The sequence below is a fragment of the Bdellovibrio sp. GT3 genome (assembly GCF_037996765.1).
In the GTDB taxonomy this organism is placed as follows: Bacteria; Bdellovibrionota; Bdellovibrionia; order Bdellovibrionales; family Bdellovibrionaceae; genus Bdellovibrio.
The window spans coordinates 1-113,320 of the sequence record NZ_JBBNAD010000005.1; the positions used below are offsets into that span (position 1 = coordinate 1).

Genomic DNA, 113,320 nt, shown 5'->3' on the forward strand with positions numbered 1-113,320 from the left:
CCCTCTCTAGCCATCGGAGACGGGACTGTAGAAGTAGCGGCGACCGCCATCCTAAGTTGTATTGAAACAACAACCGGAAATTCTGTATCCAATGCTCTATGCCCACCCGCATCTTCTGCTCCCCAAGCGCTCTTATCAGTCACCAGCTGGCTCAATTGACATTGCCATTGAGGGTGCTGTAGGCGGCAAAGCCACTGTTGGCGTCGCGTTGGGTGGGCACTTCGATACTGGTACTCAAGCTGGTCAAAATAAAATTGCAGCTGCTCTAGTTTGCGATACCGCTTATGAAAAGACTGGTTCAACCTGCGAAGTTGCCATTCTAAAAGCCAAGCTTCTACGAAATACTGGTGGTTCTGGCACATGCGTGATCACCTTAGAGGACAAAGTTAAGTGTTTTGGAACAGGGTATTTTGGTAGCGGAACATCTTCAGCATTTTCAGTTCCCACTGAAGTAACTGTCTTCCAAGGTGCAAAAGATATCGCACTAGGTGCTCACATGTGCGCAATTATGTCTGATAATAGCGTTAAATGTGGCGGTCGAAATAATTATGGTCAATTGGGTTTAGGAGACACCACAGATCGTGCAACTCCAGTGACCGTATCAGGTTTTCAAGGTGCAAAATCTATTTACACTGGCCCGTTTACAACATGTGCAATTTTCAATGACAACTCCGTTAAGTGTACGGGAGCGAATGGTCTCGGGACTCTCGGTTTGGGTGACTACAATGACAGAAGCTCTGCCGTAACAGTTCCTGGCTTTGCTGGAGCAACACAAATTGTATTCGGAACGAGCAACACCTGTGCATTACTCTCAAACCAAAAGGTTGTTTGCACTGGCTATCTTGGCTATGGATCACTTAGTCTTTCCAATTCTCCTTACCGAAACACGCCCGTCGAGATCCAAGACTTTGCCGGAGCCCTAGAGATCACAGCGGGTGCGTTGCATACTTGTGCAAGAATCGCCGATGGCTCAGTAAAATGTATCGGCCAAAACTATAGCTACCAACTTGGCGATGGTTCAAATACTGATCGACCGTCTGCCGTAACAATTCCAGAACTTCAAAACGCGGTTTCGATATCCGCAGGCACTTACTCAACTTGCGCAGTTCTGCCTGGGGGATCTGCAAAATGTGCAGGCTGGAATACAAGCGGAGAACTAGGCACAGGTAATGTCTCCAACCAGCCAAGTCCAGTAGCCGCCTACTCTTCCAACACAGTCTCGTCAATATCTGTCAGCATCAGTCACTCCTGCGCAATTGTAGCGAACAGCAAAGTTAAGTGCTCGGGTGACAATGGATATTACCAACTCGGCAACATTGACCAAGTTGACCATACCACCCCAGTTTTTGTGGTTAAAGGGAACTAGATGGGTAATTTCATAGTGTTCATAGTGTTAGCGATAGGTGTTCTTATCTACAATATGCAACTCAGTTCCATGGGAGGAAAAGAAGGGGCTCTAGCATACGACCTAATCCGGCAAGAGTTAAAAGACCCAAGCTCCGCTTCTTGGGACTCAATCAAAGTGCTGTCAAAGGAGAATGGCAGAAGCTTAGTGGTTGCGGATATCACTGCGAAAAATAGCTTCAACGCAAATGTAAAATCTCGCTTTTGTGTTTGCGTCGCCTTGGCCGATAAGGTCGGAAAAGTACTATCAACCGATGGTGGTTGCCAACCAATAGAAATGTTTAAGAATGAATGTGCCTCCCTTACGATTCATAAACAATAAAGTTTGCCTTCTAATAGGGGCACTATTTTGCTTGGGATGCTCACCAGCTTCTCCCAGGGTATACTCTCTTAGTGAGCTTGGATCACTCAAAGAAGTTTTCTCTTACTCAACAGATACCTTTGATCCGAACTTTATTTCGACCGACGCTTCCATTGGGATAAAAACATTCATCAAGCAGTTTCAGGTTACCAAGCTAAACAATGGAGCTGCATTTGTCTCAGCCACAGTTGTTTCAGATTCCGGTGTATTACCGATAACTGAATACATGATCTCTTCGGAAAAGATCAGCAACATAGGTTATTTCGACTCTTCCGCTTCAAAGGTTTATTATGAAATTGATCTTACGAGCGAACTTCCTAGCCTAACCATAGAAGCTGATTTTGATGGAGATAGGACAAACAATACGCCAGCAACTGTTACTGCCTTGCGAAAATCTCCCCTAAAATAGCTCAAGCTTTGTGAAAACTGAAACCACAAATGGTTTCCAAAACCTTCATCATGTTACCAAAATCGTAGCTGGCTACTGAAGATCGTCCGTCCTTGATATCCAAAAGAATTTTATCAAAGCTAGCCTGGATATCTGCCTTTCTGGATACTTCCCCCTGATACTTTTTCTGTCCTTCGATGAACCCCTTCCAAATAACTGGATGGAACATGCCCAATTGATGCCTCAATGCCTCGACCGGAAAATATAGCTCAATGCTTCCGGCAAGACCATTCACGTCCATATCAACTGACCCTTGTGGGCCAACTGTCGGGTAGTTTTTCAAAAGATCAATATCTGGAAGTGACACGATTCTGATGTTTTTGCGTAGTTTTAACTCCTTAAGATACTTCATTGAGTCTTTAGCCGCTGTGTCGTTATCAAAGACGGCTACGATATCATTACTAATTCCCGCTGCGGATAGCGCTTTGATTGTGTGAATCAGAGACGAAGCACTGCCCTGAAGTTTATTCTCTTCAAAGTCCAAGAAAGAATAACAACTTGCTAAATGTGGCTTAAGAATTTGCAAAGATGCTTCAATGTATCGTCTATCAGTCACGCCCTCCGTAAGGATGACGGTTTTCGATTGAGGTGAATTGCTCGACAGATCTTCTTCTGCATCAACATATCCTCCATGTACGAGTTCGCTATATTCCATGGTCACAAACGTTCCCAGCTTGTCTGGAAATGTTGATAAAATTGCAAGAAATGCGTTGTTATCTAAACTTGAAAGCCCGTAATCATTAAAGTCACTGTGTTCAAGGAACAAAAAATCAATCTCATTTTCAACATAAAAGATGTATGTAAAAGGCTCGGGATTTGAGGTTTTCTCCCCTGCCATATATCTCTGAATGAGCTTTCCCCACGCATCAAAATCAATGACCTTTATAAGTTCCAAACTCTTTTCAATCTTTGCAACATCCGTGTATCTGTCTTGATCAGCAAGGCGCGATTCAAAATCTGCAATCACTTCCGCTTTATATCTTTCAAATGATTCACGTCCGGCATCTAACGTAGCGCCGCATGCTTGGAGCCTCTCAATAGCCGTAAAGATAGGTACTGTATATTTATAGACAACAGACTCCCCGTCTTCTGTGTTTTCTGTCGAGATGACCTTATCTTGGGGAGTAAAAAAATCTGTGGTGATTGGATAAGACTTACTGCTTAAAACCTCTTCGTTTCCAAAATACAGACCGCACCAGCTTCCCACCATCAACCTCCGACTAGACCTTCTAAAAAAAGATCCATGGGGACTTAGATATCATGAAAACAAAAATAATTTAAAAAAAGACAGAAAAGTTCATCAGAGCAGAATTTTTTTGGAACGAAGTTGGTAAAGGCTTTGAAAAGGAGGACTACAACATGAACAAGTCCACAGAATCGAACAAGCCATTCAAACTAATCGGTATTAAAGAACAACGTGACAGCCAAGCAGAGGGTCGCCCGGCAAAGAGTTTCCAGGAGTACCCAGGATTAACTCCAGCGAATGAGGAGCTAGAGACGGCTTCGGATAATGTGTCTCAAGATGAGAACAAAGAGGAAATTCAAGAGGTTACAGAGATCAATATCAATGAATTTCATGAATCTCGTCGCCCATTACTTCACCTTTCTGTTGATATTGACACGGATGGCCATTATAATAAAGAAGACACTTCAAATGTTACTCAAGTAGCTGAAAAGACTAAGAAGTCTAAGAAGGGTTTCAAAGTGAAACAGACAGACCGTTTCAAGACCCCATGGTTTGAAAATTTGTATGCCTCAATTAAAGACAGTAAAGTTGGTCACACCAGCCTATTAAGCGAGAAGGAACTGGAAAAGCGCTTATTGGAGCCCTTGCCTGAAGGCTTCACAATGCTAGAAGTTCTAGAAGCAATTCGCTACAGACAGCGTGAATATCGTAAAGACATCATGCCGCAAGTATCAAACTGGGAAGAGTTAACTGGTTTAACGCTTGAAGATTATAGACCAGCACTTGGTAAGCTTTTAACGCCACAATCCTTGAAGCAAACATTAAGCGCATTAACTCGCCACTACATTGAATTCCTGAAAGATACTTACTCCAGCGACGTAAAGTCTGGAGTCCATAGACTAAAAGATCCATGGTCAATCAAAGTTCTACACCTTAAATCGGAAGTCATTGGCCAGTTCAACGAATGGCTGGAACATCTAGAAACAGGTTACCATCTCTCGGATGCTTCAAAAATACGTGGCGTTGCAAGACTGATCTTTGAACGTACAAGCAACCCCATTCGCACACGTGCGACAAGATATTCATCGTTTAATCCAGAAATCGAAGATCTTCTGAGATTGTATCAAACGACTGGTACAAGCAACGAAGACTCCAAAAGCGTTGCATCTGCCGCCCGCAAGGCAATTAAGCTTGCTGGAATTCAAACTGCAGACGAACTTAAATCTACCAAAGGTTTAGAGAAAATCGCGTTTCTCAATTACAGTGGAGAGGTTTCTGATGGCGACAAATCACGCAGCAAAAAGTTCTTTTGGTGGCTGGGACAGGAATTTAAATTCAAAGTGCCACCCTACTTCGAGTCCAACAAAATCGAGACCATTCATCAGTTAACAGATGATCAAAATGCTTGGTTTCAACTCAACATTGCCCAAGTCTTGGATAAAAGCATCTCCAAGCGTAAGGACTACAAACAACAGTTGGACCTATATCGTTTGATTATGGCCCAGCTGAGCACAAGAGATGTCCATAAATTTACTGACGTCCTGCCGTCAGACTTCATTGCGGCAGCCGCACTCGCGTCCAAACACCAACGTAACCTAGGCATTTTGCGCGGACTAAAAGGAATATCACAAGCTTTAGTAACCTATTCATCTCAAAAGAATAAGTGGAAATACTGTTCTGCGGAAACGTTCGATCAATTTGAGAATCGCTGTTTGGATTCAATCGAAGGCTGCGGTGACCGCAATCTGGAACAACTCGATCTTAATCGCTACAAACCCGTATTTAATTCACTAGATGGATCATGGAGCGCTTTCTTCCCTCTGATTATGCAGGACTTCAGAGCAGCTGCTTTGGCTGACGAAAAATGCAGAGAAGGAAAAAGATCAGTTAAAAAATCACTGGCAACTCCTGAACACTACAAACTCATCTATGAAAACTTATTAACCGTTGGTCATGGCAAACCCTGCGGCAATCGCAAAACAGGTGCGGTGCAAGATTTATATGGGACGTATAGAACTGGTGGATTACTGGATAAAAATCCGAACACCCTTTCCCAAGATGAAAAAAGAAGCTTAGAAAAGTATACGGCTTATGCGCTCCAAGCATTTGGGGGTTAAGATTTCGCTCTGAAAGTGATTCTTTGATTTACTATGATTATGCTCCGCTTTTAAATGAAGACACCGAATCTTGTATTTTCCCAAAAACCTATAAAGACAAATACTTAGGTGAAATCACATGTCTTGCACTCTTTCAACAAGGCGAGAATAGAAAGGTAGACTTAAGCTATTTGGTTCCTTTGAGTACGCTTTGCGACGAGTTTTTACTGATGCATCTCGCAGCACAAAACATTAAGCATGGTCAAAAAATCTTTACTTTAAATGTTTCAACACTCGCCGATGACATCAAAAGAACCTCGTGCAAATGGTTTAAAGCTAACATGAGCTTTGAAAAACTGCTGGAAGGAGAGACAAATAAGGCTTTTACAACTCACCGTTTTAGAAACATCTTAGTACGTTCGATCGCTACATACTACGATGGAAGCGACTCAATTGAGATCCAAGCGCTAGTGTTGGGCCATACTCCAGATAGAACCGAAGGGTCTTCATCGACGGATATTTACACTGAATATCTAGACAATTGTGAAAAACACTTTGCAACTCTGAGACGCATTAAAGATCAAAACTACAATACGGATTCTGATCTAAGAAACCTACGCCTTGAAGAAAGCATTGCAAAATTAAAAGCTGAGAATGAGCAATTGCACTTTAAAACTCATTTAGGAATCGACGAGATTCTGGATAAAGTGGCGGCGCAAGAGAAGCAAAAGCAACTTGCCCTTGAATGGATTTCCCAAAATCTAAGTGAGGCACTTCAGGCCACAGCGAAGCAAATCGAAAGCTCTGTGAAAAAGTAAGCGTTGTGCTTGGGCGCCATCCGTACTGGCGCCCCTATCAAGAACCTTCGATGAAGGTCCAATTCTTTTAGGTTTGAGTGATTTTTGACTCCAAAATAAATACTATTTGTTTATTTACAAGGGAGTTCAGCTTGGCGAGAAACGTATTCTACAGCTTTCATTATTTAGTAGATGCATTCCGTGTATCACAAGTCAGAAATATGGGTGTCATTGAAGGAAATCAGTCCATTCGTGATAACGACTGGGAAACAGTAAAAAAGGGCGGCGATGCCGCTATTCAAAAATGGATAGACGACCAACTTCAAGGCAGATCCTGTGCAGTAGTCCTTATCGGCAAAGATACTTACGGTCGAAAGTGGATCAATTACGAAATTCAGAAAGCGTGGGCATCCGGAAAAGGTGTTGTGGGAATTCATATCCACAATTTAAAAGATTCTGGTGGAAATCAAACTACAAAAGGGGTCAATCCTTTCTCATATTTCAACATCAATGGAACTCCTTTCAACAATATCGTTAAAGCCTACGATCCCCCACACTGGGACAGTAAAGAAGTCTACGCTCACATCAAGGCGAACATTGAACATTGGATTGAAGAAGCAATTGCCATCAGAGGGAAGTACTAGTCTATGATTAGCAGCCCACAAGAAGTTGAACGTTTTGTAGAAGATTTCGTACTAGCCCTGAGAGAAGATAATGCTGCGCTGTTTGCTGGCGCGGGGCTCTCTATCCCGTCAGGATTTGTAAACTGGAAGGAACTCCTTAGGGACATTGCAAAAGACGTGAACTTGGACGTCAATAAAGAATCTGATTTGGTAGCAGTAGCGCAGTACCACATTAACAGTACTGGCAATCGTAATAAAATTAATCATCAGTTACTAAATACTTTCTCGCAGAAAGCAAAGCCTTCAAAAAGCCACGAGATCATCGCATCCCTCCCCTTCAAAACGGTTTGGACAACGAACTACGACACCTTAATTGAAGATGCCTTTACTCATGCAGGAAAAGTTGCGGACGTAAAACACAATCACAGCCAATTACCACTTACTAGGGCTGGTCGATCTGTCGTTGTCTACAAAATGCATGGAGATGCATCCGCGCCAAGCCAAGCAGTCTTAACGAGAGATGACTACGAATCGTTCTCAGAGAATCGAAGCCTGTTTACGACTGCACTTCAAGGGGACTTGGTTAATAAAACTTTCCTCTTTCTTGGATTTAGCTTCTCTGATCCAAACATCAATTACATTCTTAGTAGAGTCAGAATATTACTCGGCAACCAAAATCAACGGCAACACTACTGTCTCATGAGGAAAGTTCAGAGGAAAGACTACGTCAAAATCGGTGACTTTCGATACGACGAGAATAAACAAAAACTACAAGTTGATGATCTGAAAAGATATGGAATCAAAACACTGCTTCTTAGTGATTTCGGTGCCGTCACTGCAATTCTAAAAAAGATACAGAGCAAGTTTAAGCGTCATAGAGTTTTTATTTCAGGCAGTGCATTTACTGGAGCTTATTCTCCACATTGGTCTTCAGACCTCAAGTCCCAGAAGTTCATTCACGGTCTTGCCTATGAATTAGTAAAAAAGGGCTATGATGTGGCTTCAGGTTTTGGCGATGGCGTGGGCAGCGCTGTAATCAATGGTGCCTTGCAGTTTTCGGATGAGACCGGCCAAGAACTAGGCGACAAACTTGTATTGAAGCCATTTCCTCAGTTTGCCACTACCCCCCGAGAACTAACATCCATGTGGCAAGAGTACCGAAAGAGTATGCTGAAAAATGTAGGTGTAGCCGTCTTTGTCTTCGGCAGCAAACTTCACGAAAATGGCGGCATTGTAAATGCTCCTGGAGTAAGGAAAGAATTTGAAATTGCCAGACAACTTGGAATTAAGCTGATTCCTGTGGGCGTCACTGGATGGATGTCCGAACAGCTTTGGAATGAAGTTGAAACAAATTTTAAATTATTTTACGGAGACAATACAAAAATCCGGGCCCAGTTCAAAAAGCTGGGAAATACAGATTCCACGCCCAACCAAGTTACTAAAGCAATTTTAAATATTATTGATTTGATCACACAGGAATAATTCTATGGCTCTATACAAAAAATCAGAACTTAAAGCAAAAGCATTGAACAAATCTCTTACTAAAAGCATGGCAGAGGACAGATTTGTAAGAGGACTTATTACCTTAAATGAAAGTTCCAACTTTGACGTTTTTCTCTCGCACCGTTATTTAGATGCAGATGAAATTGCAATACTTGCTGACGAGCTTCGCGGAGAAGGTCTGAGCGTCTATATCGACTGGCAGGTTGACAAAGGTTTGGATAGAGGAAAAGTCACTATTAAAACTGCTGAAATCCTTAGGAAGCGCATGAAACAAAGTAAGAGCTTGATCTTCATTACGTCACAAAACTCTTCGGATTCAAAGTGGATGCCTTGGGAACTAGGATTTATGGATGCACGCACTTCACGCGTTGCAATTCTTCCGGTTGTGGACGACAACTCTACATCATATCAAGGTCAGGAATATCTTGGACTGTATCCATATATATCAAAGACCGGCACCACTATCTTGGTAAATGATCCACAAACAGGTGCACAGAAAACAATCCGCCATTGGTTGATGCCTTAGTCGTCCGGAAAATGAACTCATTCAATAATCTATTCGTCTTCGATTCCGTCTGATTTGTTGCAAAGGAACAACAATAGAGGTGAAGTGTGAACGAACTATCCGAAATAATAAAAACTCTCCGACTTGCGGCAATTCAGAATGATATGTGGGTCGAGTACTTTCGACTCGTTGCCATTCAAAACTTTATAGAGTCAATCGAAGGGCAAAGCTCCGCCCCCTCGAAGACAAAATCTTTAAGTAAACTTCATTAGAATATTTCCGAGGGTACCTCTCGGAAATATTTGTTCAATTTTGCTCTACTATTGCTTTTAGGAAGCCGATAACAGACACTGTATTTATTCAGAATTCAGTAGTCTGTTACCTGCTCACCTAAAGAATTGCATCACCGTATCTAATATTACTGGATGCCTTTCCAAGAACTCGTAAAGAGCAAATACAACCGTCATCAGTGTCGCCAGATCAACTCTGACGACGGTATTTGGTTGTTGCGGTTGCGGGAAGCTCACAACCGTTATTGTTGTTTCTCGCAGCTGCTTCCTGGGCTGCGCTTGTTTCACGGCTTTTTTCGCTGCCATGTTGTCCTCCGGGACGTTTTTGAAAGCAGACTATCTACCTTCAAGATTCATATTCAAACGAAGTATTATATCCCCTATTTCTGGTTATCTTGGTGGCGAAGGGGCGTATTTCTCATAAATAGTTTGAGACCCTCCCCCTACTCCTTACCGGATAAAGAAAGGCTTTCCTCAACTGGATATGCTATGGCCGAAGGAAAATACCGTAAAAAGTATGAATTACTCTTTCATATTGAACTAATTCGATCTGAAGCTTGAATACATCTTCTAGATTAGTTATTGAGTATTCATTGGTCCCCCCCCCAATCGGAAACCATGGAGTTGATGTTTGAATCAGGAAACACTTCAAATACACCATGAGGCAGCCATAAATAAGATAAGGGCACAGCTCTTTAAAGGTGCCTCTGCGTCGTCATTAAAGATCCTAGTGGAGAGTGAGGTGGTAATACCACCTACCCTTCCCCAGAATCGCCAACGAAATGCTTTACTGGGTGGTTTAAGATATGAATTGGAAAAACACCCAGGATGCCATATCGAAATAAAGCATGAGGGTGGTGATCTATTTACAATCTATAGCACCAGAACTGTACTTAGCAGAGTTCACACTGGTTTCGTGAGAACGGTAAAGTTCAGCGAGATTCAAGCCGTTGCAAAATCATTCATTCTGGCGACCAGTTAGGCACCTGACGATATGACATGTTCATACACATGTGATGCAGGACTATCCAAAACAGTTTCTATGGCCCTACTCCCATAGCGTTCGGGCTCCATCCAAACTCCCAAATTTTGCTCCTGCAAAGCGATAATTAGACGATCATGCCCAGCTTCCCGTACCTCGGACGTTGGCTCATGAGTGAGCGCAGCAAAGGAGTAAAACCCATCAGACGGACCAGACTCCCAATAGTCATAAAGGCATGCAATTAGTAAGTCCGAACGATCTTTGGGACTAAACTGAAGAACCATATTTGTGTCCTTCTCTCCATCCTTTAACGAACGGCGTTCGTAGTCCGCCTTGGATACATTCTCATAGAAGCTCTCAACGACGAAGAATCCATGTTTATGAAGATAGAGGTCCTTCCAAAATGCATTGCCAAGGTTGTCTCTTCTGGCGTTGTAAAGACCATTATACTTTACATCAATTGATTCGGGCTTATCGGAAGGTCGACAATGGTATCGAGCTAACTTGATGATGTTTTGGTCGTTCTCACGGACGATGATTGGAGCAAATGTCATTGGAAAAACTCTTGAATCCGTGGGAATCAACTCAGTTCGCTGAATTCCTTTAATCCGTTGCGAGTAGTACTCGATCTTATCCGTCGAAATGCGCTTTTCATTTAAGGCTTTCTTGGTTTCTTTCACCGACAGACTCAGTTCTGCCGCGTGCATACGCTTACCCTGAAAGCGTAAATGCTCTTCAAGATCTTTGAGCTTCAACTTTCTGTACGCTTGAATTAGTTTTGAAATCTCTTTGTCTTCGTTGTTTTCAGGATGATCAAATTCAGCCTCAAGTGCTTTGCAAATCTTAATACGCTCATCAGTTAAACGACGATAAAACATCTCTTGAAATAGTTCATAGTCGATTCGTGCGTCGTATTTGATACCAAGTTTTCTAATTTGTTGCTTTACCATGGCGCTATAACACATAGACAAATTACAGCATAAATTTAGATTCCTACCAAAGGCTAAATTGAAACGTTCACCAACGCAAAATCTAGAACCAATTTGTAATAACCCTATAAATAATTTACTGTTTTACAATGAAAGACCAAACATTCATCCTAGATGTTAATGCCCTACTAAAGTTCCCCCAAGTTCTTGCAACCTCTAGTCTCCATCAAAAAATAATTATCCTCCCGGGTGTGCGAAAAGAACTCGAGGAGTATATTCAACTGAATAAACCTTCTTTCGGAAAAACCTTAATTTCAATGATTGAAAATAAGGTTGTGGGTACATCAATCCGAATTCTAGAAAGTTTAGATCCATTGCTCCTTAATACACCTTCGGACATCCCGACGGGCAAAGAGGCTCTAGATCGACAACTGATTCTGTATACAGACGCTCTTCAGAAAGCAAATCCCGACAGTGAGGTATATCTTGTCACTGATGATGCGAGAATCTCCACCGCGTTTCGTCTTGCGGGAAGAGAAAAGCTAACATTACCGGTACGAGAATTTCAAGAAAAGATAGACTCCATTCATCAGGATTCAGGCGTAAAGGGTGATATTGAAAATGCAAAGAAAGAATCAAGCAAGCGACTAGCGTTTGACGTCATCAATGCATTGCTTGCAGTCTTCGCAGCGATAGTTTCTGTCACTGGTTGGGATAAGATCCAAACATTTTTAACTTCTATTCCAATAGATGGGTTGATCTATAGTGGAATTTTAACACTTCCCTTTATTTTATATTTTTGTCGATTCAAATGGAGATGGAAGTACGGATTAGCAGAGCTGGTGTTTGGTTTATTATTAACGGGAACATCAATCCACATTGCAACACTAGATAAATTTGAAACAATCGCTAAAATCGCATCCGGTCTATTTCTTTGTGTTCGAGGCCTAGATAGTTTTCACGTGGGAATTAGCGATTCAGAATGGGCTGTTAGATTTCCCATCCTGAAAATCAAAAAGTGATGCTATTCAGGATAAGCCGGATAAGGATCATTGGTCTGAGACCGGAATCACCTTTTGTCCCTAGCTTTTTAGCAAGATCTCCACACGTTGATCAGGGTAAACCACCACTCTCTCTAGCAGTGCAGAGACGATCGCCTTTCTATGGTCAAAACTTATACTTTCACCAATAAATCCTCTCACGCTGTCCAAAGGGTTGATGCGATTCTGATTACTGCTGATTTTTTTGGTTTGAATTCTAATACAATCTTGGACTTGCTTAGCGACCTTATCCAGCTTCGACTTCTCGTCATCAATACGATTTTTTTGCATCGTCCAATCTTCCTCAGTGAGAATCCCTCTTCCTAACAACGAAACAAGATTATTTCTCTCAGTATTAAGCTTCTTCTGATCTGCCAGTAAAACTTCTAGATCCGCCTGCAGCCGATCTAACTCTCTTCTTAGAAATTCCGTGGACTTTTTCTTCTGATGAACAAGATCTATTACGTCATTCTTCAGGTAATGCTCAACTCTTTCCCATACGATCTTATCAATGGAATCACTTACATGGTATTTACGATGATCACATGCCTCATGTAGACCATTTTTCTTGGTCTGACACGCGTAGTACTTTGCTACACTCTTTTCAATGGATTTGGTTGATTGCTTATAGAAGTCATTGTGTCTTGCTCTAACACCCATTTTTCTGCCGCAAGTTCCACAATAAACATTCCCCTGCAGTAGATACTCCTGAACGGCATGTCTCGGCGTCACACATGCTCTTCCAAGACGAGCTTGCTTTGCTAAGGCCCAGTCTTCCGGCGAGACAATCGCCGGAATCTTAACGGTGATTTTCTCCCGAGCTACTTCGGAATTTTGTTTCTTACCTACTTGCGCTACATGCTTGAGATGATACACGTGCTCTCCTGTATATCTATCATCACGGTAAATATTCGTTAGCCAGTTACGCGGCAATCTACCAAGTGGGTTCTTTTGTGCTGCCACTCTGAAATTGCTTCTTCTGAAGTAGCTTAGAAGATTTACTCCCGCCAACTCTAGTGCAGAAATCACCTCCTTATCGGACACCCCGAAAGCATTCTTTTCCACCAACAACTTCAAAGAAGCAGGCATGTCGCCTGTGGTGTTGCCTGAAGCTAATGCCACTGCCCAACGTACGGCTTGCGCCTCATAAGGCACTACACTCCATACATTCTGGATCTTATCAAATTCATACCCCCAGAAGGCTCTGCCATTAGGCGGACGTCCATTGTTTTGAACTTTAAATTTCTTCCCGATGTGCAGCTTTCTGAGTGTCTGCTTTTTATCCTCCGCACCAATTGCAGACATGAACTGCAAAACCAAACCACTATTCACATGACCAGTCGGAGTATAGATCTGAACTTCGTGCTCCTCGATCAAATCCATGATTTGACCGCGAACACTGTGCGAACGAGCTCTAAATATACGATCTATATTATCTACGTAGATGCCGTTGATTTCTCTATCTCTACAAAGCTGTAAGAGCTGGTAAAATGCGGTACCCTCACGGATTTCCTCAAGGTTGTACGCTTCATCAATAAAGTATTGATCACTTAAAGCTTCGCCAGCTGACCTCGCGTAGAGGGTTGTACTCCCACCGTCTAAGAGCCCTAGTCTCTTCAACTCAATTGCTGCTTGCTCTATTTGGCGATGGATATTCCCACCGGTTCTTTGCTCGTCAGACGACACTCTGCAGTAAACTGCCAGAGAAAGTTTTGCTGTCATTAGCAACCTCCTCTTGGGCCTTTACCAAGATCGCATGCAGAATTTTTTCGACTCTTGCTAATTCCAGCTCTGAAATAGCTTTTTCTGACTTTTTTAAGATGATTTTGTAGGGCTTGGGCTTTGGACCGCGCTTGTTTGCAGGCATTAGGTACTCCTTTTGGAATGAAATCCAAAAGGTCTTTACCAATATGAACCATAAAACTGCGGGATTTGAACGATAAAAAACGACGATACAGATCACCCCGAGGGGGTAAAATTTGTCGCACTTGTCTAAAAGTTTTCCAGGGAACCGACATCCGGGAGAGACCTCTCCGGAGTTTAAATTGTGTCGATTAGTTTTAGATTTGGTGCCCCGCGAGGGACTTGAACCCCCACGCTTGCGCACTAGATCCTAAGTCTAGCGTGTCTGCCAATTTCACCAGCGGGGCAACACCGTTTTAGCGGAAACAAAGATTTAGCGAATTGTGCCCACTAAATCAATAGAAATTATTTGTCTGCGATCAATTTTTTGTAATCTGGAGCGCGCATCAAGTTAGCAAGCTCCTTTTCAGTATCCATTTCGATACGAACCAACCAGCCTTCGTTCACTGGATCGTCGTTCAAAACTGATGGATCGTCGCCCAAAGACGCGTTTACTTCGATTACCGTGCCAGAAACTGGCGCGTAAAGGTCAGAAACCGCTTTTACGGACTCAACCACCCCAAAGATTTGACCTTGAGTGATCTTTTGACCTTCTTCTGGAAGTTCAACGTAAACGATCTCGCCCAAAGAATCCTGTGCGAACTCTGTGATGCCGACAGTCACGATGTTCTCGTCAACTTGAGCCCATTCGTGTTCTTTTGTGTAGTAATAGTCTTCAGGAATATGAAATGCCATGATGGGCTCCTTATTTCGAAATAAATGGTGTTTTAACAACAACCGCTTTCACTTTACGGCCGCGGATATCCAGAAGGAACTCGGTCCCTTCTTTGGCATAAGCTACATCAATAAATGCGATGCCAATTGGTTCATCCAGGCTTGGTGAGTGAGTACCACTAGTTACCTTGCCGATTTCTTTATTGTCAAAAGAAAACAGGCTGTATCCCTGACGGGGAATGCCCTTCTCAAGCATCTTAAATCCCACAAGATTTTGCTTCAATCCGGCCTCTTTGACCCCAACGATTTGCGCCTTGTTCATAAAGTCTTTTTTAGCTGGTTTAATCACCCAACCAAGACCCGCTTCATAAGGATTCGTCGTGTCATCAATCTCATGACCATAAAGGGAATACTTCATCTCGGTGCGCAGAGTATCGCGAGCGCCCAACCCGATCGGAGCCACTCCCAAGTCTTTCCCTTGCGCCAAAAGCTCGTTCCAAAGCGCCGGCGTTCCCGCAGCGTCCACGAACACTTCGCAGCCCTTCTCCCCTGTGTAACCAGTGGTAGCGACCATAATATTGTGGTTTTGGAATTTGCCGGATTTCACAGTGAAAGGCTTCATTTCGCTGACTTTGAAACCAAAGACGCGGTCACAAAGTTCCAAAGCTTTCGGGCCTTGAATCGCGATCTGACCCCACTTATCGGATTCGTCCGTCATATCAGAACCCTTGTTGTGTTTCGTCATCCACGCAAAGTCTTTGTCTTTGTTAGAGGCATTCACACAAACCAGGTAGTCAGAGTTTTTGGAAAGGCAATAAACGATAATATCGTCGACCAGGCCGCCTTGATCATTAGGAAGAAGGGAATACTGAGCTTCGCCATCATTCAAACGAGCCACATCATTCGTCGTCAACCACTCCAAAGTTTCAAGGGCTTTAGGCCCTTTCACACGGACTTCGCCCATGTGAGAAACGTCAAACAAGCCCACGTTCTTGCGAACATTGTCGTGCTCTTCACGAAGACCTACATATTGAACAGGCATGTACCAGCCGGCAAAGTCGACCATGCGGGCACCCAAAGAAACGTGTGTATCAGCTAATGGAGTTTTTTTCATGGCCGTGAGTCTCCGATTTACCTAAGTAACAGTCAAGGAAGGCCACGATTGCAACGCCGCCGCAGCTTTAGTAAGAACTCTTGAATCATGTTTAAACTTTCCGATCGCATGCAAGCCGTCTATGACCATTTGATTCCAGGGGAACCCGTCTGGGACTTTTGCTGCGATCATGGCTATCTGGGACTCAGTGCGTATCGCAGCGGAAGATTTCCCGAAGTGCACTTTGTTGACCAAGTGCCACATATCGTCTCCGCCTTGAAAGAACGCTTCGAACAAAAGCACCAAAAGTACGAGCAGGATCAGCGGGCCTTCTTTTGGGCTCAAAGCGGAGAGTCCTTAACACACAAAGTCAGCGGCACCGTTGTTATCATCGGAGTGGGGACACATACCATCGCCGACATCATGCGCGGAATTCACGAGAAAAATTCATCATTTATCAAACGGTACATCATTAGCACACACAACTATGAAGAGAAATTGGATGCGTTTTTTGATGATTTTGAACCCTTCAAATCATCGTTCCAATTCACCAAATTCTGTAATGTTCCAGAAAATGGAAGAGTTCGTAAACTATTGATATTCGATAAAATTTAAAAAACCTAACGCACCCCGCATGGCTCTATTAAATTAGTGTAAGACTGTGAACAAAATATTGATTATTCGGTCCCCTGCAAATAGACACTTCGGTCATGCAAGAACAAATCAAAAACTCAGATTTCCGTCAATTCCTTGAAGAAGAGCTCGCTCGTCGCAGCCAAAACTATCCACGTTATTCTTTGCGTGCATTCGCAAGACACCTGGAAGTGGACTCATCTTTCCTTTCAAAAATCCTGAACGGCAAACGCACTGTAACTATGAGAACTATTCGTATGTTTGGTGAGCGTTTGAATTTGCCAGGTGAGCAGCTTCAACAATTCGCTGAAGTAAGCCGCGAAAAGAAAATGAAACGTAAACTTGAGCGCTTGCTTGAGAAAATGCCTAGCGAAGACCGCGAGCAATCAACAATCACTATCACTGTTGATGAAACGCGTTTGGATGAGGCTAAGGAAAAAATCAAATCATTCCGCAAGGACCTTGCGCAATGGTTGGATGCTGGCGTGACTCAACAGGGTAAGACTTATCAGATCTCTGTTTCCATGTTCCCGGTTTCCGGTTTTGGTCTTAACGACTAATCTTGCATAAGTAGTTTGAAATTAAAAAGCCGAGTGTAACAGCACTCGGCTTTTTTTATTTCTGCGAATCTTAAAAGCTATTCTTTCTTTTCCGTCGCAATCGGCTTGCAAACAATAGATCCAAAATTTGAAATCAATTTATAACCAGTCGGGCAATCCCCGTCGACAGGTTCAACGGTCGCAAGTTTTCTATTTTTGATTTTGTCGTAGGTATTGTAGGGTTCACAGCTGGAAAACTCTGTCGCCGAAGGATTGATCGTCCTCATGATCATCACACAGGCCATATACGTCTTTCGTTCATCGGAAGCACTGGCCAGATCATTACGGAAGGAATGACTGTCCTCCGCCACCATGGAACCGAAGCTGATCATAAAGTACATACAACTGGCCACTGCGCCCCAGAAAACCAGGTTCAGAAAGTACGCGCGGTAGACCTTCAATTGCGCAAGCTCTCGTTCTAAGTTGAATTTATAGCGAGACGGTTCCATACCGATTTATTATACCCACTTCAAATTTGAATAAAAAGCGGCCCCTTTGGGACCGCTTACCGTGTCTCTAAATGATATTTTCTTTATAGCCCTAATGCAAGAGACTAGGCCGCTTTAAGACCTGCTTTAGAGGCTTCTTTGCATTGATTCAGCATCTGTTCATAGTAACTCAGCGTCTGCTTCAGATTCTGCAACACGACCGTCTGGTGATGTTCCGGCAAAGTCGCAATCTTGGACAGAGCTTCGTCGGTGTGACCCACGTCCTCTTCGGCGTGCACGCGAATGAAATGCGCAGCTTTAGGGCCCCAGGCTTTCTCGACCCTTTTATTGATGTGCTCGCCAAAATAGGCGGCCAAGGCTTCAAGCCCCAGAATATATCCAAAGAACGCCATCGGTGATTGATGTTCAATGTAATAGTACTGCGTTTGATAAAGCGCGCAGGCGCCAGGCATCTCCGGCCACTCTTCCATTTTACTGCCGAGGGTCTTTAGATCGTTAACCAACAATTTGTCGTGACCTTTTTCCTCCCCACTATGCGCCAGGAACCGATTGTGAAATTCGGGCGCCGCAAACTCGGTGCGGGCGCTGGCCAACGCCAACAAACGCGTCGTATGACGGGCAAAATAATAGGTTTGGGATACCCAGGCCGAGTAAGCCTGCTTGTCTTCCCACGGGAAAGATTCAATTTGTTTTTGCGAGTCTTTAAGAAGGGTTTTAAGTTCGTCGTTTACGTTCTTGTGCTTCATTTGCTTCTCTTTTCTGGTTTTTAGAAAATGATTAAATTGAATTACGCTGCTTTTTTGGTTGGAACCGTGATCAGGGACTCGTTCAGAATATCGGTATGATTGGCCTTGGCATCCCACAACACATCAACCAAATCCGCATGTTTCGAATCCGGCAATCGCTGCACGCGACCTCTTTGCGTCATCACGATTTCACATTCGTAGTTCATCTTCTTCACGCTGCCAAAATAGTTCGTGCCGCTTTTTTCAGCTTTACGACGAACATGCAGGTCCTTGCGGGCTGTGCCGACCAAGCCATCCCACCCCCCGGCTTCCATCACTTTGCTACCCAAGGCGATTATTATTTCCGCCCAATTCACGTCACTGTTGCGCGAACGATAATCGGGAGACACCGTTAGATATTCCATACTCATAATCGTATTGATGCCCAGGGATTTGAATTTCTGAATGATGATGTCATCAAAGGCCGCCATATAGTGATGATCTCTTAAAGCGTTTGAACGCAGATCAAATACACTGTACATATGAAATCCAAAGACCTTATTATTATCGGTCACTGCGACGATCACGTCACATCGATGAAAATCATCCGGATTTAACGGTTCACCGACACTTCCCAAAACATCTTTGTAAACTTTTTTCCACAAATCATAGACATCGTTGCTAAGTTGTACCGTGTCTGCGCTCAGCGCCCGTGGATTGAATAAATGATACTGAAATCGCCCCATGCATATTCCTCCGCGATGATCTTTCGGAACGTGCTTGCGCGAACTTGAAGGTTGATTTTTTAGTATTGAAATCGAACGTGCAAATTCTGGAATTACTAGAGAGGAACTCTACAAATCCTTATTTGATACGTAAATAAACGGTTTTTGGATTATTTCAATTCGAGACTCCAACATTTGTAATTAGAGTCGAACGCTGATTTCAGCGACTTCAAAATTCAAAATTTCCGGAATCGTGTGAAGATATCTTCAAACGTTTTAATGGAACACAAACTTCGACTAGACTTGTTAGTATTTTCTAACTTTCTGAGTTGCTTAAACACACTGAGGGTTGTTATTCAATTTGTATGAGCACAAATACAAATCAAACCGAAGTCTTATTGGAAGAGAATAATCAAACAGAAATGTCGCCAACAAAGAAGAAGTCGACATTTGAAAAGAAAGCTCTGTTGGTCCTATCAGCTGTTTTCGTGGCAGTTCTGATTGGCGCATGGGGCTACGCAATGCGCGTGCAGCAAGGAGTTGCAGCCAATGGCATCACAACACATGCCGATCCAGCAGCCTTGATCGAAATCGAACGCATGCGTGGGATCGCTTCGTCGCAACTCGACAACAGCCGCGCCTATTTTCTTTTAGGTTCCCAAAATATTTACGATAAACAAAAGAATGAAAAAGAATCCCTGCTGACGGCACTGACGTCCTTCGAAAAACAACACAGCCTTCCGGGCATTCCAGCAATTGTAAAACGAATCCAGGATATTCAGGTTAAGAATCAAGAGTACTTTGACCAAGCCATCGAACACCGTGACAAGAAAACGGAGTCACGCATCGTCGGCCAATTCTTTCAGTCGAAATCCACTCCCCTTCGTTCCCAGCTCAACGAAGCCTTTGATGATATGATTCACCTGCATCAGGTTCAAATCGACAAAGCACAGGAAGAAATCCGCACCGCTGCTGCACAAGCAGAAATCCAGATTCCTTTTGGCATGACCTGGCTTTCAGGCTCCTTGATTTTCATTTTCCTGGGCATGGCGTTCCTGGTTGTTCGCTTGCTTAGCAAACAGTCTTTTCAACTGGCACAGCAAAACCGTCTTTATGAAGAGGCGAAAAAAGCAGTTCAGGATCGCGATGAAGCGCTGTTCGCCATTTCCCACGATCTTCAGGACTCTTTGAATATGATCTCGTCAACCGCGGATCGTATGGCTTCCACTCCGCAGGGATTGGATATCGTTGAAAGCGGCGAGCTTATGAAAAGCACCGTGATCAATATCGAAGGTTTGATCAAGGATATCCGTGATCAAAAGAACACCGAAATGCACGGCCTGACGTTGCGCATGGATCAGTTGTCCGTCGATAACGTTCTGGATAGTGCCCGCATGCAAATGCAAGCCATGGCCAAACAACACGATGTGCGTCTTCAGATTGACAGTGTCAACCCTCCCGTCCTGGCATTCTACGACAATGAACGCGTGCTTCGTGTCCTTGCGAACCTGATCGGAAACGCTATCAAATTCAGCCCTAAAGGTGAAAAAGTGGTGGTGAAAGTTCGCAGTGACCAGAAGTACGTTAATATTTCTGTGATCGACAGTGGACCTGGCATTCCGTCGCATCAATTGGCCGGTGTCTTTGATAACTTCTGGCAAGCCAAAAAGACCGCCGACAAGGGCGCTGGCATTGGACTGGCCATTGTGAAAACAATTGTGGAAGCACACGGTGGAACCGTTCAGATCCAAAGCCAAACCGGGCGCGGAACCACAGTGACCTTCTCACTTCCACGTCGCAGACCAGTGGGTGCATCTTTGAAAAAGCCCAACGTCATCGTAAAAAGCAACCACGCACCAGAGTGGCAATAAAAAAAGGGAGCCTTGAGCTCCCTTTTTTTGACTTCAATAAGCGGCTGGATAAAGATCAAATCTTCACGAAGAAGGTTTGCAAACATGAAGGCCGTTGTACAAAGAGTCCTTTCCGCTTCCGTCACCGTCGATGGAAAAATCATTTCCTCCATCGGTCCGGGATTTCTGACACTTCTGGGAGTTGCCAAAGGCGACACCGAAGTACAATTGCAAAAACTCATTTCTAAAATTGCCGACCTCCGAGTTTTCCCCGATGCCGATGGCAAAATGAATCTTTCTCTGAAGGATGTGAAGGGAGAACATCTTTTGGTTTCGCAATTCACACTTTTAGGTGACACATCGAAAGGCAAACGTCCCAGCTTCATCAACGCTGAATCACCGGCACTGGCAGAGCCCCTTTATCAAAAAGCCCTGGAACTCAGTCAATCTGCCGGAATTCCAACACAAGGCGGAATATTTGGGGCTGATATGAAAATCGCCTTGCTCAACGACGGTCCCGTAACCTTGCTCCTTGAAGTTTAACGTTTCACAGGCTACATTCGGTCACACCCATGGCACGTTGCTGCCAAACGATGTAAGGACACACAATGGAATTGGATCCAAAAACAGAACCCGAATCAAAGCAAATGTATGTTTTGCTCGGAACCATTGCTGCTATTCTTTTGGGATTTCTGACTCTGGCCATCCTTATCTATATCTATTGGGTTTTACCGTAAATAAGCTCGACCAACGGCCAGCTCCGATACATACAGCTCCCTGCCTTAAATTCCGATAATAATCTGTATGAAAAAATCAGGATTAGTTTTATCTGGGGGTGGGGCGCGTGGTGCATATCAAGCAGGTGTCTTGCTTGCGATCTATGAAATTGCCCAATCCTCGGGAGTTCCGCTTAAATTCGATTTTCTCTCTGGCGTAAGTGCCGGAGCGATCAATGCAAGTTCGTTGGCCAGCAATGCCCACGACTATAAATACGCCACAGATTCTTTGGCTCGCTTGTGGAGTGAAGTCCATTTTGATCAGGTCTTTTCCACCGACTCCCTGACCATGGGAAAAATTGGCATCCAGTGGCTAAAAGAAATATCTTTGGGTGGAATCGCCGGTACAACACCAGGCCGAGGACTTTTGGACACCACGCCCCTGCGTGGACTTATCAGTCGCAACATGAACTACGACCAGGTCCGTGAAAATATTGAAGTCGGTCATATTGATGCTCTTTGCATCACCTCCATTGACTACGCAAAATCCGCAACGACATCTTTCGTGCAAAGTAAAAATGAAATTTCCTCCTGGGATAAAGGGCGTAAACGCAGTGAGCTTAGTGAAATCAACACTGAGCACATCATGGCGTCCTCGGCAATTCCGTTGCTGTTTCCACCAATCAAAGTGAATGAAAGATTTTTCGGTGATGGTGCTGTTCGTAATCATGCACCCTGCAGTCCGGTGATTTATCTGGGTGCAGAAAAACTTATGGTGGTCGGAGTCCGTTTACAAAGTTCCACCGCCTATGATTTGCATGCCGAAAATTCCGAAACCGCACCAAGCCTTGCCCGCGTGATCAACACGATCCTAAATGGCGTGCTGCTGGATGCTGTCGAGCAGGATATCGAAAAACTGCGTCGCCTGAATGAATACGCCAAAGCAATCACACCCGATCAACAACGCAAAGTCGCGTTACGTCCTTTGGACTATCTTTTCATCTCGCCATCTGAAGATATCGGCGAAATGGCTGTGCAAAAGGCCGCAAAACTTCCCCGTATCATTCGCTATTTGATGAAAGGTTTGGGAAGCATGCAGGATGCCAGCGAAATCATCAGTTATCTGATGTTTGATCCGACATTCTGCTCGGATCTGATAGAAATAGGTCGCAAAGACGGTTATGCTCAAAAGGAAGAAATTATTAAATTCCTTTTGAAATAGGCGTCATGGGCAATAAAGCTGATTCAATCAAACGACGACACCCTTTGGAATCACTGGGTGTTAAAATGGTTCGACGCGGAGACATCCGCATTGAACGTTTGAAAGACAGAATCACTCCGAAGGTTGCTTTTCCTCACAAGCATGATTTCTATCAAATCGTGGTCGTGCACAGATCCACGGGCTGGCACGAGATCGACTTCACCACCTACCCCGTCAAAGGATCTCAGGTTTTTCTGATTAAGCCTGGCCAGATGCATGGCTGGAAGCTTGCAAAAAACAGCAAGGGCTTTGTCATTGAATACACCGAAGAGTCCTTTGGAAAAAATCTGTTGGGGAATCTGCGTTTGTCCCAGCACAGCCGACTGGTTCCGGATCACTTCAAGATTCCCACAGGCAATGATATATTCTCTGAAAAGTTTTTGGCGATGATGGAAAGTGAATTCCTTAATCAGGGAGACAACTACGAACTGTCATTGCAAAGCTATTTAAGTCTGGTTTTGCTGGAAGCCTTGCGGGTCACCAAAGCCGCTGACCGCCAATTGGGCGAAAATAACGACGTGGTAACACAGTTCACCGATCTGGTGGAAGAGCACTTTCAGGACGAGCATCTGGTGGAATTCTATGCGGCTCAATTGAAAGTAACTGCAAAGTCACTCTCCGCAAAAGTTCAAAAGGAACTGGACGTTTCGGCCAAGGAATACATTTTAAATCGCTGCCTGCTGGAAGCGAAACGAATGCTATCATATTCCGACTTGAGTATTGCGGAAATCGGCTACGCCCTTGGTTTCGATGACCCCAACTATTTCAGTCGTTTTTTAAAGAAGAATATGAAAGTAAGCGCCGGCAAGTTTCGCAAAACCGGCAAGCCCAGCCAGACTTAAAACTTGTCCGTGAAGTGCTCTGGTGCGTTTTGCCCTTCGCCATGGCTGCGTTCGGTGTCCAAGGCCACCTTACCTGTGATCCCCACCCATTCCGGGAAAAAGAAGGCCAGGACGGCATAGGCTAGAAAACTGAAAATCGAAATTATGATCGCGCCACCCACGACCCACATTGTGCTGTCCATATTGGCTCCCTTCTGAATGTCATTATGTCCGAATTCCCGGTTTTTGACCATGGAGCAATTGCCCACGGACTAGCACAAATTTCCCATTTGAATCACCTTGGGGATGGGTTTACAATTTTGCTTTAACAAGGAAGTTAACAAATGAAACTGGGTATTGAGGTTTTGCTTTCCGATGCAAAGATGTTGAAGTCACTAAAAGGAAAGCGTGTGGGCCTGGTCTGCCATCCCGCCAGTGTAAATGAAAATCTGGAACACAGCCTGGATCTGCTATCTAAAAAAATCAAACTTTCCTGCGCCTTCGGACCACAACATGGTGTTCGCGGTGACAAACAGGATAACATGATTGAAAGCCCGAACTTCGTGGACCCCGTTCATAAAATTCCCATCTTCAGTCTTTACGGCGAGGTTCGCAGACCCACCGCTGAAATGATGAGCCACTTTGATGTCCTTTTGTTTGATCTTCAGGACCTCGGTTGTCGCATTTATACATTTATCACCACTTTGCTTTACGTGATGGAAGAATGCGCGAAGCTGGATAAAACCATCATCATCCTTGATCGTCCGAATCCAGCGGGCCGCCCTATTGAAGGATTCAAAATGCTTCCGGGTTGGGAGTCCTTTGTTGGAGCAGCTCCAATTCCAATGCGTCATGGTCTGACGGTCGGCGAATTGGCTTTGTACTTTGCTGATTTCTACAAAATGGATTTGGATTTGAATGTCATCAAAATGAAAGGTTATGCGCCAAACAAAGCGCCTGGATTTGGCTGGGAGCAAAAACGTGCGTGGGTTAATCCATCACCGAATGCCGCGAATTTGAATATGGCCCGCGCCTATCCGGGAACTGTTTTGATCGAAGGCACAACACTTTCCGAAGGCCGCGGCACGACTCGCGCACTGGAAGTCATTGGTGCCTCTGATATCGACTTCAGCGAAGTGCTGGTAAGAATGAAAAAGAAAGCACCGCAATGGCACAAGGGTGCGATCTTGCGTGAATGCTATTTTGAACCAACTTTCCATAAACATGTCGGGAAGCTGTGCCACGGATTCCAATTCCATACGGACACCGTCGCTTACAAGCATGAACTGTTTAAACCATTCCGTTTAACCGCCCTGATGCTAAAAGTAATCCGCGAAATGCATCCACAGTATCCAATCTATCGCGACTTTGCATATGAGTATGTGAAAGACCGTTTGGCCTTTGATGTGATCAACGGCGGTCCGGCTCTGAAGAATTGGATTGAGGATAAAAAAGCCACGCCAAAGGATCTGGATCAGGCACTGGCTAAAGACGAAAAAAGCTGGGCAAAAGAACGCAAAAAGTATCTGTTATACAAATAGTTCTAACCGACAATAATGGTGGGGGACATTCTCCCACCATTTTCATTTGCAGCGATCGAGTACTCAATATACTGCAAACTTCTTAAAAGCTTGCGACGCAAGATACGATCCGCAACCGACGCCTCCGAAACTGAAAAAGCGAACTGACTTACTAACACCAGTGAAAAAATTAAGAACCGCATCCTGGCCCCCTTTCCTATTGATAAGACAGGGAGTGCTGGACCTTCGGTTAATGAAATCGCGATTCTCTAAGATTTCCTCATCAGCTGCGATATAAGCTCGAAAGAGCGCAATCTGTCGCTGTGATTATACTGATCCGAAACTATCATCAGCTCATCGGCCTGGGTGGCATTGATGAACTCCTGCAGTTTACGGATTACTGTCTCCGGCCCGCCAATAATGGACGTCGCCAAGCGGGATTTCACCAGTTGCTCCTCGGCCACGGTCCAATAAGCAGCCATCGAGTCCACCGGTGGTTCCATGTTCACTCGTTGATTACGGATGATCCCCAGGAATCGTCTCATCATCGTCGTCGACAATCGTTGCGCTTCCTGATCTGAATCTGCTGCGACAATTTGAATTCCAAGCATCACATAAGGTTTCTTTAAATGTTCAGAGGCCTGAAATCCTGCGCGATAAATTTTAATGGCATCCATCATTTCGTCAGGAGCAAAGTGGCCCGCAAAAGAATACGGCAACCCTAAATATGCAGCCAGCTGCGCGCTGTAAAGTGAAGAGCCCAATATCCATAGCGGAACATTCACACCCGCCCCTGGAATCGCCCGAACCTTTTGATCGGGATATGATTCCTTGAAGTAACCTTGCAGCTCCAGCACCAATTCACCAAAATCCGGTTCACGTCGCAAATCCCGGCGCAGCGCCCGCATCGTCAATCCATCGGTCCCCGGTGCTCGCCCCAATCCCAAATCAATTCTTCCCGGATACAAAGTCCCCAATGTTCCGAATTGTTCAGCGATCACTAGCGGCGCGTGATTCGGAAGCATGATGCCGCCCGAACCCACGCGAATGCTCTTGGTTCCTCCAGCGATGTAACCGATCAGTACCGAAGTGGCGGCACTGGCAATGCCTTCCAGGTTGTGATGCTCTGCCAGCCAATAGCGATTGTATCCCCACTGTTCTGCATGACGAGCCAGATCCAGGGAATTGTGAAATGAATCCGCGATGGATTTCCCTTGAGCGATCGAGGCCAAATCCAAAATAGAGTATTTTACTTCAGAGAGAGTTTTCATATTTGTAATTCCTAATTCAGCCTTTACGCTTTGTGATTCTGCAATTTAAGTGTAGATCGACATCTTCAAATGAAGAGAGGTCAAAAATGAAAACACTAATCACAGCACTATTCCTATCCTTCGGTTTCATCAGCGCAGCTCATGCGAATCAATGGACCCATGTTCTTACAACAACGATCACAACGCAATCACCTGACTATAAAGACATTCTGATTCACAATCGCGGGACTTACTCTCAAATCATGGTTGAAACGGGCTCCAAAGCACACATCGAACGCATCGACACGATCTCTCACATTCTTTGGGGTAAACAAGTTTCCGGAATCAGCGGAGTTTATGCTGCTGGCGAAAGCAAAACAGCTTACTTCGGTCCTTCCAAAGTTCGCTTCTTGCGCATTTACGTCACTTCAATTCCATTCGGAATGCCCGTGCCTGTGAAAGTTTGGATGCGATAAGCCCAATGGATCGTGAGGGTGATTAACTTTATTACCCTCTGAATCCACCCATTCAAACTGAACCGCATTTTTAAATTCCTTGCGACGAAGGAAGTAGTAAACCAACGCAAATCCAATTCCCAGAACGAATCCGGTGAAATGGGCACTGTAACTGACTTGTGGATCAAAGGCCGATGTCGGCATAAACACCCCAAGTCCCACGCCAACGGCTCTAATTCCTCTATGAAGTCGCGATCTTTTCTCATCGAGCAGGCAATACAGAGCGAGCCACGCTCCGCCCATCCAATATACAACGCCCGAAGCCCCCAGCAAGTTCACTTCAGGTGGATAACCTTTAAGTACGATGTAGTTAATTATTCCGCCGAAAAACAAAGCTGCCGTTGGAAACATCCAAAGACCAAAAAATCCCACCAGCAAATAGCCTAATACAAAGAATAGAATCATGTTGCTAAGCAAGTGCCCGATGTCAGCGTGGGAGATCAAAGCCGTCCATAAGCGCCAGTACTGCTTCTTTTCAAAGACATTCTGTCCTGATGCAGGCATCCACTGATCTGCACCTGCAAATCCATCCCAATATCCAATCGCGCCAATCACCAGGATTAATACCGTCAATGCCGATATGAATCCTGCTAATGGCGATGGTCTATGGCTGAGCCAGGTGGCTCTTACGTTCTTCCATATGGTTTGTTCCATCGATCCTCCAAAGCGTTGCACTTAATTCTGAGTCCAATCCAAGGGAAGTCAAGGCAGCCAAAAAAAAAGGCCGTCCATCGGACAGCCCTTTTATATTTGATTTGAAGTCGAATCCTTACGGGTTGTAAGTTTGGTGACTGTTTTCCTTGGAATCAAACAACGCCTTGATATACGCCGCTGCAGTGGCGTTGTCGTTGTTTTGCAAAGAAGTCTGAATTTGCACAGCCAATCCCGCTGCATATTGAAGATGCTGCTGATAGTTTTGCCATACAGCCGGTTGTTGATCTTGAGGCCATCTGTTCAGGATTTCCGGAACCTTTTGCATATTCGCCTGAAGCAATAAGGCAATCTGATTTGCGTAAACTGCGTTTTGCTGATTCTGAGATGGATCATTCACAGAAGCTTTGATCAGCTTTGCCATTTTTTCGATTTCCATCATGTCTTGTTTGATGCTGGTAACTTCAGCGTAGGCCGCCAACACAACCACTGACAATGCTACAAAAACTGAAACTAAAATTTTACGCATAACTCTTCCTCTGCTGATTCTTAAATTTTCTTGTGGGCTTTGTTAACTTTGTTGTTAACTTCCTGGTTTTTTTCCACGATCGGAGCGTAATCACGCTGAGCTTCGGGAGTTGCCAGGGTTTTTACCAAAAGATCGCGATATTCAACTAAGGCATCACGGAACTCTTCCATGAAGTACAGGTAGTATTCTTTCAACTCTTGTTTTTCTTTAGGGTCAGTCATCAGACCGCCTTTGGAAGGCAGCACGGACTCCGTCGGATTAGCCATCACAGCTTCCGCACAAGCGATGGAAATATTCAAACCAGCAATACCTTTTTCGATATCCTGATCAGTCACTTTATCCCAAGGATCTCCGATTTTGCGCGCCACTGTTTCAGCATCAGCAAAATACTTTCCGAAATTACGCATTACTCGGTTGATCGTTAATTCAGTTTCATTATTGCGTAGCGGGCAGGTTTCTTTTGCCAAAGACACAGCCGGCATCAATAGAGCGATCGCGATAACAATACGAGAAATCATGGGCACCCCTTTAATAAACAGTGCCAAGCTAGTAACTGAGGGTTGCTTGGAAGTCATGCGAGGGGCCAGCCAGCACTCTAATTGAAAACCAAATGGCTTGCCGATAAGGAAAAATTTACCAGTTTTTCAGTCTTAACAGGTATTTACCCGGGATAAGAGCTTTCTCAATTAGCCTTGCGAATCTCAAGTAGACTGGTTCCGCGGATATCCCCAAGGATCTCCAGGCTCATAACTGATGACAGATGTTGCCCGGCCAGATGAAAGGCGCTCCAACCATGTTGGCGCTGCTCGCGCAACAAAACATAGGCGCGTCCCCCGGGGCGAAGCGAGTTTTCAATTCCACGCATCAGATTGGCGAAATCAGAATCGATAAAGAAACGACATCTGTTTTTAAAATCGGAGGGGGATAAAGTTCCTTGGTCCCGATGGAAGTAAGGGGGATTGCATAATATTAAATCATACTGATTTTTATACTTTTCCGCCTGAAGCACATCATAGTTCTCGCCAACAAAATTCAGATTCGTTTTGGAGTCCGTCACGTGCTTGGAGTTTTTGCTAAAATGCTCCTGATAAATTTCGGACTGAACCTCCAAAAAATCAAAGGCTCTTGGAACAACTCCGCGCTCCTTTTGATTATGAAATAGAAAGTCCAATCCGATAATCCCGCAACCCGCACACAAATCCAGACATGTCGCCGGAGCCAGTCCCTCGTCTCGATAGATTTCATAAACTTGTCGAGCAAGGAATACCGAATCGTGAGAGAAATGGTATTCCTCGGGTTGAGAATATTCAAAGGTGTAGTGCGGGTTGACTGATGACATACAGCCACTTTATCCCCGACTTCCCCCTATGGCAATGATCTGCACAGCTTTAATCCCAAAGACTCATTAATATCCAGCATCCTCTGTGTTCCGTAGTGTTTGTTTAAATAGTTCAGAACCGCCCTGTCGCCACCAGAACCCATGGGATAAATCTTTACACCATTGCGAACGGTCGGCGTATATGCGACCCCGGTGATCTGAGCTTTGCCCTGATCGTTCTTGGCAAGTCCCAGATACATAACCGCAGACGCCCGACGCTCGACATCCTTTTGACCTGCTACGAAATTTCCCAACGAGTAGACAATGAAGGTTTCCCGTCCATCCTTGGTCACGTATTTATCCCAAGGCTGCAGCACATGAGGATGCGAGCCGACCACGGCGACAGCACCTGCATCCAGAAACCTTTTGGCGCCAGCAACTTGCTTCGAATTCGGTGATTGCTTGTACTCTTCCCCCCAATGAGGATAGACGATCACCGCATCGACATCTGAACGCCCCGCCAACTCCCTGACTAAACTCTCGGCTTCGGGTTTGAAACAATTCAATACCTGAGATTTGGAATCACTGCGCCCGTTGGTGGATTCAGTACAACCCACAAAAGCCACGTTAATCCCACGAATTGAAACCGTTTTATAATAAGCCCCGTTTCGTTCCTGGGAATGGCGAACTCCCACCGTTGGAATTCCATAACTTCTGGCTGCATTGACAGTTTTATCAATACCGATAGCACCGCGATCCAAAGAATGATTGTTGGCCAAGGTCAAAAGATCAATGCCACTGTTGCGAAGGTTTTCCAGAATTCGCGGATGGTAATTAAAGACCATGTTGGTGCCCGAATAAACCCGGTCATCATAAATAAATCCGACATCGCCCCAGTCCCGGCCTTGGGCATCGATCCCCATTGCCGCAGGACCTTCAAGATTAGCTATTGAAAAGTGCGCTTTTGCGAACAGGGGGTTGATGGATCTCCAGATCTGGGAGAAGTCCTTCGACTCGCTCACCACATTCAGGTAAAGCATTTTGTGAATCAAAACGTCCCCGACAAACGAGATCGCCGCAAATGGAGAATTTTCCTGGCACCTGCCACTGAAATTCAGATCCTGTCCCTGTGCCCATGTTACTGATGGAAGAATCCCCAGCATCACTGCCAGGGATTTAAAAAATTTGTTTTTCATTTTTGTATTATGCCTCTGAAGAATTGCGACGATCCCGAGCCACTTGCCCTTTGCGTGAACGGGCACTGGAATATCCGGCAATCCGCTTGCCCACGGTTCTTGTCGCCGATAGATTGCCCCGGGGTTCGGTGGTCTCTTTGGCGTACATTTTTCTTTTGGTCTTAAGCATGAAATCCTCGCGAGGTTCATCATTGCGCTTCAAATTCATTTTGGGTTGTGCGGTCATGCTTTTTTTGCCTCGTAAAGCCTTGGCCTTACGTTTTGCAATACGTTCCTTGTTCAGGACACGATCGAAACGATCCAAAGTTCTTTCCATACTGCGCAAACGGAATGTTGCCTCACGCACGACAGTTTTATCATCCGCTTTTGCACGAACAGTTTTACGATGACGTTTGATTAAATCCACAGTACGAGCCCGGGCTTTTTTCAGTCGATCATGAGGAACTTTTTTAAGATCGGAGGATTGACCTTGAGTGAATAGTTTAAACTCCGCTTTTGTCAGTCTTTTTTTCGCCGCTTTTTGCGTGGCGGACATTGTCGTTGTCATAGTTACTCCTTGTTGTTCGAATCTAAATAATACGAGCAAGCTTCCTCGCTACCCTATTGACAAATAGGGCCTTTGTTGGAAAGCATGAGGTAACCCAAAAGAGGACTATCATGAAGATCAAAAGAATTTGCGTGTACTGCGGAGCGAACCCCGGCAACAAAATTGAATATGGCGAAGCCGCGCGTGAATTGGGTTATCTGTTGGCCGATCACAAAATCGAACTGGTTTATGGCGGTGGCAAAGTGGGCTTAATGGGAATCATCGCCAATGCCGTTTTGGAAAAAGGTGGACTGGTCACGGGCATCATTCCGCAAAAACTGGTCGAGCTTGAACAAGCTCATCATGGTCTGACTGATCTTCGTATCGTCAATGATATGCATGAACGCAAAGCCACGATGGCTTCACTCGCAGACGGCTTCATCGCATTGCCGGGTGGATTCGGCACATTGGAAGAACTGTTCGAAGTTTTGACATGGTCACAAATTGGCTATCATCAGAAGCCAATTGCCTTGGTAAACGTGCAAAACTTCTTTGACCATCTCCAACTTTTTGTCAGTCATGCAACTTCTACAGGTTTGTTAAGAAATGAATATTCCAGATTTTTTCAGTTAAAAGAAACGCCTCAGGAAGCCTTAAAAGCAATACTTTCTTAGCCACAGAATTTTGCCTCGAATTCATATGGCATAAGTGGGGTCACAACTAAATTCGTTTCAAATTTGCAATTGGTGTTGCGAAACATTGTCGGGTAATTAAATAGCCGCAATGAAATTTAATTTAAAGACTGAACCATACATTCAAAGTTATCGCGAAGACCTGGTGGAGCTTTCTCTGGTGCTGGAAGCTTTTGGCTATAAGGTTGAACCTTATACAGATGCCGGTCTTACGCATTTTCATAATCTTTTGCCTGAAGCCCGCAAAAACGTAGCTCATGCTTTGCATGCCTATGTAGGAGCTTTGAAGGCCGAACTGGCGAGCGGGCTTTACCAGAACGACCGATTCGTGTTGCAGTTCCTTTTCCGCATTGGACAGGCACCAAGCACGGATCTTTCCAATACATTGAAGAACGAGCGCTTCATCCAAATCTACAATCGTGATAATCTGCAGATCTTCCGCAGTCTTGCGTGTTATGAGCGTTGCTCATTCACGTTAGAGCAGTTAACCAGCCGTACTTGGCTGGAACTATGGGAAAGGGACACCATGTTCACCATGACCTTTTCTAAAATGGCTCAGAACTTACGTTCTGTGATGAAGTATTGTGCAATTAACTTCGATTTCCCCTACCACAATGTCACTGAAATCGACTCAGCCATGTCCTATTCATTCCAATACAAGCTTAAAACCGTCTGTGGTTTGACTCGCCAAAATCAAATCCAGTCGGCCCTGCTCATTGAGGACTGGAAGTTCTAAAAAACTCTGTAATTTTGGGAAGATAAGTCTTTTGGGGTTGCGGTTTGGACGCAACCCCTGTAGCTATCTGTCCCTATGACTTCTGTAAAATTCTCTGATCTTCCCCTTGTAGAACCTATCCAACGTGCTGTCGCTGAAACCGGCTATACAGTTCCAACCCCTATTCAGCAACAAGCGATTCCTCACCTGTTGGAAGGCCGCGACCTTTTGGGTTGCGCTCAAACCGGCACCGGTAAAACCGCTGCCTTTGCCTTGCCGATCCTGAATCACCTGGCAAACCAATGGAACAGAACAGCTCCAAAACAAGCGCGCGTTCTGGTTCTGGCTCCGACACGTGAACTTGCCATTCAAATTCACGAAAGCTTTCAAACTTATGGCAAGCATATGCGCATTCGCACCGCTGTTATCTTCGGTGGCGTCGGCCAGCAGCCGCAAGTAAAAGCTCTTTCTCAAGGAGTGGATGTTTTGATTGCGACTCCGGGTCGCCTGTTGGATCTGATTCAACAAAAACATCTGCAATTGGGAAAATTGGAAATATTCGTTTTGGATGAAGCCGATCGCATGTTGGATATGGGCTTCCTTCCAGACATCAAAAAAGTAATCAATCTACTTCCGGCAAAACGCCAGAATCTTTTCTTCTCGGCAACCATGCCGAAGGAAATCCAGAAACTGGCTGACTCCCTTTTGCAGAATCCTGCGAAAGTGGAAGTGGCACCTGTCTCTTCAACGGCAGAAATGATTGAGCAATCGGTCATGTACGTGGATCGCAGCAAAAAGCGCGACTTGCTTCGCCACCTTCTTCAGGACAAGACTTTCGATAAAGTGATTGTCTTCACCAGAACCAAGCACGGTGCAAATCGTGTGGCTGAGGGTCTTGCCAAGAATCACATTCCGGCAGAGGCCATTCACGGAAATAAATCTCAGAACGCGCGCCAACGCGCCCTTGAGAATTTACGCGAAGGTAAAATCCGCGTTCTGGTGGCAACGGATATCGCTGCTCGCGGTATCGACATTGATGACATCAGTCACGTGATTAACTTTGAACTTCCCAATGAAGCCGAAAGCTATGTTCACCGTATCGGTCGTACCGCCCGCGCCGGCAGCCAGGGTATTGCCATTGCATTTTGTGATGCCGAAGAGAAATCCTATCTTCGCGACATCGAACGCCTGATTGGTAAAACCATCCCAGTCGTCACCGAACAACCTTACCATTCTGCTGAAATCGCCGGAAGCCACATCCTTTCCAAAGGAAAAGCCAAAGCCATGATTGAGGCTATGGAGAACGCGAAACCAAGTCGCGGTGGTTTTAAAAAACGCCGTCGTTTGAACCCTCGCAAAAAGCCGCCCACTTTTGAAGCTAAAGGAGGCGCACCGAAAGGTGGTGCTCCCAAAGGCGGCGCTCCGAAAGGCGGCGCGCACGGCGGAGGACATAAAAAATGAGCCTGCACGAAACAAGTGAAGCAGTTCCTAAGGCCGTTCTTGTAGGCCTCCAAATTGGCAGAACTTCTGAATCAGAAGTTCAAAGCTCTTTGGTCGAGCTTTCGCGCTTGGTTTCAACGCTGGGCTTTGAGGTTATTGGTAAATTACACCAACGTCGTACTTCTACAAAAAGCGCGACAGTTCTGGGCGATGGCAAATTGGTTGAGCTGGCGAAATGGACCGGCGGTACTGGTAAAATTGCGCCAAATTTTGTTAAGAAAAAACACAAAGCTGCTTTGAAGTTTAAAAACGAAGACGAAGAAGACGACATCTTTGACTTCCCCGAGGAAACTTTCGAAGAAAGTGAACCCGAGGACTTTGTGGAAGTGGAGAACCCTCAAGATCAAGCCCAGTGGGTGGTCTTTGACTGTGATCTTTCACCGCTTCAGTTGCGCAATATCGAAAGTGCTACAGGCGCCAAGGTTTTGGATCGCACGGGCGTGATCATTGAAATCTTCAGTCGCCATGCTCGCACGCGGGCTGCCCGTTTGCAGGTGGAAATTGCTCGCCTGACTTACGTTGCGCCTCGCATGCGCGGTGTCTCCGGCGGGGACGATGACCGCATGGGTGGTGGTGGTAAAGGTGTCGGGGAATCCGCGATCGAGTTGGATCGCCGTAAAATTCGCGACCGTATCAAAGAATTGAAACAGGAACTTTCCTCTATCGGACAGGAACACCTAACCCGTCGGTCACGACGCGAGCAGGAGGCCTGCGTAGCCCTAGTTGGGTACACCAATGCTGGCAAGTCCTCCTTGATGCGTACGATGACTGGCAGCGAAGTTTATGTCGCCGATAAGTTATTTGCGACATTGGATACAACTGTTCGCGCCGTCTATCCTGAGACTCGCCCTAAAATTTTACTTTCCGATACAGTGGGCTTCATCAAAAAGCTTCCGCATGATCTGGTTGCCTCATTCAAATCCACTTTGGATGAAGCTTTAAACGCATCCCTGTTGTTGTTTGTTGTGGATGCTGCCGATCCGTCCTTCCGCTCGCAACTGGAAGTCACAAAAACGACTTTGGCTGAAGTGGGTGCTGGGGACATCCCGAGCTTGCTTATTCTTAATAAGCGCGATTGTTTAACAGAGGAACAGACGTCCAGTTTGGCCACCGAATTTCCTGACGCTGTGTTTTTGTCTACTCGCAATGCGCAGGACGTTGAAGATCTGCGTTTGCGCCTGGTTAAGTTTTTCGAAAACTCCATGCGCGAGGAAGAGATCTTTATTCCGTATAAAGTTCAAGGGGTTATTGGTGACATCCGGGCTCGTTTAAAAGTCTTGGGTGAATCCTATGACGAAAAAGGTGTGCGACTAAAGGTCCGTGCCAACTCCGAGGACTTTGATAAGATCGCCAAAAAAATTCGTGATGCACTGGCTGATATCGATTAACAGCGTTTCATTATTAAAGTTTAACTCGCTCTAATCAGCTCAAAAACCTTAAAGTAGCATCGATGAAAACAAGTTTATCGGTGCCACTTTCAGTACTAGTTTCCACTCTTAGCATTTTTCAAGGCTCCCCGGCTCAAGCACAAGGGATCGTTCGCTATAACGCGAAAGATGAAAGAAAGCTATTAGGACCCCGCTATCAAGGTCGCCTGGTTCCCATGGCAAGTCTGAATCAATTGGCCGACGATAACAGCGAACCCATGATTTTGATTCATGGCCGTTCCGGCTCCGTAAATAATTTCACTCAGTTGCTATCGAGTACTCCGCGCATGACGGAGTACCGACTCTTCTATTTTGCCTATGATGATCTTCACCGTTCACTAAAACGTTCAGCTCAGGATCTAGCGCTTAGTATTTTGAAGCTTCGTACGTCCCGTGTGACGTTGCTCGCTCATAGCATGGGTGGATTGATTGCCCGTGAAGCGTTGAACTATCTGGCTAAGAATGGCTTTGCCGAAAACACACCTTCGATCCGCGTGATCAGCATAGATTCCCCTTGGCAGGGTGGCACCTCCGCCGGATGCACGCACAAAGGGACCAGTGTGGACCGCATGGTTGAATATTTTCTGCCAGCGGCTTTGACAGATATGCGCTCTTGTTCAGACTTCTTTCAGAATCTCTACAACGTAAGTTTGCCGGAAAAGTTCAGCATTGAGCTTTATTTTGCTCAACATGGTGCTCAGGCACTGGATCACACCGAAGCACCACTGAATCGCCTGCCGGCAAAAATTGCAAACCTGTTTACGGATGGCACACCGATGACCGGAACACTTTACGAGATGAATTTTTGGAATGCGATGTCGACGTCATCTCAATATCCGGCTTTTGTGAATGAGTTGTCGGCAATCCATGAACATTCAAAAATAGCGGCTCGGGACGTTAAGAGCCTTCTTGAAAAACATTTCCCTCGCTTCCCCGGAGATCACTCTTCAGTCATGATGTCTCACCCCAGCAAAGACCTGGATTTACCCAAGTATCTGCAAAGCATACTTTAGGTCTTTACCTTGTGAGACTTGGGATAAAGCGCAAACAAACCCCAAGCTACAATACTGATGACTGCAGCCAACATGTAGGCACTTCCGGGAAATTTCACTGGCGCTGACTCAGCGGTGAAACGTGCAAAAATATCGGTATAGATCAAGGGGCCGATGATCGAAGTAATGCTGGCAATGGAAATCAATGTGCCCTGCAGTTCACCCTGCTCTTGGGGAGGAGTGTCCTTCGAGATCAAAGACATTGATGCAGGCCCCGTAAGCCCATTCATGCAGGTGATCGCCATCACCGCATAAAGCATCCATCCCTGAGTCACTGTTGCGTAGCCCACGTAAGCCAGAACGCAAAACATCATCCCAACATTTAAAGTCTTCAATTCCCCCCATCGTGGGACCAAGACTCGAGTCAGATACCCTTGAACAAAGGCAATGGATACTCCAATAAAGGAAAGTGACAACCCCACTTCAAAAGTCGACCAGTTGAATTTGTATTGAGTGAACAAAGTCCAGATACTTGGATGGGAATGACCCGCCAGATAAAGCAGGAAATAGATCCAAACCAACAATCTCATTCCTGGTTTGAACAAGACCTTGAACAAGGATTGAAATGGATTCAAGCGGCGCCATTCGATCTTTCGGCGATGAGCCTCATCCAGGGACTCGGGCAATATAAAGTAGCCAAATGCGAAGTTCAGTAGATTAAAGACGGCCGCCGCAATAAACGGCGCTTGATATCCGTAATGTCCCAACATGCCACCCAATGCAGGTCCCACGATGAACCCCAACCCAAAGGCTGCTCCAATCATGCCGAAGTTAGCAGAACGATTCGTATCATCTGAGATGTCGGCCATATAGGAACTTGCCACCGTCATGCTTGCGCCAGTCAATCCGGAAATAATTCGACCGGCAAACAGGATTCCCAACGTGGGTGCAAAGGCCATCAGCAAATAGTCCAAGCCCGCACCCAGCAAAGAAACCAAAAGAACGGGTCTGCGCCCAAATCGATCTGACAATGAACCCAGCACAGGTGAAGCAAGAAACTGCATCAAAGCATAGACGGAAATGAAGTAACCAAAATAATGATTAACGAAGGAAGGATCATGACCAAAGCGACGTATCACATCCGGAAAAACTGGAATCAAAACTCCAATTCCCAGAGCGTCCAGAAAAATTGTTGCGAAAATAAAACGGACACTGGCAGATGAACTTTTCTTCATATATCCCACTTTGCAAGTTGAGTAATTATTCTTTTATCAAAACATTTTCGCAAGTGAGTTTTGTGACTGTCCTGTGGTAAACTGATTCGTATCGGAGGTACTTATCTATCAAGGCGAGCGATTCAATAGCATTAGCCACTTGGTGGGCGCCGTTCTGGCGGTCGCGGGCGCCTCTGTCCTTGTCACTCTGGCCAGCGTGCAAGGAGACGTCATAAAAATCGTCTCTGCCAGCGTCTATGGCGGGATGCTTGTCTTGCTGTATACAATATCAACTCTCTATCACAGCATTCAGGGCCGGGCGAAAAAGATTCTCCAAAAACTCGATCATATGGCGATCTATCTTTTGATCGCGGGTACCTACACTCCATTCACTTTGATCACATTGCATGGTCCTTGGGGATGGTGGTTGTTCGGCATCAATTGGACACTGGCAGTGATCGGAATTGTTTTTGAACTGACTCTGTCGCACCGAACACGAATTCCTTCGATGGTGATTTATGTCGTGATGGGATGGCTTATTGTATTTGCCATGAAACCCCTCACTGAAAATCTGGATCCTCGCGGTGTCGCGCTGTTAGCCACTGGTGGACTTTTATATACCGGCGGTATTGCCTTCTTTTTATTTGATGAGAAGGTGAAACACTTCCATGGTATCTGGCATTTGTTTGTTATGGCAGGCAGCATCAGTCAGTATTTCTGCATTCTTTATTATCTGATTTAGTATCGTTTTGACTCCAACGTCGTTGGCACATCCTTTGTAATTGCATCCTCTCGGGGCCGGAATGTTTCGGCAAAGAACAAACCACACTCGAGGGGGAATCACCATGAAAGCACTATTTGGATTCATCGCAGTAACAATGATCGCTGTCTCTTCATTCGCAGGACACTTCGACGATATGTTTAAACCAGGCCGTGGCGACCGGGGTCATGGTGGCGGTTGGGGCCGCCCCAATGTCACCTGCAGTGCTTCTGACAATGGTTGGGAGGAACACTGGGGTGGACATTCTGACTGTCGATCTTGTCTAAAAAAACACGGCAGCTGTGTGGAAACATGCAGTGCCAGCTATTACATCGTTAAGGCCGAAGGAACAGATTACCGTGGTTACAAGATGACGCTTGAATCGCGAGGTGAATCCCGCTACGAAGCCGAGCGCGATGCTTTGAGATCCTGCAATCGTCGCTACAACAACTGCAAAGTCATATCTTCGAACTCCAGAAGCGAAACGGTTTCACGTCGCTCCTGCCGCTAGACTTGGCTAAGTACATTCGCAAATTCGCAGTCCTTGTGCTATCCTGAAAGGAGCACAAGGACTTCGCGCGTGAATAAGGAACTCTCAAGACTTTTTGAAAATCAGAATCCCCTGGATTTGTCGCAGGCATTGCAACACTATGCCTGTGTTTCAATTATTCTGCGTGGAGCCTTGGATGATTTGCAAATTGGCTTCATTCAACGCGCCATTCACCCCGATGATCGCTGGTCAGGACAAATTGCTTTTCCCGGAGGCAAAAAAGAAGAATGGGACCGTTCCGCCCTGCATACCGCAATTCGCGAAACGCAGGAAGAAGTGGGTATCATTTTGACTCAGGAAGAAGTCATCGGCCAGCTGGATGACGTCCAAGCCCGAAAAGCCGGCACTATGCTGGATTTCTTTATTCGTCCCTACGTTTTCTATATTGATAAAGATTTTGATATCCATTTGGATCCCAACGAAGTTGCTGATTTCTTCTGGACACCCCTGAAACATCTTATCAGCCCCGAACGTGCGACCACTCATGGGTTCATTCGCGACCAAATCAGCGTCGAACTTCCAGCCATTGCACTGGATCGGGATGTCCCGCTTTGGGGATTGTCGTACATGATCACACAGAATCTGCTGAAGCAGCTAAAACCTCGCATCTCAAACTGAGAATGTTTGGAATTTTTTAAAAATTTTGGAAATTGCCCTCAACTCTCCAAAAGTCCAGCCGATAGGTATGACATCAGCCCACTGCGAGTGGGAGCGAAAGGAGCCTTGAATGGCATCAACGCATGTAGTACTTCACGAATTCATTCTTTCTACGGAGATTCGTGAATTGGTAACTTACCGGGAGACCGGACCACCGTAACTACCATCCCCCTAGCCTAGTAATAGAGGGAGAATATAAATAAAAAAAACCAGAACGATCTCTACGTTCTGGTTTTTTGTTTTTTTAGATATGTGCGTTCTTGGATTCTAAAGGATTGAGAACGTCGTTGCGAAATTCACCGTCGTTGAATCTGCCGTCAGAGTGTCTGGATAGAAATTTAAAAACGGCGCAAAGAAAATGTCCCGGCGAATTGCATATCCCAAACCCAATCGGGAACTCAAAGTACGGTTCCACAAAGTAAATGCATCTTCAGTCCCGCGTGGATTATTGAAGCCCACAGCCACGGACGAGTACATGCTGAACTTATCTGAGAAGTTGTATTTCACCTGCGGGAAGAAGGCCACAGAGTAACGGCCGGTCTTCATTTCATATTTGTTTTTAACATTCGGACCGCGATCAAAGAAGTAATAGTCAAAAGAGGCATCAACCCCTGCCGCAAAACCCGTAGTCCCAAAGTTATAAATCAAAGAAGAGTCATAGCCAAAAGCTGCGTATTCCCCGATTTCACGGAATGTTTGATTCGTTACGTAAGTCCCCTTAACGCCATTTCGCATTTGGAGTTCTCCAACGCGAGAACTGCGGTCGACGCCCAAATAGGGATTTCTAACATCATAACGTTTCACACCCTGGAACGGCGTTAAAGCACTCGCCCCGGTACCGACCGACAAAGCCGTTTTTGAATCAAAGCGATAACGAGCACTCAGGGAACCACCCAGAGACGTTTCGCAGGCACAAATACTGCCATCGGGATTAGGTTGATTGGGGTTGGATAGATCACCCACTGGAGGCCCCGAGTAGCTAAGGCTGGCTTTTAGAGAGTAGCGGGAAAGAGATCCTGACTCCGCCTTCATACGCGCATCCGTGATGTCTTTGTCTTCGGCGAATTTCTTATTGATGACGCTTTCTTGTTTTAGTACGGAGCTTTGCTCTGCTGGGGCTGATCCTGAAGTGGACTCAGGCATGATAATTTTAGAAGTTTGTGCAAAAGCACTGATTGAAAACCCCAAAACGGCTGAAACCAAAATCAATTTGCTCATGAAATCTCCCCTGATGGGCATGCTTGTACAGTGGGAGACCCCAAAAAGATAGTTGGGTTTTGGTTAAGAGAGCATTCTTTAAAAAAAGTACCTGCTTTTTATCGACCCCCATTGCCCCAAACGAGGCAACTCTGTGAACCTAATAGAACCAAACAAAAGGGGCATTCATGAAAACCTCTCGAAGAGGTTTCCTTCAATTATCGGCCAGTTCGATTATAGGCTACTCTGCGCTCAGTTCCCCCCTTTTTTCCGGGATTGCCGAGGCGGCAAGTGGATTCTCCGGGAATATTCCAATCTGTCAGCACATGACAAACTCCCACTCTACACAAATCACCGTTTTGACGGACGGTTACAATCCCTATGCCTACCGGGTTTTCGACTCCCAGGGGCGTCCGGTCGCTGTGCAAATCTGGGATCATGAAATCCGCAAATGCTATCACCAGGGTATCGATAAACTTCACATCACCGGCATGGATCCAAAGCTCTCCTACTATCTGCAGGTGATTGACAAGAATCGGGGGAATGTTTTGGATGAGAGGAAGTTTAAAAGCCTTAAGCTCTCTTCCCGATCCAACCTGCGATTTGCTTTGGTCAGTTGTGCCAGTGATTTTTTTAAAACCCATGCCCGGGTCATGTGGGACAATCTTTTCGCGCAAAAACCTGACTTCATTTTTTTAGTCGGCGATGCCGTTTACGCGGATTTTGGATGTCCCACCACGGAAGACAATATTTGGATTCGTTTTTGCGAAACACGCTCGCGGCTGCGCCATTTCCGTCAGCCCTCTTTGATTCCCACTTTGGCTGTTTGGGATGACCATGATTATGGGCGCAACAACATGTACAAAACTTTCAAATACAAAGTCAGCTCCAAGCGCACCTTTGATCTATTTTTTGGCAGCCGCAGTACGGATGGATTTAAACGCACCATGGGGGTCGGATCACAGCTGACAGCCTTCGGTCACAAATTCTTTTTCATGGATGACCGGTATTATCGTGACGAGGCCCAATGCGGCGGCATGATGTGGGGAAGCGAACAGCAGGAGCAGTTCCTGGAGAATATCTGCGACAACTCCAAACCCACCTGGATTTTCAACGGCAGTCAGTTTTTCACCGGCTACCATAAACAGGAATCCTTCGCCAAAGATTACGGCAAAAACTTTGTGGATCTGTTGGCAAAACTGCGCAAATGTGACGCTCCTGTGGCTTTCGGATCGGGCGATGTTCATTTCAGTGAAGTGACCAGTGTGGATCCGAAATATCTGGGCTACCGAACCTACGAGTACACTTCCAGCGCCATCCACTCGATTAATTTTCCGGTGAAGCTGATTTTAAAAAATCCCCGACGCGAAAGATTTGCCTGGCACCACAACTTTGTAATCATCGACAGCCAAGCAAGCAAGGGCGCATTGAAAGTCAACGCCATGGCCATCAATGCACGAAACAGAATCGAATTCACTCACCAGGCAACGATCAAACGTTCCTGATTTTTCTAAGATGAAAAAGAACTTTAGGAATAAGATCAATCACATCGGATGCCATCATGGAAAGAGGATCTTTTCCCTTCTGCACCCACATGTTGGCGGTGGCACCATGAATGTAAGCTGCAAGCAATGCCGCCTCGGCGGGGTTCATTTTCTGTGCAAGCAAGGCCACCATCACTCCCGCCAAAACATCCCCGGTTCCAGATTTAGCCAAGGCAGAGTTTCCCGTGGCAATTGTCGATAAGCTGTTGGCCGAAGCGACCAAAGTGCGATGACCTTTAAGTAAAACAACACATCCCAATTTCTTTTGCGCGGTGATTACTGCGGCCACTCGATTTTTATTGATCTTGTCGCTGCTCCAATCCAAAAGACGCGAAAGCTCCCCTGCATGAGGGGTCGCTATCCACTCCGGAGGTAGCGGAAATATTTTCTCCTGGGCCACGACGGTCAATGCATCGGCATCCAAAATAACCTTTTTCTCTTTGGAGATAAGTCCGTGGATAATTTCGGAGGTGAAGTCATTCACGCCGAATCCGGGCCCAAGTAAAACGGCGTCGAATTCAATATCCTGCCAAGGAATTGTGGCAAGATCCCGCGGAATAACATCGGGATGGTCCCAAGCTGACAGATCAATATTGCGTTGACCCACAATTGCATAACCGCTTCCCATTCGCAGGGCCGCCTTTGCCGCCAGCACACCCGCCCCCGGATAATCGGAGCTGCCCGCCAGGATCAGACTCTTTCCCCGACTGCTCTTATTATCTGAAACGGAAACAGGAGGTAAAAGATTCGCGGCTTCCTGTTTTCGCAAAATTCTGACGGAACTTGTGGAGGTTTTCATAAGAATCAGTGTATAACTGCCATCTATGATCGTAAAGACTGAAGCAGATTTGGAAGGGCTTAAAAAGATTGGCAAGATCGTTGCCAATTGCCTGCAATATATGTCCAAGAAAATGGAACCCGGTATGACAACCAAAGAGTTGGACAACATCGGGGGCAAATTCCTGGAAAAGCATGGCGCACGCTCCGGCCCCATGCTGGTTTACAATTTTCCCGGCTACAACTGCATCAGCCTTAACCATGAAGCGGCACACGGAGTGCCGTCAGACAAAATCATTCAAGCCGGTGACCTGATCAATATCGACGTCTCTGCGGAACTAAACGGATACTTTGCTGACAATGGTAGCTCCTTTACGGTTCCACCGGGACGCCCTCAGGATGAGCGTCTTTTAAAAGCGACCAAACTGGCTTTGGAAAATGCCATTGCTGGCATTAAAGCTGGCATCAAGCTGAATGAAATCGGCCGCCGGGTGGAGCAAATTGCAGACGAATACGGGTACTCCATTATCGAGAACCTGGGAAGTCATGGTGTCGGCAAATCACTGCATGAAAATCCAAAATTTATTCCCAGCTACTATGATGGCAATGACGACCGCCGCTTAAAAGAAGGCCACGTGATCACTATCGAGCCATTCCTTTCCACAGGAGCCCACTTCGTCGACGAGGTGGAAGGCGACAAATGGACTTTGGTGACTGCGCCTGAACATCGCACTGCACAGTTCGAACATACAATGGTGGTTCTTAAGGACCGCGCTCTGATTTTAACAATTCCAGACCCTGTTTAATCACAATACTAACCCCAATGCCTTGCTGGGACTGTCTTTAGCTCGCTAGCCTGTTTTCAGGAGCAAGGGGGCAAGATGAAACGTTGGGTGTTGTTCACGGTATTAATCATCTTTCATATCGTCTGGATTGGAATGCTGACCGTTGCAGATGCTGCAGCCACCAGCCATGTTACTCTCCCTCAGGAAGTCCTTGTCTCCTCGATAATTTTAATTGCTTGGGTTGGTTATCAGGCCCTGTCCTGGGCTCGCAGCGGAATTCAGGAAAAAATGAAATAGCACAGCGCCTTATCGCTATAATCTTTAAATAAAAAGTGAAAGCCTAGGTGGCATAGATTTAAGCCATGGGAGGCCTTCGTGAAACTATTTATCGCTCTTCTTGCAACATTGGTTGCGTTCTCTGCTCAAGCTGCTGATCAAAAATTGGGTAACGTTATCCTGGTTGAAAGAGAGATTCCAAATCCATACGATCTTTGCGTTAAAAACGTCATCGACAAAACAGACAAAAAGCAAAATTCATTCTATTGCGTGATCAAGTACACAAAAGCATCAATGGAAATGCCGGTGGGTAAAGCTTCTCCAATTTCATACTCAACAGAACATTGCAAAGTTCGCTCTGAAATCGGCAATGGCAATATGATGATTGGTTTTGGTCCGGAAAAAGTAGCGGTGGATTTTGAAACTGCAAGAGCTTGCCTTTTGGAAGGTTTGACAGCTCACGGTCGCTTGACTGTGAAAGTAATGACAATCGAATAGATTGGAACCGAATACCAACTAAAAAAGGGAAGCTGATGCTTCCCTTTTTTTATTTTCAGAGTTCTTTCCCAACAGACAGCTCCAAATTCACCTGAGCTTCGGCCGCATTCACTTGCGCATTGACCAATCCAGCACGGGCCCTGAATAAATCAAGTTCCGCATCCAATCTCTCTGAACTTGTTCGCGTTCCAGCTTTGAACGACTGAGTCGCCAGGCGAACACTCTCTTTGGCTTTCTCGACGTCGATCGTTTTCGCTTTATACAAAGCGGCCGAATATAAATATCGACGCTTCCAAAAATCAAAATCAAATCCGGTCTTAAGCTTTGCCTGCAACGTTCTTTGCTGGGCTTGCACTTGTCGGGCGTCTGCCTGCGCGGATTGGGATGAAGAGGCAAAGCCATCGAAAATAGACCACGTCATATTCACACCCCAGGAATAAGCGTTATTAAAGTCCTGATCACGCAATCCTTTGCTGATGTTGTTATAGTAGTCTGCCTGACCAAACAGGGAGAATTTTGGTATCCAGTGCTTATAAGCCGCCAGCCACGCTTTGTGAGCTGCAAGTTCGCGATCTTGAATCGCTTGATAATCCAGTCGCTCAATTTTTTGCGGTTTCTGCAAATTCGCCACTCTTTGCGCATCAGGAACCGGCAGATCCCCTTGCAGAGATTGCCCCGTGTCCTCCACTCCCAATCCCACCAGTAGATTCTGACGGGACAAAACAGTGTTGTCCTGGGCATTTAAAGTTTCAGAGAGGGCTTCCCCCAGCTGAACTTCCACTCGCAGGACATCAAACTTGGTGCCGGTGCCGCTTTTTTGAAATGCACGGGCCCGTGATAAGTGGTCCTCCAATGTTCTGACATTCTGAAAAGACACCTTCTCAAGTTCAACGGCTGCGATCGCCTTATAAAATTTCAACTTCGTATCCTGACTTAATTGGAATCGCGCCCAATCAGCTTCCTTGTCAGCGGCGTCGGTACCATGGCTCATGGAGCGAAAACGATCCCAATTCGCAAGACCATCAAAGAACATCCACTCGGCCCGGGCTGACCATATCGTATAGGGTTGAATCATTTCGATGGTTGTCGGAGGCCCACCCAAGGTCACTCTTTGCAGCATGAACTTCTCATCGAAGAGATGACTTCCCCCAAGAGTCACACGTGGCAGGAATAAGGAGTAAGCCTCGGTTTTCTTCCAACTGGCCTCGTCTTTCGCAGCCTCGGCGATCTTCACTTGTGGCGAGGTGCTATTCGCAATATTTAAGGACTCCGCAAGAGTCAGGCTCTGCCCTTCTGTATTCGCGAATACAGAGATACCAAGCATGGTTGTTAGAGCGATGGCGATGTTTAAAATTTTCATATTTCACCATATTTCTTGATCTTTATTAGCCACCTAATTAAAATGATTAGGCTACTAACAAATGTCAACAGTGCCCAAAGGGTCTTTGATAATCTGAATTTTCCTTGAATGGAGGCCCTATGGCAAAACTATTTCTCCAAACACTTCCGACACAAGAAGAATTGCAGCAAAATGCCGCCGAGCTTTGCCCTAATGTTGATCCGAATGCGTTATACACACACTTGTTGTTCAGAAAAATATCCACTGATTTGGAATCCAAATTCGATAACTTTTTCGCGAAATGGAATCTATCGCCCGGTCGCTTCACTCTTTTGATCATGCTTCGCAAAGCTCCAGGTGGTTTGATGCCTTCAGAAATTGCGCAAAAAGTGGGTGTCACGCAAGCCACTATCTCGGGATTGATCAACAGCTTGGAAAAAGCTGAATTGGTTAAACGTACAACTCATGAAAAAGACGGTCGTTCCTTTGTTATTCAGTTAACTGACAAAGGTTATGCGTTGATCGAGGAGGTTTCTCCTCTTTGGTTCACGAACATCGGAAATTTCTTTGGTCAATTCAACGAAGAAGACCAAAAACTGTTAAATGGACTTCTGATTCGCATGTCGGAAAATACAAACCTTTTGAATATGAAATAAAAAAAACCCGGGTTCACCGGGCTTTTTTTATTTAGTAATCACCTTTTAGTGCACAACTATAAACTTCGTTCAGATTCGATCCCGTGGAATTTTGCAGCGGACCGAAGTGATTGTATGATTTGCCTGCTGCGAAATGCGGGCTGACACAACGATCTTTTGGAAGCTTCAAAGAGCCACTTGATTGTAAATTCGATGGATGAGTATTTCCGGATTTGGAAGTATTCACCTGCACTGCAAACATACCTGTTACTTTAGCAACCCCGCAGAAGGCATTGAAAGTCTGCATTGCGCTACCCAGAACACGGATCATCTCGGCTTTAGAGGCAGTTTTGCTGATTTGATTGTTTGGATAAAGTTTATTCCACTCGCGAATACAAGCTTGTACGTTACCGCTTGCCGTCGGTGTGAATTGAAACAGACCGATATTCAACTTGGAAGCCTCATCCTGATAAGGGTCTTCGTAAAACAACACCCCTGCCGGACGACGATATCCTGATGGTGCGTTTTTGCTGGCAACGTTGCCGGATTTGGAAGTGTCCGCTGAAGTTAAAGACTCGGTGTACGACATACACATCATAAGCTTCGACCAAAGCTTGGTCGCCTTCACGGCACTTTCGCGGTCACCATTCATAGCACCTCGACGGTACTCATTCATTCTATTGTTAAATGTATTCAGTTTCGTGATCACCGTAGATGACGGAACCTTCCCGCTTGCCAGGGTTTTCGTCAAAGACGACGAACTCACTGTACATAAAGGATGGGAGATCAAACTGGTTTCCAGATAAGTGTTTTCATTCGTGCTCATCCCATAAGAGGAACCCACATAACCAAGGCCCGCCTTGGACGGATACATTTTCAACTCCACCGCATAAGCAATGCGATCCGCGAAGCGATAGCGAGTATCCAGATTCACATCCACGTTATCTGTTTTATAGGACTGAGTCTGATCGCGTTCAGGAATCAGCTCTCTATATGAAGTATAGAAACTATCCACCAATTTCCCCACTGGACCCGCCACCTCAGTAAAGATGTCGAAATCTGCCGGAAGAACTGAACCGGTCGTTGCCGGAGGTTCTGGGGTGGTCGGCGTGGAAGGAGTCGAAGGCGTCGATGGAGTCGAGGTCGAGTTGTCGTCGCCTGAATCCACCGGCTGTTTCGCCATCGCGTTCGCCGTATTGCCCATTAGAAGAGTTACCAAAGCTGCCATCAAGATTTTAGTCGTATTTGTGTGTGTCATGCCTCCTAGATCGGAGTTAGGTCCTAAGACTTAAGGCTCCCCAGACGAGACTGGACCTGAACTAGACCTCTACTGGACGTAAGTCAGAACATTTGGCTCAAGCTCACCCGCCAAAATCCGATATGAGTAATAACCAAATAAAAAGGGAGTATCAGAATGAGTCAATACGATGTACCCGGTCTTTATAACTTCTTGGCACATACACCTGAAGCGGGTCTCAGAAAAATGTTCGTTGATGGCAAAGCCTTCACCGAAACTCACTTCAATTTGATGATGAAAATTGTTCGCGCCGGCGATGAAGCCAAATTTGTAGAGCATTTTGAAAAGCAGGACTTCCCTAAAATCAAGATGGGGCCTGCAGACGTGAAAATTAAAGAGAAATTCTGGAATGAAGCGATCGCGGTGTGGGACAGTCGTGGACTTCTGGCTCCAGCTGTGGCAACTAAGGCGGCATGATCGCTTATCTTGCCCCGGAAAAATTTCTGCCTGAACTGCAGGCCGAGCTTAAAGGTATCACTGCAGTTTATGGCAACCTGGTTCTAACCAATGGGCCCATTCAGACATCTGTGTGGGCCCAAAATATTTGGACCAACGTGGAAATCGTTTCTTTTGAATCGATCTCCCAGGCCGTCAAAGAGCTTAAAAGCCGTGGCCTTTTGTGGGCGCTTTATTCCTTCGACAATCATCGCCGCGCTCAACTTATTCAGGATCAGCTTCCGAAACTGCGCCCGCGGGTGATGAATTTCCTTAGTGATCTCCCAACGGATCCTTTGGGGGCATGGACCCTGATTGATAAAAACACTCTGTTGATTTCCAATGAAACCAACTCCCTATTTCCTTTGGGAGCGGTGGCATTTAACGAAGACAAACTCACCCCGCCTTCCCGCGCTTATTTAAAGCTGTGGGAGCTATTCACCGTTTATGGCGTTCGCCCCAAAAAAGGTCAGCGAGTTGTCGACTTTGGCAGCTGCCCCGGAGGATGGACGTGGGTGTTGCAACAAATGGGTTGTGATGTGATTAGCATTGATCGCGCGCCCTTGGACGAAAAAATTGCGCGTCTGCCGCGCATTCAATTTATGAAAACCAATGCATTCAATGTAAAGCCCGCAGATATCGGCGCCATTGACTGGTTCTTTTCAGATATCATCTGTTATCCTGCGAAACTTCTGGAACTGGTTCTGGAGTGGCAGAAGTCAGGCCTGTGTGAAAACTTCGTCTGCACGATCAAGTTTCAGGGCGGCACTGACTTTGAATCACTTAAAAAGTTTCAGGCATTGGAAAATGCCCATGTGATTCACCTGCATCACAATAAGCACGAAGTGACGGTTTGGATTCGCAAAGCGTAGCTCCTATTCAGTCCCCAACGGTGTGACTGGCTTTTCCTTGATATATTGAAATTCCTGATCGGTGGCCTTTTCAAGGTTCTTCTTGGTTTCAGCCGCCTTCTTTTTCAGGTTTTCCTGTTCTTTCTTTTGATCCTGAAAGCGCTGAGTATACTGACGATGAAGCTGATTGAACTCGTCGTTCTTGGCGCGCATGTAATCATCAAAGTCTTTGCGCTTGGTTCTGGTCTCATCCTCGAAAGCATCGCGCTTTTCCTTTTGTGCGGCATAGAACTGCTTACGTTCATCTTCCATTTTTACATAAAACTCCGTGCGTTCAGTCGGAGTCAGGCCTTTTCTTTTTGCGAACTCCTCGCGACGATCCTTCTGGGACTTGCTGAACTCATTGCGCTCATCGTTCTGCTTCTTGGTAAAATCCGCGCGAATCTTTGTCATGTCCTTGCTAAAGTCATTGCGCTTTTTATTGACGATGGAACTAAAGCGATTGCGAACCTCAGAGGGGGATTTGCTCAAATCCGACATCATCTGATCCATGAAGGCTTTTTCATCGTTCTCTGACTTCTTTTCTGCCGGAATGTTCTCGCGCAGCTTTTCCATCGCATCACGATCTGCTTTCAGCGAGTATTTGTCGTCCACTACTGAAGTCGATTTACTCTGGGCAATTGCCGGACTCATCGACAGCCCTAATGCGAAGGACAGGACCAATGTCCTAGAAAAACCAGACAGCCCATTCATCCTTGATCGTGATAGTCTCATAGAAGTCCCCTTTAGTGCGTTTTGTCTTTTTTTGAGAATAATTGGACTCGAAAGAAAACTCAACCCACCGATAAGGTGACTATGCTATACGGAAGAAGAGTTATTGAACCTCAACGAGTGCCCCACGGGAACGGTCGCAAAAGGTTCATCCTAAATAAAGCGTTTCAGTACAAGTATTCCTGGTACATGATCACGGCATTTGCCGGTGGCGCGCTTCTATTCTTCATCCCGGCCTATTATTTCATTTCTCAGAACTATGAATTATTTAAGACCCTGGCGTACGATACTCAACCTAGACTGGTCGAGCATTTGGAACGTGAGATGGTCTGGTTGCGCGTATTTCTTGGGGCCAGCATGGTCGCTATCACTGGCGTCACCCTGTTCCTGAGTATCCGTATGACCAAGAATCTGCTTTCTCCTCTTATTAAGATGGAAAATCACATGCATCAATTGATGCTGGGTCAATGGCATATCGAAGATTACGTGATCCCTGAAGAGGACGACTTCCGTGATCTGTCGATGACCTATGACTATTTCTATCGCGCTTTAAAAGCGAACACCGAAACAGAACTAAAACTTCTGGAAAAACTGTCCATCGACCCCCAAAACCGTGAAGCCTATGCCGCTTGGAAGCATCTGTTGGCAGAAAAACGCGCACGCTTGGGTATCCAGGAAGAATTCATTTCTAACGACAATGTGACCGAACTGCGCACGTCAGAACACAGAAGACGAGTCGGCTAGTTCTTGCCTCTTTCCGCCTTAAATATGAAAGATGGGCTAATTCAATAATTGCTCTCAACCATATTAATCCGTAGTATCAATAAAACTGCGGAGTGTTTATGATAAACGAACTGAAAATCGTAAACTTTAGATCGATTACCAGCGATAAAGTTATACTTAAGAATAATCTAACTACAGTTATTGGTTCCAATGGCACGGGGAAGACGAACTTAATTCTTGCATTGAAATTTATTGCTAGTTGTTTGTCAGAATCACCCGTCAGGGCAATTCAGCGCGCAGGGGGGCTTGACAAAGTCTTCTCAGTTAGAGAACGACGTGCACAAAAATGTTCGTTTCAAATTTCAATTTCACGTGATCCAGATGAGAACCTGGCCGATGAACGTACTCCATCACATCCATTCACCGAAGCAGTCTACTTTTTTGAGTTGATGTATGACGAATCTCAAAAAAATCTAAAAATTAGCAAGGAAAAACTCACTTTTAAAAACGCTCCATCAAATGAAGGCGTGGTTATTTTCGAAAGAAACACCATACACCAGTCGACTAATAAGATTAGTGGATTAGTTAGAAAAGTATTTGATGAAAACGGCGAATTTCCTTTTCTAGGCATTGAACCAAACAGCCTACTACTTTCTAGATTTGGTCATATTTTGCGTCGCGACTCAACATATCCCCTTAGAAAAGCAATTAGAAAAGTCTGGTTAGAGCTTGCCTCCATCATTGGGTACAATTTCGACCCACAGGCCTTACGCAAATCAGCTGATCTACTGTCATCAAATGAGCTAGCTTATGATGGAAAGGGATTCGCTGCTATCATTAATCGACTCAAAAGTAGTGATTCAGTAGTTCTCAGGCTCCGTGGTAGATTCGAAGAAGTCGACGGCCCCGAATTAATGACCCAGCTGTCTGACATTTATCAAGACATTCTTCCATTTCTCGCGGAAGTGAACTCCAGCGAAGCTATTGACACAACAACAGTTAATTTGGAGTTTACAGAAAAACACCAAGTTGGCACTCAAAAACACTTTAGCTCAGAGAATTTATCGGATGGAACGATGAAGTTCTTGGCTATTGCAACAGCAATTCTAATGCCTGGATACTCACTACTTTTCATTGAAGAGCTCGAGAACTATTTGAATCCAAAAGCAATCAGAAGACTAATACAGCTTATGCGTGACACATCATCACCGAACAAAAGATTTATACTAACTACACACTCAGAAACCATTTTAAATCTTATGCGCCCCTCCGAAATACTCGTAAGTAGACGGGACGAGGATGGCTCAACCTATTACACGCAATTTGAAAAACTAAAAGAAATTGATTCGGCAATCGATAGCTCCGGAATGTCTCTTGGTACAATTTGGGCTAAAGGTGGACTCGATGCCTTCTAAGAAGAAAGTCGCTCTTCTGATCGACGGAAAATCTGAACGCGCAATCCTCGAAAAGCTTGATCGTACGGCCCATGACTTTTCACCAATTAAACGAGATCGGAACGGCAAGGACGTGTCCGCAAAAGCAATAGCAAATGAGTGCATCGAAATTTTGGGATTTTCCAGCAAGCTTCATCAGTCAAACATCATCATTGTCGATAGAGAAGACCGCACTACATCGGCTCTCACTTTAGAAACTGAAATTAGAAACTTAATTGCAGAAAATTTTAAAGGTACCTTCGACTTAGTTGTAAGCGATAAAATGTTTGAAAACTGGATCCTAGCTGACATTGAGAATGTCAGCTCTAAAAATCCAACTTTGCTAAATCCGACACCGAATTCCAAAGAGTACGAAGGCACTCATGGGGCTGGACAAATCGAGTCAATTTGGAAAACAACCCATTCAAAAAGATTCGGAAGCGATAAGGCTGGAAACTGCAAGAAGCTTTTCAAACACGTTCGTCCATTGATTGGATCAACATACTCACATAGCTTACATAGGTTCTTACAAATATTGCAAAAGCATGAAATTAAAATTTACTAGATGGCAAACCGAAGGAGACATACTACTTCATTGCATTTAATCATTTTCTAGAAAAATTTACTTACGTTTCACCGGTTTCCACTCCATGATTTCTTTACTCATTGAGAATAGAGGCTGGGGATGCGTGCAACTTCTTGGAAATTGGCCACTTTTATTTTTTTCAATTTCATGTCTGAGTCAATTCTGGCTCGTCCAGCTTGCTACAATGCAAGTAACCCACAGGCCATCACAATCAAAGAATCAGAAGGCAAAGAAAGTAAAGAATCAGCCAGTACTGCCAAGGCAATTTGGGAAAATGAAGCAACAGATCAAGATGGCGTGCTGGTACCCGCCTACATAAAGCTAAATGCGCAATCCAAGAATCTGCGCTTTTCGACGATGGCCTTGCGATTTCCTGACGGAGAACCCGACAAATACTACGTCGAATGCGACGGCGGGTTTCTGACTCTTGTAAAAACCGGAACCCGTTTGAAGCTAAATTCCACATATCTGGCCGGAGAGATTCAATCATCCAACGATGATGGCTGTGGTATGGGAGAAGTGAAATTTAAGGATCTTATTCTTGAGAAAACAAACTGCCCTCAATAACCAGTAACTACCGTTCGCGACGCATGGTCTGACGAAGTTGGCTTTCCACATCGCGTTTTTTGATGGATTCGCGCTTGTCGTGGGTCTTTTTACCCTTCACCAAGGCGATCTCTAATTTTGCACGACCGTTTTTGAAATAGATCTTCAAAGGTACGCAGGAATAACCTTTTTCTGCCAAGGCGGCTGCGATTTCATCGAGCTCCTTGCGATTCATCAAAAGTTTTCTTAGGCGTTCAGGAACGTGATTGTTGTAGCTGGAAGCTTTGTATTCAGCGATGTGCGCATTCTGCAGGAAGGCCTCGCTGCCACGGAAAGTGATATAGGAATCCTTTAGCTGCACGTCTTTATTGCGCAGGGATTTGACTTCGCTTCCCATCAACATAAGACCCGCTTCGAAAGTTTCCACAATCGTGTAATCGAAACGCGCCTTTTTGTTGTCCTGAATGATCAGAATGTTACCGCTCATGTCTTACTCAAATCCAAACTTGTGATACAGCTTTACGAACTGCGCGGGGCTTAATTCCTCGGCACGGGCTGTTTCCGGGAACCCCAGTTCCTTGATCCACTCTATCAGTTGTTCTTGAGTTACATTTCTTTGTCCCAAAATACCAGCCAAATTTTTCTTCAAAAGCTTGCGCCGTTGGGCAAAGGCCATTTTAACGAAGGTCAGGAAGGATTTGTGGTTTTTCACTGCACTTGTAATGCGCGTGAAACCCAAAACGCGGCTGGCCACCTTTGGCGGCGGAGCAAAGTCCCCGGGACCCGCTTCAGACACGATGTGAATGTTCCAGAAAGTCTGCGCGATCACACTCAAAAGACCATAGTGCTCATCCCGAGCCGGTGCTTTGATTCTTTGCGCGACTTCTTTTTGAAACATCAAAACCATGTGCGCGACGCCGTGGTTTTCCATCGAGCGTTCAATCACGATACTGGAAGAAATCTGATACGGAAGATTGCTGACGAATACCAATTTTTTATCACTGAAGAATTGTGACCAATCCATACGAAGCGCGTCTTCTTCATGAACGGTCAAACCTTTACCACGCCAGTAAGCTGCAATCTCGCGATCCAGCTCGATCACCTGCATCGGCACATTCAATTCCAAAAGCAAATCTGTCAAAGCCCCGGGACCAGGCCCCACTTCCACCATTTGCTCTGGCTGGAAAGCTTTAACCTGATCAATGATGCGATTGATGACCACGTCATTCACCAAAAAGTTTTGCCCTAGAGCCTTCTTAGCTTCAATGCCCAGTAGTTCCTGGGCCTTTTTCAATCGTTCGCGGGCATAACTCATTTAAAATCCGATGTAAGAGCGTGAGGAGATGGACCCAGATCGATTTCTGAAGTTTCACCGCGAGCCATGCGCAAGGCACCTGCGTATCCGATCATGGCAGCATTGTCTGTGCAATAACGTAAAGGTGGAATCACAAGACGCAATCCACGTTTCGCAGCCCATTCTTCAGCGCGGGCACGAAGTCGCGAGTTCGCACTCACTCCCCCCGTTAAGATCACGCGCTTGGCTTTGAAAATTTTTGCAGCCCGATCCAATTTAGCAATAAGCACATCAACAATCGCTTCTTGAAACGAAGCGCACAGATCCGGCAATTGCGCCTTCACTTGTTCAGGTCCTAATTGCTGAATCATTCTTTGCCCCGAAGATTTAAGCCCCGAGAAACTCATATCAAAAGTGTCTTCGTGAATCATACTGCGCGGAAACTCAAACGCCTGGGGATTTCCCTGCTTGGCCATTTGATCAACCTTCACGCCACCTGGGAATCCAAGGCCCGCCATCTTTGCAAACTTATCAAAGCATTCGCCAGCTGCATCGTCCTTGGTGGCCCCAAGAACCCGATACTCGCCCAATCCCGTGATGTGATACAGGCTTGTGTGCCCACCACTGATTGCCAGACCCACATACGGATAATCAAAATCCTCTGGCGGAGCAAACTGAGCATCACGTAAAAATGGCGCCAGTAAATGACCTTCCAGATGATTCACCCCTAAGAAGGGAATGTGTTTGGCTTGCGAAAGTGATTTTGCCGTAACCAGTCCCACGATCAAAGCACCCACCAAACCTGGACGGTTGGTAACGGCAATCCCGTGAATATCGGACCAGTTCATATTGGCTTTTTTAAAGGCTTCCTCGATCAGAGGAATAAGGGCGATGGAATGATTGCGAGCTGCGATTTCCGGAACCACGCCACCGTAGGCTTCGTGCTCCAGATCCTGAGAAGCGGACACCACCGAATGCACCCAGCCGCTGCGATCCACGATCGCAACTGAGGTATCATCACAACTGGTCTCTATCGCTAATACTCTTTCAATCACTTTGGCTTATTTCATACCCTTCAAACGGATCTTAGCACGGCGGGCTTCATCTGACTTCGGAAATTTGCTTAAAACCTCATCAAAAAAGGTTTTAGCTTCCTCTTTCATACCCAGCTCCTGGAAGGAAACACCGATTTTATAGGTCGCATCTGCAAAGTGAGTCCCCTTCGGAGATTCATCACGGTATTTTTGATAAGACAAGATGGCCTGTTTCCAGTCCTTTTTATTGAAATGTTCCTGAGCGGTTTCATAGGAACCACGTTTTGATTTTTCCACGGCTTTATCAGCGGCAGCTCGCTCAGCAGCCGCTTTTTCAGCAGCTTCCGCTGCTTGGCGATTGGCCTGAACTGCATTTAGAACAGCCGCTTGCTGATACATCTGGTTTTCCATTTTAGTCAGGCTTTCCTGCAAAATGTCCACTTTCTTGGTCAATGCTTCGTTCTGCTGTTGAGCAGCTTTTAATTGTTTTTCCAAATTTTCAGTCTGCTGGCTGTTTTCAACCACATCCAGACGACCATTCAGCGCACGCATTTGTTCCTGAAGATCAGTCACACGTTCACTGGCATCAGCGTTCGCACGCTGCATGGTATTTACTTGTTGTTGGTAAACCTGGCGTTGCTCGGTGTTGCGAACATCATTACGAGTTTGCAGACAGCCGGTCATGAAAAGTGAAATGGCAACCAAGGTAACAAGTAACTTCATAGAATGTCTCCGGTCTTTTGACGTATCAAACGAGCTGAGTTCTCTGCTTTTTCGGCAGCGAAACGGGCTCTGACAAATTGTTCTTTAGCTCGGGCGAAATCACGGTCGTTATAATAAATGCGACCTTTGCGATAGGCTTCTTCAGCCTGATGCCAATATCCTGGCGAATGACGGGCGGCTTGAACAGAACGGGCTGCATCGATAGCAGCCCGTGCAAGTGAGTAGTCCTCGATGGGCGCAGGGACCGTCTGGCATCCAACCATCACCGAAAAAAATAAAACTCCGATGAGTAATCTGGCCAATGTCACTGCGACCCTACTTACTACTGAGCAGGTACGAAGTTAGCGCGGCGGTTTTTAGACCAAGCTTCTTCAGAATCACCGTTAGCAACTGGTTTTTCTTTACCGTAAGAGATAGTGCTCAAACGGTCAGCTGCGATACCCATGGAAACCATGTACGCTTTAACTGCGTTAGCACGACGCTCGCCCAAAGCAACGTTGTATTCGATAGTACCACGAGAGTCACAGTGACCTTCGATTTGTACTTTTACGTTACCGTTCTTTTTCATCCACTCAACGTTTGTTGCGATATCTTTTTTAGAGTTCGCATCAAGGCTGGATTTATCGTAACCGAAATGAACTGTTACTAGTCCATCGATTTTACCAGAGTCAGAACCTGCTGGATCAAAGCTCATTGGCGTTGACTCAATTGCAGTGTTACCAGTTGGGGAAGTAGAAATGTTTGCATCTGATTGAGATTGTTTACCTTTACAACCAACTACCATCGCACATGCAACAAGACCGAATACCAATTTACGAACCATGATGTCCTCCTATGAAGTTCATATAATTTACATTAAAAACTTTAATTTATAGCGGCTCATTGTCAAAGCTTTTGCTTCCTTTGAGTGTGTTGCGTTGATTTGGAGTTAAAGACTGAGACAAAAATATGCAGAAATCTTCCGTTTAGAATATTTGCTAGATAATGCCAAGCAGCAGGACCTTCGTCATCATACCGCCTCTTTGGCTCAGTATTTGAAGTTTTCATAAGTCAGAATGAAGAAAGCCATCCGCAAGCGCATTATTCACTTTTGGGAAGCTCCCGAGGTGCCCTTATTGGGCGCCGTCGGTGGGCCTTTGACAGGCAGTCTCACAATGAGACAGCTTTTGGTTGCGGTCCTTCTGACGATGGCCTGTTTTTCAAGCAATGCCCAAGCGGCGGCGCCCCTTTGTTCCGAGGTGTTCACGCCTTCCCGAGCTTCAATTCCCCTGATCACCAAGAGGGTCGCGGAGAACATCTTCGCCACCAACCGCAATCTTGAAGACTACTCTTTGGAGTTACATCCTGATTTCAAAGTAAGCATCGCCAAACTTACTGCCAACCAGCACTGGGTGGATTTGGGTGCCGGCAAGGCGACAGCGCAAATTCAATTTTTGAAGTCCTTCAAAAACAAAAGCGACCGACCTCAAATGACCGCCGTGGCTTTCAAGCTGGATCGCTGGTTCAAGCCTTCCACCTTTAATGGAAAATTAAGTATCCAAGAGGGCGCCTATGAGGCGATGCCCACGGCCTCCTGGAAAAAAGCGGACGTGGTTACGGACTTGTACGGCGTTCTGTCCTACACAACGGACTTTTCCGGGGCTCTACAAAAAACTGTTGATATGATGAATGTTCATGGTGAGCTTTACCTCCTGGCTCTCCCTTGGGGCTACCAATTTGAAAAAGGGCCAACCCAGATGGACCTGCCCCAATATCTTGAAGGCATTGAGGGCTTGCGAATAGAACATCTTCAACGAGGACAATTCAAAATCACCAAAACCCAAGAGTCCGTCACTATTCCACCGGTTGAGCTGCTTCGTTACACCGACAGCCCTCCTCCGCTTCGCACTTTTCAAATTAAGTAAGCCCCCTCGCTCTGCGTCGCACTGAGCCAATCCGCTCGGTCTTGACAAAGGGCGATGCCCCCCAAGATTATTGATAATAATGACAACTAGCGGCCAGGAGGCTGCTTATTGTAATGGGGGGAAGTCGATGGAGAAAATCAGCTGGATTAAAGAACTTGTGAAGGCTGAACAGCAGATGGAAGAGTCCGGTCTTGTGGACATGAGCTTCGGTTTCGACGCTGACAAAATCATGGTCGGCGAAACGATCCAATTCCTTCTGGCTTTGAAGACAGAATTTGTTGATTCTTCTTCAGCGTTCAACGAACTAAAGCCTTCCGCTTTGGGTCGTATCAAAATCTACGGTATCGCAAAAACTCACGCCGACTTTATGTTGTTCCGTAACGGCTTCAAAATGATCTTTTCATTGAAGGGCCCAGGACAAATCAGCGTGCGCTTTAACTTTATCGGTACAAACTACATCCCAACACCAGGTGCTGGCGATGCTCAGGCCACAACGACAAACGTTATGGACGAGCACGTTGTTGAAGCTAAATGGGGTGCCTTTGGCGAGTTGGTGTGGACTTACCAAAACCAACCGGTGAAGTTGGAATACATGGTTCGCCACTATCTGACCTTGTTCATCAAGGAAAGTTCAAAATAGATTTCTAAAAAGGGAGCCACAAGCTCCCTTTTTTTTATGTCCAAAGATGTCCGCCCTATCCGACCGGCGGGAGCATCCCCAAGCATCTCACGACCTGAATTCCCCCGCTGATTGCAAGCACCTCAAGCTCGGAGGTTCTATCATGAAAGCAAAACAACTCATCAAAAACAAAAAAGGCCAAGGCCTTATCGAATATCTGATCATCGTTGCCATCGTCGCCGTCGGCAGTATGGCTGTTATCAAACTTGTCGGTGCAAACATCGATGTTCAATTTGCTAACGTCGCCAAAGCCCTGGGTGGTGATTCCGGAAAAATCGCCGCCAAGGAAGTCACAGAGGGCGTTTATAAAAAACGCGACTTCGGCAACTTCTTCGACGACGCCGTCAATGACAAGTCTTCAAAAAAGGGACAATAGAGGTCAAGGGCTACTGGAAACCGTTTTAATTCTGCCCGTGGCCCTGGCATTCATCGGTTTGCTGTTCTTTGCTAGCTATCGGGCGCTGGTTTACTTCTATGCCGATCACATTCTGCATGAAGCGATGATCTGCACGGATGCAGACACTCTGTCCACTTGCGAACAGGACTTCACACCAAAGATCAGGAAGATCACTCTGCGAAATGAAAACATATCATTGCGACTGAGTCGTTCCGGCTGGGGAAAAAACCACACTCTGACAGGACGTGTGGAAATCGCCAGCAACCTGAAAACCAAAATTAAAATCGAAAAAATCATGCGCTTTCCAATCAAGGGGTCCCCATGAAATTCCAAAATCAAAATGGCTTTGCCTTGGCCATCATGGTTCCCCTGCTTCCCGTTATTCTGGGATTCAGCTTGATGTCTTATGCAGCAATTGGATTTATGCAAATAGATCAAAAGTTCAAACACACCTGCCGCAGCGGCGGGCTTGCCGGACAGGAGAAGGCCAGTAAACAAATCGAAGCCCTGCTGAAACTAAATCCCAAGGCTGCAAACCTTATTCGAGATTTGCGCCAAGCCGAAAGGGCCCTCAAGGTGGCCAAGAACCCGGCAGTCCAAGCCGCCATCTTGGTCAGGATTGGCATCATCCAAGCTGCTCAGCATGTTTTAAGCATTCGCCAGAAGCAAATCATCCTTCAGGGAAATCTGGCTTTGCAATCCGCCAATCAGTCCACCTCCTCTCGACTGCGAAAGGTCGGTACGGAACTTCGGGACTACGACAGCATTTTTACAAGCAAATTCCTGTCCCACCCCCGCGCAGCTCCCCGCCTGTCCGTCTCGCCGGACGGGCCGGACATCGCTCCGATTTACCGAACTGATCCCGACATCGAAACCCGCCAAGCCTTGGTGCAAAGCTGGCAATACGACCTTAGCATGCCCCTGAATCTGCGAGGCTTCATCTCGGGGAGCTTTAAATTCAAAAAATCTTGCTCGGTCACAGTGACCGCCAAAGGACAATCATGGATACCAAAAATTCACAGGGACAGATTCTGATTGAGACCTGTCTTTTCATGTTCTTTGTTCTTTTGGTCTTTTGCATTGGCTATAGCAAATTTCAAACAACAGCAAAATCCCGAACCAGCAAAAACCACCAAGGATATAAAAGTTATGAAAATATTAAACACCGAAATCACGGATTTCAATTCTCTCAAGATGTTGTTCGTTAATAAATTTACTGCATTGAAGTTTGATCACAGGCTGCTGCTTCTGGGATTTGTCATTCTAGGCGCAATGGCCTTTTTCAATCGAAGCGACGAGCCCGTTGAAGCTCCGGTCCTTGAATCAAAGCCTCAATCGGTCGACACCTTCATTCCCCGTGGACACGTCTTGATTCCCTTGGAACTTGCCAACTCCGAAGCTTTAAGCTCCATCATTGGCGACATGGGAGGCGTGGTGGATTTGTACCTTGCCTCTGAAGAAAAAAAGATCGGCGGTCTGCTGGTAGCTTCGCGCGTGAAGTTGGTACGAGCTCCTCTGAATCCGGATCAGTTTGCCGTGTTGGTTAAGGAGTCCGACGGCGGAAAAATCCTGCAACGAAACGGACCCTTCATTGCAGTCGTTCAAAATCCTGAAGCTCGCGGCGCAAATCTCGCCAGGGAAAACAAAAGCTCCGTGCGCATCGAATACTCGAACTAGGAAATATTATGAAACAGTTTTTACTTCTGATTATGGGGCTATTCCACTCTGCAAGTTGCCTCGCCAGCGGCGTGTTAATTCAAGCCCCCGGCAGCAGCCCCGACGAATTCATGAAATACCTGAAGAGTCATCCCGCTGCGATCCCCCACAGCCAGTTTCAATCAGAAAAACTGAGAAGCAATCCTCGCCAGGAAGAGGATCTTTATCGCATCGGTGACAATATGGAAGTTCCGGCAAAGGTGCTTGCGGAAAAGTTTAAAACTATTGAAGATGGCGGCCCGTTAAGTGAGACCTCTACGAATTTCATCTTTGATTTGACCAGCAGACTTCTTGAACGACCCGACTTGCAGAACAACGCGCAGTTGAAAACCTTGAATTGCAAGGTCCGTGGTCTGCTGGGAATTCCAATGGAAAAATGCAGAAAAGTTCAAGTGGACTTCCCGGCCATTGGACGCCAGTGGTCCTTTGCCTCGGTCGTAATGATCGAATCAGCCGCATTTACATTGAGCGCTATCAATCATCTGGATATTTCCAGCGAGGCTGTTTATCAGTTTGCTTTGATTTCAGATACTCACAAGACGGTGATGTTCAAAGGAACCTATGCCCAATTCATGCAGCAACATTTCTCTGCCGAGACGCTGGTTAATGGAAGCTGCCGGGGCTTCAGCTCCAATATCGATGATTTTCAAATCTTGAATTCCGGATCAGTCTATTTTGACAATGATTGTATTAAATCAGCTTCTTCACCGAAGAACTCATCCCGGTTTGGCGACTGGATTGAAAACAACAAATCCTGGGTTTATCCCGTCGGAATTTTACTGATTGGCAGTGCCGGCGCTTATGCTTTGAAAGACAAAACTTTGGTAATCACAAAACCTTAAGTCAGATCCAAAGTTTTACCGTCGAAAACGACTTCTTTAATTTTATCGTCTTCAATGATCGTCCAAGAATCCGTGTAAGTCGCATCAGGATGCCCATGATAAACGCTTAAATCCCCAGTGAATCGTTTGATTCGATCTTTGGGGCTTTCCTCAAGGGCTTTCTTGTTTGAAAAGAAGGACGTGGGTTCAATTGGGCTGTCACAACCGAAAGAAATCGGAATTTGCGCATTCTTAAGTGCTTCCCACGGGAAAGCGTAAGAATAAAGGCCGCGCAATTTTTGTTGCAACCACTGACGATCACTTAACCAATGGCATGGTTGCATATGGCAGCGCACGTGCAGTGGCTTCATCATCTGAATGGTTTCAGGGCGCAGAACCTGGGCATGCTCCAGATTTAGGCGACCCACAAATCCTTGCGCAGAAACCTGACGTGCCAGCTTCACCATTCTGTGGGCAGCTTCATCACCGATCGTATGAACGGATACTTCCAAGCCCGCAGACCAAGTCAGCTTCAACAACTCTTCGACATCTTCGAGCGACCACAAAGTTTTTCCATAGTTTTCGCCCTCGCCATTATATGGGCGAGACAACAAAGCCGTTTCAGATCCCAGGGATCCATCATAGAAAAACTTTATTCCCTTGGCTCTTAGAAGTTTGCTGGGCGTTTTTCGCGCCATCAACACAGATGCAATCGCCGCATCCAGCTGTTTCAAATTATGAACCGTGTAGTTTTCCTCAATCGCCAAAGTCAGCTCATTGGCCTCTTCCATTTCGACCAATAAATTCCACAAAGCATCTGTGCAGGACATATCGCGGATATGAGTAAATCCAGAACGATTGTACATCTTGCAAGCGGCAAGAATCTGTTGGCGTTGCTGCTGCTTTTCAAAAGGTGGGATTCGTTCGAAACTTTGTAAGTGAATTTCTTCAGAAAGAAGGCCCGAGTCCGATTGTAACCCCAGCTCTTTTAAAGCTGCTGAGTTCACCCACGCTGTGTGACCGTCGGCTCTGCACAGATAAACTGGATAGTTTGGGAAAACCTCATCCAGTTGCTGCTTGGTCGGAAGTTTTTTATCTGCCCACTTGTTTTCGTTCCAACCAAACCCTACAAGCCAACCACCACGGAAGGCGGTCTTATTTTGCAAATTCACGTAACGAATGTCCTCGGGACTTGGCAGATCAAACAACATCAAACCCGTGGCGAATTCGCCGGTGGCCAGAAAGTGAGTATGACTGTCGTAAAGACGTGGGATCTTTAAAAGCATAAGGCCCTCTGTTTTATCAGAGGGCCTTATGTTTTTTAAGTTATAATTTTTAATTCTTAAATTAGCGACCTGTGCCGACGCCAACGCCCGTTCCCGTCGTCCCTGTTGGAACTGGAATACCTGAACCTGGAACCGTCACTCCGCCACCGATCGGTGTCGTCGCTGTGCCGCTGCCACCCATAATCACGCCACCCGGCATAGTCGTTGTGCTGTAAGCACCCACTGGGTAGTAGCCAGATGAACCGGAACCACCAATGTAACCTGTGCTACCTGAGAATGCTCCAGATCGGATGCTATAAAGTTTTTGCTGCAAGGTCATGATCTCTGCAACAACACTTTGAGAAGCCTGTTCACGTTGCACTTGAGACTGCATGTAAGCTTGTTGCTGCGCCATCGCAGATTGATATTGCTGCATCTGCATTTGCATCATTTGCTGTTGCATTTGCATCATACCCATATCACCCGCGTAACCGCTGGACATCGCTCCCATATATGTGCCCATTCCGCCCATATACATACCGCCCATGTAGGAACCGGCCATGCCACCCATGTACATACCACCGCCAGCAATACCGCCGACCATCGCACCCGGGTAAGCCATACCGCCACCCATATACATGCCGCCCATGTAGGAACCAGCCATTCCGCCCATCATGTTACCCATGTACATGCCACCGCTGGCAATACCGCCAACCATCGCACCCGGGTAAGCCATACCGCCACCCATGTACATGCCGCCCATGTAGGAACCAGCCATGCCGCCCATCATTGAGCCCATCATATTGCCCATCATGGAACCCATGTACATACCGCCGGAAGCCATGCCACCGACCATAGTGCCCATCATGTTACCCATGTACATGCCGCCCATCATAGAGCCCATCATATTACCCATCATGGAACCCATCATACCGCCTGGATATGAACCCATGAAACCGTTGGCAATACCATTTACGAAACTCATACCACCGTTAGCATATGGACCCATGCCCATACCCATCGGACCAGCTACACCCCAAGGACCCATGCCCGGAGCATAAATACCACCACCCATTTGAGCGTATGGATTCATCATACCCATTGCATAAGGGTTACCCCACATGCCCGAACCATTTGCGCCACCGTATGGACCATACATACCGTAAGGACCACCGTTCTGACCATAACAACCAAAACCACCGGCACCGATACCACTGCCCATTTGTGCTCCATAAACACCGCTACCACCAGCAAAAGCCTGAGTCAGGCCTGTTGCCATGTAAGGCATACCCATCATCCAATATGGAGCTGGATTCATCGGGTAACCAAGATTTGCCGCTGCATCTACAGAGTACTCATTTGCTTGTTTACCCATGTACATGCCAAGAACACCCATACCGACGTTGGCGATAACACTTGTCCAGTCAGTTTGAGGTTTTTCATAACGATAGCCATTACCTGCAGCCGCACAATCACCGCTTCCGCAGACGCCAGCCTCAGTAACACCACGTTGAGCATCTTGTCTTGCTTGAAGAGCGTCTTTACGAGCGTCCTTCAAATCATCATTTGCATATTCAATAGAACGATCGATTGCTTCGATGTCATCACGAAGTCTGTTTGCTGTTTGAACAGATTTACCGTAAGCCGTAATAGACGTCTTACATTTTTCAACTCTGCCAACACGACGATCTTTATTTTGATACTTTGCGTTTGAACAAACGCTGGTGTTAATAGCACCACGTTTGCTTTTGTTACAAACGTAGCTGCCGCCACCATCAGTGCCATTCCATTCTACCGGAGTAAAGGCACCCGGAGAGGATTTTCCTTCATCATTTTGTGTCAGGCTATCTTCATCTTCGCCCATGTCAGCCGAAACGATCGGACCATTTGGCATGTAACCTGTGTATTCGCTGCATGAACGAGAGTTGTCCATATGCTCATAAAGCGTCGAAGAATAGTCCTCAGAGATCACGTCGTCGATGTCACGCTTCGCGTACTTCATGTCGCGTTCCATCTTTTGCAGCTCACGCTTTTTCTCTGCTTTGTCTTTTTTCATTTGCGCGATGGATTGCTGAATCTCAGAAACCATATCGTCTTCAGATGTCGCAGCCGAGCCCGCACTGTAATTATAAGGACATGCCTGCATACCGCCTGCTAATCCAACACCATACAATTGAGCCTGTGCATTCACAGCAAAACCCAACACGATCGTCAGTGGGGTTGCAACGCGAATCCATAATTTCATACTCGATCTCCTGAAAATAATAAGCACTATTCGTTTCACTTATCGTCAGAACTAGACAGAGACTTGACTCAAAACTGATCACTCCGGACCAAAATATGAGTAAACTGGACCAAGCTCGTCGTCCTCCATGACAACTCAAGTACTTCTCGAAAATACTTTGCACTCGTACACTTCAAATCCTACACTACGTTCATATGAGCAAGCACACAATTCTTTGTGTTGACGATGAAATTGACAATGTCGAGGCTTTAGAACGGCTCTTTCGCAAGAAGTATACTGTACTAAAGGCCACGTCTGGAAAGCAGGCCCTCGAGGTTCTCGACCAACATCGAGGCCCCCTTGCTTTGATCATCACCGATCAACGAATGCCCGAAATGACCGGCGTGGAGTTTTTGGAAAAAACTCTGGAATCCTATCCTGAGACAATTCGTATTCTTTTGACGGGTTACACTGATCTGGAGTCCATCATAACTGCTGTGAATAAAGGTCAGATCTTCCGCTATCTCACGAAACCGTGGGACCCGGTCGACTTGTCGAACACCGTGGATCACGCGGTTGAAAGATTCGAGCTGGGACAACAGCTGAAAACCCGCAATTCAGAACTAGCCAAGGCGCTTGAAGAACTAAAAAGCCTGGATGTGGCGAAATCCAATTTCATGATTTTGATTAATCATGAATTAAAAACCCCGCTGACTTCCATTCTAAGCTTCTCGGCATTACTAAGCGAATCTTCGCTGGCAGATGAAGACAAGCTTATGGTGAATCGCATCTCCCGCAGCGCGGATCGTTTAAAGAGCCTGGTTGATGATGTTCTGCTTATTGTGCGCGCCGAAACCAATCAGTTAAAAATCGATGTGCGGAATGTGGCTTTTTCGGAGTTTGATGAGCTCCCGAAGGAAGTCGTTAATCTTCTGAATCAAAAACAGCTTAAAGTTACCAGCGACATCTCCCCTTCCGGAGTTTTGGCGGATGTACGTCTGGTGAAACAAGTCATGCAGCGATTGATTCACAATGCTGCAAAATTTGGACAGGAAAACAGCGCTATCGAAGTCAAAGTGATCGCCGACGGAAAAGTGGCGCGCTTTGCGGTGTCGAACAAAGGTCCCCACCTTTCCGCGCGAGTGATTGATAAAATCATGAAGCCGTTCTACATCGACGAGGATGTCATGCACCACTCAACGGGTACGGGACTTGGACTGACGATCTGTCAGGCGATTCTTAAGGCCCATAACTCCCAGCTCCAATTCGACAATACGGATCAAGGGGTGACGGTGTTCTTCGAGCTTCCGCTCGCAAATCCGTAAAATGTCCGGAATCCGCAGTTCCGGCGGGCCTTAAACCCGCCAGGACTGCGTCCTGAGCTTGCTCTGGCAGGCTCTCATGAAAACTTTCGCCTTTATTCTTACAACGTTCTTAGTTTTTAAAGCACTGGCAGCTCCCACTGAAATCGCAATTTCATTGGGTGAATCCACCTCGCTGCCAATTAATCCAAGTTCCTCGGTGTGGATTCAGGATCGCGCCCTGATCAAAGCCGAAGCGATCGGAAGTCGACTCCAATTAAAAGGAGTCAGCGAAGGACTTACCACCGCCCGCATCGATGATAAACTTTACCGAATTCAAGTTCTGCATCCGGCAAAGCGGGCTGCATACAAGGATCTGAAAAAACACATTGGCAAGTTTGTGGGTTTGAACGTTGAAATTGGCGATGGCGACCTCTTGGTCACCGGTCGCCTGTATCGCATGAAGGATTGGATCAGATTGGGCGAGTCGTTAAAAGAATCCGGCGCATCCTATCAGATGCGTGCTGAACTTTCTCCGGAACTCCAAAACGAAAGTCAGCAGTACTTCAGCAACATTTTAAGCAAAGCAAAGATTCCTCCACAGACAGTGATCTTCATTCCGTCGCCGGAAATCCGTGCTTCCGGAAGTGATGCTTTAATCAAGAAGTATGAAAAGCTATTTCGCCCTTTTGGAGTCACAGTGGTGAAAGATCAAAACAGCATTGATATTGCACCGACCGTTAAGGTGCAGATTACGGTCGCGGAGGTTAAGCACTCAGCTGCTTTGGGTTTTGGAATTAAGTGGCCCTCGGGATACTCAGCCACCCTATTGGCCAACGGAGGCACACTGCTTTCTGATGCAGAATTCCTGGCAACAGCTTTCGAACAGAAAGGTTATGGAAAAATTCTAGCCAGCCCCAACATTATTTGTCGTAGTGGCAATGAAGCAGAGTTTCTGGCCGGCGGTGAATTTCCCATTAAAATTATGAACTATCGAATCAACGACATCGTTTGGAAGCGCTACGGAATTCTATTGAGAGTGCGGCCGCGAGCTGATTCATCAGGTCGCATAAGTCTGTCTCTGGAAACTGAGATCTCAACTTTGGACCTCGGAAAGGAAGTCGACGGTGTACCGGGTATACTTACAAACCGTGTTTCCAGTCACTTCGATCTGACTCGCCCACAAACAATTGCTCTTTCCGGGTTGATAAAAAATGAAAATGGAAACTCATCCAGTGGCTTGCCCTTGCTATCCAGATTACCGGTATTAGGTGCTCTATTCTCCAGCAAGGATTTCAAGGAGGATCGCTCGGAACTGGTTATCTTCGTCAGACCCACAATCATGAACGAAGCCGAAAACACAGACTCTTCACCACAACACATTGGAAGAATTCAAAATGAACGCTGATTTGAAAAATACATTTTCTACAATTCAAAAAAAGATTCAGGACATTCCACTGAATGAACTGTTGCTGTCTCCCGACGAGGAATCTCTGTTGCGCTCTCAAAAGATGGATCAATTGATCCAGCAAGAAACCGCTTACATGGTTGAAAGCCTGGGACAAAGAATTCGCGATGAGTACTATTCGTGGGGTCCCCTGTGCTGTCTTATGGAAGATGAATCCATCAGTGAAATTCTGGTTAATGGCCCCGACAACATCTGGTTTGAACAAGCCGGCACACTCCATCAACATCAGGATACATTTCTGTCGGATATCAGCTTTCGCAATTTTCTGGAACGTATTTCCCAGGCAGCAAAGTGTTTCGTGACGGTTGAACACCCCTCAGCCGACAGCAGTTTTGGTGATTTTCGCTTAAGCTTAATCGGTGCGGAACTAACTCAATCACATCCGCATCTTTCGCTGCGACGTCATCCTAAGAATCCATGGACATTTGAAAAGCTGAAAGAAAACTCCTGGTGTCGCGAATCTGATATTGAGCTGTTTAAAAAACTTATTCACGAAAGAAAGAACTTCCTGGTTATCGGCGCCACCGGCTCCGGAAAAACCTCGGTACTGAATTCGCTATTGAATTTAATGAACCCCAATGAACGCGTGGTGGTCATCGAAGACACTGCAGAGATCGCACTTCCCAATAGCGCCAGCATGAAACTGCTGACCCGGGAGGATCCACAGGGAATTTTACCTGGCATTGATCAAACACAATTGGTAAAGCGCTCTTTGCGTTTAAGGCCGGATCGCCTGGTTATGGGAGAAGTTCGTGGTGCTGAGGCGAAGGACTTTTTAATGGCTCTTGCCACCGGGCATGCGGGAAGCTTTGGAACCTTGCACGCGCAGGACGCCGCCCAGGCATTGATTCGCCTGGAGATGCTGATTCAAATGGGAGCCCCACAGTGGAGTCTCACTGCGATTCGTCGGCTGATTCAGCTCTCGCTCGATTGCATTTTGATTGCCGGTCGAGAGCCTTCAGGACAAAGAATTTTTAAAGGGGCTTATCGACTTTGCTCTCTGGAAGACCATGGCTTCCTGGTTGAGCCGCTGGACCTGACTGAGGGAAGAACTCTTCCGCCTTACTGACGTTCTGGAAGGCTTCTTCCGAACGAGTCATTTCCGCGTTGTCGCGAGCAATGGATTTTGGATTCGTGAAGAAGGCCTTGTTCAGATCTTCGATCACTTTCTTTTTGCTCATCTCAGGAGTTTTATAACTGATCGGCGCCTCTGGCGTCGGCAGTTGACCTGTCTGGCGCATCTCTTCCAGTTGCTTGCTAAGCTGAATTCGATCCCCCAAGGAATTCTTTCCTTGCGGACGACCCATCTCAGGTGCTCCCGGTCGCGCTGGTTGAGCAGCAGCCATTTCCACCATTTTCATTCGTGGACTTGCTGGAATAATTCCGCTGATCTTTTCCATACTCACACCTCCGTGTGCTTTTAAGAAAAACCATCCATGGTTTCCCCTATACTTCGTATCGGAATAAGACGTCTCAGCTTGAGACCCGTTAAGGCAATCTGGACCTATGTCGGTGCTGCTTCAGGTTTTGTTAAGCAAGAGGATAGAAATTCCAAGGACTTGCGGGATGGCCCAACAAGCGCTCGCATATTTTTTTAACCAACGGGTCTTCGCTCCCCGACCAGAAAGTACGGCCAATCAGAAAGCTTTGGGAGAACTCCATCCAGTTGGAAAACTTACCATCGGCTACAGGTGCCATCTTTAGAATTTGCGACCACGCCTCGTTGTCATCCAGGTAGCCGGCGGTAAAGCACAGGCGCACCAGATGAACAAATCGGGCTGCATCCCAAGCCAATATCCCGGGCTCGCCCAAGAACTTCAAAGTTCGTTGAATCCACATTGCAAGTTTTTGATAGTCCTCATCCGACATTTGCGCAGGCTTGTCCTCGCTGAAATCAAAAGAGAAAACCTGCTTAAACTTTTCCAAATTCTGCGCACTCAGGCTGCCGTCGGCAGGCACCAAACCACGCAAGACATTGAATTTTACGCGATGGCCCTGCTGACGAATATCTTCCAGATTTCTGATGGCGTCCTCGCGGCTTTTCACTCCCCAGAAATCCTGTAGAATTTCAATGCAGTCCGCTTTGATTTCGTCGCCCCAGTTCATATCCAACCGAAAGAAATATTCACCGACCTCGTCAAGAACCTGCTCTTTGACGTCTTCAGCCAGTTCCTGACCTTCCACCAAGTCCGAGCCAATGATTTCGTACAAATCATCCAAAAGATGGTTTTCCTCAATAAAAACCGCGCCCATGCACATCATGTTTTTTTCTAGTGTTGTTTCCGGCAAAACTCTTTGCATGGGATCTCCTGTTCCTGTCTGTGTCTTATTCAATTACGTTTCTTTGTCATTTTCAATGTGATAAACGTAAAGTCATGCTTAAGAAAATCCTAAAGGGCATGATCGCCCTCTTTTTTATTTTTGTTGGTGGAATGATTATTTTGATCGGATACACGATCTATAATCCCGACTCTATCTTCACCGCTTTCAACAAACTGACAAGCTTCGCAGTTCGCGATGAAGATTACAAAGAGCAGGAGGAATACTTCCTTCAGGGAATTAAACACATTCATCTGCAAAGTGGTCGCATGCCAATCAACGTGCGCACATACAATGGATCGACAATGAAGGTCAGCATCGAGGGCTCGGCTCCGCGCTTTGAAAAAGGCCCTTATGTTTTCCAGGTAACTGATGCAGAAAACATTAAGCTCGAGTTGCAGGAACCGGCTTCGGCACACTGGTTTCACATGAATATCAATGGCGAGGAATACACCGAGCAAACAGAGTCTAAACTGACTGCGACTGTATATCTTCCAGAAAAATACACAGGCCGGTTGCAGTTGGAAACCCATAGCGGCAACGTTACGTTCTTTGTTGATAAAAATCAGATCTTTGAATTTGAATTGAAATCAGAAAGCGGCAAGATCGAAAACCAAGCCCAGATGAATCCCCAGGCGGCAAGCTCCCCGGATCAAGTGGCCAAGATTCAAATCCTGACCACTTCCGGAAACATCACAGTCACCAACTAACCAGCAGTATTCTTGTCAGTCTTCGCGCGCTCTTCTATAGCTTTTTCAGCCAGAGCGCTTAGACGAACACCAACCTCTGCCAGCTGGTCATTTTTAACTTCACTTGGACAGTCCGCCATCAAGTCAGTCGCCTTCGCTGTTTTAGGGAATGCGATCACTTCACGAATAGCGTCAGTTTCACAAAGCAACATCACCAGACGATCCAAGCCCCAGGCAATACCACCATGTGGAGGAGTGCCATACTTCAAGGCCTCAAGGAAGAATCCAAACTTGTGTTCAGTTTCCTCTTTACTCATACCCAAAAGACGGAACATCGCCTGTTGAATTTCGTTACGATAGATACGGATGGATCCGCCACCCATTTCGTAACCGTTACAAACAAGGTCGTAAGCTTTTGCCAGGATTTTTCCGTAAGCTTCCTCGTTGGTACCCAGAAGATCATCAAAGGATTCATCTTTTGGAGATGTGAATGGATGGTGACGAGCCACCCAGCGTTTTTCATCCGGAGAGTACTCCAGAAGCGGGAAATCCACGACCCATAGGAATTTATAAGCTTTGCCGTCAATCAAACCCAACTCTTTACCCAGGTGCAACCGCAACGTGGAAAGAGCTGCACATGCGATATCGAATTCATCGCCAACGATCAATGCACAGTCACCTTTTTGTGCGCCCGTGGCTGCAAAGATCTCTGCCAGTTTTTCTGGAGTAAAGAATTTGGATACTGGAGATGTCAACGTGCCGTCCGCCTCAGACTTGATCCATACCAAGCCTTTAGCACCTGCACGTTTTGCCATATCAGTCAGTTTGTCGAATTGGCCACGAGAGTATGTGCCACCTTTTGGAACAGCGATACCGCGAACAATCGCTCCACGTGCCAAAGCATCATCGAATACTTTGAAGCCCGAACCCGTCACGATGGATTTCAAATCTTTGATCTCCATGCCGAAGCGTGTATCTGGCTTATCGATACCATAACGATCCATCGCATCTTGGTATGTCATGCGCGGGATTTCCCCCACGTCGATACCTTTGATCTCTTTCCAGATCATACGCAGCATTTTTTCATTCATCGCCATGATGTCCTCTTGGTCGATGAAAGACATTTCCATATCAATTTGCGAAAACTCCGGCTGACGATCCGCACGCAAGTCTTCGTCACGGAAGCAACGAGCAATTTGGAAATAGCGATCGTAACCGCCAATCATCAAAAGCTGTTTCAGAGTTTGCGGAGACTGAGGCAATGCATAGAACGTACCTTGGTTCACACGAGAAGGAACCAAATAGTCACGAGCACCCTCAGGAGTGGATTTATACAAAATTGGAGTTTCCACTTCAATAAAGCCATTGTCAGACAAGAAACGTCGAACCACTTGAGCCACTTTATGACGAGTGATTAAGTGAGACTGCAAACGCTCCGTACGCAAATCCAGGTAACGGTACTTCAGACGAAGCATTTCATTGACGTTGTTATCGCCGGCTTGGAATGGCGGAACTGCGGACTCATTTAGAATTTCACAACGTGTGGCTTCAATTTCGACCTCACCCGTTTTGATTTTAGTATTCTTCATGCCATCAGGACGAGCACGAACAACGCCTTCAACAGCGACAACGAACTCACCACGCAGATTTTTTGAAGCAGCTGTTTCAGCTTTGTTTGGATCCAGAACAACTTGAACGATGCCTTCGCGATCGCGCAAATCAATGAACACCAAGTTCCCGTGATCGCGTCGAACATCGACCCAACCCATCACAACAACTTTTTGCCCAACATTAGCGGCCGTCATTTTACCGCAATAATCAGTTCTCTTCAGATCCTTAACAAATTTCATGGATAACCCTTATCAAAGGAAAGAATGCCCAGAAAAAGCCCAAGCATTCAAAAATACTCTCATTTCCCGGATCAAACGTCAAAACCCAACGCCCAGTTTAATCGCGGCCAAAGCCTAGTAAAGCTCGGAGCCATAACCCTTCCCAACGCCAGAGCCTCAGCTATATACTCAAACTCTAAGTTGTACGTAGAAAGGACCGAAGTATGCCTAAATTCACGATTAATCACGATTCCTCTCACTCCGCGCCTGAAGCCTATAAGAAAATCAAAGAATTTTTAGCAAACGACCTTGATATTCGTAAATTCGATCCCAAATTGAAGTGCGATTTCAGTGATGGAACGATGAGTTGCAAAATGAATGGCTCCCAGTTCAAAGCGGACATGAATGTTGCCGCTGCGGGCAATGGCAGTAAGGTGTCAGTGACCGTGGATCTGCCGTTGATGCTGACTCCGTTCAAAGGTAAGGTTCAGGAAACTTTGGAAAGAAAGCTCGCTAAGTATTTGGGCTGATTCTTTTCTTTCCGTTTAAAAAGGTTGTATGGCAAAAACCAAGGCGAAAACCTCCACGTCGAAAGACACAAAAAAGGTAAAGGCGGCTTCCAGCGAAGCCAGTCCGAAAAAACCTGCGCCTAAAAAAACTGCCAAAGACAAAATCGAAACCAAACAAGTCGTGGCGGAAATCGTTGATGATGAATCCGCCGAATCCTCACTGGAACATGCCGAAGCCGACAAAGCCTATGCCGTTCCTTCCAATGAAGATGACAACGTTGAAATTCTGGAGCCGGAGCCCTCGTCCAATCTGCCAAGTGTAGATAACTCCAAGGCCATAACTTCCTCAGATCCTCTGGCAATATACCTGAACGAAATTCGCCGGTACCGCGTTCTGACCAAAGAGGAAGAAATCGCCCTGGCTAAAAAGTATTTTGAAACCAAGGATCCGGAAGCAGCGCAAGCCCTGGTTAAATCCAACTTACGCTTCGTGGTGAAAGTGGCCGCTGAGTATTCCAAGTTCGGCGCAAAAATGATCGACCTTATTCAGGAAGGCAATGTGGGATTGATGCACGCCGTGCGTGAGTTCAATCCGTACAAAGGCGCCCGTCTGATCACTTATGCTGTGTGGTGGATTAAAGGTTATATTCAGGAATACCTGATGCGCCAGTATTCCATGGTCCGCATCGGCACAACTCAAAATCAAAGAAAGCTTTTCTATCAACTGCAAAAAGAAAAGAACGCTTTGGATGCGATGGGCATTGAACCCACGACAGCATTGATCAGTTCGCGCCTGGGAATCCCCGAGGATGAAGTGCGCGACATGGCCATGCGCATGACCGGTCGTGATGTCAGCCTGGATAAACCGGTAGATGAAGATTCCGGAACCAGCCTGGGTGATTTGCAGAAAAGTCCCGATAACCAGGCGCCGTTGGACGAGCAATTGGCCCGCCAGGAACAACTTGAAATTCTGAAAAACAAAATTGAAGAGATCCGTCCCGATCTTTCCGACCGCGAGAAAATCATTTTGGACGAACGTATTCTGAATGACGAGCCATTGACGTTACAGGAAATTGGCGAAAAATACGGAATCACCCGCGAGGCCGTCCGCCAGATGGAAGCGCGTCTTATGAAAAAGATCAAAGCGAAAATGGAAGAATCCGAAGACGAGAGTGAGTGATTAAAATTGCCACTCTAAGTTTGCAACCACTCTCACCTTGTTTTGAGTTTGGCCTTTGAAATCATCCAATGCCAATTGGCTTTTAAATTTACAGCCCAACTTTTTAGCTGTCTCCACCCAACTGACCTGAACTTCCTGCACATCAACTTCGGGTTGTACGTCATGATGATAAACCACATCCGTATTTAGTTTCTCAAGACCGGCTGTGCGCCAATTCACCCGGTAAGCCGCCATGGAAGCCTCTGCCGCGGTTGCTTGAAAGATTAAGAAAAAGCCTACTAAGATTGTGATTGTTTGAATTACTGTCTTCATGAATCTAATACTACCGGAGCACAACAGAAATCACTCACTCACATTCAAGTCGTTTCAAGACATATTCCAAGTTCCTTGCAGAAACAAAATGCAGGCCCCCACTTTAGTGGAACTGTGCCGGTACCTCTGATCCACGGACCTCACCGTCAGGTCGATCTGGATCAACTCTCAAAGCCCCTCCTGCAGAAGGATGGCAGTCTTTACTATGATTCTCGAGTTTTGCGAGATCATTCATTTTCGTCATTTGAGACTGATCAGGGCAAGGCAACACACCAGGTCTTTGGAATACACCCTTGGAGCGCAACGCCCGATCCACATCCGGAGAGTTGCTATAGTCGTTAATCATTTGATCCATATTCGAAGAAGGCGCGGCGTATACTGGTGTCGCTGCGGAAATTATCAAACCTGCTAAAAACAACATTGGAGTTCGCATAATGACCTCCTATAACATCCCTATACTACCACATCCCAAACCTTCAGAGCCCCACCCAATGCCAACTGCCACTCTCACGGCACTCTCACCCTCGCCCAACGTCACACCCCAAACCCAATCCCAAACCAAAGTCCCGAATCAACGGTCCTTGGGGGTATCGGAAAACAAAAAACGCCAGGGGTTAGCTGGCGTTTTTCTAGGTGTGATAGAAACTTTTATTAAAACGATTAGGCTACTTCTAGTTCGCCGGCGCCGATTGTGGCTGCCAGTTTTGCACGAAGGCGCGTAACTGCTTGAGCATGAAGTTGGGACACGCGGGATTCAGTGACTCTTAGAACCTGACCGATTTCTTTCAGATTCAGGTCTTCGTAGTAGTACAACGAAAGAACCAGGCGTTGTCTTTCCGGAAGTTCCTCAATCGCAGTCGCCACAACCTCTTTGATGTTTTTCACATTCAATTGATTGAACGGACTGTTGGTGCGGGAGCCTTCCAGGATATCCATGATGGATTTTTTATCTGTATTACTGAATGTCGTCGCCTGATCGATTGGCAACAAGCTCACAGGGCGAACTTGGTTTACCAGATCATGGAACTCATCGATGTTCACGTTAAGTGCTTTGGCAACTTCCTCGTCCGTAGCAGTACGGCCCAAGTCAGCTTCCAATTGAACCATGGTGCGATCCAAAAGTTTTGCCTTGTCACGGATGGAGCGAGGCACCCAGTCTTGGGCACGAAGTTCATCCAGAATGGCACCGCGAATACGGAATTCAGCGTATGTCTTGAATTTATTATCACGTGTGGAGTCGTATTTTTCGATGGCGTCCATCAAACCGATAACACCAGCGGAAACCAAATCATCCAATTCGATGTTAGAAGGAAGTCTAACGGCGATCTTCTGAGCGATAAACTTAATAAGTGGAGCGTATTCTCTAATAAGGTCGTCTTTTTTAGTCGGCGCGAGCTGACGTGGCTCATCCTTGTACTTCTTCAACAAAGCCGCATTTTTCCCCATATTTATCCCTCTTGAAGTCTATGTTAACAAACACCCAAGTGTGCTGAAAGTCCAATTCTGTATCGGACCAGTAGATCGCTTTAAGCGACCCCCACCACTTGATCCCAAAACATCTGCATTCCTCCATTAGCTTCAATAAGCTTCGAGGAAGTTTCCAACTGCGCAGATATTTGACGAATCGCCTTGGAAGATTCCGCACCGACATCGTGTCTCACAATGAGACGCTGCATTTGTGTTGCTTTTCTTAAAACCGAATCATTTGGAACTGAGCCCCAGTAATCAAGACCAATGTACAGGAAGCGATTCACAACATCGTTGAATCGTTTGTACAAACTCATGCCCTCTTCTTCATCACGCACTTGATTGCAGATGATCGAGAAGTGATTCACTTTGTAGTTCTTGTTCAAAACTTTGATAAGTGCGTAGGCATCGGCGAAGCTGGAAGGATCCGGCGTGATAACAACGCTGACTGACTGAGCTGCGGAATTCAGGAACAATACGTTTTCCGCAATTCCCGGTGCCGTATCAATCAAAAGAAAATCAAAACCCATTGGCAGGGAGCCAATAGCTTCCACCATTGCACGTCTTTCGAAGTGATTCAGGTTGTTGAACTCAACAACACCGCTGCCACCCGGAATCAGGAACACATCCTTGGACACTTCCAAAAGAATGTCCTTCATTTCCTTGCGACCCGCCAGAATGTCGTGAATGCTGCCCTGGCTTTTTGCACCAAACATGATATCCACGTTCGCCATGCCCAGATCACCATCAAGAATCAAAACCTTTTTGCCTTTTTGCGCCAGGCTCAACGCCAGATTTGCAACCAACGTTGTTTTACCAACACCACCCTTTCCAGAAGTGATACTGATTGTTCTTGTGCGATAGAGATCAAAAGTATTTAAACGACTCATACAGCCTCAGAATCCTGTTGTTTAAATTTGGTAATTCTAAAAATCAGATCCAGCAGACGCTCTTTCGTGGCGAACTCGAAATCCTCAGGAACACGAGAACCGATTCCAAATGAGTGTAGTGGAATATCAAAGCGCTTCATAAAGTTATAAATAGTTCCATGCTGTGTGGACTCATCCAACGAAGTGAAGATCACATCCTTGTAGCCCATCACCGAGTAACGACGACCCAACTCGATCGCATCCGCATCCTTGGTGTTTGAAGACATGGTCAGATGAATACTTGCGTTCAGTGCCTGAGGTGGCAATAGATTGCGAAGCATCTGAATCTCTTCATTGCTTTTCAGACTTAAACCGGTGAAATCAACCAGTACGCAATCAACATTCGCCAGATAGCGCATCAGATTGCTCCAGTCATTTTGAGAGCGAATCACCGAGAAAGGCACATTCAGAATCTGTGCATAGATCTTCATCTGATCAGCGGCACCCACTTTGAAAGTGTCCGTTGTGAAGATCGCGACTTTCTTGCGCTCACGAACCACCATGTGGCTGGCCATTTTGATCAATGCCGAAGTTTTTCCGCTACCCGCCGGGCCGACGAAGCAGTGGATTTTTCCCGCCGTCGGATTCTGGGAGATTTTGATTGCATCCAGAACATGACGAGCCACAAAGGCCTCTGCAAGAGCTTTGTTTTTCAATTTCAATGGCGACAGCGTCTCCTGCGCATGAGTCAGAATATCGGCTGCGATTTCAGATGCCATTCCTGAACGAGTCAGTTTTTCAAAGACCGAACTCAAATCATAAGAAATACCGTAGTCAGCACCAGGATGTGCTCCCACGAATGTTTGCGGCATTTGCTGGAAGTGAGTGATCACCTGTTTCAAGGAGGCAATTTCATTTTTCAAGGCACGAATTTCTTCGTTGTCAGCCGGCGGCTTTACCGGAGCCGCGGGAGCTGGCTTCGGTTGTAGAGTGGGTGCTGCTTTCTTTGGCTGGAAAACCTGCTCCTGCTCCTGGAAAGCATGCAACGCTCTTTGCGCAGCGTTCTTCACACGCTCTTCAGACATTTTTTGCTGACGGGCGTATTCGTTTTCATCCTCAATATCAATGTAACGACGTTGTGTGATCGGTGCTGGAGCCTGGCTTTTTTGCACATGCTTTTCCACCATTTTGTGAATCAACTCTTTTTGCTGACGAGCTGTACTGGCAAGGAATCTTTCACGATCCTGCTCACGCAAGCGTGATTCTGCAAATTTCTTTTTTTGCAGAGTTTCCTCGGAAACCGCGGCTGTGATTTCCACACTGCCTTCACCAACCAGGCCGAAGCTTTTATTGTTGTCACGGGCAGAGAGAATAATGGCGTCAGGTCCCAATTGGGACTTCACCATCTCCAGAGCTTCCTTCATTGTACGTGCTTCAAATTTCTTAACCTGCATGGCTCATCTCCACAAGTGCAACCGATTGAACATCCGCATCTGAGGTCAACTCGTTATGCGAAAGCACAACCAATTGAGGTATAAAACGCGAAGTCAGTTTATAAATATGTCTACGGGAAGTCGGACTGGTCAGCAAAATCGGCTGACTTGCCACTTCCGGATGGTTTTCCACAGCACGTGCGATCTCGTTGATCAGACGATGAGCCGTGTTTGGATCCATCACCAACTGAACACCCTGCTCTGTTTGCAGAAGTGAGTTGGCGATAAGTTCCTCGATAACCGGATGCAGGGTCATAACTGGAATGTTACCTTGATCCGTTGTGTATTTTGCGGTGATTCCACGAGCCAAGGATCTGCGAACTGCCTCAGTCAGCATTTCGATATCTTTCGTGCGCGGAGCCTCATCAGCCAAAGTTTCAAAGATAGTCAGCAAGTTACGAATCGAGATCTGCTCTTTAAGCAGCCCTTGCATAACTCGAACCACAGAGCCCAGGGACATAAGATCCGGGATAAGTTCTTCCACAACTTTCGGGTGAGACTTTTTGAAGTTTTCCACCAAAGTCGCAGCTTCCTGACGACCCAACAATTCGTGAGCGTGAGAGCGGATGATCTCGGTCAAGTGAGTTGCCATAACTGTTGGCAAATCCACCACTGTGTAACCAGCGATCTCTGCATCCTCTTTGCGATTCGGAGAAATCCACAAAGCATCCAACCCGAACGCCGGCTCTTTGGTTTTGATACCATCAATATTTTCAGTAACGTTACCTGGATCCATGGCCAACAAGGATTCAGGACGAAGCATACCGCCACCGACTTTGTTGCCCTTGATCATCAGACGGTATTCACCCGGCGCCAACTGCAAGTTGTCGCGGATATGAATACTTGGAACCACAATCCCCAGATCCAAAGCGAATTGCTTACGGATGCTGACGATACGTTCAAGCAAGTCACCGCTTTGATCAGACTCGACAATGCTGATCAAACCGTAACCAACTTCCAACTCGACCATGTCGACTGGAAGCATGCTTTCGATGTTTTCTTTTTTCGGAGCGACCGCTTGAGTTTCCAAAGCTTTCTTTTCTGCGGCGGCAGTTTCTGCTTTGTACTTTTTAAGAACCCACGCGATACCACAAAGGAACCCACCCATCATCAGGAATGGAAGTGTCGGAAGGCCCGGAACCACACCCATCAGGATCAATACACCACCAGAAATCATAACGGCACGTGGATTGATCAAAAGCTGGCTCGTAACCTCGTCACCCATGTTTTTCTCTGAGTTCGAAGTACGGGTAACGATAGTACCGGCCGCAGTGGAGATGATCAGAGCCGGAATCTGCGCAAGCAAACCGTCACCGATCGTCAACATTGTGTAGTACTTGGCCGCGGTACCGATATCCAAACCTTTTTGGATTACACCGATACCTAAACCACCCAGGATGTTGATCATCGTAATAATGATACCCGCAATGGCATCACCACGAACGAACTTCGAGGCACCATCCATCGCTCCGTAAAAGTCCGCTTCCTGTTCGATTTGACGACGGCGTTTACGGGCTTCAACTTCAGTGATGTGACCGGCGTTCAGTTCGGCATCGATCGACATCTGCTTACCTGGCATCGCATCCAAGGTGAAACGTGCAGCAACTTCGGCCACGCGCCCGGAACCCTTGGTGATAACCATGAAGTTGATGACGATCAGGATTGCAAACATGATAAAACCGATGACGTAGTTACCGCCGACAACGAAGTTCGCGAAAGATGCGATAACTTCACCGGCTGCGTGCTCGCCTTCATGTCCATGAGTCAGAATCAAACGCGTCGTCGCCACGTTCATGGACAGTCGGAACAACGTCGTCATCAAAAGCAACGACGGGAAGGATGTGAAATCCAGAGCTCTTTGTGTATAGATCGAAACCAGAAGAATCAAAATACTGATCGCCAACGAGAACGTCAGCGAGATATCCAGCATCATCGGAGGCAATGGAACGATCATCACCGCCAGAATTGCCAGGATACCAAATGCAATAAAAAGATCCGTATTCTTAGTATACTTTTCGAATCTTTTTAAGAATTGAAACACATCTTCCATTATCTTTTCTTCCTACGTAAGCGATAAACATATGAAAGCACTTCAGCCACCGCAACAAACAGGTCTCTTGGGATCACCTGTCCGATCTTCATGGTTTTAAAGATCGTTCGTGCCAGCGGTTTATTTTCCACGATTGGAATATTGTGCTCTCTTGCGAGCGCCTTAATATTCTCTGCCACCGAGTCCGCTCCCATCGCCACCACTTGAGGGGCCGGCAGATTGTCTGAATACTTCAGAACCACTGCAATATGGGTCGGATTCGTGATCACAACGTCCGCCGTCGGAACATCCGCCATCATCCGCTTGGAGGCCATCTCCCTTTGGATACGACGAATGCGCGATTTGATCATAGGATCACCCTCGCGCTGCTTGTGCTCTTCCTTCACTTCCTGTTTCGTCATCATCATCTTCTTTTCAAGGTCCCAGCGTTGGTAGAAGTAGTCAGCACCTGCAAGCACCAGCATAATTCCACCCACACCACCCAAAAGCTTGGCGACGATGGCGCCAATGTAAGTGCAGATTTGTTCAATCGAGAAACTCATCATATATGGAATCTGATGAACTTCCCCACGTAACAAGAAATACAAAACCAAACCAATGGCACCCATTTTCAGGATGCCTTTAACCGCCTCCATCACCGCACGAAGACTCATCACACGCTTCATACCCTCAACCGGGTTGAGCTTGTTTGGATCCGGTGTCAAAGCATCCTCAACTTGCAGGAAGCCAATTTGCGCCACAGTTGAAGCAGCTCCTAACAAACCAGCGATCCCCATAACGGGAGCGATCAGTATCAATGTCTTCTCTCCGTTCATACGAAGAGCATCTGTGAAGTTGCCCGAACGAATTGTTGTTACCAATTCAGGGCCGAAGGAATAAAGAAACAGGTCATAGAAATTTTGAAAAAAGAAACGACCCAAAGCATACACGCCACCCGCAGCTGCCAACAACAATACTGCTGTTGCCAACTCCTTGGATTGAGCGACGTTACCTTTTTTGCGAAAATCTTCCCGTCTGGCGTCCGTTGCGTCTTCGGTTTTTTCGCTGTCGTTTTCGTCTGACACTTAGTTCCTTCCTAGAACTTCATCTCTGCTTAAATTCTACAATGCTTTCATCACTTTGAACAGTTGCGAGGCTGTGATTTCGACCAAGCCGTTCATCTCTAAAATCATCAATGGCAAACAAATGAAAACCACTGCCATACCGATCATGATCGTGACCGGCATACTCGTAACCAGGACGTTGATCTGGGGCACTGCTCTTCCCAGAATTCCCATTGCCAGATTCACCAACAGAATCGTTACCAGTACGGGTGCACACATTTTGATAGTTAGAATAAAAGTTGTTTGTCCAAACACCGCCATTTCAGCAAAAGGCCCTACATTCAGACTCAAAGAACTTACTGGTACCAAAGAATAACTTTCGACAATTGCACGAATCAGAATATGGTGCCCGTTGATCGCCAAAAAAACCAACGTGCCCAATGTGGAGTAGAAAGACTCCAGTGCGTTGCCCGTCGTACCCAGCAATGGATTGTACATCTGCCCCGCTGACAAGCCCACGCTCATCGCAGTCAAATCCCCCACCATGGAGACAACAAAAAAGAAGATACGGGTTAAAAACCCAAGTGACACGCCAACGATCAGCTCCCGGATAGCTAAGGATATGATTTCATTCGAAATAACCAGGTAGTCGATGTTGCCAATTTTAACCACGGGAAACAGAAGAACGCTCAGAACAATCGACAGAAGAACTTTAACCGGCGTGGGAATAGTCTCAGATCCAAAGAAAGCGGACGCCACAACAAAGGAGATCATGCGCAGGAATACCAGCGCAAATAGCAAAAGCTGTCCTTCTGTATAAGCCGTCCAATTCAGCATCTATTCCCTAACCATCGCTGGAATGTTTTCAATCAAGGTCGAAGTATAACTTGTCAGAACATCCATCATCCACGGTCCGGCCAGTACAATAACCGCTGCAACCACGATCATTTTGGGAATGAAAGTCAGGGTTGCTTCATTGATTTGCGTAAGAGCCTGGAAAATACTGACGGCCAAACCGACAACAAGAGTACTGATCAACAGAGGTGCCGCAAGCATCGCTGTTGTACGAAGAGCATCCTGTCCTAATCTGATTACTAAATCTTCAGTCACTTTACACCTCAACCGAAACTTTTAACCATCGAACCGATCAGAAGACCCCAACCGTCGACAAGTACGAAAAGCATAATTTTAAATGGCAAAGAGATAACAATTGGCGGAAGCATCATCATACCCATCGCCATCAATACGCTGGACGCCACAATGTCGATAACCAGGAATGGAAGGAAGATGATAAATCCGATTTGAAATGCGGTTTTCAATTCAGAAACCACGAATGCCGGAACCAAAACCATTGTCGGAACTTCCGCACGGGTCTTCGGCTTTTCAACTTTTGAAAGTTTCACGAATAAAGCCAGATCGGAATCACGGGTTTGATTGAACATGAATTTGCGAAGTGGAGCCAAAGACTGCTCGATCGCCTGATCTTGTGAGATCGTGCCTTTAAGATAAGGCTGAACACCATTCGTGTTGATTTCATTGAATGCCGGTTGCATCACAAAGAAAGTCAAAAACAAAGACAAACCGATCAGCAACTGATTCGGTGGCATCTGCTGCACACCCATGGCTTGTCTTAAAAAAGAAAGAACGATGATAATGCGGGTAAAACCCGTCATCATAATCAAAATTGCCGGCGCCAACGTCAGCACCGTCATGATAAGAACTAATTTAATTGCATTTACAACTTCATTGGGATTGTCTGCCGTCTTGAACCCTAGGTTCACCGTAGGCAAAGTCACCTGCGCAAATGCGTGGGAGCTTGTCAACAATACCAGTGGCAACAGAATCAAACTCCACAGAGTCAGTTTCTTTAGATTCACTGAAAACTCCTCATGCCTTTCAAACGTTTGGAAACAATGTCCTTGATTCCGCTGATCGCAAATTCATCATCTGCATCCTGCTCTTGAGCGCGACCTTTGGTACTTTTGAAGCTGACACGAGCTGCTGGTTCTTCGATTTCCTCTGCCTGATCTTCCACGAACGATCCCATCACTTTACCGAAATTTTTCGGAGCTTCCTCAGGAACTTCGTCATCAAGCAAGGACAAAGACTTAATCATTGAAATATTGTGATCAGTAACACCGATCAGGATCGACTCCCCCGCCACGCGAACGATCGCAAGACTTTTCTTGGGACCAAGGAAATGCTGCTGCAACACCTTGATTTGAGTCTGATGCTTTCTGTCTTTAGGAACGGAGTATTTGCGCAGGAAAATAAATGCGCCACAACCCACAGCTCCCAAAAGTGAAAGAGTCATCAGGATACGGAACCAGCCAGAGCTTTCCGCACCCGCATTCTTTTGTTTTTCCAGATTCAGTGGAATCTCTGATTCTTTTCGGTTGTCAACTTTAGGCATATCTTTGGCAGCCACGGCGTCCGCACCAGGTGCAGCTTCAACGGCCACCGCCTCAGAATCAACTTCCGCAGTAATAGCAGCCGGAGCCGCCTCAGAGGTAGGGGCCTCTTTTTCTGCCGCTTGGGCAGATACGGAAATCACAAAAAGAAGAGAAAGAATCCACTTCATCAAAAACCTCTTACTTCAGCTGTTCTACGCGTTCAGCCGGAGAAATAATATCAGTCAAACGAACACCGAACTTCTCATTGACCACCACGGCTTCACCCCGGGCAATCAACTTGTCATTCACGTAAACTTCCATTGGCTCACCGGCCAACTTATTCAATTCAATAACGCTACCTTGAGTCAGATTCAAAAGCTCACTCACCGGCATTTTCGTACGGCCCAACTCCACTGTTACTTTCAATGGAATGTCCAAAATCAGATTCAGGTTTCTGTCTTTTATAAGCGATCCGCTGCCTGTCTCTTTTTTGGAAGCAGCACCGCCATCAGCCACCATACCGGAAGCTTCTGCCATTAACTGATCTGCCAAATCGTCCAATTTATCGTCTGTCATTTATCCCCCTACTTGATTACCGGACGAGTCACTTGGACAGCCACGGTTCCATGATGTATTCCGTAATAACCTAAAAACTTTTTAATACCTTCTACTTCAACTTCGAACTCACCTGTGGCGTCCTGATCCAGAGGAATTACATCCCCCACTTTCAGTCCCATCATGTCGCGAAGCTTGATCTCGGTTTCACCCAAGTTCACTTTGATTTCCAAATCTGTTTCCAAAAGCTGTTCCTGAATTGTGGAAGTCCACAACTTCTTATCAGTTTGGTCAGACTCAACCTGGAAACCTGTCGATAGTTTTTGTTTGATTGGCTCAATCGTCGCATATGGAATCACGATGGAAACCGTTCCTGATGCGTTCTCAAGCTCAACGTCAAAAGTGGAGGCGATAACCACGTCTGTCGGAGGTACGATACCCACGAATTGTGGATTCACCTCAGTACGCACGAAAGAACAACCGATTTTTTCAACAGAGGCCCATGCAGTCTCAAGATCGTTGATCGCAAGACCCACAACCTTTTGCACGATCTGAAGTTCGATCGGCGTAAAATCTTTACCGTCAATTTTTGTATATGGGCGGTCTGCACCACCGAAGAAGCTGTCCACCAATGCATAAGCCAGCTTGCTTTCAATTACGAAAAGAGCCGAACCACGCAGGTTACCGAAACGCAGAACGCACATACAAGTCGGCATCGGCAAGGTATTGATGAATTCACCGAATTTCAAAAACTCTGTACCGGTCAAAGTGATAGATGCAATTTTGCGAAGTGCTGAAGACAAGGAAACACGGAAAGCTCTCATGAACTTTTCGTAGATAACCTCCAACTGTGGCAAACGGCCGCGGATGATACGATCCTGGCTGGTCAGGTCGTAAGAAATAATCTTACGCTCTTCAACCTTGCCACTGCCGCCACCGGAACCACCACCACCATCGTCGGACTTAGGTGAGTCTGAAGACGCCACATCCCCGTCGGAAACCGCGGCTAGTAACGCATCAACTTCACTTTGCGAAAGAACCTGATTCATAGCCCTGCCTTAGTTATAAAGGAACTCAGTAAACAACACGTTTGAAATCTTCCCTTGAACCAGGAATGAATTGATCGTGTCTTTGATTTCATTCTTCAAGCTGTCACGACCCTCACGAGTCGAAACCTCTTCATAAGTTTTGGAAGACAGAATAATAATAATGATGTCGCGGATTTGAGCTTTGCGTTTGTCGATCTCTTCCGCGGCTTTTTCGCCTTTTAGCTCAAGCTCAATGTTAACTTTCGCCACGCGACGGCCTTTTGAGCCGGCCAGATTAACGATAAATGTCTCCAACGGAACCACTTTACCGACGATCTCTTTCTCTTCAGCGGCTTCTTTATGTTGCGCCTCTGCCTCGCCTTTAATAACGTCTTCGATTTTAGGTTCAGCGGCTTCCTTTTGCTTGCCTTTGTAAAGCATAAAGCCAACACCTGCGACAATGAGCATATTGATCACTGCAAGTGCAATAAGAAGTATAGGCTTTTGTCCTGAACCGCCTGATGATGCTGCTTCTGCGGCTGGCGCATTTTCTTCTGCCATTCATCCTCCATGATGAACGACCACAAATGGGAGTGGTCTCATGGAACATCTAAGCAACAGCAATGCCAACAGGTCCTCGGTCCAGTCACCATTCCTGCAGTCCAACATATTTGATTACAGGCAAATTTTGCCTCCCCGGAAAATGTTTCCATCCAAAATTTTTATGACGGGAGTCAAAGAATTGGCGAGGCAAGTTTGACTGCTTATCAGCACACTAGGACCTTGGTCCATCGCAGGACGCACTTTAGAGGTTCATAATATTGGTGGGTAAGACCCTATTATCCCTATATAAGGAAGGAGTTCTTTATGGATAACCAAACAAATCAAAACCTCAGTGGACTGCAATCCCACTTTGGCGAAATATCGTCCGCCTTGAAAAGCCAGTTTTCCAACCTGAACCTTTCAGAAGAGCAGATCCGCGAGGCCTTAAAAAGTCCCGATGATCTTGTAAACTTAATTTGCGAAAAAACCGGCTTGTCCAAAGAAGCTGCCAAAGAAAAAGTCCATTCTCTAATGGCTCAATACAATATTTCAGATGATCAAGCCAAAGGCTTTATGGCGCGAATGACCGACAAGGTCGAAGACGGCATTGACGCCATCAAATCCAAATTCACCCACTGATCCAATATGATTGAAATAGCCTCCCTCTGATACAGGGAGGCTTTCTTGTTGGATTTCGCCCGCTGCCTTGGATATTATTAATTTCATGACAGCATTGAAACAGCGCCTTTTGGACTATTACGAAAAAAATGAAACTAAAGTGGATATCGCCTTCTTTCTGGGCGGTTTTCTTTTTGATGTCCTGACACTTTCCGATGTCGATGATCCTCTTAGCATCGTCCAGCAAATCGTCTATCTTGGCGTCATCGGCCTGATTCTATTCTATGACTTCCTAAACACACACGGTCTGGCCCGGATAAGCTCACGAGTGACCAAGTTCTGGGAATACAGAAATCTTGCAGTGCACTTTCTTCTGGGAAGCTTGCTAAGCGTTTATTCACTGTTCTTTTTGAAAAGCTCATCCATTTTCTCCTCTATTGTCTTCGTCGGCCTGATGATGGGCATCATGATCGCGAACGAACTTAAAACCGTTCAAAAATCAGCGGTGGATTTAAAAGTCGGCCTGTACGTCATCTGCCTTTTTGCTTTTTTCTCGATGACCATTCCGGTCCTGGTGGGATTCGTTGGAATCACCACATTCCTTGCATCCATCGCACTGACTGCGGCAGTGGTTTATGGCGCTTACCGGATGCTGAACAAGAAGGTCGATAATAAAAAGCTGTTACTAAGAACACTGGCCTTGCCCGGTTTCAGCGTGCTGGGATTGTTTGTGATTTTGTACTTCATAGGATGGATTCCACCTGTGCCACTGACTGTGCAGAACATGGGGATCTACCATAATATCGAAAAATCAGAAGGTAAATATTTGCTGTCTCATGAAAACCCATCCTGGAAGTTCTGGAAAAACGGCGATCAGGATTTCGTCGCAGAGCCTGGTGATAAAATATATTTCTTTGCACAAATATATTCCCCCGCCCGCTTTGATGATTCTGTGATCGTTCACTGGTATTACAAAGATCCGCGCCAAGGTTGGATTAGCACCGACAAAGTGCCTATGAGAATTTCGGGTGGTCGCAAAGAAGGTTTCCGTGGATTCTCCATGAAACAAAATTACACCGCCGGCGAAGGACGCATCAGCGTCGAAACCACGGATGGTCGGGAGATCGGCAGAATCTATTTCAACGTCATCAAGACCGATCAGACCTCAACCTCAAGAACCTTCACCACCGAGACGATGTAAAGACTCTCAATGAGAGTCTTTACTGATATTCGCGGCGAGAACACTTTGCAGCTGTTTCACGATCGCTGGTTGGCCTGCTATAATTGAATTCTTGTAGGGATTGTATTTATCTCCGCGATACGTGGTCACAATACCACCGGCTTCTTCAACCAACAAAATTCCCGCAGCTGCATCCCAAGGCTGAATATTTCTTTCCCAATATCCGTCAAACACACCGCGAGCCACCTGCGCCAGATCATACGCCGCAGCTCCAGGACGACGGACACCACGGCACTTGCGAACCACATCATTGAAAACTTTCAGCTGTTCAGAAATCACGTGCTCGTGTTCAGCCACGAATCCCGTTGCCAGCAGCGCATCTTCGAGTTTTTCATTTTTGGTGATTGAAATTTTACGTCCGTTTACAAAAGCACCTTCACCGCGAATCGCAGTATAAGTTTCGTTCAGCATCGGCACATCGATCACAGCGAGCTGAATCTGCCCGTTAATTTCCAATCCCAAACTTATACAAAATATCGGAAATCGATGAATGTAATTCGTGGTTCCATCCAAAGGATCCAGAATCCATCGACCTTGTGCACCCGCAGATTCCCACTGGACCTTGGCCCCAGCGGCATACGATTCCTCTCCAAGGAACTCTATGTCAGGAAAATTTTTCTTTAAGTAGTCCGAGATGACTCGTTCTGATTCTTTGTCGGCCTCTGACACAAGTCCAGCTTGGAATTTGTGTTCGATGTGCTCTAAGTTACCGAAATAATTGAGAAGCACTTCACGCCCCAAGCTCACAGCTTTGATCGCCGTACCTAAGACCTGCTTCCAATCCCTTGATTTTACGCTGTTTTCCACGTTGTCACCTCTAAGTCAGGACCGTCAGATGATTGACCGATTCCAGGACTTAAAGCTACCATGGATGTAAGGCCAAAGGAAGGGCCCGAAACTTAAGCATTCACGCGGGTTTTAACATTATGAGGATTCAAAAAATGGCAGCGAAATCAGATACGGTTGTAAAACTAGTGATAGTTTTGTTCATCTCTCTACTTTCTTTTTCGGTGGGTCTATTTGCCGGTAAGAGCTTTAGTGACAACCAACACACGATTTCACAATTGGAGCCACAAAAATCCACAGCAACTCGCGAAGTGGCATCTGAGCACGGTGCGCCTGCAACAGAATCCAAATCCGGCGCTATGACTGATGATGAGATTGCCAAACTTGCTGAGGAATTCGTTGCTGACGAAACCCCGACAGCTGCTGCTGATGCTCACGGTACTGCACCTGCGCACGGTGAAACTGCACATGCTCCAGCTCATGGCACTGCTCCCGCAGCTCACGCCGAAACAGCAGCAGACACGCATGGCGCTCCGGCAAAATCCGCAACTAAAGAAGAGCCTTCTTCTGTAGCTAAAGAATTGGCTGCTGGCAAAGCACCTCAAACTCGCACAGCTCCTGCTGCAGCTGCCAAAAAAGAAGAATCACGCATTCCTTCTTCTTTGCCAAAAGATGTAGCTCAATACTCTGTGGGTAAATTCACTGTTCAAGTTGCAGCTTATGCTGACGAAGCTGAAGCACAAAAATTCGCTTCTGATTTGAAAACCAAAGGCTACAGCGCGTTTTATATTCCTGCGAACATCAAAGGCAAAACCTGGTACCGCGTAAGTGTTGGACAATTCGCCACTTCCAAAGAAGCGGCTTCTTACAGATCTGAATTGCTGACAAAAGCAAAAGTATCCTCTGCAATCGTTCAAAAAATCACTGAGTAACTTCCTTACTCAAGACTCGCGAAAAAGCCTGCGCCTTAAACGCAGGCTTTTTTTATGCCCAAGACTCTGGTCCCAAATCAAATCAAAAGTCCAACTCGCTCCATGTCTCTGATCAATCCGCCGATTTCCCCCTTGGTAATGGTTCAAAGCAAGATCATGCTTAAGCCAAACGAAATGGCTCGCCAGCCGTATCCCGGCAGGCGAAGGCTGGAGGCTTTACATGAGCAAAAAATCCACTCGCTTGATTGTCGTTGGCGCACTCTACACAGTGCTGGGACTTGTGGCCTTGGCATTCGCATCCGCCACCACTTTTGCAGCGGTCATGACCTTGTCTGTTATTCTTGCTATCGGCGGCATCGCACAGATCGCGTATGGAATCCAAGGGCGTAAGACTGGACAGCTATGGCCCCATGTGGCCTTGGGTTGTCTTGCTTTGGTGTGTGCCGTCCTCATCGCCAGAAATCCCGTCGCAAACACGATGGTTCTGACCTTTATGATTGGCTTTTTTCTTTTCGCTGGAGGACTTGCGAAAGTCATAGGTGCTGCTGTGGAACGCACAACGGGCTGGGGCTACTACCTGATGAACGGGTTGGTCTCCATCTTACTTGCGGCAATTATTCTGTTCAGCTTTCCGGTATCCTCATTTTGGACAATTGGAACTTTCGTTGGTGTCGACTTGATCATAGGCGGTCTCAGTCTGCTTGGATTGGGATATTCTATTCGTAAAGCAAGAAAAGAAGTCGTGCGCAACATGAACTCGCTGCTACCGGAAACCTACGATGAGATTGAGTACGAATACTTCCACAAACAAAATGCCGATTTGGAAGATGAACACAGTGGCTCTGATGAGAAAAGAAAAGACAAGGACAAGGACAGTGAAGGCTCTTCAAGACTTCACTAGTCTGAAACTACCAGGCGAAGAACAATCCGGTGCGCACAATGCCGCCGAACGTGGGGTTTGGATCAAAATCCTGCCCCATCAGCGCACGCCCCTCAAGGCTTGCGATCGCTCCAAAACTTTTCGTGAATTGATACGAGGCATCTGCTCCCACGGCGAAACCACCCATCATTTTTGAACCTGTTGATTCCGTCAGACGATCACTTGCCAGAGTGGTGGTAATTTCCTCGGTGTAGGTACCAATTCCGCCCGCGCCAAAAATGGAAAAACGCGGATTTTTCTGTCCATGCCTCCACAAGTGCCAGCGCCCCCACATAACCATCTCTTTGTGATCACGCTCGATATTCAATGTGGAGTTTCCGGAAGACTCATTAAACTGGGAGTACTCAAACAAAATAGACCAGGCCGTTGCCCGATAGGCAAAACTGATATTCTGCGGTTTCTGTTCCAGCCAGTTTTCAGCCGCATCTTTTTCATAGCGCAATTCAAAGGACAATGGATAAATCTGCAATTGATTTATTTGCGGCGCAACCACAGGTCTTTTCATGCGCGATTGTTGCGCAAAAACATTTGTGGAAACCATTAAAATCAAAGCCGCCAGGATCAGTCTCATTTCTGAGCCTCGCTAATTTCAAAGCGTCCGTTTTGGCTTAAGCAGCTCTTATTGGAATTCGTCTCTGCAGAATTAATAATTTCGACCATGAACTGACATTCTTTTTCATTCATATCAGGAATTTGCGCCGACAATACTGTCAGGAAACGAGTCGGTGGATAATACGTGCTTGCTTCAACGTTGATAAAGTCCTGACGGAAAACCGGCAGAGCCTTCACGATCCAGGTCGCAACTTTCTTGCGCATCTCCAAAGCATCGACACCGCGGGACTCCGCTGATTTATCAGTGAACAATTTCAACAAGCGTGAGTACTTGGTTCCCAGGCTGTACGCCATGTCACGCATGTATTCCTCATAGGCTTGACGGGAGTTGAAGTTCACGTAGCTTGCCGTGATGCTGCGAAGTCTTTCTGCAGCAACCAGACTGACCACTTCATACTCTGCCACATTCAAAGAACGTTGACGTTTGAAGTCCGGCAGGGAGGAAGCAATAAATTCGGGATCGCCGGTATAAACCCAACCCCAGAAATCCGCCAAGCCTTCATTCAGGCCACGGTGAAGATAACGGTTGTAATAGCGCTTTACCAATTTTTCAGAAACCACAATCTCGCGACCTTTGCCAATCTTCGGAGCGCCGTCGACGCGCAAAGAAGTCGCATTCGCTTTATCTTCCACAATTCCCGCCAGCTTCAAAAATTCACTGCGATCATGATTGGAGCCCGTGTGGATCTCCTGCTCGCCCGCCGGATCCTTGAAGTCCTTCATCACCAATTTGTAGTAAAGGGAGTGAAAATGTTCATGCGCCAGAATCCCGCCATTCACTGCGATTGGCAGATTTTGGTGAGTGTACGGAACGATCAAAATGGAATCTGTCGAGCCATCGTAAAGTGCGTTGTTAATCAAGCCACTGGATTCACGAACTGCAACACCAATATCTCGCGGCCAGTGATTCACACCACCCGCTCCGACTTCTTCATCCAATTTTGCCAGATTTTGCATATGTCCATAGATCGCCACCAATTGCTGACTTTGCTCATTGGTAGGAACGAAATTGCCATCGGTGTTTTTGATAAAACGCCCCTGCGGTGCAGGGCCATTTAAGCGATTGTCCAAAATTCGGGGACTGATAAAAAAGCGAACGAAACGTCCGGAAACCTCACGCAGACTATCCAAACCTGAAAGCTCAATGAATTTCAAGGAGTACCCGTTCTTGCTATCGTTCATGGGAGCAAGAACTTGAACAGAACCAGAAACCTGCGACGTATTCTCCTGACCAGAGCACGCCGTGACAGCCATGGCCAATAGGATTACGGAAGTGATTTTAGGAAGAACAAGCTTCACAAAGTCCTCTCCAGGCACTATAAAAAAGGTGCCTCGCACGGTCTTCGACCAAATGCGTTATAGTTTTAGCGGAAGTTCACAAAAAACTCAATGATAACTTAGGGATAGACAAACTTTGTCAGTCCCACTAAAACTTCGACAGTCTCCTTCACCAAGGCTTCGGCGCCCCAAGCCCGCCGCCTTAGCCAAACAGGGGACTTGAATCGGGAGAGCTCGCATGGATGTATTGGAATTTGTTACGAAAAATTTGAATCCTGCGCAGAAGGATGCGGTTGAAACCCTTGAGGGACCTGTATTGATTTTGGCAGGAGCGGGCTCCGGTAAAACACGGGTTCTTACCCACCGTATGGCAAATATGATCGGAAACGGGGCCGCGAGCCCTGACGAAATCCTGATGGTGACCTTTACTAATAAGGCTGCCAAAGAGATGGAACATCGTATTTACAAGCTGCTGACCGACCTTCAGGTTCCGGTTCACAGTCAGCTTTGGATCTCCACCTTCCATAGCTTTTGCGTTCGCATCCTTCGTCAGCACATCACGCTTTTGGATTACAAACCATTCTTCGGAATTTACGACTCCTCTGACTCTTTGGCGCAAATCAAAAAAGTCATGACGGCATTGAACATCAACGACAAAATTTATCCGGCAAAAAACTTCCAGGGTCGCATCAGCAGCGCAAAGATGATGGGTTTGAATCCGGAGCAATTTGAAAAGGGCAACAAACGCCTGATGGATCAAAAAACTGTCGATGTCTACAGGGCCTACGAAGCAGAAATGCGCAAAGCTAACAGTCTGGATTTCGATGATCTTTTGATGAAGACCTACGAACTCTTCCGCATGTATCCGGATATTCTGGCGCAATATCAGCAAAAATTCCGTTTCATCATGGTGGATGAGTATCAGGATACCAATCACATTCAATATTTGCTGGTACAGATGCTGGCCAAGGCTCATCGCAATCTTTGCGTTGTTGGGGATGAGGATCAGTCGATTTACTCTTGGCGCGGAGCGGACATTAAGAACATTTTGGATTTCGAAAAGGATTTCCCAGAGGCCAAAGTTGTTAAGCTGGAGGAGAACTATCGTTCCTCTGCAAACATCGTGAACGCCGCAACAGCCGTGATCAAAAACAACTCGCAAAGAAAAGACAAAACGCTTTTCACTTCCAATCAGGAAGGCGATTTGATCAACGTGCGCGAAGAGCGCAATGAATATGACGAAGCGAAATTCGCCGCAAAAACCATTCAGACCATGATCAATGATGGCGAAGGTTCCTACAACGACTATGCAATCTTCTATCGCACCAATGCCCAGTCACGCGTCCTGGAAGAGCAACTTCGCACAACAGGTATTCCGTATCGCCTGGTGGGCGGCGTGCGTTTCTATGAGCGCATGGAGATCAAGGACATCCTTTGCTACTTGAAACTTTCCATCAATCCCGCAGACGATATCGCCTTCAAACGCATTATCAATGTCCCGGCACGCGGTATTGGCAAAACCACCGTCGAGAAAATTGAAGAGCTGGCTCATCAAAAGAACATGACGATGATGGAAGCTGCCGAAAAAGCCGTGAATGAGCGCCTGTTCAACGCGGGCACTTCAGGCAAAATCCGCCGTTTCATGGATATGATGGGCGAACTGCAAGTGAATGCCACTTCGTTCAAACTGACTGACTTTTATCACATCGTCTTGGATCGCACAGAATATCTGATGGCCTTGAAAAAGGATGAGTCCCCTGAAGCTCAAGCTCGTATTGAAAACTTAGAGGAACTCGACAACGCCATCGCCCAGTTCAGTAAAGAACGTGGCGAAGAATCCACTTTGACCAGCTTCCTTGAGGAAATGGCTTTGGTGAATGACGTGGACTCTTTGGATCAGGAGCAAAATTCGGTAACGATGATGACCCTGCATATTTCCAAAGGTTTGGAATTTCCTTATGTCTTCGTCGTCGGTCTTGAGGAAAATCTTTTCCCAAGTGCCCGCAGTTCTGAATCCGAAGACAAAGATGATGTCGAGGAAGAACGTCGCTTGGCTTACGTGGGCATGACCCGCGCTCGCCAGAAGCTATGGCTGACATACGCAAAAATGCGCCGCGTTTGGGGTCAGGAGCAATTCAATCCTCCATCCCGTTTCTTAAAAGAAATTCCGAATCAGTTTGTCACTTTCAAATCTGCGGCGGCTGAAGCTCCGCGTTTTGTTTCCAAATACGGCAGCAGTGGCAGCAACTCGGACGAGTACTTTCCAAGTGCATGGTCCTCGTCGACTGGTGGAACACGCAATAAGCCACGCACTGGTGGCGACGACTTCGATACCCAGGACTTCCCGGACTATGATGACATGGACTCATCCAACAAGAGTTCTTACTCAAAAGGCATGCGTGTGCGCCATCCAACTTTTGGAGTCGGCACAGTCTATGCGACCGAAGGCGCTGGCGATGCTTTGAAAGTAAGCGTTATGTTCACCGACAATACGGTTAAAAAGTTTGTGGCGAAGTACGCCCGCCTTGAAAGAGTTTAATAGAAAATGGGGTTGACTCCTTTTTGATAAACAACAATCATTTTGTTGAACAATTATAAGGAGTCTCCATGAAAAAACTTTTAGTATCAGCAGCCGTAGTCGTTTCCGCAGTTTGCTCTGTAGCTTCAGCAAAAGATTACACTTCTTCTTTCACTTCATACAGCTCTGCTCCTATGAATGAAATCACAACGAACCTTACTCAAGGTCATTTCATTTCCGGCAACAACTGTAAAGATTGCGACAGCGGCACAGCAATTGCGGCAAGTGTTTCTTACTTGCGTTATTTGCAAGACGGCTGGCAAGTAGGCGGCGAAGGCGGCATCCAAATTCTTTCCAAAGCATTCTCTGGAACTGGCAGCAGCGAAACTTTGATCGACCTTGCAGCGATCGGCGCTTACAACTTCCAAAGCGATTTGAAAACTTCATTCTTTGCTAAAGCGGGTGTAGGTCTTTACTCTGTTCGTGACGGCGCAGACTACGAAAACCAATTCGGCTTCTTCCTTGGTGGCGGTAAACGTTTCCAAATCCTGGATGGTATCACTTACACTCCAGAACTTCGTCTTGAGAAAAAAGGCGAATTGGACATGGGTTTCAACATCGCTTTCCTAAACTTCTCTCTTTTCTGGAACTAATTGTTTCCTGAAAGTTTGAAATGACGAAAGGCTTCGGACATCCGAAGCCTTTTTTCGTTTTCAACTCCCAGTTTACTTTGATTTTTTGCCGACCCCATTGTTACCCTTGAAGTATGACAACATTTAAGTTTTTCATCGTTACTTTGGGTTTATTGGTTTCCTCACTGTGTTTTGCAGCTCCCCGACCTGGATTTGAATTGATCGGCCCCAAGAAGGTCACCGAAGACAACGTTCAGTTTCGCTGGATGAGCAACGATGGCGAAATCATTTTAAAATGCGCCCATGTCTACGACCGTCCCGACGCATGGGATTGGGATGTCTGGTGTGGCAAAGGCACAAAGATGCTGCGCGAGTTCCGCGTGCATTTCCTGGTTCAAGAATACAATCATGCAAAGCTTGAGAAAACAGCATTCCAGGTCTTGTACTGGGTGACAGATCGCAACTCCGAGCCACGTAAGTTTGATTCCATGTCTCAGTGGTTGCAGTTCAGTGGCAAACCTGAAGTTGAATTTTTCGATTTCTCAGTGGGCGTGGAAAACGACTACGGGATCCTGGAACTGGTTTACAAGCCTTAAAGCGGAGCTTTTGCAGCTTTCAATTTATTCCACTCTTCCAGATAGTGATGCAGTTCCGGCTTTTTGATTTTTTCTGCAGCCGGACTGACATACTTCGCATCGACTCCGTCCCAGCCTTTATAAAAACGCACATTGCCATCACGGGCTGTTTCAAAGTTCGGAACCAGATAAGTCTTACCGCCGCCGTCAGGAATATCCACGGACAGATTTGGCATCGCCAGACCTGACAAATGCCCCCATAGTTCTTTTTGAATTTCCAGGGAATCTTCGATCGAAGTGCGCAGATGATCCGTTCCTTGCGAAGGATCACATTGGAACATGTAGTAAGGTTTTACTCTTAAAAATAACAGACGGCGATTCAAGGCCTGCACCAGCGCCGGATGATTGTTGATGCCATTCAATAGCACCATCTGATTCATCACCGGAACGCCGTTATCCACAAGCTTTTCAAGACCTGCTGCCGCTTCCGCCGTCAGCTCGTTCGGGTGGTTGAAGTGCGACATCAAAAACACCGGCTTGTGCTTTTTTAAAATCTTAACCAGATCATCCGTGATACGCATCGGACATACCACCGGCATACGCGAACCGATACGGATGATCTCGACGTGATCAATCGCACGTAAATCACCCAACACACGATCCAACTGCCCGTCACTTACCGTCAGCGGATCACCGCCTGACAAAATAACCTCACGAATACCAGGATGGGTTTTGATGTACTCGAGGGCCTTTTCATACTCTTCGTTACGAATAAAGGCCTGTTCTTGACCGGTGAAATGCTTGCGCGTGCAAAAGCGACAATAAACACTGCAGATATCCGTGATCAAAAACAGAACACGATCTGAATAGCGATGAATCACGCGTGGCGCGGGATTGTTTTTGCGTTCGCCCAAAGGATCCAGCATTTGCTGGGAGCCTTCTTCGATCTCAAATTTTTGCGGCATCAAAATCTGACGAATGGAATCACCTTCGTCTTTGGCAAGACTGGCATAATAAGGCGTCGTGCGAATATTAAATAACTCTGCCCCTTCACTGAAGGCCGCCAGCTCATTGTCGGAAAGCTGGAAGCTCTTTTCAAAATCCGCTTTAGATTTAAGAGAATGACGAAGCTGCCAGGTCCAATTGTTCCAATCGGATTCAGCGATATGTTCTGGCCTAGGAGAAGGGGGGAAATTCAGCTTCATTGAGTGGGTGTTATCAATGAAAATCGCCACTTACGCAAGCAGAAGGGCCCAAAATGGTCATTTTTAGCGGATTTCCCTTAACACACCCCCAGCCCCATAAACCCATGAAAACACGAGGTAATAAAGAATTCTCAGAGTGAAACCCTAGAAGTTCGACATGTGAGGTTTTATAGAACGCCCTTCTCAAGATGAGAATCCCCAGGGGTATCGGTCATTTACCTGTGCCAACCAAACAGCCGCCAGTTGGCGCGCACTTCGCTTTAGCTAGTAGTAGGAAATAGGGTCTGGAAGACCCATATATATAAGGAGGACTTTATGAAATTTAACGACAGTCAAAAAAAATGGGCTATGACAGGTGTCTTGCTTGCGGTGCTTGGATTTAATATCTCGCCACCTAAATCAATGATCAGCTATACGCTGACGGATCTTGCATCCGAAAAGGAATCATTCAAAAGCAGCACTTTTGAACTTGATGGCAAAGAATACGTTGCTCAATACCGCAAAAAAGGTGACCAAACTGACGTTACACTTAATAAAGTCGAATTCAAAACAGAGAGTGGATCCATCGTCCTTTGTGGCAATTGCTCCACAACTTATGTTTTTGATGAAAATTTCCAAACCAATACTTCTGAACTAAATGAAATCGCCAAAGAATTGCTATCGGCTTCAGAAACGACAAAGGAAGACGAGCCTGCTGAGCGCGGTGCTAAGCGCGTAAAAGTCTCGAAAAAAGAAGCTGCTGAGGATAAAGAAGAATCCCTGGTTGATGAAAAAGAGATTTCCAACGGCAAAAAAGATGGTGCCGTCGCACTTCAAAAAGCCGTCGACACTTGTCGTGATCGCCATGAAAGCATTGATGCTATCAACACTTGTATTTCAAATGCAGTTCAGAACCTTTTCACAAAATCCTCAGTATTCAATATCGACAATAAAAAAGTTGTCGAGATCCTTAAAACTGAAATGATTCAACCACTGGGTGAACATTTGGCAGAACTTAGATCTTCTGATGCTGGTCTGACTTATAAGGATATCAAGGAACAAACTATCGAATCATTGAAACCACTTGGCGATATGGCTAACGATTCCAACATCAGAAAGACACCATTTGCGAAAGATTTGACGGCGACATATAAAATGCTTTCCAAGGAATCCGTGGCATTGGCTAAGGCTGCTTGGGATAGCAAAAATCTTCAAGAGTTCGATATTCGCCGCCAGGATTTGGGCAACTTCTCTGTATACTATAAAGCGGCTCAGATCGTTCCAGCAGGTATGGCGCAAGCAAATGAAATGTCCAACAATCTGCAAATGCAAATCAACAACCAAATGGCTCAGATTATGGCTGGCCAAGGGGCGGTACTTTCAGCAGACGGTATTATCGTAGTCGATGGTGTAGCTTACTCTCGCGTAGGTTCTGCGGGTCGCGGTGGAGCAACAGGAGTTGGTATCACAACACTTCCGGGTCAAGTACCGGTTCAAGTGATCAATGGCACTTTCCAATCGACGGGCATGCCACAACAGTTCATCCCGTCTCCAGCTGGAACTTCAACGATCAACACAGTGCCGGTTCAAAACATTCAACCGCAAACACTGGGTACAGGAAGAACAGCGGGTTCTCTTCGCTACTAATCAAAAAAGAGAAAACTAACAATTTCCTCCAACGGGCTCACGACGGGCCCGTTTCCTTTTTTAGCGAATGTAGATTTGAATATTTGCTGGAATGTTTCTATCCAGATTTTGAACGTTCATACGAAGATCAATAACCTGATCCTGAAAAAAACGAGCCCCCGCATCGCGTGGACCGCGGTAGTCACCTTGAACAGTCCACAAAGGTTGCTGACCTTTGTTCTTCAACCAGATCATCGGATTTGATACTCGAACCGTCCCTCGGCTTACGCGAACAAGAACTTCAGAATAAGCATCCTTGGAATTGATCGGATAGATTTTCATTTGCGGACCATTCGGAAAAATATTGTCGTTAGCAACCATCTTCCAGGCAAACGCAGAAACAGAAATTAACAACGTGGAAATCAATACCAATACTTGCTTCATGTTGCTCCCCTACAAAGCCCGATATGCGAAAGAGTGAATCCGAACCACCGCATCTTCAGCGTACAGTCCCAATGCACCCGCCTGATCATAGAGAGATTCGGGCATCTCTTTTCCTTGGTAGTCTAAAACCTGAACTCCGTCACGGAAAACCCGATACCTTTTCCCTTGCTTTGCAAAATAGTAAGTTGAACGCTGACCCACACCCAGCTTCGCGGCCTCCGAGGTCACCAAAAACTTCTGCCCCGTCTCGGCAAAAAACCGCCCCATCTCCACACCTGTGTTGGGCTTCTGCAAAAAGTAATTCGCAGTTTTAATCAATTTCGGATCTTTCCGATAGTTACTGACGAACCAGAACACTTCCCAATCATTGGGAGTCGAAGATCGCAACTGACTCACCGTCGTCACTTCCAATCGCGCCACAAAATCATTTACTGGAGTATCCACAGTACTTTTAAGCAAAATCAAACTGGCAAAAGTCTGCCCCGAAGTCCGCGCCTTCTGAGGATAAAAAACCAAATCCCCCGTACCATCCAAAGGAAAATGCGTCTGCCCCCCACCATCATAAGCCACCTGCCAATTCCCCGAAGTCAAAGGCACCACAAGCAACTTATCAACCATAGGCAACTCCGGCACAGGCCCCCCCGCATGAGCACACCCCAAAAACCCAACCCCAAAAATAAGAACAAAGAAAAAAAACCTCATCCCCAAATCCTAATTCCCCCCTCCCCTCATCTCAAGAAATCCCCCGAAGCATTTCAAATGACAGATCCTGTTCTTCAAATGCACAGGGATAGAAATCTGGTATGCAGCGACCTCCGTGGGCGCATGGACAAAAATAGCAGGAAGCTATTTTTGCGCGTCAGCCCGAAGGGCAAAGGGCAGGAGCCCTTTGCATCCGCGCACCCGCCAAAGGCGGGCCACGGCGAGCCCGGAAGGCGTGTCGCGAAATACCAGATTTCTATCCCTGTGCATTTGAAGTACCCAGATTCGGGCAAAAAAAATCCCCGGGGGTTTCCCCCCGGGGCCCTGCTCACCACCAAACAAGTAGTATCATGTAGTCATCAAGCTGTCGTACAAGTTGCAATCAAGTTGTGATCAAAAGCTGATGGCGGCTTTAGATGCAAATCCAAATGTAAAATCGTTACCTTTGTTACCAGTGGTGCCTGTACCATTTTTCCAAGCTTCACCAGGGAACAACAATCCAAGTTGATTCACCCATTGAACACGTTCAATTGGTTTATAAACAACTTCGATATCCCATTCTAGGCCCAAATCTTTTTTAGCATCAACAGAATTCGGCACAGCGTTCATCAATTGAGCATAAATAAGTGTATTACGAAGGTTGAAGCGCTCGTTGATTGTGTAATTCACAGTCGGCGCCAAGTAGTAAGCATTGCCAACACTTTCGTCATCCGCTGAATTTCCAACACTCAACTGGTCTGGTTGCGTTTGATCAGATGGATATCTTGGTTTCACCGCATTCGTGTTGAAAAGATCAGCTCCGCCCAAACGGTGATTGAACATCAACATCGCTACATCGTAGTTTTTATTGAATGCAAAACCACTGAAGTTTGTAGAATCAGAATCACCGGTCGCCATACCCAGTTTAAAGGAGTAGTCCCATTTGGATTCTCTTGCCGGGAAGTACAATTCTGCCGCCAAACCGAAGCCGTCCATTTTCACGTCTTCAGTGCCACGTCTGATACCAGTCTCACCAGACTGGAAAGCACCTTCGAATTTATATCCGAATGCATCCCAACCACGACCGATAACGAAACTTGTCGTGTTGATGCTCATATCGCCAGCCACATCACATGGGGTCGCGCCTGCGCAATAAGCCGCTTTTTGCGCGTCAGAGTAGTTCAAAGTCGTACGAGCACCTTTTTTCTGCTCGACATAAACACCCATCAAAGATTTTGCTTCGATATTTTCGTATTGAAGCTGAGCACCCCAGAACGTCTGGTTGTTGCCCTGACCAAAATCATTGGCGTACATACGACCCAACATCGGCGTCAAAGACCAGTCACCCACGATGACTTTGTAAGAAACCATGTCACGAGTGTTATACCAGTGATCAAACGATCCATTGCCACCGGAATACAACATGCCCAGACCGAAATCGAAAGGCATGCGTCCCACTTTCAAGGAACCAAATTCCTGGTTCACGCTCAAGTACAACTGACTTGCAGAAACAGTTGCCGGACCTTGGTTACCGGAAGTTGCTGCCACATCAGAAGTGTTCATGCCCCAGATTGTGCCCAACTGGGAACCTGGATACATTTCGCTGTTGAACACATCAAAGCGAGAAATGATGTTAATACCATCTGCTGCGATAATTTTCGGAGTCAGATAAAGGTAATTCAAGCCGTAGGCTTTTCTTTCCGTCGGGTTCGTCAAAGAAGGTTTATCAACCTCAACCCATTCCGCACGGTAGCCACCCGACCAGTCCAATGACATCGCTTGCGCCGCAGTGGACGTCAGCACAATGGAAAGACCCAATACTTTTAGAAAATGTGCTTTCAACATTCGTATTCCTTTACTTTTCAACCACGCCCATCACTTCGGTTTCACGAAGGATCACGAGGTCTTCATTTTGAATTTTAACTTTAGAGCCTGAGTATTGTGAGAAGACAACTTTGTCCCCCACTTTAAGTTCCATCGGGCGCAGATGGCCTTTTTTGTTCACATGGCCACGTCCAACAGAAACAACAGTTCCATGAAGGTTCCCGGAAACATCCGCTACCGTATCAGGAATGAAAAGCAAACCACTTGCCGTTGTGCGCTCCGCACCTGATGTTTGTACGATCAAACGATCATCCAAAGGAGTCACGAAATCCGTCAAGTCCACAATCTTTTGAGGTGCCGCTTTCGTTACCAGATGTTTATTGGCAGGCGCTTTGGCAGTTGTCGTTTTCTTTGGCGTGACTTTGGCAGAAACGGCTTTTTTGGGAGCTACTCTTTTAGGAGCAGCTTTCTTAACCGGCTTTCCTGCGGATTTTTTCTTAACCGGCGCCTTTTTTACAGCCGCCTTTTTTGCTGGAGTCTTTTTAGATGCTTTTTTTGCTACTTTATTCGCAGATTTTTTTACGACCTTTTTAGCGGTCTTCTTTACGGCTTTCTTTGCAGAAGATTTCTTCTTAGCCACAACTTTTCCCTTTCACGAAAAAACTACTTCAACAGTGTCTGTTTTTCGTACTACTCTATGTGCATGTTGCGACCACGATTAAAGACCATTTTATTTTGTTTTACAATCCTTGTGACGCTTGCAATCATCGCGGGACTTGGGTTTGCCACTTATTCCTATTTTTCACTCGAAAAAGAGATGACACAAAAGCTTGAATCCAAGCGATTCATAGTACCCACCGAATACTATGCAGGCCCCCGTGTTTTCAGCGCACGAAATTCCGGTTCTCCAGACGGCATTGAAAGCCTCTTTACCAAGCAGAATTTCCGTCGACGTGACTATGATCAGCGACTCTTGCAAGGAGACTATTTCATCGCTGACCGTGAGCAGTGCAGCGCCCGACTGCAACTGCCGTTGGATGAGAACCAAATTGGCTGTTTTGCCTGGGTGAATAAAGATATCTCAACCGCAAAGGTCGATAGCTCCATGCAGATTTTGGTGTTCCAGAACGACAGCACCATTTCAAAAATCTATATTGGCGCGCCCTTTCAGGAAGTCGCATCCGTCTTTGGCGAAGCCCCTCTTTTGGCACAGTACATTGGTAACGAACCTTTAATGCAAAAAACCGTGACATTAGGAGAGGTTCCTCCCACGTGTTCCAACGCAATTATGGCAATTGAGGACGCACAATTTCTTGAACACGGCGGCATCAGCTTTAAGGGCATCCTTCGCGCCTTGGTTCGAAATATCACCACGGGTCGCAAGGAAGGCGGCAGCACCATCACGCAACAATTGGTGAAGAACTATTTCCTGACAAGTGAACGCACTCTGAAAAGGAAGTACCAGGAATTTATCATGTCGATTCTTTTGGAATCGCGATTTAACAAAGATGAAATTCTGGAAACTTATCTGAACGTCATTTACATGGGCCAAAATGGTTCATTCCAGGTGCGCGGCTACGGCTCCGCTGCACGATATTACTTCAACAAAGAAGTCAGCGATCTGGATTTATCTGAATGTTCATTGCTGGCAGCCATTGTTAACAGCCCAGGACTTTACAATCCGTTTAAAAAACCTGCGAATGCAGAACGTCGCCGCCACTTGGTTTTGGATAAAATGAAAGGTCTTAATTTTATCAGCGATTCCCAAATGACCGAGGCCGACAACAAGCCACTACCGCGGGCTCCAGTGACATTGGCTACGGAAACAGCTCCGTACTATCTGGATGCAGTTCGCAAACAAATGGAAGCACTGAAAGTTCCTGTTGAAGGTCTGCGAATCTACACAGCCCTTGATTTGGAATCCCAACAGGCCGCTCAGGAATCACTAAGCAATCATCTGAATAATCTGGAAAAAACGAACAAACACATCAAAGGCCTTAAAGAAAAAGGCAATAACCTGGAAGGAATAGTTCTGGTTGGCGACAACCGCACTGGCCTGGTGACGGTGGTTGTTGGCGGTCGCAACTATCGCATGACCCAGTTCAATCGCGCCATTGATGGCCACCGTCAGGTTGGCTCAACCATGAAGCCGTTTGTTTATTTGACGGCTTTGATGAACGAAACTTCCGAGGGCAAGCCCTACACCCCGATGACTTTGTTGAATGACGAAAAACAAAGCATTAAGTTCGAAGGTCAAAACTGGGCGCCTGAAAATTATGGCAAGAAATATTACGGCATGGTTCCGATGTTTTATGCCCTGAAAAATTCCATGAATGCCGCAACAGCCAATCTGGGTATGAATGTCGGCATTGGAAACATCGTCGATGTCGCCCACAAATTCGGCGTTGAATCCGAACTCAAACCATTCCCCTCATTGACTCTTGGTGCGTTTGAAATGTATCCCCGCGAAGTTTTGCAAAGCTACATGACGATTGCCAATCTGGGATTACGCAAAGACATTTCTTTTGTTCGCAAAGCCCTGAATGCAGAAGGTGCTGAGGTGTTCACGTTTAACCCCAATGACCGCCAGGTTGAGGATCCCGCGATCGTCGCCAGTCTGATCAGCATGATGAAGCAAGTCATCATTTCCGGTTCAGCGCGAGCGATTCCTCTGAATGGATTCACCAATCCTGCAGCTGGAAAAACGGGAACCACCAACGACAACAAAGACGCCTGGTTCAGCGGTTTCACTCCGTATTTAACAACAATCGTGTGGGTGGGTTACGACAACAATCTTCAGCACAAACTCACCGGCTCAAGTGGCGGCGTTCCGGTCTGGACAGATTTCATGAAACGAATTGGCAGCCGCTTTCCCGCGGATGACTTTACTCTTCCAGAAGATGCGGTAAAAGTTGTTTTGGACGAGGAGACTTTGAAGGCACTAAACGCCCTGCAAGCACCTTTTGATCCAACTTCGGTTGAATTGGTATTTAAAAAAGGCACCGAACCCTAAGGTGCCTTTTACAGAATGACTTCAAGTCCTTCGTGGGCAAAGTCCCAGATGACAGGCGGCATTTCTTCGTTGTTTTCAGAAGATGCTTTCGCCACAGAGCTATAATATTCCATCGTCTGACGGCGCAACTCCAAGACATGATCCGTACGTGCACCCGGATCATGATGCGCAAACAGGACTTGTTTGATTCCCTCTCGGAATGCAATCTCCAGCCCCACTTGTGCGGCACTATGACCCCAGTTTGCTTTTTCCGCCAACTCAGGCAACGTGTATTGAGCATCAAAATACATCAAATCGATATTCTGATATAAAGGCAGATCCTCTCCCAGAGCATCCTGAGTCACGCGCGTGCCCTCAGTATCCACACAGTGAGCATACGCTTTACCTTCAGCTTCAACCTTAAATCCCCAACATGGATCTGGATGATCCAGCTGATAAGGTGTGACTTTAAATTCACCCACTTGCACCGGCTTACGAGGCTCCAACACGTGAAAGTGTATGCGAGCCTGCAAAGCTTCAAATGGAACCGGGAAGTAAGGTTTTTTAAACAACCCACGAATCAGATGTTCCAGTTCAGACTGAACCGCATAGTAGTGAATTTCCTCACCAGGAATAAAATGCGGCACAAAGAATGGCAAACCGATGACATGATCCCAATGAAAGTGGGTCATAAAAATATGGTAAGGACCTTTTTTACGAACCGCAGTCCCATTCAAAATTCTTTCACTGATGGAACGAATTCCGCTGCCACCATCGATGATGATCTGACTGTTGCCACAATTCAACTCAACACATGTCGTTGCAGATCCATAGCCACCGACCGCAGGTTCCTGCAAACCACGTATATATTCAGACACTTGATGCGCACTATGATGACCCGAATTAAAGAAGTTCTGCAGAACTCCTTCGATGTGGTTTACCCAAGCTGATGGTGGTGGGGATGAAGGCAATGAGCCCCTGACGCCCCAGAATTTTATGGAGAATGACATACCATCTAAGGATGCCTCAGAATAAACACGAAACAAATTAATATTTTGTCCTGTCTAGTCGACAAAAGTACTGATGCACCAGTGCCGGGTAAGGATTACTCGAATGAAGTTTCCTTTTGCACCAGTTGGTTACACACCGCCCCTAGACACCACCACCTAAGTTATTGAATTTACTAGTAATTATTTTACCCACCGGAATTCAAAACTGGTACACCTATTGCTATCCCTACGGGGTATGGAAATTCGGAGACAAAATGACATCATTGCCTTTCGCGCGCCTGGGGAATCCCCAGTGGCTTTTCATGCGCGAAATCTGGAGGTCGCCGACATTTCCGAGGAGCTATGGAATGCCCTGCAGTCCCCGGACGACTCCGAACTTCAGTCTGTTTTAAGCAACTGGGAGTCCGAAGAAAACCCTGACGTCACCACCCACAAACTGGCCCGGGAAATTCGTTCCCTCACCATCAATGTCACGCAGATCTGCAATTTGAAATGCACCTACTGCGCGGCCGGTGGAGATGGAACTTATGGTGCGGCACAAACGAAGATCTCCGTTGAGAAAACACTTCCGCAATTAAAATTTTTCCTGGAAAAGCTTCCCGACACTGGAACATTCCGTATCGGTTTCATCGGCGGTGAACCCCTGCTGTATCCAGAGGGAATTCGCGCCATTGCAAACTACGTAAAACTTATGACGGCGGGAAAAAACCTTCGCCCGCAGTTTGCCATTGTGACCAATGGAACTCTTTTATCCGAAGCCAATGTTGAACTTCTGAAGGACATCCGTTGCAACGTTTCAGTCAGCATCGATGGAGCAGCCGAGCAGAACGATATCTCCCGCCCAATGAAAAACGGAACTGGCAGCACAGCTTTGGTGTTGGAAGGTCTTAAAAAACTTTTCGCGGCAAAAGCGGATCTGGGCTCGATCACCCTGCACGGAGTATTCACTGCCGAGAACATGAACCTGGTAAAGGCTTATGAATTCTACCGCCAATTTCCTGCTGACACTTACGAATTCACTTACAGCGTTTCCGAATTGAATCAGGAAGCCAGTGAAGCATTCACCAGCCAAATGAACTTGGTCGCGGACCGGGCTTATGCAGATGGCGGCGAAGAATCCCTTCGCAAGATCAACTTCTTCAACCGTGTCTTTTCAGCTTTGGACAGCCAACGTCGCACCGAGAACTTCTGTGGCGCCGGCAAATCTCTTTTGGTGGTGGATGCCCGAAACAACTTATTCTCCTGCCCTTGGGATGTGGGTAATGCCACTGAAAAAGTCGGACACGGCTCCCAGGTCTCTGAGGAAGCATTGGAAAAGTACGCCCAACCACTGATTCAGCAGAACAACTGTAATTCATGCTGGGCACGGTTTCTTTGCGGTGGCGGCTGCATGTTCGTCCACAAAGAGGCCACAGGCTCCAAAAACAAAAAAAATGCTCAATTCTGTGAACGTCAAAGAACTTTAATGAGCACCGCTATTTTATACTTTAAAAAATGTCGTCAGACTGATATTCAAAAGGACAGTGACTATGGAAAACACTAAAAAAACAGCAGCAAATCATATCAAAAAAGTGAAGCCTCGCGGCTCCGTGCTTTCAGCGACTCAAGTTGAAGACAACTGCATTCCAGTAAAATAATCAGGAGCAACAGCTTCCATGAAACTGCCAAGTCCATTCGAGGAAATTGCAAACTCCTCGAAACCAGCGCAATACCGTGTGTACGCGATCAGAGCTGTCTTAGCTATGATCATGGCGGCGCTTATTGCCCAAATCAATCTGGATTACCTTGAGTCTTGGCTGTACGACTTCCGCATCCGTTCCGAGGTTCTGCAAAGAACTTCAGGAAAAATTGAACTGGTTTACATCAAACCCTCCACCATTCAAATTTTCAAAGGCCAACCCAACGCCAAAGATCAGTCAGCGATACTGCACAACCTGCTGGCGGCCGAGCCACGCGCCATCGTCTATGATTTCCCAATCGAGCAGGCTCAGGGAAGTGAAGAGGATAAATCCGAGTGGGCGCAACTGATCTCCAGCCACTCCAATGTTTTCGTGGCCACTCCGGATACTCCGCTGAAGGGCGAAGAGCGCAGTCTTTATCTGCCGATTCCCTACGACAGCATCCGCATGGTTTCCGCACCAAAAACTTCTGACACGATTAACTTTGCCAAAGACCGTGTCACTCGTCGTATGTTGCTTTCTTATCAAGGCGCAACCATGCTGCCTGTGACTTTGGCGGCGCTTTACAATCCAGAGGTTCAAAACCCCGAGAACATCCGTGGGCATTTTGATTTCTACGACACAACTCAATCTTTTATCGACTTCCGCCGACCAGGCTCCTTTCCGTCAGCGGCCTTTGACGATCTTGCCAATGGTTCCGTGGACTGGAGTCGCTATAAAGACAAAATAGTGATTATCGGCACCGACCTGAACACCAGTGAGGCTGACTACATTCTTACGCCTTATAGTCGTATCCCGTCTGCCATGACCCGCATCGAAATGCAGGCCAATATGACAGACACACTGATCCGCAACTCCAGCCCTTTGCGCATGCCTCATTATGTGAACTGGATTTTGCTGACTTTGATTTCTATTCTGGCAATCCAGATCGTCCTGAGCATGAGCCCGGCAATGGGCTTGGTTATTTTGGTTGGAACGCTTTTCAGTTTCTCGGCCATTTCATTTGCTCTTTTCTGGCTGTTCGGATGGTGGATCACTATGGCCGCGCCTTTATTGGCGGGCTTTTTGGTCTATTACTTCTTTATTCCTTATCGTCTGATTATTGAAAATCGCCGCAGCTGGGAATACTACCAGAAGAACAAACTGCTTAGTCAGGTTGAAGAGTTGAAAACCAATTTCATTTCCATGATGTCACATGATTTGAAAACTCCAATCGCACGGATTCAGGGCATGACGGATGTGATTCTGTCAGATCAGGTGACACTGAGCCCGCAACAGCGTGAAGCGGTGGATACGATCAAGCAATCCTCTGATGACCTGCTGAAATTCATCAGTTCCATTCTGAACTACGGAAAAATCCAAAGTGAAGGTGTGGAATTGCATATGCAAACCAAGGACATTAACACCGTCCTTCAGGAAGTAATTCGCAAGCATGAGTTCCTGGCTAAAGTAAAACGCATTCAAATCGTGTCTGAGCTGGAGCCTTTGTTCCCTATCCGCATGGATCCGGATCTGATGAGACAGGTTTTGTCGAACCTGGTGGAAAACGCCATCAAGTACAGCCCGGATGACACGAAAATCCTGGTTACCAGCGAGGAAAAGGCCGACCGCGTGGTCATTCAGGTATCCGATCAGGGGCCGGGAATACCAGAGGACGAGCTTAACAATATCTTTATGAAGTTCTTCCGCAGCAAGAACGTAAAGAGCACGCAGATCAAAGGTTCGGGCTTGGGCCTGTATCTGGCTAAATATTTTACAGAGTTGCACAAAGGTAAGATCTTTGTGGAGTCGAAAGATGGAAAAGGTTCCACATTTACGGTAGAACTGCCGATGGAACAAGGGGGCGTTAATGCTTAAGGTTTTGGTAGTAGACGACGATCAGGGTTTAAGACTGTCTGTTAAAACAGCATTAACATCCAATCAACGCTTCGAAGTTGACGAAGCCTTCGATGGCATCAATGCCATGGAAAAAATCAAAGCCGGCACCACCAAGTATGACCTTGTTATTCTTGACGTCGACATGCCTCGCATGAACGGCCTTGAGACTCTTCGCCAAATCAAGGAATTCGATTCCGGCATTATCGTTATGGTGATGACAGCCCACGCAACCCTGAACGATGCCGTTCAAGCCGTTAAAGATGGTGCTTACAACTATCTTTCAAAACCAGTTGCTGGTGACGAACTTCTGGCTTTGATCGACAAAGCCGTTAACGCACATAACTTGATTTCCAATATCGCATTCTCTGCACCGGTCATGGTGGAGGAAGGTCGTAAAATTATCGGCCATACTTCACAAATGCAGAAAGTGTTCAACATCATCCACCGCCTGGCGAAAGTGGACACTCCCGTTTTGATTCGTGGTGCCTCCGGTACCGGTAAAGAACTGGTTGCCAAGGCGATCCACTTCAACTCTGCCCGCAAAGACGAAAAGTTTGTCGCTATCAACTGTTCGGCAATTCCTGAAAATCTGTTCGAGTCAGAGCTTTTCGGACACGAAAAAGGCTCTTTCACAGGTGCTGATCAACGCAAGATCGGTAAATTCCAATTTGCCGAAGGCGGCACTCTGTTCCTGGATGAAGTCGGCGACATGCCACAATTGATGCAGGTTAAAATCCTGCGCGTGCTTCAGGAGAAAGTATTCACTCCGGTTGGTTCCAACCGTGAATTCCCAACGAATGTGCGCATCATCGCCGCTACCAACCGTCCACTTGAAGACATGATTAAAGCGGGTTCTTTCCGCGAGGATTTGTTCTATCGTTTGAACGTGGTACCTATATTCCTTCCAGCTCTTCAAGAGCGCAAAGATGACCTTGAGCACATGGTTACCATCTTCATCAAGAAGTTCAATCAAGCTCATGGCAAGCGCATCAACGGCATCACACCAGACGCTATGAATGTTCTGAAAAAACACTCTTGGCCAGGCAACATCCGTGAGCTTGAAAACGTGATTGAGCACGCCTTCGTATTGGAAACAACAAATCTGATCACAATCGCCAGCCTTCCAGAGGCTTTGTTGATTGCTACGGGCACCAACTTGATTGATTTGACTCCGTTTGAGCAGGCGCAAGACATCGCTTCTGCCGGAATCGTAAAAGCAGCAAGTGCACACGCTGGTTTGGGCGATGATGAAGATGCGGCTGGCAGCGATATCGAAACTCAGGATCTTGAAGGAGAGGAAATCGTTCCTTACTCTGGCGAGAATCTGGATTTCAATGCGCAAAAAGAAGCTTTCGAAAAAGAATTTATCATCAAAGCACTTAAGACGTTCCGCGGCCGCATCAATCAAACAGCATTGCATGCGAATATTCCAAAGAAGACGCTTTTACGAAAAATTGAAAAGTACGGCATCAACGCCAAAGACTATTCAATTTAAATATCCCCTAAAATCCGCTTCAGATAAGGCCTTCCCACCAGGAAGGCCTTTTTTTATAAGGTGGCAAAGTATCGAGCCACAAAGAAACCAACGCCCCGAAATCAAGTTAAAGTTCGCAATAAAAAATCGGTTTCTGCATCGCCTCTAGTTTATTCCGAGGCAATTGAAGCCCAGATTTAGTGTTGCCTATAAATTCAGCATAATATGTTTTGCATCGTTGCCTCTAAGGTCATTGACTCGATGTTATGAAATTTGTAACGTCACTCCCTCGACCCTAAGGAAAATCTGTTAATGACTATGAACCCCTTGCCACCGCAGGCTTACACAAAAGAGACGCTGCTGAAAGCCTATCAATGGCTGATGTCGCAAAACTCTAATATCAAGGAGATCGCAACGACTCCTGATATGCTTGTTAGTTTGTACCTGAAAGCGACTCGCGATGGTGAAAGTGCCTTGGAACGTCCAAGTATCAAAAACTTCAAGTCAGAACTGAAAAGCTTGGCCGGATTGATGGGGGAATTGGATCGCCCTCAACAGCAACAGCATCAGCCCCAACAACAGGTGCAACAACAAGCACCTCCACAACCTGCTGTGGGCGCAACCTACCACGCCCCGGTTCAGCAGGTTTTGCAGCCTCAGCAAACCGCTCCAGTTGTGACTGTATCGGCTCCAATCGCGCCACCCGTCATGCTTCCACAAGCACACCAGGTTTCTTACACCGAGAAGACTCTGACGACCACGACTCAGACTTCCGACGCGATGGAGCTGTTTGATTGCGGGACTAAAGCAATGATTCAGGAAGTCAAAGTTGAGTTCAATTTAAGTTCTGATCTTGAAGCCTTGCGCATGCTGATAAAAATCGGTTATGTGAAGTCCAAAGGCATGCTAAAGTAATCTGAACATTGAGGCCCTTACATGAATAAAAAATACATCTGGCTGGTCGCTATTTCCGCTTTCTTGATCGCTTTGGATCAAGTTACCAAACTATACGTCCATACGCATTTCCACCTGGGCGAATCCGTTGTCGTCATTCCTAATTTCTTCAATCTGACTTATGTCAGAAACTTTGGCGCAGCGTTTGGCTTCCTTGCGGAAAGCCATCCTTCCTTCCGCGAGTTGTTCTTCCTGTCCATGCCCCCGATCGCTTTGATCATCATCCTGGGCATCCTGCGCGGAGTGAAGGACGACGACACGAAACAGATCATCGCTTTGTCGAGCATCTTTGGCGGCGCAATTGGTAACTACATTGACCGTATCCGCTTCCGCTATGTTATCGACTTCCTGGATTTTCATATCTACGGAAAATGGAGCTGGCCGGCGTTTAACGTTGCCGATATGGCGATCGTCGGTGGTGTGTGCTTGTTGCTACTGCTGATGTTCCTGGAAAACAGCAAAAAAAAAGAATCTGAAAAAGGCGCTTAAAAGCGCCTTTTTTATTTGTTTGGAATGTTCTTGCGAAGTTTGCGCTGCAGGCTTTGACGATGCAGCCCCAGTTTTTTCGCGGCCTGAGTGATATTGCCGTTGGAAGAGTTCAAAACATAGTCAATGTACTCACGCTCCATACGAGCTAGGGAAATCTCGGACTCCTCGGTATCCACTGCAACCTGGGTTTCCTCGTCTGCAAAAGCCCGAACGATCATCTCCGGAGTCACGGGTTTTGCCAAAAAGTTTTCCGCCCCCAGCTGCATGGATTTCACCGCTGAAGCGACAGATCCAAATCCGCTCATCATAATCACGCGTGCGTTTGGGAACTTTGCGGTGATCTGCTTTATGAAATCCAGTCCATTGTCATTCCCCACACGCAAATCCAGCAAAACTCCGTCTGGTGTTGCCACACGATTCAGATCCGGCAGCTGTGCAAAACTTTGAACCACGAAATCTCGTTCTTCCAGCTCTTGATGCAATACTTCGCGCAGGCGATTGTCGTCTTCGATCAAAAGAATATTCTTTACC

123 protein-coding genes and 1 tRNA gene (1 of these 124 cut by a window edge) are annotated in these 113,320 nt (G+C 46.3%); 63 read left to right on the forward strand and 61 right to left on the reverse strand.

From position 1 onward, the window contains the following. The first annotated feature begins 61 nt into the window (after positions 1-61). A complete protein-coding gene (locus AAAA73_RS07275; RefSeq protein ID WP_340597539.1) occupies positions 62-1,366 on the forward strand; it encodes an RCC1 domain-containing protein in 1,305 nt (434 codons plus the stop codon). Beyond that, positions 1,367-1,726, forward strand: a complete 360-nt coding sequence (locus AAAA73_RS07280) for a hypothetical protein (RefSeq protein ID WP_340597540.1) — start codon at positions 1,367-1,369, stop codon at positions 1,724-1,726. 449 nt (positions 1,727-2,175) lie between these two features. On the opposite strand, the gene AAAA73_RS07285 is transcribed toward AAAA73_RS07280, so the two are convergent. Then, positions 2,176-3,423, reverse strand: coding sequence for a HEPN/Toprim-associated domain-containing protein (locus tag AAAA73_RS07285; RefSeq protein ID WP_340597541.1), 1,248 nt, complete (start codon positions 3,421-3,423; stop codon positions 2,176-2,178). Between the two features lie 149 nt (positions 3,424-3,572). Here AAAA73_RS07285 and AAAA73_RS07290 point away from each other — a divergent pair, with 149 nt between their 5' ends. From AAAA73_RS07290 to AAAA73_RS07310, 5 genes are all read left to right on the forward strand, one after another. Next, positions 3,573-5,516 carry a hypothetical protein gene (locus AAAA73_RS07290; RefSeq protein WP_340597542.1) on the forward strand — a complete coding sequence of 648 codons (1,944 nt, stop codon included), beginning with the start codon at positions 3,573-3,575 and terminating at the stop codon, positions 5,514-5,516. A gap of 23 nt (positions 5,517-5,539) precedes the next feature. Next, positions 5,540-6,313, forward strand: a complete 774-nt coding sequence (locus tag AAAA73_RS07295; protein WP_340597543.1) for a hypothetical protein — start codon at positions 5,540-5,542, stop codon at positions 6,311-6,313. 131 nt (positions 6,314-6,444) lie between these two features. Next, on the forward strand, positions 6,445-6,936 hold the full coding sequence (locus AAAA73_RS07300) for a TIR domain-containing protein (RefSeq protein WP_340597544.1): 492 nt from the start codon (positions 6,445-6,447) through the stop codon (positions 6,934-6,936). Positions 6,937-6,939: 3 nt separating this feature from the next. Continuing rightward, a complete protein-coding gene (locus AAAA73_RS07305) occupies positions 6,940-8,397 on the forward strand; it encodes an SIR2 family protein (RefSeq protein WP_340597545.1) in 1,458 nt (485 codons plus the stop codon). A 4-nt stretch (positions 8,398-8,401) separates the two neighbouring features. Continuing rightward, complete coding sequence (locus AAAA73_RS07310; RefSeq protein WP_340597546.1) at positions 8,402-8,944, forward strand: toll/interleukin-1 receptor domain-containing protein; 543 nt, start codon at positions 8,402-8,404, stop codon at positions 8,942-8,944. 365 nt (positions 8,945-9,309) lie between these two features. Here the strand turns inward: AAAA73_RS07310 and AAAA73_RS07315 are convergent, their stop codons facing one another. Both AAAA73_RS07315 and AAAA73_RS07320 read right to left on the reverse strand, forming a co-directional pair. Beyond that, positions 9,310-9,519, reverse strand: a complete 210-nt coding sequence (locus AAAA73_RS07315) for a hypothetical protein (protein ID WP_340597547.1) — start codon at positions 9,517-9,519, stop codon at positions 9,310-9,312. Between the two features lie 672 nt (positions 9,520-10,191). Beyond that, the gene (locus AAAA73_RS07320) at positions 10,192-11,145 is read right to left on the reverse strand and encodes an SOS response-associated peptidase family protein (protein ID WP_340597548.1); all 954 of its coding nucleotides are present in this window, start codon (positions 11,143-11,145) and stop codon (positions 10,192-10,194) included. A gap of 128 nt (positions 11,146-11,273) precedes the next feature. On the opposite strand from AAAA73_RS07320, the gene AAAA73_RS07325 reads away from it, so the two are divergent. Next, positions 11,274-12,146 carry a hypothetical protein gene (locus tag AAAA73_RS07325; protein WP_340597549.1) on the forward strand — a complete coding sequence of 291 codons (873 nt, stop codon included), beginning with the start codon at positions 11,274-11,276 and terminating at the stop codon, positions 12,144-12,146. A gap of 60 nt (positions 12,147-12,206) precedes the next feature. Here the strand turns inward: AAAA73_RS07325 and AAAA73_RS07330 are convergent, their stop codons facing one another. The 5 genes from AAAA73_RS07330 to gcvT all read right to left on the reverse strand — a co-directional run bounded on the left by AAAA73_RS07330 (position 12,207) and on the right by gcvT (position 15,855). Further along, complete coding sequence (locus AAAA73_RS07330; RefSeq protein WP_340597550.1) at positions 12,207-13,886, reverse strand: recombinase family protein; 1,680 nt, start codon at positions 13,884-13,886, stop codon at positions 12,207-12,209. Next, entirely contained in the window at positions 13,840-14,031 is a 192-nt protein-coding gene (locus AAAA73_RS07335) for a hypothetical protein (RefSeq protein WP_340597551.1), read from the reverse strand. The genes AAAA73_RS07330 and AAAA73_RS07335 overlap by 47 nt, the downstream gene beginning before the upstream one ends. A gap of 200 nt (positions 14,032-14,231) precedes the next feature. Then, positions 14,232-14,314 (reverse strand) — tRNA-Leu (locus AAAA73_RS07340). Between the two features lie 58 nt (positions 14,315-14,372). Beyond that, a complete protein-coding gene (gcvH, locus tag AAAA73_RS07345) occupies positions 14,373-14,762 on the reverse strand; it encodes a glycine cleavage system protein GcvH (protein WP_340597552.1) in 390 nt (129 codons plus the stop codon). Positions 14,763-14,772: 10 nt separating this feature from the next. Further along, entirely contained in the window at positions 14,773-15,855 is a 1,083-nt protein-coding gene (gene gcvT, locus AAAA73_RS07350; protein WP_340597553.1) for a glycine cleavage system aminomethyltransferase GcvT, read from the reverse strand. 87 nt (positions 15,856-15,942) lie between these two features. Here gcvT and AAAA73_RS07355 point away from each other — a divergent pair, with 87 nt between their 5' ends. After that, positions 15,943-16,449 carry an SAM-dependent methyltransferase gene (locus AAAA73_RS07355; RefSeq protein WP_340597554.1) on the forward strand — a complete coding sequence of 169 codons (507 nt, stop codon included), beginning with the start codon at positions 15,943-15,945 and terminating at the stop codon, positions 16,447-16,449. A gap of 95 nt (positions 16,450-16,544) precedes the next feature. Further along, entirely contained in the window at positions 16,545-17,027 is a 483-nt protein-coding gene (locus AAAA73_RS07360; protein WP_340597555.1) for a DUF4423 domain-containing protein, read from the forward strand. 77 nt (positions 17,028-17,104) lie between these two features. On the opposite strand, the gene AAAA73_RS07365 is transcribed toward AAAA73_RS07360, so the two are convergent. From AAAA73_RS07365 to AAAA73_RS07375, 3 genes are all read right to left on the reverse strand, one after another. Continuing rightward, on the reverse strand, positions 17,105-17,515 hold the full coding sequence (locus tag AAAA73_RS07365) for a hypothetical protein (protein ID WP_340597556.1): 411 nt from the start codon (positions 17,513-17,515) through the stop codon (positions 17,105-17,107). A gap of 104 nt (positions 17,516-17,619) precedes the next feature. Continuing rightward, complete coding sequence (locus AAAA73_RS07370) at positions 17,620-18,261, reverse strand: iron-containing redox enzyme family protein (RefSeq protein ID WP_340597557.1); 642 nt, start codon at positions 18,259-18,261, stop codon at positions 17,620-17,622. Between the two features lie 41 nt (positions 18,262-18,302). Then, positions 18,303-18,986, reverse strand: coding sequence for a hypothetical protein (locus tag AAAA73_RS07375; protein WP_340597558.1), 684 nt, complete (start codon positions 18,984-18,986; stop codon positions 18,303-18,305). A gap of 344 nt (positions 18,987-19,330) precedes the next feature. On the opposite strand from AAAA73_RS07375, the gene AAAA73_RS07380 reads away from it, so the two are divergent. The 5 genes from AAAA73_RS07380 (at position 19,331) to AAAA73_RS07400 (ending at position 23,634) form a co-directional block, all read left to right on the forward strand. Further along, positions 19,331-20,836 carry a sensor histidine kinase gene (locus AAAA73_RS07380; protein ID WP_340597559.1) on the forward strand — a complete coding sequence of 502 codons (1,506 nt, stop codon included), beginning with the start codon at positions 19,331-19,333 and terminating at the stop codon, positions 20,834-20,836. An 84-nt stretch (positions 20,837-20,920) separates the two neighbouring features. Further along, the gene (gene dtd, locus AAAA73_RS07385; RefSeq protein WP_340597560.1) at positions 20,921-21,358 is read left to right on the forward strand and encodes a D-aminoacyl-tRNA deacylase; all 438 of its coding nucleotides are present in this window, start codon (positions 20,921-20,923) and stop codon (positions 21,356-21,358) included. 65 nt (positions 21,359-21,423) lie between these two features. Continuing rightward, positions 21,424-21,552 carry a hypothetical protein gene (locus AAAA73_RS07390; RefSeq protein ID WP_340597561.1) on the forward strand — a complete coding sequence of 43 codons (129 nt, stop codon included), beginning with the start codon at positions 21,424-21,426 and terminating at the stop codon, positions 21,550-21,552. Between the two features lie 67 nt (positions 21,553-21,619). Beyond that, positions 21,620-22,753 carry a patatin-like phospholipase family protein gene (locus AAAA73_RS07395; RefSeq protein WP_340597562.1) on the forward strand — a complete coding sequence of 378 codons (1,134 nt, stop codon included), beginning with the start codon at positions 21,620-21,622 and terminating at the stop codon, positions 22,751-22,753. A gap of 5 nt (positions 22,754-22,758) precedes the next feature. After that, positions 22,759-23,634, forward strand: coding sequence for an AraC family transcriptional regulator (locus AAAA73_RS07400; protein ID WP_340597563.1), 876 nt, complete (start codon positions 22,759-22,761; stop codon positions 23,632-23,634). Here AAAA73_RS07400 and AAAA73_RS07405 read toward each other — a convergent pair. Next, entirely contained in the window at positions 23,631-23,816 is a 186-nt protein-coding gene (locus tag AAAA73_RS07405; RefSeq protein ID WP_340597564.1) for a hypothetical protein, read from the reverse strand. The genes AAAA73_RS07400 and AAAA73_RS07405 overlap by 4 nt on opposite strands. Positions 23,817-23,957: 141 nt before the next feature. Between AAAA73_RS07405 and AAAA73_RS07410 the strand changes: the two genes are divergently transcribed. Beyond that, a complete protein-coding gene (locus AAAA73_RS07410; protein WP_340597565.1) occupies positions 23,958-25,154 on the forward strand; it encodes an exo-beta-N-acetylmuramidase NamZ family protein in 1,197 nt (398 codons plus the stop codon). A gap of 2 nt (positions 25,155-25,156) precedes the next feature. On the opposite strand, the gene AAAA73_RS07415 is transcribed toward AAAA73_RS07410, so the two are convergent. Both AAAA73_RS07415 and AAAA73_RS07420 read right to left on the reverse strand, forming a co-directional pair. Then, positions 25,157-25,336: a hypothetical protein gene (locus tag AAAA73_RS07415; protein ID WP_340597566.1), complete on the reverse strand. Its 180-nt coding sequence runs from the start codon at positions 25,334-25,336 to the stop codon at positions 25,157-25,159. Positions 25,337-25,402: 66 nt separating this feature from the next. Beyond that, on the reverse strand, positions 25,403-26,404 hold the full coding sequence (locus AAAA73_RS07420; protein ID WP_340597567.1) for an LLM class flavin-dependent oxidoreductase: 1,002 nt from the start codon (positions 26,402-26,404) through the stop codon (positions 25,403-25,405). Positions 26,405-26,490: 86 nt separating this feature from the next. On the opposite strand from AAAA73_RS07420, the gene AAAA73_RS07425 reads away from it, so the two are divergent. After that, the gene (locus AAAA73_RS07425; protein WP_340597568.1) at positions 26,491-26,859 is read left to right on the forward strand and encodes a hypothetical protein; all 369 of its coding nucleotides are present in this window, start codon (positions 26,491-26,493) and stop codon (positions 26,857-26,859) included. Here the strand turns inward: AAAA73_RS07425 and AAAA73_RS07430 are convergent. The 6 genes from AAAA73_RS07430 to AAAA73_RS07455 all read right to left on the reverse strand — a co-directional run bounded on the left by AAAA73_RS07430 (position 26,812) and on the right by AAAA73_RS07455 (position 31,139). After that, complete coding sequence (locus AAAA73_RS07430; RefSeq protein WP_340597569.1) at positions 26,812-27,552, reverse strand: rhomboid family intramembrane serine protease; 741 nt, start codon at positions 27,550-27,552, stop codon at positions 26,812-26,814. The genes AAAA73_RS07425 and AAAA73_RS07430 overlap by 48 nt on opposite strands. A gap of 115 nt (positions 27,553-27,667) precedes the next feature. Beyond that, positions 27,668-28,078, reverse strand: coding sequence for a hypothetical protein (locus AAAA73_RS07435; protein ID WP_340597570.1), 411 nt, complete (start codon positions 28,076-28,078; stop codon positions 27,668-27,670). Between the two features lie 20 nt (positions 28,079-28,098). Next, a complete protein-coding gene (locus tag AAAA73_RS07440; RefSeq protein WP_340597571.1) occupies positions 28,099-28,596 on the reverse strand; it encodes a hypothetical protein in 498 nt (165 codons plus the stop codon). A gap of 164 nt (positions 28,597-28,760) precedes the next feature. Further along, a complete protein-coding gene (locus AAAA73_RS07445; protein ID WP_340597572.1) occupies positions 28,761-29,417 on the reverse strand; it encodes a methyltransferase in 657 nt (218 codons plus the stop codon). A 26-nt stretch (positions 29,418-29,443) separates the two neighbouring features. After that, positions 29,444-30,592: a CapA family protein gene (locus AAAA73_RS07450; RefSeq protein WP_340597573.1), complete on the reverse strand. Its 1,149-nt coding sequence runs from the start codon at positions 30,590-30,592 to the stop codon at positions 29,444-29,446. Positions 30,593-30,599: 7 nt separating this feature from the next. Further along, positions 30,600-31,139 (reverse strand): hypothetical protein, encoded by a 540-nt coding sequence (locus AAAA73_RS07455; protein WP_340597574.1) that lies wholly within the window; start codon positions 31,137-31,139, stop codon positions 30,600-30,602. Between the two features lie 110 nt (positions 31,140-31,249). Between AAAA73_RS07455 and AAAA73_RS07460 the strand changes: the two genes are divergently transcribed. The 5 genes from AAAA73_RS07460 to AAAA73_RS07480 all read left to right on the forward strand — a co-directional run bounded on the left by AAAA73_RS07460 (position 31,250) and on the right by AAAA73_RS07480 (position 36,465). Continuing rightward, complete coding sequence (locus AAAA73_RS07460) at positions 31,250-31,792, forward strand: LOG family protein (RefSeq protein WP_340597575.1); 543 nt, start codon at positions 31,250-31,252, stop codon at positions 31,790-31,792. Positions 31,793-31,901: 109 nt separating this feature from the next. Beyond that, positions 31,902-32,546, forward strand: coding sequence for a hypothetical protein (locus AAAA73_RS07465; protein ID WP_340597576.1), 645 nt, complete (start codon positions 31,902-31,904; stop codon positions 32,544-32,546). A 75-nt stretch (positions 32,547-32,621) separates the two neighbouring features. Then, positions 32,622-33,986 carry a DEAD/DEAH box helicase gene (locus AAAA73_RS07470; RefSeq protein ID WP_340597577.1) on the forward strand — a complete coding sequence of 455 codons (1,365 nt, stop codon included), beginning with the start codon at positions 32,622-32,624 and terminating at the stop codon, positions 33,984-33,986. Continuing rightward, entirely contained in the window at positions 33,983-35,413 is a 1,431-nt protein-coding gene (gene hflX / locus AAAA73_RS07475) for a GTPase HflX (protein ID WP_340597578.1), read from the forward strand. The genes AAAA73_RS07470 and hflX overlap by 4 nt, the downstream gene beginning before the upstream one ends. 62 nt (positions 35,414-35,475) lie before the next feature. Next, the gene (locus tag AAAA73_RS07480; protein WP_340597579.1) at positions 35,476-36,465 is read left to right on the forward strand and encodes a lipase family alpha/beta hydrolase; all 990 of its coding nucleotides are present in this window, start codon (positions 35,476-35,478) and stop codon (positions 36,463-36,465) included. Here AAAA73_RS07480 and AAAA73_RS07485 read toward each other — a convergent pair. Then, positions 36,462-37,679: a TCR/Tet family MFS transporter gene (locus AAAA73_RS07485; protein ID WP_340597580.1), complete on the reverse strand. Its 1,218-nt coding sequence runs from the start codon at positions 37,677-37,679 to the stop codon at positions 36,462-36,464. The genes AAAA73_RS07480 and AAAA73_RS07485 overlap by 4 nt on opposite strands. Positions 37,680-37,782: 103 nt before the next feature. Between AAAA73_RS07485 and trhA the strand changes: the two genes are divergently transcribed. The 3 genes from trhA (at position 37,783) to AAAA73_RS07500 (ending at position 39,586) form a co-directional block, all read left to right on the forward strand. Then, a complete protein-coding gene (gene trhA / locus AAAA73_RS07490; RefSeq protein ID WP_340599364.1) occupies positions 37,783-38,400 on the forward strand; it encodes a PAQR family membrane homeostasis protein TrhA in 618 nt (205 codons plus the stop codon). A gap of 103 nt (positions 38,401-38,503) precedes the next feature. After that, positions 38,504-38,929: a hypothetical protein gene (locus AAAA73_RS07495; protein ID WP_340597581.1), complete on the forward strand. Its 426-nt coding sequence runs from the start codon at positions 38,504-38,506 to the stop codon at positions 38,927-38,929. Between the two features lie 69 nt (positions 38,930-38,998). After that, on the forward strand, positions 38,999-39,586 hold the full coding sequence (locus tag AAAA73_RS07500; protein WP_340597582.1) for an NUDIX hydrolase: 588 nt from the start codon (positions 38,999-39,001) through the stop codon (positions 39,584-39,586). Between the two features lie 306 nt (positions 39,587-39,892). Here the strand turns inward: AAAA73_RS07500 and AAAA73_RS07505 are convergent, their stop codons facing one another. Next, a complete protein-coding gene (locus AAAA73_RS07505; RefSeq protein WP_340597583.1) occupies positions 39,893-40,843 on the reverse strand; it encodes a hypothetical protein in 951 nt (316 codons plus the stop codon). 167 nt (positions 40,844-41,010) lie between these two features. Here AAAA73_RS07505 and AAAA73_RS07510 point away from each other — a divergent pair, with 167 nt between their 5' ends. Continuing rightward, entirely contained in the window at positions 41,011-42,327 is a 1,317-nt protein-coding gene (locus AAAA73_RS07510; RefSeq protein WP_340597584.1) for a phosphodiesterase, read from the forward strand. On the opposite strand, the gene AAAA73_RS07515 is transcribed toward AAAA73_RS07510, so the two are convergent. Next, positions 42,314-43,165 (reverse strand): NAD(P)H-hydrate dehydratase, encoded by an 852-nt coding sequence (locus tag AAAA73_RS07515; RefSeq protein ID WP_340597585.1) that lies wholly within the window; start codon positions 43,163-43,165, stop codon positions 42,314-42,316. The genes AAAA73_RS07510 and AAAA73_RS07515 overlap by 14 nt on opposite strands. 25 nt (positions 43,166-43,190) lie before the next feature. On the opposite strand from AAAA73_RS07515, the gene map reads away from it, so the two are divergent. The 3 genes from map to AAAA73_RS07530 all read left to right on the forward strand — a co-directional run bounded on the left by map (position 43,191) and on the right by AAAA73_RS07530 (position 44,702). Beyond that, positions 43,191-43,949 (forward strand): type I methionyl aminopeptidase, encoded by a 759-nt coding sequence (map, locus tag AAAA73_RS07520; RefSeq protein WP_340597586.1) that lies wholly within the window; start codon positions 43,191-43,193, stop codon positions 43,947-43,949. Between the two features lie 75 nt (positions 43,950-44,024). Beyond that, the gene (locus AAAA73_RS07525) at positions 44,025-44,225 is read left to right on the forward strand and encodes a hypothetical protein (RefSeq protein ID WP_340597587.1); all 201 of its coding nucleotides are present in this window, start codon (positions 44,025-44,027) and stop codon (positions 44,223-44,225) included. Positions 44,226-44,303: 78 nt separating this feature from the next. Then, the gene (locus AAAA73_RS07530) at positions 44,304-44,702 is read left to right on the forward strand and encodes a hypothetical protein (protein WP_340597588.1); all 399 of its coding nucleotides are present in this window, start codon (positions 44,304-44,306) and stop codon (positions 44,700-44,702) included. A 55-nt stretch (positions 44,703-44,757) separates the two neighbouring features. Here AAAA73_RS07530 and AAAA73_RS07535 read toward each other — a convergent pair whose 3' ends face one another. Beyond that, positions 44,758-46,062 carry a TolC family protein gene (locus AAAA73_RS07535; protein WP_340597589.1) on the reverse strand — a complete coding sequence of 435 codons (1,305 nt, stop codon included), beginning with the start codon at positions 46,060-46,062 and terminating at the stop codon, positions 44,758-44,760. Positions 46,063-46,181: 119 nt separating this feature from the next. Here AAAA73_RS07535 and AAAA73_RS07540 point away from each other — a divergent pair, with 119 nt between their 5' ends. Further along, the gene (locus tag AAAA73_RS07540) at positions 46,182-46,697 is read left to right on the forward strand and encodes a MarR family winged helix-turn-helix transcriptional regulator (RefSeq protein ID WP_340597590.1); all 516 of its coding nucleotides are present in this window, start codon (positions 46,182-46,184) and stop codon (positions 46,695-46,697) included. Between the two features lie 31 nt (positions 46,698-46,728). Here AAAA73_RS07540 and AAAA73_RS07545 read toward each other — a convergent pair whose 3' ends face one another. After that, positions 46,729-47,934 (reverse strand): hypothetical protein, encoded by a 1,206-nt coding sequence (locus tag AAAA73_RS07545; RefSeq protein ID WP_340597591.1) that lies wholly within the window; start codon positions 47,932-47,934, stop codon positions 46,729-46,731. A gap of 156 nt (positions 47,935-48,090) precedes the next feature. On the opposite strand from AAAA73_RS07545, the gene AAAA73_RS07550 reads away from it, so the two are divergent. Both AAAA73_RS07550 and AAAA73_RS07555 read left to right on the forward strand, forming a co-directional pair. Further along, positions 48,091-48,390, forward strand: a complete 300-nt coding sequence (locus tag AAAA73_RS07550) for a hypothetical protein (protein ID WP_340597592.1) — start codon at positions 48,091-48,093, stop codon at positions 48,388-48,390. After that, the gene (locus AAAA73_RS07555; protein ID WP_340597593.1) at positions 48,387-49,280 is read left to right on the forward strand and encodes an SAM-dependent methyltransferase; all 894 of its coding nucleotides are present in this window, start codon (positions 48,387-48,389) and stop codon (positions 49,278-49,280) included. Before AAAA73_RS07550 ends, AAAA73_RS07555 begins: the two co-directional genes overlap by 4 nt. A 3-nt stretch (positions 49,281-49,283) precedes the next feature. Here the strand turns inward: AAAA73_RS07555 and AAAA73_RS07560 are convergent, their stop codons facing one another. Beyond that, positions 49,284-49,952, reverse strand: a complete 669-nt coding sequence (locus AAAA73_RS07560) for a hypothetical protein (protein WP_340597594.1) — start codon at positions 49,950-49,952, stop codon at positions 49,284-49,286. A 162-nt stretch (positions 49,953-50,114) separates the two neighbouring features. Between AAAA73_RS07560 and AAAA73_RS07565 the strand changes: the two genes are divergently transcribed. The 4 genes from AAAA73_RS07565 (at position 50,115) to AAAA73_RS07580 (ending at position 53,339) form a co-directional block, all read left to right on the forward strand. Beyond that, positions 50,115-50,774 (forward strand): hypothetical protein, encoded by a 660-nt coding sequence (locus tag AAAA73_RS07565; protein ID WP_340597595.1) that lies wholly within the window; start codon positions 50,115-50,117, stop codon positions 50,772-50,774. A 98-nt stretch (positions 50,775-50,872) separates the two neighbouring features. Continuing rightward, complete coding sequence (locus tag AAAA73_RS07570) at positions 50,873-52,168, forward strand: AAA family ATPase (protein ID WP_340597596.1); 1,296 nt, start codon at positions 50,873-50,875, stop codon at positions 52,166-52,168. Then, entirely contained in the window at positions 52,158-52,751 is a 594-nt protein-coding gene (locus AAAA73_RS07575; RefSeq protein ID WP_340597597.1) for a hypothetical protein, read from the forward strand. Before AAAA73_RS07570 ends, AAAA73_RS07575 begins: the two co-directional genes overlap by 11 nt. Positions 52,752-52,919: 168 nt before the next feature. After that, the gene (locus AAAA73_RS07580) at positions 52,920-53,339 is read left to right on the forward strand and encodes a hypothetical protein (protein WP_340597598.1); all 420 of its coding nucleotides are present in this window, start codon (positions 52,920-52,922) and stop codon (positions 53,337-53,339) included. A gap of 7 nt (positions 53,340-53,346) precedes the next feature. Here AAAA73_RS07580 and smpB read toward each other — a convergent pair whose 3' ends face one another. The 6 genes from smpB to pal are packed head-to-tail and all read right to left on the reverse strand — an operon-like array spanning position 53,347 to position 57,192. Continuing rightward, the gene (gene smpB, locus AAAA73_RS07585) at positions 53,347-53,805 is read right to left on the reverse strand and encodes an SsrA-binding protein SmpB (RefSeq protein WP_340597599.1); all 459 of its coding nucleotides are present in this window, start codon (positions 53,803-53,805) and stop codon (positions 53,347-53,349) included. A 3-nt stretch (positions 53,806-53,808) separates the two neighbouring features. After that, a complete protein-coding gene (gene rsmA / locus AAAA73_RS07590) occupies positions 53,809-54,633 on the reverse strand; it encodes a 16S rRNA (adenine(1518)-N(6)/adenine(1519)-N(6))-dimethyltransferase RsmA (protein WP_340597600.1) in 825 nt (274 codons plus the stop codon). Beyond that, positions 54,630-55,664, reverse strand: coding sequence for a tRNA (adenosine(37)-N6)-threonylcarbamoyltransferase complex transferase subunit TsaD (gene tsaD, locus AAAA73_RS07595; RefSeq protein ID WP_445292035.1), 1,035 nt, complete (start codon positions 55,662-55,664; stop codon positions 54,630-54,632). The genes rsmA and tsaD overlap by 4 nt, the downstream gene beginning before the upstream one ends. 9 nt (positions 55,665-55,673) lie before the next feature. After that, the gene (locus AAAA73_RS07600; protein ID WP_340597602.1) at positions 55,674-56,369 is read right to left on the reverse strand and encodes a tetratricopeptide repeat protein; all 696 of its coding nucleotides are present in this window, start codon (positions 56,367-56,369) and stop codon (positions 55,674-55,676) included. Then, positions 56,366-56,677 (reverse strand): DUF4398 domain-containing protein, encoded by a 312-nt coding sequence (locus AAAA73_RS07605; RefSeq protein WP_340597603.1) that lies wholly within the window; start codon positions 56,675-56,677, stop codon positions 56,366-56,368. The genes AAAA73_RS07600 and AAAA73_RS07605 overlap by 4 nt, the downstream gene beginning before the upstream one ends. 14 nt (positions 56,678-56,691) lie before the next feature. Beyond that, positions 56,692-57,192 carry a peptidoglycan-associated lipoprotein Pal gene (gene pal, locus AAAA73_RS07610; protein WP_340597604.1) on the reverse strand — a complete coding sequence of 167 codons (501 nt, stop codon included), beginning with the start codon at positions 57,190-57,192 and terminating at the stop codon, positions 56,692-56,694. Positions 57,193-57,424: 232 nt separating this feature from the next. On the opposite strand from pal, the gene AAAA73_RS07615 reads away from it, so the two are divergent. From AAAA73_RS07615 to AAAA73_RS07645, 7 genes are all read left to right on the forward strand, one after another. Beyond that, entirely contained in the window at positions 57,425-58,273 is an 849-nt protein-coding gene (locus AAAA73_RS07615) for a hypothetical protein (RefSeq protein WP_340597605.1), read from the forward strand. A 127-nt stretch (positions 58,274-58,400) separates the two neighbouring features. After that, a complete protein-coding gene (locus tag AAAA73_RS07620) occupies positions 58,401-58,913 on the forward strand; it encodes a hypothetical protein (RefSeq protein WP_340597606.1) in 513 nt (170 codons plus the stop codon). A 142-nt stretch (positions 58,914-59,055) separates the two neighbouring features. Continuing rightward, positions 59,056-59,328, forward strand: a complete 273-nt coding sequence (locus AAAA73_RS07625; RefSeq protein ID WP_340597607.1) for a Flp family type IVb pilin — start codon at positions 59,056-59,058, stop codon at positions 59,326-59,328. Positions 59,329-59,365: 37 nt separating this feature from the next. Continuing rightward, positions 59,366-59,674, forward strand: coding sequence for a hypothetical protein (locus AAAA73_RS07630; protein ID WP_340597608.1), 309 nt, complete (start codon positions 59,366-59,368; stop codon positions 59,672-59,674). Continuing rightward, entirely contained in the window at positions 59,671-60,384 is a 714-nt protein-coding gene (locus AAAA73_RS07635) for a hypothetical protein (RefSeq protein ID WP_340597609.1), read from the forward strand. Before AAAA73_RS07630 ends, AAAA73_RS07635 begins: the two co-directional genes overlap by 4 nt. A gap of 114 nt (positions 60,385-60,498) precedes the next feature. Next, on the forward strand, positions 60,499-61,026 hold the full coding sequence (locus tag AAAA73_RS07640; RefSeq protein ID WP_340597610.1) for a hypothetical protein: 528 nt from the start codon (positions 60,499-60,501) through the stop codon (positions 61,024-61,026). 8 nt (positions 61,027-61,034) lie between these two features. Then, complete coding sequence (locus AAAA73_RS07645) at positions 61,035-61,907, forward strand: hypothetical protein (protein ID WP_340597611.1); 873 nt, start codon at positions 61,035-61,037, stop codon at positions 61,905-61,907. On the opposite strand, the gene AAAA73_RS07650 is transcribed toward AAAA73_RS07645, so the two are convergent. After that, a complete protein-coding gene (locus AAAA73_RS07650; protein ID WP_340597612.1) occupies positions 61,904-63,172 on the reverse strand; it encodes an amidohydrolase in 1,269 nt (422 codons plus the stop codon). The two genes, AAAA73_RS07645 and AAAA73_RS07650, sit on opposite strands and share 4 nt — an antisense overlap. 61 nt (positions 63,173-63,233) lie before the next feature. Next, on the reverse strand, positions 63,234-65,396 hold the full coding sequence (locus tag AAAA73_RS07655) for a hypothetical protein (RefSeq protein ID WP_340597613.1): 2,163 nt from the start codon (positions 65,394-65,396) through the stop codon (positions 63,234-63,236). A gap of 194 nt (positions 65,397-65,590) precedes the next feature. Between AAAA73_RS07655 and AAAA73_RS07660 the strand changes: the two genes are divergently transcribed. The 3 genes from AAAA73_RS07660 to AAAA73_RS07670 all read left to right on the forward strand — a co-directional run bounded on the left by AAAA73_RS07660 (position 65,591) and on the right by AAAA73_RS07670 (position 69,213). Continuing rightward, entirely contained in the window at positions 65,591-66,700 is a 1,110-nt protein-coding gene (locus AAAA73_RS07660) for a hybrid sensor histidine kinase/response regulator (protein WP_340597614.1), read from the forward strand. Between the two features lie 76 nt (positions 66,701-66,776). Next, the gene (locus tag AAAA73_RS07665; protein WP_340597615.1) at positions 66,777-68,084 is read left to right on the forward strand and encodes a pilus assembly protein; all 1,308 of its coding nucleotides are present in this window, start codon (positions 66,777-66,779) and stop codon (positions 68,082-68,084) included. Continuing rightward, the gene (locus AAAA73_RS07670) at positions 68,074-69,213 is read left to right on the forward strand and encodes a CpaF family protein (RefSeq protein ID WP_340597616.1); all 1,140 of its coding nucleotides are present in this window, start codon (positions 68,074-68,076) and stop codon (positions 69,211-69,213) included. The genes AAAA73_RS07665 and AAAA73_RS07670 overlap by 11 nt, the downstream gene beginning before the upstream one ends. On the opposite strand, the gene AAAA73_RS07675 is transcribed toward AAAA73_RS07670, so the two are convergent. Both AAAA73_RS07675 and AAAA73_RS07680 read right to left on the reverse strand, forming a co-directional pair. Then, positions 69,119-69,544 (reverse strand): hypothetical protein, encoded by a 426-nt coding sequence (locus AAAA73_RS07675; protein WP_340597617.1) that lies wholly within the window; start codon positions 69,542-69,544, stop codon positions 69,119-69,121. The two genes, AAAA73_RS07670 and AAAA73_RS07675, sit on opposite strands and share 95 nt — an antisense overlap. Before the next feature lie 130 nt (positions 69,545-69,674). Continuing rightward, a complete protein-coding gene (locus tag AAAA73_RS07680; protein ID WP_340597618.1) occupies positions 69,675-70,445 on the reverse strand; it encodes a DUF1266 domain-containing protein in 771 nt (256 codons plus the stop codon). A 74-nt stretch (positions 70,446-70,519) separates the two neighbouring features. Between AAAA73_RS07680 and AAAA73_RS07685 the strand changes: the two genes are divergently transcribed. Continuing rightward, complete coding sequence (locus tag AAAA73_RS07685) at positions 70,520-71,173, forward strand: DUF4097 family beta strand repeat-containing protein (RefSeq protein ID WP_340597619.1); 654 nt, start codon at positions 70,520-70,522, stop codon at positions 71,171-71,173. On the opposite strand, the gene aspS is transcribed toward AAAA73_RS07685, so the two are convergent. Then, on the reverse strand, positions 71,170-73,002 hold the full coding sequence (gene aspS, locus AAAA73_RS07690; RefSeq protein WP_340597620.1) for an aspartate--tRNA ligase: 1,833 nt from the start codon (positions 73,000-73,002) through the stop codon (positions 71,170-71,172). The genes AAAA73_RS07685 and aspS overlap by 4 nt on opposite strands. Before the next feature lie 203 nt (positions 73,003-73,205). Here aspS and AAAA73_RS07695 point away from each other — a divergent pair, with 203 nt between their 5' ends. Together AAAA73_RS07695 and AAAA73_RS07700 are read left to right on the forward strand one after the other, a co-directional pair. Further along, entirely contained in the window at positions 73,206-73,511 is a 306-nt protein-coding gene (locus tag AAAA73_RS07695) for a polyhydroxyalkanoic acid system family protein (protein ID WP_340597621.1), read from the forward strand. 28 nt (positions 73,512-73,539) lie between these two features. Further along, positions 73,540-74,670 carry a sigma-70 family RNA polymerase sigma factor gene (locus AAAA73_RS07700; protein WP_340597622.1) on the forward strand — a complete coding sequence of 377 codons (1,131 nt, stop codon included), beginning with the start codon at positions 73,540-73,542 and terminating at the stop codon, positions 74,668-74,670. On the opposite strand, the gene AAAA73_RS07705 is transcribed toward AAAA73_RS07700, so the two are convergent. The 14 genes from AAAA73_RS07705 to AAAA73_RS07770 form a co-directional block, all read right to left on the reverse strand. After that, a complete protein-coding gene (locus tag AAAA73_RS07705; protein ID WP_340597623.1) occupies positions 74,671-74,982 on the reverse strand; it encodes a hypothetical protein in 312 nt (103 codons plus the stop codon). A gap of 103 nt (positions 74,983-75,085) precedes the next feature. Continuing rightward, the gene (locus tag AAAA73_RS07710) at positions 75,086-75,415 is read right to left on the reverse strand and encodes a hypothetical protein (protein ID WP_340597624.1); all 330 of its coding nucleotides are present in this window, start codon (positions 75,413-75,415) and stop codon (positions 75,086-75,088) included. Positions 75,416-75,642: 227 nt separating this feature from the next. Beyond that, positions 75,643-76,428, reverse strand: coding sequence for a FliA/WhiG family RNA polymerase sigma factor (locus AAAA73_RS07715; RefSeq protein WP_340597625.1), 786 nt, complete (start codon positions 76,426-76,428; stop codon positions 75,643-75,645). A gap of 80 nt (positions 76,429-76,508) precedes the next feature. Further along, on the reverse strand, positions 76,509-77,339 hold the full coding sequence (locus AAAA73_RS07720) for a MinD/ParA family protein (protein ID WP_340597626.1): 831 nt from the start codon (positions 77,337-77,339) through the stop codon (positions 76,509-76,511). After that, positions 77,336-78,772: a flagellar biosynthesis protein FlhF gene (gene flhF, locus AAAA73_RS07725; protein ID WP_340597627.1), complete on the reverse strand. Its 1,437-nt coding sequence runs from the start codon at positions 78,770-78,772 to the stop codon at positions 77,336-77,338. Before flhF ends, AAAA73_RS07720 begins: the two co-directional genes overlap by 4 nt. Further along, positions 78,762-80,861 carry a flagellar biosynthesis protein FlhA gene (gene flhA, locus AAAA73_RS07730; protein ID WP_340597628.1) on the reverse strand — a complete coding sequence of 700 codons (2,100 nt, stop codon included), beginning with the start codon at positions 80,859-80,861 and terminating at the stop codon, positions 78,762-78,764. Before flhA ends, flhF begins: the two co-directional genes overlap by 11 nt. Continuing rightward, positions 80,861-81,925 (reverse strand): flagellar biosynthesis protein FlhB, encoded by a 1,065-nt coding sequence (gene flhB / locus AAAA73_RS07735; protein WP_340597629.1) that lies wholly within the window; start codon positions 81,923-81,925, stop codon positions 80,861-80,863. Before flhB ends, flhA begins: the two co-directional genes overlap by 1 nt. Positions 81,926-81,961: 36 nt before the next feature. Then, positions 81,962-82,741, reverse strand: a complete 780-nt coding sequence (gene fliR, locus AAAA73_RS07740; RefSeq protein WP_340597630.1) for a flagellar biosynthetic protein FliR — start codon at positions 82,739-82,741, stop codon at positions 81,962-81,964. Further along, complete coding sequence (gene fliQ, locus AAAA73_RS07745) at positions 82,742-83,014, reverse strand: flagellar biosynthesis protein FliQ (protein WP_340597631.1); 273 nt, start codon at positions 83,012-83,014, stop codon at positions 82,742-82,744. 8 nt (positions 83,015-83,022) lie between these two features. Next, positions 83,023-83,781: a flagellar type III secretion system pore protein FliP gene (fliP, locus tag AAAA73_RS07750; RefSeq protein ID WP_340597632.1), complete on the reverse strand. Its 759-nt coding sequence runs from the start codon at positions 83,779-83,781 to the stop codon at positions 83,023-83,025. Next, positions 83,778-84,485: a FliO/MopB family protein gene (locus AAAA73_RS07755; protein ID WP_340597633.1), complete on the reverse strand. Its 708-nt coding sequence runs from the start codon at positions 84,483-84,485 to the stop codon at positions 83,778-83,780. Before AAAA73_RS07755 ends, fliP begins: the two co-directional genes overlap by 4 nt. Before the next feature lie 10 nt (positions 84,486-84,495). Further along, positions 84,496-84,873, reverse strand: a complete 378-nt coding sequence (gene fliN, locus AAAA73_RS07760) for a flagellar motor switch protein FliN (RefSeq protein ID WP_340597634.1) — start codon at positions 84,871-84,873, stop codon at positions 84,496-84,498. An 8-nt stretch (positions 84,874-84,881) separates the two neighbouring features. Then, positions 84,882-85,901, reverse strand: coding sequence for a flagellar motor switch protein FliM (gene fliM / locus AAAA73_RS07765; protein WP_340597635.1), 1,020 nt, complete (start codon positions 85,899-85,901; stop codon positions 84,882-84,884). 9 nt (positions 85,902-85,910) lie between these two features. Continuing rightward, a complete protein-coding gene (locus AAAA73_RS07770) occupies positions 85,911-86,441 on the reverse strand; it encodes a flagellar basal body-associated FliL family protein (RefSeq protein ID WP_340597636.1) in 531 nt (176 codons plus the stop codon). A 306-nt stretch (positions 86,442-86,747) separates the two neighbouring features. Here AAAA73_RS07770 and AAAA73_RS07775 point away from each other — a divergent pair, with 306 nt between their 5' ends. Both AAAA73_RS07775 and AAAA73_RS07780 read left to right on the forward strand, forming a co-directional pair. Then, entirely contained in the window at positions 86,748-87,062 is a 315-nt protein-coding gene (locus AAAA73_RS07775; RefSeq protein WP_340597637.1) for a hypothetical protein, read from the forward strand. Positions 87,063-87,147: 85 nt separating this feature from the next. Continuing rightward, positions 87,148-88,242 (forward strand): DUF2914 domain-containing protein, encoded by a 1,095-nt coding sequence (locus tag AAAA73_RS07780; RefSeq protein WP_340597638.1) that lies wholly within the window; start codon positions 87,148-87,150, stop codon positions 88,240-88,242. 6 nt (positions 88,243-88,248) lie between these two features. On the opposite strand, the gene AAAA73_RS07785 is transcribed toward AAAA73_RS07780, so the two are convergent. Further along, entirely contained in the window at positions 88,249-89,088 is an 840-nt protein-coding gene (locus tag AAAA73_RS07785) for an inositol monophosphatase family protein (protein WP_340597639.1), read from the reverse strand. Positions 89,089-89,222: 134 nt separating this feature from the next. Between AAAA73_RS07785 and AAAA73_RS07790 the strand changes: the two genes are divergently transcribed. Further along, positions 89,223-89,999, forward strand: a complete 777-nt coding sequence (locus AAAA73_RS07790) for an SPOR domain-containing protein (RefSeq protein ID WP_340597640.1) — start codon at positions 89,223-89,225, stop codon at positions 89,997-89,999. A 220-nt stretch (positions 90,000-90,219) separates the two neighbouring features. Further along, positions 90,220-90,900 carry an HdeD family acid-resistance protein gene (locus tag AAAA73_RS07795; protein ID WP_340597641.1) on the forward strand — a complete coding sequence of 227 codons (681 nt, stop codon included), beginning with the start codon at positions 90,220-90,222 and terminating at the stop codon, positions 90,898-90,900. Between the two features lie 7 nt (positions 90,901-90,907). Here AAAA73_RS07795 and AAAA73_RS07800 read toward each other — a convergent pair whose 3' ends face one another. After that, positions 90,908-91,510: a hypothetical protein gene (locus AAAA73_RS07800; RefSeq protein WP_340597642.1), complete on the reverse strand. Its 603-nt coding sequence runs from the start codon at positions 91,508-91,510 to the stop codon at positions 90,908-90,910. After that, on the reverse strand, positions 91,507-92,850 hold the full coding sequence (locus tag AAAA73_RS07805; RefSeq protein ID WP_340597643.1) for a hypothetical protein: 1,344 nt from the start codon (positions 92,848-92,850) through the stop codon (positions 91,507-91,509). The genes AAAA73_RS07800 and AAAA73_RS07805 overlap by 4 nt, the downstream gene beginning before the upstream one ends. 217 nt (positions 92,851-93,067) lie before the next feature. On the opposite strand from AAAA73_RS07805, the gene AAAA73_RS07810 reads away from it, so the two are divergent. The 3 genes from AAAA73_RS07810 to AAAA73_RS07820 all read left to right on the forward strand — a co-directional run bounded on the left by AAAA73_RS07810 (position 93,068) and on the right by AAAA73_RS07820 (position 96,575). Continuing rightward, positions 93,068-95,368: an ATP-dependent helicase gene (locus tag AAAA73_RS07810; RefSeq protein ID WP_340597644.1), complete on the forward strand. Its 2,301-nt coding sequence runs from the start codon at positions 93,068-93,070 to the stop codon at positions 95,366-95,368. A 68-nt stretch (positions 95,369-95,436) separates the two neighbouring features. After that, positions 95,437-96,000, forward strand: coding sequence for a hypothetical protein (locus AAAA73_RS07815; RefSeq protein WP_340597645.1), 564 nt, complete (start codon positions 95,437-95,439; stop codon positions 95,998-96,000). A gap of 113 nt (positions 96,001-96,113) precedes the next feature. Next, positions 96,114-96,575, forward strand: a complete 462-nt coding sequence (locus AAAA73_RS07820) for a hypothetical protein (RefSeq protein ID WP_340597646.1) — start codon at positions 96,114-96,116, stop codon at positions 96,573-96,575. Here the strand turns inward: AAAA73_RS07820 and AAAA73_RS07825 are convergent. Continuing rightward, the gene (locus tag AAAA73_RS07825) at positions 96,572-97,759 is read right to left on the reverse strand and encodes a KamA family radical SAM protein (RefSeq protein ID WP_340597647.1); all 1,188 of its coding nucleotides are present in this window, start codon (positions 97,757-97,759) and stop codon (positions 96,572-96,574) included. The two genes, AAAA73_RS07820 and AAAA73_RS07825, sit on opposite strands and share 4 nt — an antisense overlap. Positions 97,760-98,074: 315 nt before the next feature. On the opposite strand from AAAA73_RS07825, the gene AAAA73_RS07830 reads away from it, so the two are divergent. After that, positions 98,075-99,385, forward strand: a complete 1,311-nt coding sequence (locus AAAA73_RS07830) for a hypothetical protein (protein WP_340597648.1) — start codon at positions 98,075-98,077, stop codon at positions 99,383-99,385. Between the two features lie 60 nt (positions 99,386-99,445). Here the strand turns inward: AAAA73_RS07830 and AAAA73_RS07835 are convergent, their stop codons facing one another. The 4 genes from AAAA73_RS07835 to AAAA73_RS07850 all read right to left on the reverse strand — a co-directional run bounded on the left by AAAA73_RS07835 (position 99,446) and on the right by AAAA73_RS07850 (position 102,953). After that, a complete protein-coding gene (locus tag AAAA73_RS07835; protein ID WP_340597649.1) occupies positions 99,446-99,808 on the reverse strand; it encodes a hypothetical protein in 363 nt (120 codons plus the stop codon). A 9-nt stretch (positions 99,809-99,817) separates the two neighbouring features. Then, positions 99,818-100,426 carry a hypothetical protein gene (locus AAAA73_RS07840; RefSeq protein ID WP_340597650.1) on the reverse strand — a complete coding sequence of 203 codons (609 nt, stop codon included), beginning with the start codon at positions 100,424-100,426 and terminating at the stop codon, positions 99,818-99,820. 477 nt (positions 100,427-100,903) lie between these two features. Next, positions 100,904-102,334 carry an alginate export family protein gene (locus tag AAAA73_RS07845; RefSeq protein WP_340597651.1) on the reverse strand — a complete coding sequence of 477 codons (1,431 nt, stop codon included), beginning with the start codon at positions 102,332-102,334 and terminating at the stop codon, positions 100,904-100,906. A gap of 10 nt (positions 102,335-102,344) precedes the next feature. Further along, positions 102,345-102,953 carry a co-chaperone GroES gene (locus tag AAAA73_RS07850; protein WP_340597652.1) on the reverse strand — a complete coding sequence of 203 codons (609 nt, stop codon included), beginning with the start codon at positions 102,951-102,953 and terminating at the stop codon, positions 102,345-102,347. A 111-nt stretch (positions 102,954-103,064) separates the two neighbouring features. Here AAAA73_RS07850 and AAAA73_RS07855 point away from each other — a divergent pair, with 111 nt between their 5' ends. Next, complete coding sequence (locus AAAA73_RS07855) at positions 103,065-105,326, forward strand: transglycosylase domain-containing protein (RefSeq protein WP_340597653.1); 2,262 nt, start codon at positions 103,065-103,067, stop codon at positions 105,324-105,326. 8 nt (positions 105,327-105,334) lie between these two features. On the opposite strand, the gene AAAA73_RS07860 is transcribed toward AAAA73_RS07855, so the two are convergent. Next, entirely contained in the window at positions 105,335-106,183 is an 849-nt protein-coding gene (locus tag AAAA73_RS07860; RefSeq protein ID WP_340597654.1) for an MBL fold metallo-hydrolase, read from the reverse strand. 367 nt (positions 106,184-106,550) lie between these two features. On the opposite strand from AAAA73_RS07860, the gene AAAA73_RS07865 reads away from it, so the two are divergent. The 5 genes from AAAA73_RS07865 to lspA all read left to right on the forward strand — a co-directional run bounded on the left by AAAA73_RS07865 (position 106,551) and on the right by lspA (position 112,789). Next, positions 106,551-107,858 carry a radical SAM/SPASM domain-containing protein gene (locus AAAA73_RS07865; RefSeq protein ID WP_340597655.1) on the forward strand — a complete coding sequence of 436 codons (1,308 nt, stop codon included), beginning with the start codon at positions 106,551-106,553 and terminating at the stop codon, positions 107,856-107,858. A gap of 112 nt (positions 107,859-107,970) precedes the next feature. Next, entirely contained in the window at positions 107,971-109,851 is a 1,881-nt protein-coding gene (locus AAAA73_RS07870) for an ATP-binding protein (protein WP_340597656.1), read from the forward strand. Continuing rightward, positions 109,844-111,367, forward strand: a complete 1,524-nt coding sequence (locus tag AAAA73_RS07875; RefSeq protein ID WP_340597657.1) for a sigma-54-dependent transcriptional regulator — start codon at positions 109,844-109,846, stop codon at positions 111,365-111,367. The genes AAAA73_RS07870 and AAAA73_RS07875 overlap by 8 nt, the downstream gene beginning before the upstream one ends. 291 nt (positions 111,368-111,658) lie before the next feature. After that, the gene (locus tag AAAA73_RS07880) at positions 111,659-112,261 is read left to right on the forward strand and encodes a hypothetical protein (protein WP_340597658.1); all 603 of its coding nucleotides are present in this window, start codon (positions 111,659-111,661) and stop codon (positions 112,259-112,261) included. A gap of 21 nt (positions 112,262-112,282) precedes the next feature. Further along, positions 112,283-112,789, forward strand: a complete 507-nt coding sequence (lspA, locus tag AAAA73_RS07885; RefSeq protein WP_340597659.1) for a signal peptidase II — start codon at positions 112,283-112,285, stop codon at positions 112,787-112,789. Positions 112,790-112,800: 11 nt separating this feature from the next. Here the strand turns inward: lspA and AAAA73_RS07890 are convergent, their stop codons facing one another. Beyond that, on the reverse strand, positions 112,801-113,320 hold the 3' portion of the coding sequence (locus AAAA73_RS07890; protein WP_340597660.1) for a response regulator transcription factor. Its footprint extends 11 nt past the window's final position; only the last 520 of its 531 coding nucleotides appear in the window; its start codon lies off the right edge, out of view — the gene reads right to left on this strand; it ends in the stop codon at positions 112,801-112,803.

Coding starts and splice junctions, on each gene's coding strand:
- AAAA73_RS07790 (WP_340597640.1), top strand. CDS start 89,223: ATGGCAGCGAAATCAGATACGGTTGTAAAACTAGTGATAGTTTTGTTC.
- AAAA73_RS07865 (WP_340597655.1), top strand. CDS start 106,551: ATGGAAATTCGGAGACAAAATGACATCATTGCCTTTCGCGCGCCTGGG.
- AAAA73_RS07710 (WP_340597624.1), bottom strand. CDS start 75,415: ATGCGAACTCCAATGTTGTTTTTAGCAGGTTTGATAATTTCCGCAGCG.
- AAAA73_RS07825 (WP_340597647.1), bottom strand. CDS start 97,759: ATGAAGCTGAATTTCCCCCCTTCTCCTAGGCCAGAACATATCGCTGAA.
- AAAA73_RS07800 (WP_340597642.1), bottom strand. CDS start 91,510: ATGAGACTGATCCTGGCGGCTTTGATTTTAATGGTTTCCACAAATGTT.
- AAAA73_RS07645 (WP_340597611.1), top strand. CDS start 61,035: ATGAAACAGTTTTTACTTCTGATTATGGGGCTATTCCACTCTGCAAGT.
- AAAA73_RS07635 (WP_340597609.1), top strand. CDS start 59,671: ATGAAATTCCAAAATCAAAATGGCTTTGCCTTGGCCATCATGGTTCCC.
- AAAA73_RS07440 (WP_340597571.1), bottom strand. CDS start 28,596: ATGATTTCTCGTATTGTTATCGCGATCGCTCTATTGATGCCGGCTGTG.
- AAAA73_RS07810 (WP_340597644.1), top strand. CDS start 93,068: ATGGATGTATTGGAATTTGTTACGAAAAATTTGAATCCTGCGCAGAAG.
- AAAA73_RS07845 (WP_340597651.1), bottom strand. CDS start 102,334: ATGTTGAAAGCACATTTTCTAAAAGTATTGGGTCTTTCCATTGTGCTG.
- AAAA73_RS07280 (WP_340597540.1), top strand. CDS start 1,367: ATGGGTAATTTCATAGTGTTCATAGTGTTAGCGATAGGTGTTCTTATC.
- AAAA73_RS07370 (WP_340597557.1), bottom strand. CDS start 18,261: ATGAAGCACAAGAACGTAAACGACGAACTTAAAACCCTTCTTAAAGAC.
- AAAA73_RS07870 (WP_340597656.1), top strand. CDS start 107,971: ATGAAACTGCCAAGTCCATTCGAGGAAATTGCAAACTCCTCGAAACCA.
- AAAA73_RS07775 (WP_340597637.1), top strand. CDS start 86,748: ATGGATAACCAAACAAATCAAAACCTCAGTGGACTGCAATCCCACTTT.
- AAAA73_RS07650 (WP_340597612.1), bottom strand. CDS start 63,172: ATGCTTTTAAAGATCCCACGTCTTTACGACAGTCATACTCACTTTCTG.
- AAAA73_RS07695 (WP_340597621.1), top strand. CDS start 73,206: ATGCCTAAATTCACGATTAATCACGATTCCTCTCACTCCGCGCCTGAA.
- AAAA73_RS07660 (WP_340597614.1), top strand. CDS start 65,591: ATGAGCAAGCACACAATTCTTTGTGTTGACGATGAAATTGACAATGTC.
- AAAA73_RS07495 (WP_340597581.1), top strand. CDS start 38,504: ATGAAAGCACTATTTGGATTCATCGCAGTAACAATGATCGCTGTCTCT.
- AAAA73_RS07410 (WP_340597565.1), top strand. CDS start 23,958: ATGAAACTGGGTATTGAGGTTTTGCTTTCCGATGCAAAGATGTTGAAG.
- AAAA73_RS07820 (WP_340597646.1), top strand. CDS start 96,114: ATGACAACATTTAAGTTTTTCATCGTTACTTTGGGTTTATTGGTTTCC.
- aspS (WP_340597620.1), bottom strand. CDS start 73,002: ATGAAATTTGTTAAGGATCTGAAGAGAACTGATTATTGCGGTAAAATG.
- flhF (WP_340597627.1), bottom strand. CDS start 78,772: ATGCAGGTTAAGAAATTTGAAGCACGTACAATGAAGGAAGCTCTGGAG.
- AAAA73_RS07675 (WP_340597617.1), bottom strand. CDS start 69,544: ATGGAAAAGATCAGCGGAATTATTCCAGCAAGTCCACGAATGAAAATG.
- AAAA73_RS07815 (WP_340597645.1), top strand. CDS start 95,437: ATGAAAAAACTTTTAGTATCAGCAGCCGTAGTCGTTTCCGCAGTTTGC.
- AAAA73_RS07310 (WP_340597546.1), top strand. CDS start 8,402: ATGGCTCTATACAAAAAATCAGAACTTAAAGCAAAAGCATTGAACAAA.
- dtd (WP_340597560.1), top strand. CDS start 20,921: ATGAAGGCCGTTGTACAAAGAGTCCTTTCCGCTTCCGTCACCGTCGAT.
- fliR (WP_340597630.1), bottom strand. CDS start 82,741: ATGCTGAATTGGACGGCTTATACAGAAGGACAGCTTTTGCTATTTGCG.
- AAAA73_RS07840 (WP_340597650.1), bottom strand. CDS start 100,426: ATGGTTGATAAGTTGCTTGTGGTGCCTTTGACTTCGGGGAATTGGCAG.
- AAAA73_RS07780 (WP_340597638.1), top strand. CDS start 87,148: ATGACAGCATTGAAACAGCGCCTTTTGGACTATTACGAAAAAAATGAA.
- AAAA73_RS07485 (WP_340597580.1), bottom strand. CDS start 37,679: ATGAAGAAAAGTTCATCTGCCAGTGTCCGTTTTATTTTCGCAACAATT.
- AAAA73_RS07380 (WP_340597559.1), top strand. CDS start 19,331: ATGAGCACAAATACAAATCAAACCGAAGTCTTATTGGAAGAGAATAAT.
- AAAA73_RS07325 (WP_340597549.1), top strand. CDS start 11,274: ATGAAAGACCAAACATTCATCCTAGATGTTAATGCCCTACTAAAGTTC.
- AAAA73_RS07525 (WP_340597587.1), top strand. CDS start 44,025: ATGAAACGTTGGGTGTTGTTCACGGTATTAATCATCTTTCATATCGTC.
- AAAA73_RS07435 (WP_340597570.1), bottom strand. CDS start 28,078: ATGCGTAAAATTTTAGTTTCAGTTTTTGTAGCATTGTCAGTGGTTGTG.
- AAAA73_RS07465 (WP_340597576.1), top strand. CDS start 31,902: ATGAAATTTAATTTAAAGACTGAACCATACATTCAAAGTTATCGCGAA.
- AAAA73_RS07625 (WP_340597607.1), top strand. CDS start 59,056: ATGAAAGCAAAACAACTCATCAAAAACAAAAAAGGCCAAGGCCTTATC.
- AAAA73_RS07445 (WP_340597572.1), bottom strand. CDS start 29,417: ATGTCATCAGTCAACCCGCACTACACCTTTGAATATTCTCAACCCGAG.
- hflX (WP_340597578.1), top strand. CDS start 33,983: ATGAGCCTGCACGAAACAAGTGAAGCAGTTCCTAAGGCCGTTCTTGTA.
- AAAA73_RS07455 (WP_340597574.1), bottom strand. CDS start 31,139: ATGACAACGACAATGTCCGCCACGCAAAAAGCGGCGAAAAAAAGACTG.
- AAAA73_RS07555 (WP_340597593.1), top strand. CDS start 48,387: ATGATCGCTTATCTTGCCCCGGAAAAATTTCTGCCTGAACTGCAGGCC.
- AAAA73_RS07640 (WP_340597610.1), top strand. CDS start 60,499: ATGAAAATATTAAACACCGAAATCACGGATTTCAATTCTCTCAAGATG.
- AAAA73_RS07535 (WP_340597589.1), bottom strand. CDS start 46,062: ATGAAAATTTTAAACATCGCCATCGCTCTAACAACCATGCTTGGTATC.
- AAAA73_RS07560 (WP_340597594.1), bottom strand. CDS start 49,952: ATGAGTCCGGCAATTGCCCAGAGTAAATCGACTTCAGTAGTGGACGAC.
- fliM (WP_340597635.1), bottom strand. CDS start 85,901: ATGAATCAGGTTCTTTCGCAAAGTGAAGTTGATGCGTTACTAGCCGCG.
- smpB (WP_340597599.1), bottom strand. CDS start 53,805: ATGAGCGGTAACATTCTGATCATTCAGGACAACAAAAAGGCGCGTTTC.
- gcvT (WP_340597553.1), bottom strand. CDS start 15,855: ATGAAAAAAACTCCATTAGCTGATACACACGTTTCTTTGGGTGCCCGC.
- AAAA73_RS07830 (WP_340597648.1), top strand. CDS start 98,075: ATGAAATTTAACGACAGTCAAAAAAAATGGGCTATGACAGGTGTCTTG.
- AAAA73_RS07355 (WP_340597554.1), top strand. CDS start 15,943: ATGTTTAAACTTTCCGATCGCATGCAAGCCGTCTATGACCATTTGATT.
- AAAA73_RS07365 (WP_340597556.1), bottom strand. CDS start 17,515: ATGGAACCGTCTCGCTATAAATTCAACTTAGAACGAGAGCTTGCGCAA.
- AAAA73_RS07390 (WP_340597561.1), top strand. CDS start 21,424: ATGGAATTGGATCCAAAAACAGAACCCGAATCAAAGCAAATGTATGTT.
- gcvH (WP_340597552.1), bottom strand. CDS start 14,762: ATGGCATTTCATATTCCTGAAGACTATTACTACACAAAAGAACACGAA.
- AAAA73_RS07615 (WP_340597605.1), top strand. CDS start 57,425: ATGAAGAAAGCCATCCGCAAGCGCATTATTCACTTTTGGGAAGCTCCC.
- AAAA73_RS07835 (WP_340597649.1), bottom strand. CDS start 99,808: ATGAAGCAAGTATTGGTATTGATTTCCACGTTGTTAATTTCTGTTTCT.
- AAAA73_RS07470 (WP_340597577.1), top strand. CDS start 32,622: ATGACTTCTGTAAAATTCTCTGATCTTCCCCTTGTAGAACCTATCCAA.
- lspA (WP_340597659.1), top strand. CDS start 112,283: ATGAATAAAAAATACATCTGGCTGGTCGCTATTTCCGCTTTCTTGATC.
- AAAA73_RS07425 (WP_340597568.1), top strand. CDS start 26,491: ATGAAAACACTAATCACAGCACTATTCCTATCCTTCGGTTTCATCAGC.
- AAAA73_RS07705 (WP_340597623.1), bottom strand. CDS start 74,982: ATGAAGACAGTAATTCAAACAATCACAATCTTAGTAGGCTTTTTCTTA.
- AAAA73_RS07405 (WP_340597564.1), bottom strand. CDS start 23,816: ATGGACAGCACAATGTGGGTCGTGGGTGGCGCGATCATAATTTCGATT.
- AAAA73_RS07510 (WP_340597584.1), top strand. CDS start 41,011: ATGAAAACCTCTCGAAGAGGTTTCCTTCAATTATCGGCCAGTTCGATT.
- AAAA73_RS07670 (WP_340597616.1), top strand. CDS start 68,074: ATGAACGCTGATTTGAAAAATACATTTTCTACAATTCAAAAAAAGATT.
- AAAA73_RS07575 (WP_340597597.1), top strand. CDS start 52,158: ATGCCTTCTAAGAAGAAAGTCGCTCTTCTGATCGACGGAAAATCTGAA.
- AAAA73_RS07290 (WP_340597542.1), top strand. CDS start 3,573: ATGAACAAGTCCACAGAATCGAACAAGCCATTCAAACTAATCGGTATT.
- AAAA73_RS07515 (WP_340597585.1), bottom strand. CDS start 43,165: ATGAAAACCTCCACAAGTTCCGTCAGAATTTTGCGAAAACAGGAAGCC.
- AAAA73_RS07420 (WP_340597567.1), bottom strand. CDS start 26,404: ATGAAAACTCTCTCTGAAGTAAAATACTCTATTTTGGATTTGGCCTCG.
- AAAA73_RS07715 (WP_340597625.1), bottom strand. CDS start 76,428: ATGGGGAAAAATGCGGCTTTGTTGAAGAAGTACAAGGATGAGCCACGT.
- AAAA73_RS07315 (WP_340597547.1), bottom strand. CDS start 9,519: ATGGCAGCGAAAAAAGCCGTGAAACAAGCGCAGCCCAGGAAGCAGCTG.
- AAAA73_RS07755 (WP_340597633.1), bottom strand. CDS start 84,485: ATGAAGTGGATTCTTTCTCTTCTTTTTGTGATTTCCGTATCTGCCCAA.
- AAAA73_RS07685 (WP_340597619.1), top strand. CDS start 70,520: ATGCTTAAGAAAATCCTAAAGGGCATGATCGCCCTCTTTTTTATTTTT.
- AAAA73_RS07580 (WP_340597598.1), top strand. CDS start 52,920: ATGTCTGAGTCAATTCTGGCTCGTCCAGCTTGCTACAATGCAAGTAAC.
- AAAA73_RS07570 (WP_340597596.1), top strand. CDS start 50,873: ATGATAAACGAACTGAAAATCGTAAACTTTAGATCGATTACCAGCGAT.
- rsmA (WP_340597600.1), bottom strand. CDS start 54,633: ATGAGTTATGCCCGCGAACGATTGAAAAAGGCCCAGGAACTACTGGGC.
- AAAA73_RS07655 (WP_340597613.1), bottom strand. CDS start 65,396: ATGAAATTATGGATTCGCGTTGCAACCCCACTGACGATCGTGTTGGGT.
- flhA (WP_340597628.1), bottom strand. CDS start 80,861: ATGGAAGATGTGTTTCAATTCTTAAAAAGATTCGAAAAGTATACTAAG.
- AAAA73_RS07285 (WP_340597541.1), bottom strand. CDS start 3,423: ATGGTGGGAAGCTGGTGCGGTCTGTATTTTGGAAACGAAGAGGTTTTA.
- AAAA73_RS07320 (WP_340597548.1), bottom strand. CDS start 11,145: ATGGTAAAGCAACAAATTAGAAAACTTGGTATCAAATACGACGCACGA.
- AAAA73_RS07360 (WP_340597555.1), top strand. CDS start 16,545: ATGCAAGAACAAATCAAAAACTCAGATTTCCGTCAATTCCTTGAAGAA.
- AAAA73_RS07305 (WP_340597545.1), top strand. CDS start 6,940: ATGATTAGCAGCCCACAAGAAGTTGAACGTTTTGTAGAAGATTTCGTA.
- AAAA73_RS07540 (WP_340597590.1), top strand. CDS start 46,182: ATGGCAAAACTATTTCTCCAAACACTTCCGACACAAGAAGAATTGCAG.
- AAAA73_RS07875 (WP_340597657.1), top strand. CDS start 109,844: ATGCTTAAGGTTTTGGTAGTAGACGACGATCAGGGTTTAAGACTGTCT.
- AAAA73_RS07430 (WP_340597569.1), bottom strand. CDS start 27,552: ATGGAACAAACCATATGGAAGAACGTAAGAGCCACCTGGCTCAGCCAT.
- AAAA73_RS07880 (WP_340597658.1), top strand. CDS start 111,659: ATGACTATGAACCCCTTGCCACCGCAGGCTTACACAAAAGAGACGCTG.
- AAAA73_RS07720 (WP_340597626.1), bottom strand. CDS start 77,339: ATGAGTCGTTTAAATACTTTTGATCTCTATCGCACAAGAACAATCAGT.
- AAAA73_RS07620 (WP_340597606.1), top strand. CDS start 58,401: ATGGAGAAAATCAGCTGGATTAAAGAACTTGTGAAGGCTGAACAGCAG.
- AAAA73_RS07545 (WP_340597591.1), bottom strand. CDS start 47,934: ATGACACACACAAATACGACTAAAATCTTGATGGCAGCTTTGGTAACT.
- AAAA73_RS07665 (WP_340597615.1), top strand. CDS start 66,777: ATGAAAACTTTCGCCTTTATTCTTACAACGTTCTTAGTTTTTAAAGCA.
- AAAA73_RS07335 (WP_340597551.1), bottom strand. CDS start 14,031: ATGCCTGCAAACAAGCGCGGTCCAAAGCCCAAGCCCTACAAAATCATC.
- AAAA73_RS07505 (WP_340597583.1), bottom strand. CDS start 40,843: ATGAGCAAATTGATTTTGGTTTCAGCCGTTTTGGGGTTTTCAATCAGT.
- pal (WP_340597604.1), bottom strand. CDS start 57,192: ATGGTTCGTAAATTGGTATTCGGTCTTGTTGCATGTGCGATGGTAGTT.
- AAAA73_RS07415 (WP_340597566.1), bottom strand. CDS start 25,336: ATGCGGTTCTTAATTTTTTCACTGGTGTTAGTAAGTCAGTTCGCTTTT.
- AAAA73_RS07770 (WP_340597636.1), bottom strand. CDS start 86,441: ATGGCAGAAGAAAATGCGCCAGCCGCAGAAGCAGCATCATCAGGCGGT.
- AAAA73_RS07600 (WP_340597602.1), bottom strand. CDS start 56,369: ATGAAGTTACTTGTTACCTTGGTTGCCATTTCACTTTTCATGACCGGC.
- fliN (WP_340597634.1), bottom strand. CDS start 84,873: ATGACAGACGATAAATTGGACGATTTGGCAGATCAGTTAATGGCAGAA.
- AAAA73_RS07700 (WP_340597622.1), top strand. CDS start 73,540: ATGGCAAAAACCAAGGCGAAAACCTCCACGTCGAAAGACACAAAAAAG.
- AAAA73_RS07400 (WP_340597563.1), top strand. CDS start 22,759: ATGGGCAATAAAGCTGATTCAATCAAACGACGACACCCTTTGGAATCA.
- AAAA73_RS07680 (WP_340597618.1), bottom strand. CDS start 70,445: ATGCAAAGAGTTTTGCCGGAAACAACACTAGAAAAAAACATGATGTGC.
- AAAA73_RS07375 (WP_340597558.1), bottom strand. CDS start 18,986: ATGGGGCGATTTCAGTATCATTTATTCAATCCACGGGCGCTGAGCGCA.
- AAAA73_RS07795 (WP_340597641.1), top strand. CDS start 90,220: ATGAGCAAAAAATCCACTCGCTTGATTGTCGTTGGCGCACTCTACACA.
- AAAA73_RS07450 (WP_340597573.1), bottom strand. CDS start 30,592: ATGAAAAACAAATTTTTTAAATCCCTGGCAGTGATGCTGGGGATTCTT.
- map (WP_340597586.1), top strand. CDS start 43,191: ATGATCGTAAAGACTGAAGCAGATTTGGAAGGGCTTAAAAAGATTGGC.
- AAAA73_RS07480 (WP_340597579.1), top strand. CDS start 35,476: ATGAAAACAAGTTTATCGGTGCCACTTTCAGTACTAGTTTCCACTCTT.
- AAAA73_RS07550 (WP_340597592.1), top strand. CDS start 48,091: ATGAGTCAATACGATGTACCCGGTCTTTATAACTTCTTGGCACATACA.
- AAAA73_RS07565 (WP_340597595.1), top strand. CDS start 50,115: ATGCTATACGGAAGAAGAGTTATTGAACCTCAACGAGTGCCCCACGGG.
- AAAA73_RS07460 (WP_340597575.1), top strand. CDS start 31,250: ATGAAGATCAAAAGAATTTGCGTGTACTGCGGAGCGAACCCCGGCAAC.
- AAAA73_RS07330 (WP_340597550.1), bottom strand. CDS start 13,886: ATGACAGCAAAACTTTCTCTGGCAGTTTACTGCAGAGTGTCGTCTGAC.
- AAAA73_RS07395 (WP_340597562.1), top strand. CDS start 21,620: ATGAAAAAATCAGGATTAGTTTTATCTGGGGGTGGGGCGCGTGGTGCA.